90 protein-coding genes, 1 tRNA gene and 1 riboswitch are annotated in these 106,132 nt (G+C 63.4%); of the genes, 47 read left to right on the top strand and 44 right to left on the bottom strand.

Annotated features, from left to right (window positions below):
• Positions 1–583 (top strand): diaminopimelate decarboxylase (locus tag VFV96_02880; GenBank protein HEU5069338.1); only part of this gene is annotated, 583 nt, incomplete at its 5' end.
• Positions 584–618: 35 nt separating this feature from the next.
• Here the strand turns inward: VFV96_02880 and VFV96_02875 are convergent.
• Complete coding sequence (locus VFV96_02875; protein HEU5069337.1) at positions 619–1,143, bottom strand: NUDIX domain-containing protein; 525 nt, start codon at positions 1,141–1,143, stop codon at positions 619–621.
• Positions 1,144–1,283: 140 nt separating this feature from the next.
• On the opposite strand from VFV96_02875, the gene VFV96_02870 reads away from it, so the two are divergent.
• Complete coding sequence (locus VFV96_02870) at positions 1,284–2,471, top strand: FIST N-terminal domain-containing protein (protein HEU5069336.1); 1,188 nt, start codon at positions 1,284–1,286, stop codon at positions 2,469–2,471.
• A gap of 112 nt (positions 2,472–2,583) precedes the next feature.
• Here VFV96_02870 and VFV96_02865 read toward each other — a convergent pair whose 3' ends face one another.
• The gene (locus VFV96_02865; GenBank protein ID HEU5069335.1) at positions 2,584–3,879 is read right to left on the bottom strand and encodes an MFS transporter; all 1,296 of its coding nucleotides are present in this window, start codon (positions 3,877–3,879) and stop codon (positions 2,584–2,586) included.
• A gap of 167 nt (positions 3,880–4,046) precedes the next feature.
• Between VFV96_02865 and VFV96_02860 the strand changes: the two genes are divergently transcribed.
• From VFV96_02860 to VFV96_02850, 3 genes are read left to right on the top strand one after another with little or no spacing between them, the layout of a single operon-like run.
• Complete coding sequence (locus tag VFV96_02860; GenBank protein ID HEU5069334.1) at positions 4,047–4,676, top strand: LemA family protein; 630 nt, start codon at positions 4,047–4,049, stop codon at positions 4,674–4,676.
• Positions 4,673–5,431, top strand: coding sequence for a TPM domain-containing protein (locus VFV96_02855; GenBank protein ID HEU5069333.1), 759 nt, complete (start codon positions 4,673–4,675; stop codon positions 5,429–5,431). The genes VFV96_02860 and VFV96_02855 overlap by 4 nt, the downstream gene beginning before the upstream one ends.
• Before the next feature lies 1 nt (position 5,432).
• A complete protein-coding gene (locus VFV96_02850; GenBank protein HEU5069332.1) occupies positions 5,433–5,867 on the top strand; it encodes a TPM domain-containing protein in 435 nt (144 codons plus the stop codon).
• 408 nt (positions 5,868–6,275) lie between these two features.
• Here VFV96_02850 and ileS read toward each other — a convergent pair whose 3' ends face one another.
• Together ileS and VFV96_02840 are read right to left on the bottom strand one after the other, a co-directional pair.
• On the bottom strand, positions 6,276–9,284 hold the full coding sequence (ileS, locus tag VFV96_02845) for an isoleucine--tRNA ligase (protein ID HEU5069331.1): 3,009 nt from the start codon (positions 9,282–9,284) through the stop codon (positions 6,276–6,278).
• Positions 9,285–9,363: 79 nt separating this feature from the next.
• Positions 9,364–9,942, bottom strand: coding sequence for an ACP phosphodiesterase (locus VFV96_02840; protein HEU5069330.1), 579 nt, complete (start codon positions 9,940–9,942; stop codon positions 9,364–9,366).
• Positions 9,943–10,048: 106 nt separating this feature from the next.
• Between VFV96_02840 and VFV96_02835 the strand changes: the two genes are divergently transcribed.
• Positions 10,049–11,080 (top strand): TIGR00730 family Rossman fold protein, encoded by a 1,032-nt coding sequence (locus VFV96_02835; GenBank protein HEU5069329.1) that lies wholly within the window; start codon positions 10,049–10,051, stop codon positions 11,078–11,080.
• Between the two features lie 9 nt (positions 11,081–11,089).
• Here the strand turns inward: VFV96_02835 and VFV96_02830 are convergent, their stop codons facing one another.
• On the bottom strand, positions 11,090–11,962 hold the full coding sequence (locus tag VFV96_02830) for a ThuA domain-containing protein (protein ID HEU5069328.1): 873 nt from the start codon (positions 11,960–11,962) through the stop codon (positions 11,090–11,092).
• Between the two features lie 42 nt (positions 11,963–12,004).
• Positions 12,005–12,850, bottom strand: coding sequence for a sugar phosphate isomerase/epimerase (locus tag VFV96_02825; GenBank protein ID HEU5069327.1), 846 nt, complete (start codon positions 12,848–12,850; stop codon positions 12,005–12,007).
• 184 nt (positions 12,851–13,034) lie between these two features.
• Between VFV96_02825 and VFV96_02820 the strand changes: the two genes are divergently transcribed.
• Together VFV96_02820 and VFV96_02815 are read left to right on the top strand one after the other, a co-directional pair.
• Entirely contained in the window at positions 13,035–13,466 is a 432-nt protein-coding gene (locus tag VFV96_02820) for a hypothetical protein (protein ID HEU5069326.1), read from the top strand.
• Positions 13,467–13,530: 64 nt separating this feature from the next.
• Positions 13,531–14,376 (top strand): type II secretion system protein, encoded by an 846-nt coding sequence (locus VFV96_02815; GenBank protein ID HEU5069325.1) that lies wholly within the window; start codon positions 13,531–13,533, stop codon positions 14,374–14,376.
• Positions 14,377–14,385: 9 nt separating this feature from the next.
• Here VFV96_02815 and VFV96_02810 read toward each other — a convergent pair whose 3' ends face one another.
• The 4 genes from VFV96_02810 to VFV96_02795 all read right to left on the bottom strand — a co-directional run bounded on the left by VFV96_02810 (position 14,386) and on the right by VFV96_02795 (position 19,443).
• Positions 14,386–18,363: an FtsK/SpoIIIE domain-containing protein gene (locus VFV96_02810; protein HEU5069324.1), complete on the bottom strand. Its 3,978-nt coding sequence runs from the start codon at positions 18,361–18,363 to the stop codon at positions 14,386–14,388.
• Positions 18,317–18,463 carry a hypothetical protein gene (locus tag VFV96_02805; protein HEU5069323.1) on the bottom strand — a complete coding sequence of 49 codons (147 nt, stop codon included), beginning with the start codon at positions 18,461–18,463 and terminating at the stop codon, positions 18,317–18,319. The genes VFV96_02810 and VFV96_02805 overlap by 47 nt, the downstream gene beginning before the upstream one ends.
• Positions 18,464–18,522: 59 nt before the next feature.
• A complete protein-coding gene (locus VFV96_02800) occupies positions 18,523–19,065 on the bottom strand; it encodes a hypothetical protein (GenBank protein HEU5069322.1) in 543 nt (180 codons plus the stop codon).
• 105 nt (positions 19,066–19,170) lie between these two features.
• On the bottom strand, positions 19,171–19,443 hold the full coding sequence (locus VFV96_02795; GenBank protein ID HEU5069321.1) for a WXG100 family type VII secretion target: 273 nt from the start codon (positions 19,441–19,443) through the stop codon (positions 19,171–19,173).
• 157 nt (positions 19,444–19,600) lie between these two features.
• Here VFV96_02795 and VFV96_02790 point away from each other — a divergent pair, with 157 nt between their 5' ends.
• Positions 19,601–20,152, top strand: coding sequence for a lytic transglycosylase domain-containing protein (locus VFV96_02790; GenBank protein ID HEU5069320.1), 552 nt, complete (start codon positions 19,601–19,603; stop codon positions 20,150–20,152).
• 11 nt (positions 20,153–20,163) lie between these two features.
• On the opposite strand, the gene VFV96_02785 is transcribed toward VFV96_02790, so the two are convergent.
• Both VFV96_02785 and VFV96_02780 read right to left on the bottom strand, forming a co-directional pair.
• On the bottom strand, positions 20,164–20,481 hold the full coding sequence (locus tag VFV96_02785; GenBank protein HEU5069319.1) for a hypothetical protein: 318 nt from the start codon (positions 20,479–20,481) through the stop codon (positions 20,164–20,166).
• 62 nt (positions 20,482–20,543) lie between these two features.
• On the bottom strand, positions 20,544–22,862 hold the full coding sequence (locus tag VFV96_02780; protein HEU5069318.1) for a carboxy terminal-processing peptidase: 2,319 nt from the start codon (positions 22,860–22,862) through the stop codon (positions 20,544–20,546).
• Positions 22,863–23,004: 142 nt separating this feature from the next.
• Between VFV96_02780 and VFV96_02775 the strand changes: the two genes are divergently transcribed.
• Genes VFV96_02775 through aat form a run of 3 tightly spaced genes read left to right on the top strand, consistent with a single transcriptional unit; the run spans position 23,005 to position 24,467 of the window.
• Positions 23,005–23,307, top strand: coding sequence for an ATP-dependent Clp protease adaptor ClpS (locus VFV96_02775; GenBank protein HEU5069317.1), 303 nt, complete (start codon positions 23,005–23,007; stop codon positions 23,305–23,307).
• Positions 23,304–23,780 carry a hypothetical protein gene (locus tag VFV96_02770; protein ID HEU5069316.1) on the top strand — a complete coding sequence of 159 codons (477 nt, stop codon included), beginning with the start codon at positions 23,304–23,306 and terminating at the stop codon, positions 23,778–23,780. The genes VFV96_02775 and VFV96_02770 overlap by 4 nt, the downstream gene beginning before the upstream one ends.
• A 27-nt stretch (positions 23,781–23,807) precedes the next feature.
• Positions 23,808–24,467, top strand: a complete 660-nt coding sequence (gene aat / locus VFV96_02765; protein ID HEU5069315.1) for a leucyl/phenylalanyl-tRNA--protein transferase — start codon at positions 23,808–23,810, stop codon at positions 24,465–24,467.
• Between the two features lie 22 nt (positions 24,468–24,489).
• On the opposite strand, the gene VFV96_02760 is transcribed toward aat, so the two are convergent.
• The 3 genes from VFV96_02760 to VFV96_02750 form a co-directional block, all read right to left on the bottom strand.
• Complete coding sequence (locus VFV96_02760) at positions 24,490–25,482, bottom strand: DUF3106 domain-containing protein (protein HEU5069314.1); 993 nt, start codon at positions 25,480–25,482, stop codon at positions 24,490–24,492.
• A complete protein-coding gene (locus VFV96_02755; protein HEU5069313.1) occupies positions 25,482–26,006 on the bottom strand; it encodes a hypothetical protein in 525 nt (174 codons plus the stop codon). The genes VFV96_02760 and VFV96_02755 overlap by 1 nt, the downstream gene beginning before the upstream one ends.
• Before the next feature lie 72 nt (positions 26,007–26,078).
• The gene (locus VFV96_02750; protein ID HEU5069312.1) at positions 26,079–26,681 is read right to left on the bottom strand and encodes a sigma-70 family RNA polymerase sigma factor; all 603 of its coding nucleotides are present in this window, start codon (positions 26,679–26,681) and stop codon (positions 26,079–26,081) included.
• A 91-nt stretch (positions 26,682–26,772) separates the two neighbouring features.
• On the opposite strand from VFV96_02750, the gene glnD reads away from it, so the two are divergent.
• From glnD to VFV96_02730, 4 genes are all read left to right on the top strand, one after another.
• Positions 26,773–29,553, top strand: a complete 2,781-nt coding sequence (glnD, locus tag VFV96_02745; GenBank protein ID HEU5069311.1) for a [protein-PII] uridylyltransferase — start codon at positions 26,773–26,775, stop codon at positions 29,551–29,553.
• Between the two features lie 61 nt (positions 29,554–29,614).
• Positions 29,615–29,699, top strand: a tRNA-Leu gene (locus tag VFV96_02740).
• Positions 29,700–29,817: 118 nt separating this feature from the next.
• The gene (locus VFV96_02735) at positions 29,818–32,649 is read left to right on the top strand and encodes a 4-alpha-glucanotransferase (protein HEU5069310.1); all 2,832 of its coding nucleotides are present in this window, start codon (positions 29,818–29,820) and stop codon (positions 32,647–32,649) included.
• A 91-nt stretch (positions 32,650–32,740) separates the two neighbouring features.
• Positions 32,741–33,802 carry a family 16 glycoside hydrolase gene (locus tag VFV96_02730; protein HEU5069309.1) on the top strand — a complete coding sequence of 354 codons (1,062 nt, stop codon included), beginning with the start codon at positions 32,741–32,743 and terminating at the stop codon, positions 33,800–33,802.
• Between the two features lie 20 nt (positions 33,803–33,822).
• On the opposite strand, the gene VFV96_02725 is transcribed toward VFV96_02730, so the two are convergent.
• Together VFV96_02725 and VFV96_02720 are read right to left on the bottom strand one after the other, a co-directional pair.
• Positions 33,823–34,302, bottom strand: coding sequence for a DUF2752 domain-containing protein (locus VFV96_02725; protein ID HEU5069308.1), 480 nt, complete (start codon positions 34,300–34,302; stop codon positions 33,823–33,825).
• 1 nt (position 34,303) lies between these two features.
• Positions 34,304–35,005, bottom strand: coding sequence for a hypothetical protein (locus tag VFV96_02720; protein ID HEU5069307.1), 702 nt, complete (start codon positions 35,003–35,005; stop codon positions 34,304–34,306).
• A gap of 40 nt (positions 35,006–35,045) precedes the next feature.
• On the opposite strand from VFV96_02720, the gene VFV96_02715 reads away from it, so the two are divergent.
• Positions 35,046–35,369, top strand: coding sequence for a hypothetical protein (locus VFV96_02715; GenBank protein ID HEU5069306.1), 324 nt, complete (start codon positions 35,046–35,048; stop codon positions 35,367–35,369).
• Positions 35,370–35,486: 117 nt separating this feature from the next.
• On the opposite strand, the gene VFV96_02710 is transcribed toward VFV96_02715, so the two are convergent.
• Both VFV96_02710 and VFV96_02705 read right to left on the bottom strand, forming a co-directional pair.
• Positions 35,487–36,062, bottom strand: coding sequence for a diheme cytochrome c-553 (locus VFV96_02710; GenBank protein ID HEU5069305.1), 576 nt, complete (start codon positions 36,060–36,062; stop codon positions 35,487–35,489).
• Positions 36,063–36,113: 51 nt separating this feature from the next.
• Complete coding sequence (locus VFV96_02705; protein ID HEU5069304.1) at positions 36,114–36,329, bottom strand: hypothetical protein; 216 nt, start codon at positions 36,327–36,329, stop codon at positions 36,114–36,116.
• 161 nt (positions 36,330–36,490) lie between these two features.
• On the opposite strand from VFV96_02705, the gene VFV96_02700 reads away from it, so the two are divergent.
• Positions 36,491–37,126 carry a response regulator transcription factor gene (locus VFV96_02700; GenBank protein ID HEU5069303.1) on the top strand — a complete coding sequence of 212 codons (636 nt, stop codon included), beginning with the start codon at positions 36,491–36,493 and terminating at the stop codon, positions 37,124–37,126.
• A gap of 40 nt (positions 37,127–37,166) precedes the next feature.
• Here the strand turns inward: VFV96_02700 and VFV96_02695 are convergent, their stop codons facing one another.
• The 5 genes from VFV96_02695 to VFV96_02675 form a co-directional block, all read right to left on the bottom strand.
• Positions 37,167–37,718, bottom strand: a complete 552-nt coding sequence (locus VFV96_02695; GenBank protein ID HEU5069302.1) for a fibronectin type III domain-containing protein — start codon at positions 37,716–37,718, stop codon at positions 37,167–37,169.
• A gap of 434 nt (positions 37,719–38,152) precedes the next feature.
• Positions 38,153–39,169: a hypothetical protein gene (locus VFV96_02690; protein ID HEU5069301.1), complete on the bottom strand. Its 1,017-nt coding sequence runs from the start codon at positions 39,167–39,169 to the stop codon at positions 38,153–38,155.
• Between the two features lie 48 nt (positions 39,170–39,217).
• Entirely contained in the window at positions 39,218–39,493 is a 276-nt protein-coding gene (locus tag VFV96_02685; protein ID HEU5069300.1) for a hypothetical protein, read from the bottom strand.
• A 118-nt stretch (positions 39,494–39,611) separates the two neighbouring features.
• On the bottom strand, positions 39,612–41,675 hold the full coding sequence (locus VFV96_02680) for a thioredoxin domain-containing protein (GenBank protein ID HEU5069299.1): 2,064 nt from the start codon (positions 41,673–41,675) through the stop codon (positions 39,612–39,614).
• Between the two features lie 59 nt (positions 41,676–41,734).
• Positions 41,735–43,264, bottom strand: coding sequence for a YifB family Mg chelatase-like AAA ATPase (locus VFV96_02675; GenBank protein HEU5069298.1), 1,530 nt, complete (start codon positions 43,262–43,264; stop codon positions 41,735–41,737).
• 167 nt (positions 43,265–43,431) lie between these two features.
• Between VFV96_02675 and VFV96_02670 the strand changes: the two genes are divergently transcribed.
• The 10 genes from VFV96_02670 (at position 43,432) to VFV96_02625 (ending at position 54,593) form a co-directional block, all read left to right on the top strand.
• Entirely contained in the window at positions 43,432–43,989 is a 558-nt protein-coding gene (locus VFV96_02670; protein ID HEU5069297.1) for an HAD family hydrolase, read from the top strand.
• A 56-nt stretch (positions 43,990–44,045) separates the two neighbouring features.
• Entirely contained in the window at positions 44,046–44,789 is a 744-nt protein-coding gene (gene kdsB, locus VFV96_02665; protein HEU5069296.1) for a 3-deoxy-manno-octulosonate cytidylyltransferase, read from the top strand.
• Between the two features lie 71 nt (positions 44,790–44,860).
• Entirely contained in the window at positions 44,861–46,474 is a 1,614-nt protein-coding gene (locus VFV96_02660) for a CTP synthase (GenBank protein HEU5069295.1), read from the top strand.
• Between the two features lie 281 nt (positions 46,475–46,755).
• Positions 46,756–46,923: riboswitch (cyclic di-AMP (ydaO/yuaA leader) on the top strand.
• Positions 46,924–47,022: 99 nt separating this feature from the next.
• Complete coding sequence (locus VFV96_02655; GenBank protein HEU5069294.1) at positions 47,023–48,903, top strand: potassium transporter Kup; 1,881 nt, start codon at positions 47,023–47,025, stop codon at positions 48,901–48,903.
• A 63-nt stretch (positions 48,904–48,966) separates the two neighbouring features.
• Entirely contained in the window at positions 48,967–50,304 is a 1,338-nt protein-coding gene (locus VFV96_02650; GenBank protein ID HEU5069293.1) for a folylpolyglutamate synthase/dihydrofolate synthase family protein, read from the top strand.
• A 247-nt stretch (positions 50,305–50,551) separates the two neighbouring features.
• Entirely contained in the window at positions 50,552–51,247 is a 696-nt protein-coding gene (locus tag VFV96_02645; protein ID HEU5069292.1) for a hypothetical protein, read from the top strand.
• A gap of 85 nt (positions 51,248–51,332) precedes the next feature.
• Complete coding sequence (locus VFV96_02640; protein ID HEU5069291.1) at positions 51,333–51,527, top strand: hypothetical protein; 195 nt, start codon at positions 51,333–51,335, stop codon at positions 51,525–51,527.
• A 32-nt stretch (positions 51,528–51,559) separates the two neighbouring features.
• A complete protein-coding gene (locus tag VFV96_02635) occupies positions 51,560–51,964 on the top strand; it encodes a VanZ family protein (protein ID HEU5069290.1) in 405 nt (134 codons plus the stop codon).
• A gap of 134 nt (positions 51,965–52,098) precedes the next feature.
• Positions 52,099–53,766 (top strand): SurA N-terminal domain-containing protein, encoded by a 1,668-nt coding sequence (locus VFV96_02630; GenBank protein ID HEU5069289.1) that lies wholly within the window; start codon positions 52,099–52,101, stop codon positions 53,764–53,766.
• A 20-nt stretch (positions 53,767–53,786) separates the two neighbouring features.
• Positions 53,787–54,593, top strand: a complete 807-nt coding sequence (locus tag VFV96_02625) for an RluA family pseudouridine synthase (GenBank protein ID HEU5069288.1) — start codon at positions 53,787–53,789, stop codon at positions 54,591–54,593.
• Positions 54,594–54,814: 221 nt separating this feature from the next.
• On the opposite strand, the gene argF is transcribed toward VFV96_02625, so the two are convergent.
• Positions 54,815–55,708, bottom strand: a complete 894-nt coding sequence (argF, locus tag VFV96_02620; protein ID HEU5069287.1) for an ornithine carbamoyltransferase — start codon at positions 55,706–55,708, stop codon at positions 54,815–54,817.
• Between the two features lie 677 nt (positions 55,709–56,385).
• On the opposite strand from argF, the gene VFV96_02615 reads away from it, so the two are divergent.
• Complete coding sequence (locus VFV96_02615; protein ID HEU5069286.1) at positions 56,386–58,053, top strand: 30S ribosomal protein S1; 1,668 nt, start codon at positions 56,386–56,388, stop codon at positions 58,051–58,053.
• A 53-nt stretch (positions 58,054–58,106) separates the two neighbouring features.
• Here the strand turns inward: VFV96_02615 and VFV96_02610 are convergent, their stop codons facing one another.
• The gene (locus tag VFV96_02610) at positions 58,107–61,349 is read right to left on the bottom strand and encodes a PAS domain S-box protein (GenBank protein ID HEU5069285.1); all 3,243 of its coding nucleotides are present in this window, start codon (positions 61,347–61,349) and stop codon (positions 58,107–58,109) included.
• Positions 61,346–63,334 (bottom strand): PAS domain S-box protein, encoded by a 1,989-nt coding sequence (locus tag VFV96_02605; protein ID HEU5069284.1) that lies wholly within the window; start codon positions 63,332–63,334, stop codon positions 61,346–61,348. Before VFV96_02605 ends, VFV96_02610 begins: the two co-directional genes overlap by 4 nt.
• A gap of 177 nt (positions 63,335–63,511) precedes the next feature.
• On the opposite strand from VFV96_02605, the gene tyrS reads away from it, so the two are divergent.
• The 3 genes from tyrS to VFV96_02590 are packed head-to-tail and all read left to right on the top strand — an operon-like array spanning position 63,512 to position 66,013.
• Positions 63,512–64,804, top strand: a complete 1,293-nt coding sequence (tyrS, locus tag VFV96_02600; protein HEU5069283.1) for a tyrosine--tRNA ligase — start codon at positions 63,512–63,514, stop codon at positions 64,802–64,804.
• A 32-nt stretch (positions 64,805–64,836) separates the two neighbouring features.
• Complete coding sequence (locus tag VFV96_02595) at positions 64,837–65,655, top strand: hypothetical protein (protein ID HEU5069282.1); 819 nt, start codon at positions 64,837–64,839, stop codon at positions 65,653–65,655.
• Between the two features lies 1 nt (position 65,656).
• Entirely contained in the window at positions 65,657–66,013 is a 357-nt protein-coding gene (locus tag VFV96_02590; protein ID HEU5069281.1) for a trypsin-like peptidase domain-containing protein, read from the top strand.
• A gap of 255 nt (positions 66,014–66,268) precedes the next feature.
• Here VFV96_02590 and VFV96_02585 read toward each other — a convergent pair whose 3' ends face one another.
• Complete coding sequence (locus VFV96_02585; protein ID HEU5069280.1) at positions 66,269–66,412, bottom strand: hypothetical protein; 144 nt, start codon at positions 66,410–66,412, stop codon at positions 66,269–66,271.
• A 454-nt stretch (positions 66,413–66,866) separates the two neighbouring features.
• Positions 66,867–70,229, bottom strand: a complete 3,363-nt coding sequence (locus tag VFV96_02580; protein ID HEU5069279.1) for a LamG-like jellyroll fold domain-containing protein — start codon at positions 70,227–70,229, stop codon at positions 66,867–66,869.
• A gap of 200 nt (positions 70,230–70,429) precedes the next feature.
• On the opposite strand from VFV96_02580, the gene VFV96_02575 reads away from it, so the two are divergent.
• The 4 genes from VFV96_02575 to VFV96_02560 all read left to right on the top strand — a co-directional run bounded on the left by VFV96_02575 (position 70,430) and on the right by VFV96_02560 (position 78,696).
• Positions 70,430–72,523 (top strand): S46 family peptidase, encoded by a 2,094-nt coding sequence (locus VFV96_02575; protein HEU5069278.1) that lies wholly within the window; start codon positions 70,430–70,432, stop codon positions 72,521–72,523.
• A 140-nt stretch (positions 72,524–72,663) separates the two neighbouring features.
• On the top strand, positions 72,664–73,707 hold the full coding sequence (gene lpxD / locus VFV96_02570) for a UDP-3-O-(3-hydroxymyristoyl)glucosamine N-acyltransferase (GenBank protein ID HEU5069277.1): 1,044 nt from the start codon (positions 72,664–72,666) through the stop codon (positions 73,705–73,707).
• 147 nt (positions 73,708–73,854) lie between these two features.
• Positions 73,855–77,115 (top strand): DEAD/DEAH box helicase, encoded by a 3,261-nt coding sequence (locus VFV96_02565; GenBank protein ID HEU5069276.1) that lies wholly within the window; start codon positions 73,855–73,857, stop codon positions 77,113–77,115.
• Between the two features lie 108 nt (positions 77,116–77,223).
• On the top strand, positions 77,224–78,696 hold the full coding sequence (locus tag VFV96_02560; protein HEU5069275.1) for a B12-binding domain-containing radical SAM protein: 1,473 nt from the start codon (positions 77,224–77,226) through the stop codon (positions 78,694–78,696).
• 144 nt (positions 78,697–78,840) lie between these two features.
• Here VFV96_02560 and VFV96_02555 read toward each other — a convergent pair whose 3' ends face one another.
• From VFV96_02555 to VFV96_02535, 5 genes are all read right to left on the bottom strand, one after another.
• Positions 78,841–80,277 carry a hypothetical protein gene (locus VFV96_02555; protein ID HEU5069274.1) on the bottom strand — a complete coding sequence of 479 codons (1,437 nt, stop codon included), beginning with the start codon at positions 80,275–80,277 and terminating at the stop codon, positions 78,841–78,843.
• A 59-nt stretch (positions 80,278–80,336) separates the two neighbouring features.
• Positions 80,337–80,672 (bottom strand): hypothetical protein, encoded by a 336-nt coding sequence (locus VFV96_02550; GenBank protein HEU5069273.1) that lies wholly within the window; start codon positions 80,670–80,672, stop codon positions 80,337–80,339.
• Between the two features lie 148 nt (positions 80,673–80,820).
• Positions 80,821–82,653, bottom strand: coding sequence for a toprim domain-containing protein (locus VFV96_02545; GenBank protein HEU5069272.1), 1,833 nt, complete (start codon positions 82,651–82,653; stop codon positions 80,821–80,823).
• Between the two features lie 91 nt (positions 82,654–82,744).
• Positions 82,745–83,086, bottom strand: coding sequence for a type II toxin-antitoxin system RelE/ParE family toxin (locus tag VFV96_02540; GenBank protein HEU5069271.1), 342 nt, complete (start codon positions 83,084–83,086; stop codon positions 82,745–82,747).
• Positions 83,083–83,337, bottom strand: coding sequence for a type II toxin-antitoxin system ParD family antitoxin (locus VFV96_02535; GenBank protein HEU5069270.1), 255 nt, complete (start codon positions 83,335–83,337; stop codon positions 83,083–83,085). The genes VFV96_02540 and VFV96_02535 overlap by 4 nt, the downstream gene beginning before the upstream one ends.
• A gap of 226 nt (positions 83,338–83,563) precedes the next feature.
• Here VFV96_02535 and VFV96_02530 point away from each other — a divergent pair, with 226 nt between their 5' ends.
• Positions 83,564–83,998: a hypothetical protein gene (locus VFV96_02530; GenBank protein HEU5069269.1), complete on the top strand. Its 435-nt coding sequence runs from the start codon at positions 83,564–83,566 to the stop codon at positions 83,996–83,998.
• Between the two features lie 96 nt (positions 83,999–84,094).
• Here the strand turns inward: VFV96_02530 and VFV96_02525 are convergent, their stop codons facing one another.
• Entirely contained in the window at positions 84,095–84,991 is an 897-nt protein-coding gene (locus VFV96_02525; protein ID HEU5069268.1) for a WD40 repeat domain-containing protein, read from the bottom strand.
• A 118-nt stretch (positions 84,992–85,109) separates the two neighbouring features.
• Here VFV96_02525 and VFV96_02520 point away from each other — a divergent pair, with 118 nt between their 5' ends.
• A complete protein-coding gene (locus tag VFV96_02520; GenBank protein HEU5069267.1) occupies positions 85,110–87,803 on the top strand; it encodes a bifunctional YncE family protein/alkaline phosphatase family protein in 2,694 nt (897 codons plus the stop codon).
• A gap of 311 nt (positions 87,804–88,114) precedes the next feature.
• On the opposite strand, the gene VFV96_02515 is transcribed toward VFV96_02520, so the two are convergent.
• On the bottom strand, positions 88,115–89,905 hold the full coding sequence (locus VFV96_02515; GenBank protein ID HEU5069266.1) for a DUF4838 domain-containing protein: 1,791 nt from the start codon (positions 89,903–89,905) through the stop codon (positions 88,115–88,117).
• Between the two features lie 85 nt (positions 89,906–89,990).
• Here VFV96_02515 and VFV96_02510 point away from each other — a divergent pair, with 85 nt between their 5' ends.
• A complete protein-coding gene (locus tag VFV96_02510) occupies positions 89,991–90,362 on the top strand; it encodes a rhodanese-like domain-containing protein (GenBank protein HEU5069265.1) in 372 nt (123 codons plus the stop codon).
• Entirely contained in the window at positions 90,359–91,657 is a 1,299-nt protein-coding gene (gene pelA, locus VFV96_02505) for a pectate lyase (protein HEU5069264.1), read from the top strand. The genes VFV96_02510 and pelA overlap by 4 nt, the downstream gene beginning before the upstream one ends.
• A gap of 987 nt (positions 91,658–92,644) precedes the next feature.
• Here pelA and VFV96_02500 read toward each other — a convergent pair.
• The 7 genes from VFV96_02500 to VFV96_02470 form a co-directional block, all read right to left on the bottom strand.
• A complete protein-coding gene (locus tag VFV96_02500; GenBank protein HEU5069263.1) occupies positions 92,645–93,112 on the bottom strand; it encodes a hypothetical protein in 468 nt (155 codons plus the stop codon).
• Between the two features lie 41 nt (positions 93,113–93,153).
• Positions 93,154–94,473, bottom strand: a complete 1,320-nt coding sequence (locus tag VFV96_02495; GenBank protein HEU5069262.1) for a radical SAM protein — start codon at positions 94,471–94,473, stop codon at positions 93,154–93,156.
• A gap of 75 nt (positions 94,474–94,548) precedes the next feature.
• Entirely contained in the window at positions 94,549–95,775 is a 1,227-nt protein-coding gene (locus tag VFV96_02490; GenBank protein HEU5069261.1) for a permease prefix domain 1-containing protein, read from the bottom strand.
• Entirely contained in the window at positions 95,748–96,086 is a 339-nt protein-coding gene (locus VFV96_02485) for a helix-turn-helix transcriptional regulator (GenBank protein HEU5069260.1), read from the bottom strand. Before VFV96_02485 ends, VFV96_02490 begins: the two co-directional genes overlap by 28 nt.
• A 62-nt stretch (positions 96,087–96,148) precedes the next feature.
• Positions 96,149–97,051, bottom strand: coding sequence for a UbiA-like polyprenyltransferase (locus VFV96_02480; GenBank protein HEU5069259.1), 903 nt, complete (start codon positions 97,049–97,051; stop codon positions 96,149–96,151).
• 37 nt (positions 97,052–97,088) lie between these two features.
• On the bottom strand, positions 97,089–97,553 hold the full coding sequence (locus VFV96_02475) for a four helix bundle protein (GenBank protein HEU5069258.1): 465 nt from the start codon (positions 97,551–97,553) through the stop codon (positions 97,089–97,091).
• Between the two features lies 1 nt (position 97,554).
• Entirely contained in the window at positions 97,555–98,112 is a 558-nt protein-coding gene (locus VFV96_02470; protein ID HEU5069257.1) for a UbiX family flavin prenyltransferase, read from the bottom strand.
• A 102-nt stretch (positions 98,113–98,214) separates the two neighbouring features.
• Here VFV96_02470 and VFV96_02465 point away from each other — a divergent pair, with 102 nt between their 5' ends.
• The 7 genes from VFV96_02465 (at position 98,215) to VFV96_02435 (ending at position 105,229) form a co-directional block, all read left to right on the top strand.
• Positions 98,215–99,039, top strand: a complete 825-nt coding sequence (locus tag VFV96_02465; GenBank protein ID HEU5069256.1) for a YIP1 family protein — start codon at positions 98,215–98,217, stop codon at positions 99,037–99,039.
• 121 nt (positions 99,040–99,160) lie between these two features.
• The gene (locus VFV96_02460; protein ID HEU5069255.1) at positions 99,161–99,970 is read left to right on the top strand and encodes a YIP1 family protein; all 810 of its coding nucleotides are present in this window, start codon (positions 99,161–99,163) and stop codon (positions 99,968–99,970) included.
• A gap of 57 nt (positions 99,971–100,027) precedes the next feature.
• Complete coding sequence (locus VFV96_02455; protein HEU5069254.1) at positions 100,028–101,338, top strand: efflux RND transporter periplasmic adaptor subunit; 1,311 nt, start codon at positions 100,028–100,030, stop codon at positions 101,336–101,338.
• Between the two features lie 3 nt (positions 101,339–101,341).
• Positions 101,342–102,031 carry an ABC transporter ATP-binding protein gene (locus VFV96_02450; GenBank protein HEU5069253.1) on the top strand — a complete coding sequence of 230 codons (690 nt, stop codon included), beginning with the start codon at positions 101,342–101,344 and terminating at the stop codon, positions 102,029–102,031.
• Positions 102,028–103,257 (top strand): ABC transporter permease, encoded by a 1,230-nt coding sequence (locus VFV96_02445; protein ID HEU5069252.1) that lies wholly within the window; start codon positions 102,028–102,030, stop codon positions 103,255–103,257. Before VFV96_02450 ends, VFV96_02445 begins: the two co-directional genes overlap by 4 nt.
• 7 nt (positions 103,258–103,264) lie before the next feature.
• The gene (locus VFV96_02440; GenBank protein ID HEU5069251.1) at positions 103,265–104,524 is read left to right on the top strand and encodes an ABC transporter permease; all 1,260 of its coding nucleotides are present in this window, start codon (positions 103,265–103,267) and stop codon (positions 104,522–104,524) included.
• Between the two features lie 45 nt (positions 104,525–104,569).
• Positions 104,570–105,229, top strand: coding sequence for a hypothetical protein (locus VFV96_02435; protein ID HEU5069250.1), 660 nt, complete (start codon positions 104,570–104,572; stop codon positions 105,227–105,229).
• A 172-nt stretch (positions 105,230–105,401) separates the two neighbouring features.
• Here the strand turns inward: VFV96_02435 and VFV96_02430 are convergent, their stop codons facing one another.
• The gene (locus tag VFV96_02430; protein HEU5069249.1) at positions 105,402–105,962 is read right to left on the bottom strand and encodes a very short patch repair endonuclease; all 561 of its coding nucleotides are present in this window, start codon (positions 105,960–105,962) and stop codon (positions 105,402–105,404) included.
• Between the last annotated feature and the right edge of the window lie 170 nt (positions 105,963–106,132).

The raw sequence follows: 106,132 nt of genomic DNA, 5'->3' as shown, positions 1-106,132 counted from the left end.
CGGCATCATGTATCGCGACGCGCTCGCGAGCGGTTCACCGGAATGGTGGCAGAAGCCCGCGGCCCGGAAAATCATCACGCCGGCGATGTATGCCGGACGGCTGGTGAAGCTGTTGCAGCCGCTGGGCCTGCGCATTCTGATGGAGCCGGGCCGGTTCATTTCCGGCAACGCGGGCATCCTGGTGACGCGCGTTGAATACGTGAAGCAGACCGGCCGGAAGAACTTTCTCATCGTGGACGCGGCCATGAACGACCTGATCCGGCCGGCGTTCTATGATTCGTATCACGAAATCATTCCGCTGCGGCGCAAAGGCGGGAAGCTCATCAGCTCCGATGTCGTCGGGCCGATTTGCGAATCCGGCGACTACTTTGCGAAGGACCGTCCGCTGCCCAGGCTGGGCGAAGGCGATCATCTCGCGTTGTTGAGCGCCGGCGCCTACGGTTCGGTGATGGGCTCGAACTACAATTCGCGGGCGTTGCCCACGGAAGTGCTCGTCCATGGTCGCCAGGCTGCCGTCGTGCGCGAGCGGCAGGCCACCGCCGACATCTGGGCCAACGAGAAGACAGCGCCGTGGCAGAAGTAAGCGGTGGCCGCAGCCTTTTTGAAGAATTCACCCGGTCAGCCCGCCGCTGGCCGGGTTTTCTTTTCCTGAAGTTTTACGACGAGTTCCTTGATGAACGCCGCCTGGGCCGGGATGATTTTGCGGCGCGCCTCCTCGACGTGAAAAAACGCGGCGCGATCCACTTCCGGGAATTCGCGCTGCTGGCCGGAATAGGGCGGCCATTCCATGGAGAATGCGATGCTGCGGACACGCGCCGGATCGCAATCGCCCTGGAACGCCCAGGCATGAACGATTTTGCCGCTGCGCTGCTTGATGGCCGTCAGCGGCAGGAACGGCCCGTGGCAGTCGAAGCCGGTTTCCTCGGTGAATTCGCGCTGTGCGGCCGCCAGCGGCGCCTCGCCGGGCTGGATGCCGCCCTTGGGAATGGTCCACGCGCCATTTTCGCGATGCTGCCAAAAGGGGCCGCCCGGGTGCACAAGCAGAACCTGGAGGGTTCCGTCGCGCACCCGATACATCAGCAGTCCGGCGCTCACCTTCGCCACGGGCGCCGTCGCCGCACGCCTGCGCATGTCTCTGGCCACGTGTGCCCACATTCTAAAAACCCGGACCGGTTGACGCGAACAAAAAGGTCGCCGGCCGCGGCCGGGCGAAAAAACTTTTTCCGGCGCGCGTTTTGGCGCTCTGCGATTGAAATTGGCGGCTGCCACCGTAAGTTGGCGGGGTGAACAGCACTTATTCCGTAGCGGCGCACTGGAGCGGCGGGTTTGAGGAAACCGGCCTGCAACAATGGGCCGAGGCGTTACGCCATCAGCTCCCCGGCGGGCAGGTCTCGCTGGGCCTGGTGTTCATGACGCCCAAGTTTTTCCCGCACGCCCGGCAGGTGCTCGAAATCCTGCGCGTGCACGCCCAGATTCCCACCTTGCTCGGCTGTTCCAGCGAGGGCTTGATCGTCGGCGGCGAGGAGATCGAGGAAAACGCCGGCCTCGCGCTCGGACTCTACTCGTTGCCGGGCGCCGAACTGAAAACCGCCCGCTTCACCCAGGAACAACTGGAGGAAGCCACCGGTCCCGGTTATTGGCACATGGAAAGCGGCGTCACCGCCGAGGAAACCAACGGCTGGCTGGCGTTTGTGGACCCGTTCCACATCGACGCCGAAGGCTGGCTTCGCTCGTGGAACGCCGCCTATGCACCCGCCCCGGTGCTGGGCGGGCTTTCCAGCGGGGATTTCAACGAGCACCTGACGCAGGTCTATCTGAACGGCGACGTGTTCGAGGACGGCGGCGTGGCGCTCTCGGTCGGCGGCGAGGTCCGGCTGGCCAGCGTGCTTTCGCAAGGTTGCACGCCCATTGGCGAGACGTGGACCTTGACCCGCGTGGACCGCAACTTCATCCAGCAGATCGGGAATCGCCCGGCTTACGAGGTGCTGGCCGAGACGGTGCAGAACCTCACGGAAACGGAACAAAAAAAGGCACGCGGCAACCTGTTCATCGGCCTCGTCGTCAATGAATACCTGGAAGACTTTCATCGTGGGGATTTCCTGATTCGCAACCTGCTGGGTGCGGATCCCAAGACCGGTGCCATTGCGGTCGGCGCCCTGCCCCGGCCCGGTCAGACCATCCAGTTCCAACGGCGCGACGCGGAGGCGGCCAATGAGGACATGATTGAACTGCTGCACCGCGCCCACCGCGCGCTGGCCGGCAAAACGCTTTACGGCGCCTGTCTGTGCTCGTGCAACGGCCGCGGTCAAAATCTCTTCGGCCGGCCGAATCACGACGCCGCGATGGTGCAGGAACAGCTCGGCCCGACTGGCTTGACGGGCTTCTTCTGCAACGGCGAGATCGGCCCGATTGGGGAGAAGAACTTCCTGCACGGCTTCACCGCCTCGCTTGCGCTCTTTGTGCAGAAGTGAAGGCGGGTGGCGGGGACGTTGCCAGGGCTGAAGAGAGTTTGGTGGCAGGGAGTCCGCGCCATCGCAAGGCGCCTTCCGACCGCGCAATACATTCACCCGGCAACTGATTCGCTCATTTGGCCGCCGCCCTTCCCCGCCGGCCAAACTCCCGGTCCAGCGGAATCAGCGCCGTCACCGCAAAGCCGGGCAGCGTCGCCAGCAAGACCCACAGAAAGAAGTGCGGGTAACCGAGTTTATCCTGCAACCACCCACTCCACATGCCGGGCAGCATCATGCCCAGCGCCATGAAACCGGTGCAAATCGCGTAGTGCGCCGTCTGATGCGGGCCGCGCGCGATGTAGATCATGTAAAGCATGTAGGCCGCGAACCCGAAGCCATAGCCGAATTGTTCCAGCGCCAGGCAGGTGCTGATAAGCGTCAGGTTCGTGGGCTGGGCGTAGGCGAGAAAAACAAACACTGCATCCGGCACGTGCATCACCAGCACCATCGGCCAGAGCCAGAATTTCAAGCCGCGGCGCGCCACGACCACGCCGCCGAGAATGCCGCCCACCGTCAGCGCAATGACGCCCACGGTGCCATAGACCAGCCCCACTTCCGTGGTGGTCAGCCCCAGCCCGCCCACGTCCCGCCCATCGAGCAGGAACGGCGACACCATTTTGACCAGTTGCGCCTCGGCAAACCGGTAAAGCAGCAGAAACAACAGCAGCAGGCCAATCTTGGGCTTCTGGAAAAACGCCACGAACGTCCGGCCAAATTCGGCGGCGAATTTCCCCGCGGAACTCAAATCACCCCGGACATCCGCCGCCGGCCGCGGCAAAACCCAGGCGTGATACAAACCGAAACCGGCGAATGCCGCCGCCGCCAGCCCGAAGGACAGCATCCAGCCGAGCCGGGGATTGCCCGTGTGTTCCTGCAACTGGCCCGCCAGCATTACCAGCAGCCCCTGGCCGGCGATCGTGGCCACCCGGTAAAACGTGCTGCGAATGCCCACGAACCACGCCTGCTCCTGCTCCGTGGTCGCCAGCATGTAAAAGCCATCCGCCGCGATGTCGTGCGTCGCCGAGCTGAAGGCGAGCAGCCACAGGAACGCGAGCGACGCCCGCACGAAATGCGGCGTGGGCAGGGCCAGCGCCACGCCCGCAAAGCCGGCGCCGATGATCAGTTGCATGCACCAAATCCACCAGCGGCGCGTCCGCAAAAGGTCCACCATCGGACTCCACAGCGGTTTGATGACCCACGGCAGGTAAAGCCAGCTCGTGTAGAGCGCCACGTCCGTGTTCGACAGGCCCAGCCCCTTGAACATGATCACGGACACCGTCATGACCACCACGTAGGGCAGCCCCTCGGCGAAGTAGAGCGAAGGAATCCACGCCCACGGATTGCGCGCAGGAGTTTTGGCCGGGTCCATGTGGTGTTTGATGCGCGGAGGGTTTAACAGCACTCAAACCGCCGCGGCAAGCCATGAATCCGGCAGCAGTCCGCCGGCCGTGGCGCGCCGCCGCGCGTCCCATTTGAATTGCCGGCGGTAATTGTAATTGTCAGCCGCCGGCGCCGCGATACCGTGGGCGCAACGTTATGAAAAAACTCGTCATCGCTCTCGGCATCGTGCTCGGCCTGATAGTGCTCCTCGTCATGGTGGCCTTTGGCAGCTACAACCGGCTGGTCCGGCTGCAAACCGCCACCGACGCGCAATGGGCGCAGGTGCAGAATGTTTATCAGCGCCGCGCGGACCTCATCCCCAACCTCGTCGCCACCGTATCCGGCGCCGCCAACTTTGAGAAATCCACCATCACGGAAGTGACCGCCGCGCGTGCCTCCGTGGGCCAGGTCAAAATTGACGCGAGCAAGGCGCCCACCGACGCCGCAACGCTGGCGCAGTTCGACCGGGCGCAGCAGGGCCTGTCCTCCGCGCTCTCGCGGCTGCTGGTCGTGGCGGAACGCTATCCGGACCTCAAGGCCACCGCGAATTTTCGCGACCTGCAAGCGCAGCTTGAAGGCACGGAAAACCGCATTTCTGTCGAACGCGGCCGCTTCAACGAGGCCGTGCAGACCTACAACGCCACCATCAAGTCGGCACCGACGGTGTTCTACGCCGGCGCGCTCGGCTTCAAGGAGCGCCCCTTCTTCACCGCCACGACCGGCGCCGAGACGCCGCCGAAGGTGAACTTTGACTTCAACCAACCCGCGACGACACCCGCGAAGTGAAGGCTGTCCAACGCCTGTTCACCGTCCTGCTGCTCGCGCTGCTGGGCGGCGGCGCATTTGCGGCGGAGGTCATCCCGCCGGTGCCGGCGCAATACTTCAATGACTATGCCAACGTCGTTTCGCCCGGCACGCGGCAGCAACTGAACCAGACGCTGGAGAACTTCGAGCGCCAGACGTCCAGCCAGATTCTGGTCGCCATCTACCCCAGGATGCAGTCGGACTCCTCAATTGAGGATTACACGGTCCGCGTCGCCCAGGCGTGGAAAGTCGGCCGGCAAAAGCAGGACAACGGCGCGGTGCTGTTCGTGTTCGTCCAGGATCACAAGCTGTATTTGCAGGTCGGCTACGGTCTCGAAGGCGCGCTGCCCGATGCGCTGTGCAAACGCATCATCGACGACGAAATCACGCCCCGCTTTCGCAATGGCGACTTTGCCGGCGGACTGACCGCGGGGGTGAACGCCATCCTCGCCGCGACCAAAGGTGAATACAAGGGCACCGGCCAGACGGTCGCCGACGCGCATTCGCACGGCTTCAACCCGCAGCTCCTCTTTTTCCTCATCATCGCGGGCTTCATCATTCTCTCACTCCTGTCTCCCCGCCGCCGGCGCGGCTTTTTCTACAGCAGCGGTGGTTGGGGCAGCGGCGGAGGGTGGTCCGGTGGTGGCGGTGGCTTCTCGGGCGGCGGATTTTCCGGAGGCGGGTTCTCGGGGGGCGGCGGCAGTTTTGGCGGCGGCGGCGCCGGAGGGAGCTGGTGACATGAAGGACAAGGAATTCATCAAACACCTGCACGACGAGCCCATCGTGACCGCGATTCGGGCGGCTGAGGCGAAGACGTCCGGCGAAATCCGCGTCTTCATCAGCCGCCGTGAAGCCGCCGATCCGCTCGTGGCCGCGCAACAGGAATTTGCCCGCCTGGGCATGACGAACACCGCGCAGCGCAACGGCGTGCTGATTTTCGTGGCCCCACGCTCACGCAAGTTTGCCATCCTCGGCGACCAGGGCGTGCATGAAAAGTGCGGGGAAGCATTTTGGCGCGCGGTGGCCGAGGAAATGACCGCGCACTTCCGGAAGTCTGAATTCACTCAGGGCATCGTCAGTGCCATACAAAAAGCCGGCACCCTGCTGGGCGAACATTTCCCCCGCCGCACCGACGACAAGAACGAACTGCCGGACGCCGTGGAACGGGATTGAGCGAAGCGCCTTAACAATGGTAGGAGACGGGGTGGCGAGTCTCTAACTTATCCTCAATTCGTTTCTCCCCATTCGCCTGTTAATCTCCCTGCCGGTTTCTAAAGTGAGACTCCTTACGTCGTCACCTACCATCTAAACGCGACAGCACCTGGAGTGCTGCCGCTTCAGCTCCGCTTTCGGAGGCCGACAATACAATGCGCCTGATCTGCAAATGGTGTGTTGCCCGCCCTCATCCTGACCTTCTCCCCCGGGAGAAGGAACCGCGCCGATGCGTGTTTGGTTTTGCGACAGGTCGCCGGGCAAATCCAGTCACTCGATCTTTCAGAAAACCGGCGAATAATTCTCCTTCTCCTTGGGGAGAAGGCCGGGATGAGGGAGAGCGACCAACCAAATTCTCACCTCCGAAATTCAGGCTTTGAACTGCTTCACCGCCTCGACGCAACGGGCGCAAATGGTGGGATGCTCTGGGCTGGAACCCACATCAGTTTCCCAATGCCAGCAGCGCTCGCACTTCTGGCCATCGGCTTTCTTGACAACAAACCAGAGGCGCTTCGTTTGCTCGAACTGATAAGCGAACTGGGAAACGCCAAACAACTCCTGGATCTGGACTCGCCATTCCTCCTTGAGGAATGAAGGCCATAAAGAAATGTATTCTTGAGAGTAGCCGTGCCCAGTTGGAGTCTCGCAGATAACAGCAGCCTCGGTTTGAATTGGACCTGCTACAACCTCCTTCAATGCGTTTGGCACATGAAGCTCAAGTGCAGCTTCGAGTGATTTCCCGATCTGCTTGCCTTGGCGCGCTTTCTCCAGTTGGGGAAGAGCAGAATTGCGCAGTTCGAAGAGCATCTTCCAACTGGCTTGTTCCGCTTCTGACAAAACGAAACTCGCCGACTTCAACTCTGCTTCATGCACCGTTTCCGTCGGCTTGCCGGGAATGAAGGCCCACGCTTCGTCCGCCGTGAATGCGAGAATCGGCGCGAGCATTTTGCACAAGCCCATTACCAACCGATGCAACGCCGTCTGCGTCGAGCGGCGGCGAGCAGAGTTGGCGGCGTCGGTATACATCCGGTCTTTGATCACATCGTGATAGACCGAGGACAGCTCCACCGCGATGAACTGGCTGAGCTTCTGGTAAACGACGTGGAACTCCTGCGCGTCGTAGGCCTTGAGCACGTCCGCCTCCACCTTGCTGAACTCGGCGAGAATCCAGCGGTCCAGGCCGGTCAGTTTATCGTCCGCCACGGTATGTTTTGCCGGGTCGAAGTCATAGAGATTCGATAGCTGGTAACGCAACGCGTTGCGGATGCCGCGGTAGGTTTCGCCCACCTTGTTGATGCGTTCCTCGCTCACGACGATGTCGTTGCGGAAATCCTGCGACGACACCCAGAGGCGCACGACGTCGGCGCCCCACTTCTTCACGTAGGCCTCGGCGGTCTGCGGCTTCTCGTAGCCGCCCTGCTTGCTCTTGGAAATCTTTTCGCGGTCGGCGTCCACCATGAAGCCATGCGTGAGCACGGTCTTGAACGGCGCGGCGCCATTGCCGGCCAGCGAGAGCAGGAGCGAACTCTGGAACCAGCCGCGGTGCTGGTCCGAGCCTTCGAAATACATGTCGGCCTGCCAGTCGGGTGCGGAGTGCGGAGTGCGAAGTGCGGAGCGGGAAAGTTCCGGGCGCTGCATCAGCACCGCGCGTGACGAGCTGCCGGAATCAATCCACACGTCGAGCGTGTCGCCGGACTTGGCCACGGCTTCCGGACCGTTCCAATCCGCGGGCTTCACCAGGGACCACAGTTCCGCGGCGTCCTTTTCAAACCACACGTTGCTGCCGTGCTGCTCGATGAGCTGCGCCACGTTGCGGACGACGCGGGCATCGAGCAGGGGCTCGCCCTGCGCGTCGTAAAAGGCCGGAATCGGCACGCCCCACGTGCGCTGCCGGCTGATGCACCAGTCGGGACGCGTCTGCACGGCACTCTTGATGCGGTTGATGCCCCAGTCCGGAATCCACTTCACGGCATCAATCTCGGCGAGAGCTCGCTGGCGGAAAGTGGGACAGGCATCTTGCCTTTCCGGTTGCGCGTCGCCAGCACTGCTCGCGTTGGAACGCTCGCTGGACAGGCGAGACGCCTGTCCCACTACGGCGTGGTCAATCTTGATGAACCACTGGTCCATCGCGCGGAAAATGACCGGCGTCTTGCTGCGCCAGCAATGCGGGTAGCTGTGGTGGTAATTCTCCTGATGCAGCAACGCATGGCGCACGCGCAATTCGTGCAGCACGGCTTCATTCGCGTCGCTCTTGCCGTGTTTTTCGAGGATGGATTTGCCGGCCATTTCGGGCGGCATCTGTTGCTCCATTGGCAGGTCGTTGGTGTAGGTCAGGCAGCCATTGTCGTCCACCGGCGAGTAAACCGGCAGCCCGACCTGCCGGCCGAGGCCGTAGTCCTCCAGGCCGTGCCCGGGCGCGATGTGCACGAAGCCCGTGCCCGTGTCGCTCGTGACAAACTCCGCCGGGAACAGCCGGCCTGTGCGATCGCAGAACGGATGCTGATACACCAGCTTCGCCAGGGCTTCGGTGGGCAGGTCACGCTGGCTGAAGCTGCTCCAGCCGCATTTGTCCGCCACCTGCGGCAGCAGGTCCCGAAACAGGATGTAGGTTTCGCCCGCCACTTCGGCCTGCACGTATTGGAAACTGGCGTTGTAGGCGACCGCAAGGTTCGCCGGCAACGTCCAGGGTGTGGTGGTCCAGATCACGACAAAGGTCTTCGGCTGCCCAACGACCGGGAATTTCACAAACACGCTCTGGCTGACGTGGTCCTGGTATTCCACTTCCGCCTCGGCCAGCGCGGTGCGGCACGGAATGCTCCAATACACCGGCTTTTTGCCGCGATAAACAAAACCCTGCTCCACGATGTCCGCGAACAGGCGCAATTCGTCCGCCTCATATTCCTTGTTGAGCGTGAGGTAGGGATGGTCCCAATCGCCCAACACGCCGAGGCGTTTGAATTGTTCGCGCTGGATGTCGATGTATTTGCGCGCGTAAGCCTCGCACGCCTTGCGAATGGTCGCCGCATCGGCGTCGGTGTTGCCAGCCTTGCGCATTTCCTGCGAGACCTTGAATTCGATGGGCAGCCCGTGGCAATCCCAGCCCGGGATGTAAGGCGCCCGCTTCCCGCGCAGGGTCTGGTATTTGAGGATGATGTCCTTGAGAATCTTGTTCAGCGCCGTGCCGATGTGGACGTCGCCATTGGCAAACGGCGGGCCGTCGTGCAGCACGAACCGGGGCGCGTTGGCCCGCGAGGCCTGGATGCGTTCGTAAAGCCGGCTGGCCTGCCACTGGTTGAGCCGTTCCGGCTCGCGGGTGACCAGGTCGGCCTTCATTGGAAAGTCCGTGCGCGGCAAATTCAGCGTTTCTTTATAGTCCATGAGCGCCTTAAAAAGTGCCGCGCACACTAACAACGGGCGGCGGGCGGGTCAATGAACGGCCCCGGCGGCGGGGACAAAATTAACCGCCGGACAACGCAACGTGCGCCCGCAATTCCGGGTAAAACCTCGCAAAATCGTCCGCCAACACGGCATAATTCCGTTCCAGTTCGGGCCCGCAGGCGCCGAGTTCGCGGGGTTGACTCAGGCGGCAGCCAATGCGGTTGAGCGCAAGCCTCACGCCGGCCAGATCGCCGTAGGAGCCGAGCCAGTCCTGCTCCCGCATCCGCTCCAGCACCGGCCAGACTGCCGCGGGCAACCTGGAGCGCTGCGGCGCAAACGACGCGTAAAACTCGTCCAAGCACCGGCGCAGCGGGTGTGGCGAGAACCCCGGCCAGTTCACGGCCAGGAGGTGATCGTAAAACACGTCCATGATGATGCCGCCGAAGCGGCAGAACGGCGGCGCCAGCCGGGCGACGCTTTGCCGGAAGCAGGGATGCGCGTCGGTGAAGGCGTCAATGCGCCGGTGGCACGTCACGCCGCGCTGGAATTCCGCCGGCAGCGACGCCAGTTCGCGCACGCCCAGCAGGTCCGGCAACACGTTGCCGAGCCGGAACTCCGGCGACGGTTCGGACAGGTGCAAATGGGCCAGCCAGTTCATGCGTCACGCAGCCGCACACTGGAATATCCTGTGGACAACTTCAACCGCGCATTCGCCGCGCGCCGTTTGCTTTTCCCCGCCTCGTCGCGTAATTAGTCCTTCGCTTATGAAAAAAGTTGAGAAGGCGCCGGGGGATCCCGAGCTGAAACGGCGCATCGCGGAATTGATTGCCTGCAAGGGTGGCGGCCACAACGAGACGGCGGTCGCGGACATCATGGAGAATGCGTTGAAGCTGCTGACCGACGTGGAGGACAGCGGCGACGTGCGGGTCATCCAGACGGCACTGCGCGAACTGCGTTACGCGTTCAAGTTGTTCGCGCCCTACGCCAGCAAACGCAAGGTCACGATTTTCGGCTCCGCCCGGACGGAAACGACGAAGCGCGAATACCAGCAGGCCGTGGACTTCGGACGGAAGATCGTCAACGCGGGCTGGATGGTCATCACCGGCGCGGGCCCGGGCATCATGCAGGCCGGCCACGAGGGGGCGGGCGTGGAAAACAGCTTCGGCGTGAACATCCGCCTGCCGTGGGAACAATCCGCCAACCCCGTCATCGCCCAGGACAAGAAGCTCGTCACGTTCAAGTATTTCTTCACCCGGAAGCTCATCTTCATCCGGCATTCGGACGCCATCGCGCTGTTCCCCGGCGGGTTCGGCACAATGGATGAAGGCTACGAGGCCATCACGCTGATGCAGACGGGCAAGAGCCAGCTCATGCCGCTGGTGCTGATTGACCGGCCGGGCGGCACGTATTGGAAGACGTGGGACAAGAACATCCGCGAACACCTGCTGCGCGACGAACTCATCTCGCCCGACGATTTGAACCTTTACCAAATCACGGACAGCACGGACGACGCGGTGAAGATCATCACGCGCTTTTACCGCAACTTTCACTCCAGCCGGTTCGTGAAGGACCTGCTGGTGATCCGGCTGAAACACGCGCCGTCCGCCACCGCGCTTGCCGCCATGAACGAGGACTTTGCCGACATCATCACCGGCGACCCCATCAAGATCGTGACGCCCACCGAGGAGGAGATCGAGGACGGCAATCATCTCGATCTGCCGCGCATCGCGTTTGGCTTCAACCGCCGCGATTACGGCCGGCTGCGGCAACTGGTGGATGTGTTGAACGCGCTGTAAGCGGCGGGTTCAGTTCCCCTTCGGGTCGAGGTTCGCCTTGAGCTGTTCTTCCGTGACAGTGGAGACCACACCGTCCGGGGGAATTTCCATTCCGGCCGTCCACAGAATGCCGTTCAGCACCAGTTTGCGCGCCTGGTCGTTGCCCCAGTTCTCGTGGTAATGTCCGCCCGTGTAGCCGAAGCCGCGGCCACCGCCGGGCCGCTCTGCCACCCACGCGACGTGCTGGATGTCCCCGCGCTCCACGGCCGCGCGGACGGTGGGATTGTTCTCGTGCGGCCCATCGTCGCGTTTGATGGTGCCCGGCGTGGGCACAGCCGACAGCACGGGCGTCACGCCCCGCATCCCGTCCCGGAACCGCATGTGAAAATACCATTCGTCGCGAATGGCGAACGGCTGCACGCCGCGCGTGACCGGATGTTGCGGCAGCGCTTTGAAATCGGCCCGCCACGTGGGGTTCACCGACCAATACACCTCGAAACAGCCGCCGACCCAGTCGAGCAATTCTTTCTCGCCGGCTTCGCGCGTCGGTTCCACCGCGTAATGCAGCAACGTCAGCCCCACGCCCTTGTCCATCAACGCGCCGATCGTCTTGAGGTGATCGTCCTGCAGCAGCGGATGCCCGGGACCGCCGTCCGCGTAGATGACCACGGCCGCCGCGCCGTCAAATGCCTGCGGCTGGTCCGGCCAGCCATTGGAATACACCACCGACGTCACGCCCGGCACGTGGTCAAGGCACGACTTCAACAGCAAACAGCCGGCGCGATGCTCGTGCTGCCCCGGGCCGTGACTGGGCTTGCCCGCAATGAAGACGATTTTCTTGTCGGCCGCCGGCGCAACCTGGGCCAGCAGCCCCAGGGCCAGCAGAAGGAGGAGAGATTTCATGGGATTGAGTGATGGCATTCTAACGACGCTCCGCATGGCAGGTCACTTCAGATTTTCTCGCAAAAAATGCAGCCCCTGCCGGGCGATTTCCTCCCGCGTCGGCTCGATGCGCCGCCAGATGGCCGCGGCGCGGGCGATGACCTTCACGTCCGGTGTGAACGATTCGATGACGACATCGCCGGCGTAACCAATGTCGTGCAACGCAGCCCGGATGCCGGGCCAGTCGAGATGGTCCCTGCCCGGCGTGCCGCGGTCGCTGCCACACGCATGGAAGTGTGCCACGTGCCGGCCCGCGCGGCGGATGGCGGCGGGAATGTCCTTTTCCTCGATGTTCATGTGGAACGTGTCGAGCAACAGCTTCAGCGCCGGGCGATTGACCTCGGCAATCAGCGCGAGCCCCTGCTCCACCGTGTTGAGGAAATCCGTTTCAAAGCGGTTCAGCGGCTCCATCGCAATCGACACGCCCGCGTCACCGGCCACGTCGCAAATCTCCCGCAACTGGCGCACGACCAGGCGCCACTGGGCGCGCCGCTGGGCCGGCGGCACCATTTCCGCGCGACCCGTGGCGGAATACAGCGGACCAATCAGCGTGCGGCAATTCAGCGCCGGCATCAGCCGGAGCAACGCCCGCAGGTAGCGCTGGCATTCGCGCTGTTGCCGCGCGGTGCCGCGCAGATCGCGCGCCGGCGGGAAGCAGGCACAGAGCGTGCCGGCGACCAGTTGGTGGCGGTCGAGTTCCGCCTTGATGCGGGCCGGATCAATGTCGGCCGGGTCTTCGACGGCGATTTCCACACTGTCAAACCCCCAGCGCCGGAACGTTCCAAACAGCCGCGTGCTGCGGTTTGTGAACGGCGAGGTGAACAGGAAGGTGTTTATGCCAAAACGCATGCGCAGGGAATACGCGGTCGCCCGCGGCGTGGCAAGATTCCCCGCCGGGCACGGGCGAATTGGGCCCGGATGACGGCAGCGTTTTGGCCTTGGGCACTGATTTTGGCCCGCGGCTTGGCGCCAAGTGGGCGGCCTTGCGCAGCTTGCGCTTGAATACCAGCCGCCGGTTTGCGTCATTGTTACTGTGAAACGATGGCTGTTACTTCTGTCGGCCGGCCTGCTCATGACCGGTTGTGCCACCAAAACGCCGGCATCGCGCGCCGCAGAACGACCGGCCGCCTACGCCGCCCTGACATCCACCCAACGGGAACTCGTCGATCAGGGGCAGATCAAGGTCGGCATGACCACGGACGCCGTTTACATCGCGTGGGGCAAGCCCGCGCAGGTGTTGCAGAGCGAAGACGAACACGGCGCCGTCACCACGTGGCTTTACGAAGGCGGCTGGATGGAGGAAACCCGTTACTGGGCCTACCGGCAGATTGGCACCGGCCGGGACCGTTTCCTCGAACGCTACCTCATCAACGATTACCAGCCGCGCACCTACATCCGCGCCGAACTGCACTTTGTGGACGGCGTGCTGAAGGACTGGCGCACGCTGGCCCAGCCCGGCAATTGAGGCGCTGCAGCGGTTGACAGGCCGGGCGGCGTGGGCAAGCCTTGAAGGGCCCGCTTAAACCACCATGCGCTGCCCCAAGTTGTCCAATTCGGCCGGCTTCACGCTCATCGAGCTGCTGGTCGTCATTGTGATCATTGGCATTCTGGCGGCGCTGCTCCTCCCGACCTTGAATCGCGCCAAACAAAAGGCCCAGGGCATTTACTGCATGAACAATCACCGCCAGCTCGCGCTGGCCTGGCGGATGTATGCCGAGGACAACCACGATCTGCTCCCCTACGCGAGCGAAGCGCCCTGGCTCCCCGATACCTACCCTTACGCATGGGTCACCGGCACGTTGGACTACAACCCCGCGAACCGCGCCAACTGGGATCCCGATGTCAGCATCAAGAAAAGCCCGCTCTGGCCCTACTGCGGCCAGAACCTCAGCATCTGGCGCTGCCCGGCGGACACCTCCAAGGTCATCGTCAACGGCGAAGCCAAACCGCGCGTGCGCAGCATGTCGATGAATGTCTATCTCGGCGGCTGGGGCGGCACCGACGGCAATTGGGGACCGCAAATCAGCAATTACCGCATCTACCTGAAGTTTTCCGACATCAACGACCCGCCGCCTTCGATGATGTTCGTGCTGCTCGACATGCGCGAGGACAGCATCGATATGGGCAACCTGTGCGTGAACATGAGCGGCTGGCCCAATCAGCCCGAGCGGTATGTCTTCTGGGATTTGCCTGGAATTTACCACAACGGCGCCTGCGGCTTCTCCTTCGCCGACGGGCATTCGGAAATCAAGAAGTGGCGCGACCCCCGCACGACGCCGCCGCTGGTCCGGGATGGATTTGTGAACGACCTCTTCGCCTCGCCGAACAACCCGGACATCACCTGGCTTCAAGAACGGGCCACGCGGCCACGCTGAAGCGTTCGCTCACGTCGCTGCCAGTTGTTCGCGCACGCCCTGCACCCAGACATCGTCGGGCAAGGCATAGGGGCGGAACGTCTCCAGCCAGCCCTCGTGGCCGTTGTAGAACAGGGCGCGATGCAGGCCAAGGTTGTTGGCCTGTGGCGATTCAATCAGGCTCGCCGAGTCGTTCGCGCTCATCTGGAACACCACGCGCATCTCGAATTCGCTGACCGCCTTCCGGCTCAGCATGCGCATGAGGTTGTTGTAGGTGTCGCAGGTGGCGATGACGTGGAAGCCCAGCCCCGCTCCCTCGCAAATCAGCTTGTTGAACTGCAACCCCGGATTCGCACCCGCGTCGGCATCCATGGAAAAGCTCATTTCCTCATCGAAGCGCAGCTTCTTGTTGCGCTGCAACCCGTGCACGAGCAGATACGTTTCCGGCGCGTCCGCCCCGCCGCCATCCGCGCGCCGTTGCTGTTCGCCGGCCAGCGCGGCCATGACCTCGTCCACGTCGCCCGGACGGACGAGCCTTACGGCGTGCGGCACCGCCGCGATGACGCGCTCCAGGAACCGGGCCTCCGCGGCATCCGGCGCGCTGCAATCGAACACGAAGAATCGCGCTGCCGTTTTGGGCTGTTGCGCCGCCAGCGACACCAGGGCAATGCCCAGCATCGCCAGCGCCGCCTCGTCGCGCTGACCGACGACAAGCAGATGATTGCCGCTGGCCCGACGGAACACGGCTTCAGTCGGCCCCTTGATGGAATTGGGCGCGCCGAGCCACACGTGCGGCGCGGTCGCCGCGGCTTTTGCCGGTTGCGCCAGTGCCGCGCGCAACAGGGGATTTTCCCGCACATCGGCCGGCGCGTTACCCTCGAAAACAATCGGCACGCGCGCGGTGGTCCCGGCAGAAATTCGGTGCGCCCGCTCCAGCCACTGGTCGCGTTCCTGGTCCGGCAACCAGACCACCTGGAACGGGCTGTTGCCCTGAATCGCGCCGGCATCGTCGTTGTAAATCGCCTCGCCCGGACGCGAGAGCAGCCGCGGCGCGGGATTGTCCTCGTTCATGATGAGGTAGGCGTCCGCCTCGTTGCACTGGAGCGCGATGCGGACCACCATTTGCCCGATGGTCGCCCGTGCCAGCGTGTAGGCGCCTCCCAATGTCTGCGAACCGAGGATGACATGAATGCCGAAGGCGCGCCCCTGGCGCACGATGCGGTCGAGCAGCAACGACGCCCCCTGCGACACGCGGTCGTCCTCGACGAACAGCTCCTGAAACTCGTCAATCAGCAGCAGCACACGCGGCATCGGCTCCGTGCCGCCCGCGCGTTTGTAACCGGCAATGTCCTGGGCGCCCAGCTTGCGGAACAAATCACCGCGACGCTTCAGTTCCTCATCGAGGCGCTGCAACACGCTCAAGCCAAACTCGCGGTCGCTCTCAATGGCAATGACGCGGGCGTGCGGCAGTTTTTGCGTGGCGTAGCACTTGAACTCGACGCCCTTCTTGAAATCCACAAGGTAAAACTCGACCTGCTCGGGACTGCACCAGAGCGCGAGGTTGGTGATGATGACGTGGAAGAGCGTGGATTTGCCGGAGCCGGTCTTGCCTGCCACCAGCGCGTGCTGGCGCGTGCCTTTGCCGAGTGCGAGGTATTGCAGCTTGGTCGCGCCGGTGCGGCCAATCGGCACGCGCAATTCGCCGGTGGTGTCGAGGCTCCAGAATTCGTCCGGGCCGGGGGCCACTTCCGCAAACGGCATTTCCACCCGGCTGGAATCAATGCTGTCCTTCCCAATCTGATGCCACAAACGCGTGGCCAGTTCGGCGTCCGGCGGTGCATCGAGCGTGAGCTTGACGCCCTCCCAGGTGTTGACCCCCGAGATGGCCGCACCGTCCTTCGCCTCCAGCGCCGGACAGTTCGCCACGGCGAAGCCCTCGCCTTTGGGCACGAGACAAATCGCGTTCTTACGGAGTTCATCCGGCACAAACTCCACGGGCGCGGGACGGCGTTGATCCCAGTGGATCAGCAAATGCACACCGCAACGTGGTCCGGCCGCAGCAATGTTCATCAGCCGCTTCACCGCCACATCGCTGAAGTTCACGGGAAAATCCGCGATGACGAGGAAATGATATTTCTCCGCCATGCGCCCGGCCTGCGCATTGTATTCGGCCAGCGTCGCGTATTCGTTGCGCAGATACATCTGCGTGACCTTTTCGATGTGCTCGTTGAGATCTGCCAGCCGCTGCTCGAACTGCGCCTGCTGCGTCCAGATGCGGCTGTTGATGAGCCGTTCCTCAAAGTCGGCCAGATGCATGATGCCGGCGAAATTCTGGCCCAGCCCGACCGGGTCAAAAATGGTGAACGCCAGCCGTCCCGGCGGCGCGCTCGTGAACAGCCGCAGCACGAGATTGTTCAGCGCGCCGACGACCTGTGCCTGGCCGGATTGCTTCGTTTCAAACAGCAGCGATGCCTGCCGGGGCACATCGAGCAACAGCGGCTGCGAAAAGCGCTTCGGCCCCGGCAGCCCGAGACGGTCATCCACCAGCGTCACGCCAGCCAGCCGTTCCAGGTCCACCGCCAGTTCGGCGAAGCGGGCGGCATGGGGAAACTGTTCCGGCAGGGAGAAGCGTTGCCACAGCGCCGGCTCCCACGCGGGAAAGGCTTGATCCGCGGCGGCGGCGGCGGCTTGCAGGGCGCGGTAGGCCGGCAACACGAGATTCTGCCAGTTGGCCTCGGCGCTGGCGCGGGCTTCATCGCGCACGACGGCCAGTTTGGCGAGACCTTCGACCTGGGCTGCCTCAACCTGCGCCTTGCGCGCCGAGGACTGTTCGGCCAGGGCGTTGACCCGCTCGGCATGGGCCTGGTCCACCATCGTCAGGCGATGCAACCGCCGGCCGTCCGCGGCCGAACGCAACGTGCGCGCCCGGTTCTCGAAGCGCTCCGCCCAGTCCTCATGCAGCGCCTTCGCCTCCACCTGCTTTTGCTTCCAGAGATTGTTGTTGAAGGTCGTCGCACTCGCGTGCGTGACCTTGATTCGCTCATCCTCGGCGGCAAAGCTCGCGGCGGCCTTTTCGCCACCGACCTGGTGCAGCCGGCGCGCTTCCTGCAACGCCTTGACCGCCGCCCGGGCCGGCGCCGCGGCGAGCCGCTTGCCCAGCCACCACAATCCCAGGATCAAAGCGAGGCCGGCCACGACCAGGCCCAGCGCGAGCGGCACCGGCGCCGCGTGGAAATCGAATTTGCGCAGCGCGGGCACGAAGATGAAGGGCGCCGCCAGCAGCAGAATGATCCACAGCCAGACGGGCAGGAACTTGAAGCCCAACGGCAGCACGGCGCCGCGAATATGGGCCAGCTCGTGCGCCGCTCCGTCCACCTTGGCCTGCAACTCCTCGAGCAGCTTCGGTTCGGGCGGAAACGCGTCGGGCGCCTGCTGTAATTCCGGCGCGGGTGATTCGACGGGAAGCAGGCGGGCCAGCGAACGATAGGCGCCCAGCGAGGAACGGTAGCGGGCTTCGAACTGCTCGATGGTGGCCAGCTCGTCGGCCAGACGCGCCTGCACGGCTTCGTAGTGGTCCTTGTTGGCCTTGGCCTCCACTTCGCGCACGCGGTCGGCTTCGAGCAGGTCGCGTTGGATCGCAAACGTGTGCCGGCTCTCTTCGGCGTCAATTTCACCGGCCTTGCGCTGACGCGCATTGGAAAGAGCGCGGGCGATCCGGCTTTTGCGCGCGGCATGGGCGACTTCGATTTCATTGCGCCGGGCTTCGGCGGCGGCGCGCTCCGCCTCCATTTCGGAGGCCCACCGCGAACGCTCGGTTTCGATGGCCTGCTCAAACTGGGCGTGCACCTTGCCGGCCCGCGCCTGGTAATCGCGCTCCGCCTGTTCCAGGCGCGTGACGGTCTCCCGCACCGTGCGGCGCAACCGGTCCAGGAGCGCCAGGGTTTCGCCCGCACCCGCCAGCTTACTGGCAGTCGTCGTGGATTTTTCCGAGGATTCGTTCAAGGGCATCAATGTTGGTGACGGCGGCATTCACGCCGGCCATCAGGTCTTCCAGATAACGTTTTTCAAATTCCAAACTTTTGGCGTCGCGCCAGGATTCCTTGGTCACGGCCCAATCTGCGGACAATTCCTTCGTGAGGCCAATCAATCTGTTCTTCGCTCCCGTGGTCATGCGGCGCCTCCTTCCGATGCGGGCGGCGATTCCGCGCCGTTCGCGGGTGGAGCAGGCGGTGCGGCGGGATGGATTTCACTGTATTCGGCCAGGGTCCGGATGACTTCCGAAAGATGGGCAATGGCCAGTCCCAGGTCGTGCGCCAGATTGTGACGCAACTTCTCCGCCTGCTTGCCCGCAGGTTCGACACGCTGATCGTATTGGCGGTTCCACTGCTTGACCAAACGCAGCTTGTCCTCGGCCTCCTGCACCGCGCGCCGGGCGCGTTGCACCGCCTGCTGTTGCACGAACGATGCATCGCGCATGCCGGAAAGCTGCGCGCTGAACAGCTCCTGCTGGCGCATTTCGAGATCCTTCTGCCGCCGGCGAATCTGGCCCTCCCAAAACGGAACGCGATCGCTCTGGAGCCACACGCGGGTGCGCTTCACCTCTTCGGCCACTTCATCGAGCACGCGCGCAGCCTTGTCGCGATAAATGGTCAGGCGGGCGCGAAAGGCTTCGATGGCTTCCAGCGAGGTGACTTGGGCGCGTTCGGGCATGAGAGTGTTACCGCATTGAATCGTTGTCCCGTTGCCGCGCGGGGGCCGTCAGGCCGTCCGCCTGCATCCAATGTAACGCCGTGACCATGCAACGATGCAACCGTGTCAGTGCTGATCCAAATATTCCTCAATCCGCTTCGCCTTGCGGAGCAGGAAGGGCGTATGGACGTTGGAGGCATCGATGAATTTTTTCAGCACTTTCATCGTGTCGCGAAACTCCTCGGCGAACTTGGCATGTTCCTGGTCGGACCACGTGTCGCCCAGCGCGGCGAAACGCGCCTGCAGCAACGACATGCGGTTCTGCAACTCAAGGTTGAAGCGTTTCAACTCTTCGGCAAACCGGCGCACCTCGCCGGGATCCATGATGGCTTGCGGCATGTTGGTCCTGAAGTTGTAAGTGTGCGGGGCAAAATAGCAAACGATTCACGACCCGGCCAATCAAAACCCAACCGCCCATCGCCCGGTGGAAAACATTTTTCGCCGCCGCGTATTTCAGGATTCCATTGCCCGGGGAGGTCGGGATAAAAAAACTGCGGTGAAAGGAAGCTGGATACTGACGGTGACGGTGTTGCTGCTCGCCCTGCCGGCCGCGCTCTGGTGGGGCTGGCAGGAGCGGCTGGAGCACAGCCAGGATGAACCCATTCGTGCGGCGGCCCGGCGTTACGGCGTGGAACCCGCACTGGTCAAGGCGCTGGTGTGGCGTGAAAGCCGGTTCAATCCCGCCGCCCGCGGCCGGGCCGGCGAACTGGGCCTGATGCAGATCCAGGATCTCGCCGCCGGCGAATGGGCGGACGCCGAGCACATCACCGGCTTCAACCACGCGTTGTGCCTTGATCCGCGCACCAACACGCTGGCCGGCACGTTTTACCTGGCCAAGCTGCTGAAGCGTTACACAAAGACGGATAATCCCCTGCCCTATGCGCTGGCGGACTACAATGCGGGACGCGGCAACGTGGTGCGCTGGAACAATGGTGCGGCGGCGACGAACAGCGCGGCATTCCTCACCCAGATCGGCTTCCCCACCACGAGCAACTACGTCGTGACGGTGATGAACCGCTACCAGCATTACCGGATGCGCTTCAAGTAGGCGCCGCGGCCCTAGTGGACCGCCTGCTGGATTTTGTCGCCCACCTGCTCGGCACCTTGCTTGACTTCCGCCGCCACATTGGTGGCCACCGTGCTGACTTCATGGGCGCCGTCCTTCACCTTGTCCCAGGCCTGGTTGGCGGTGTCACTCACGGCGTCCCCGGTTTTCTTGGCCGCATTCTTGATGGCGTCGCCGGCATCCTGCGCGGCGGACTTGGTTTTTTCGACGGCCTTCTCCGTCGGGCTCTTTTCTTCACAACCCACGGACAGCGCGAGCATCAAACTGGCCGCGCCCAGCAGAGCGGCGGTTTTGAAGGATGAGACATTCATGCGTCGATACCTCTTTGGCGCCGCCGGCCAGCCTTGGGCTGCCGGCGGCGCGATGGTTGGAATTACTTCTTCGCCGTGATCACCTTGTCCAGCAGGTGCAGGTAGTCCACGAGAATGGACTCCGTTTCGTCGAGCGTGGGATCCACAACCGGCGCCTTGTCCGCGCCGGCCGCATCCTCCGCGTCCACGTCGACACCGGCACTGGTGTGGGCGGTGAGCATGGCCGCCGTGGTGGTTGCCCCGGCGAGTGAATTGGTGCTCGCTTCCGGCGCCGGCAATCCGGCCAGTTCCGCCTGCTTCAGGCTGATGTCATAAATGACAGGCTTGAGGCCTTTGCGATTGCGGCGTTCTTCGTCACGGGCCTTCTGGCGCGCATCGTCCTCGGCCTTTTCCTTCAGCCGCACTTTTTCATTGAGGGAAATGGTCTTGTCATCCTGCCGCTTGAGATACTGGGCGATGTCCTGCCGGATGTATTCAAAGTCCTTCGACCTGGCAATGCGGCCGTCGGAGAGCTTGTGCAGTTCCGGCAAATAGGGCGCCACGCGGTCGAGTTTCTGATACTTGGCGCTGGCAATGGTGTCCCACGGCAGCGGGTATTCGAGCGACGCCTCGCCCACGTCCTTGGCGTAGTTGAGCACGGAGGGCAGCACAATGTCCGGCGTCACGCCCTTGAACTGGGTGGACGCGCCGCTGGCCCGGTAAAACTTGCGGATGGTGAACTTGAGTGCGCCTGGTTCAGTGGTGGTGTCCAGATCCGCCATGCGCAAGTAGGCCCGCAACTGGTTCAAGCTTTGCACGGTGCCTTTGCCGTGCGTTGAGGAATCGCCAACAATTAAGGCGCGCCCGTAATCCTGCAACGCAGCGGCCACAATTTCGGAGGCGGACGCGCTGAACCGGCTGGTCAGCACCGCCAACGGCCCGTCCCACAACATCGCCGGGTCCGTGTCCGAATCCACAATCGGATCGCCCTCCGGCCCGCGCACCTGGACCACCGGCCCTTCCTTGATGAACAGGCCGGTGAGCTTGATGGCCTCTTCCAGGGAACCACCGCCATTGCGGCGCAGGTCAAGAATGATGCCGCCGACGTTCTGCTCCTTCATCTTCTTGATCAGCAGTGCCACGTCCACACTGGTGTAGTGCGGCTCTGCCTTGTTCTTGTCCGTGGGCGAATCGATGGGCGCATAAAACGACGGCAGATCAATGACGCCGATGCGGTTGGTCACGCCGCCGTCGCCGGGCAGATCGATGATCTTCGCCTTGGCCTGCTGGTCTTCGAGCGGGATTTCGTCCCGGATCAACGACACGATGTGCCGCTCGGGGGAGTCGGGCTTTTCCAGCGTGAGCCGCACTTCGGTGCCCTTCGCGCCGCGAATGAGCTGCACGGTCTTGTTCAGGTTCATGCCCACGACGTCCACCGGCACGGCATTGCTTTGGGCCACGGCGACAATGCGTTCCTTTTCTTCGATCTGTTTGCTCTTGAGGGCCGGGCCGCCGGGCATGAGGCGTTCGATGGTGCAGTAGCCGTCATCGTCCATCCGCAGTTGTGCGCCGATGCCGAACAGCGCGAGGTTCATGCTGATCTGGAACTGCTGGAGCTGGGATTTGCCGAAGTAATCGGAGTGCGGGTCGTAGATGCGGGCCAGCGAATTCAGGTAAAGCTCGAACACGTCGTCGTGGTCCATTTCCTCGAAAATGTGCAGGTTGCGATGGTAACGCTTGGAAAGCACCTCGGCGATTTCCTCATCCATTGTTTTCGGGGACTTCACCTCCGCCGGGGCGTCGTTCGTGGCGCCGGACTTTTTGGCGGTGGTTTTCTTCTTGGCGGCGTCCGTGCGCGCGAGTTTCTCCTGCAAAAACTCGAAGCGCAGCCGCTCGCGCCACAGATGGTGGGCTTCGTCCATGTCCTTTGGCCAGGGCTGGTCCTTGCGGTTGATCAACACGCGGTCATCCCGGGTGAAGTCAAAATGATTGGTCTGGAGGAGGCTTTCGGCGAACTCGGTCCGTTCGGCGAGCCGCTGGCGGAACACGGTGAAAATTTCGTAGGCTGGCCACGTGTCCCCGCGGCGCAGGATCAGGTCATCCAGGCGCTTGCGGTAGGGCTCGAACTTGTCGATGTCCGTCTGGAGAAAATGCATGTGCTGCGGATCGAGCGTGTTGAGGTAGTAGTCCAGCATCCGGCCCGAGTATTCGTCGTCGAAGGGGTGGCGGGAGTAATGCCCCTGCTCCAGCAGCCGCGCGCAGACGAACGCAATGCGGCCATCATCCGGACCGGGCTTCAATTCCGTCAGCGCGACGGGCGCATTGGTTTCGGCGTGCAATGCCACCACGAGCCAGCCGCACAGCCACACCAGCCCGATCCAGATTCGTTTTGTTTGCTTCATGTCGTTTTAATTTGCCGCAAGATAACACCCTTTCGACCGGCCGCAGCAAGAACCGTTCATTGTCCGCGCGGCGATGGCCCGCGGCCAGCCCCGATTGCGCCGCCCGCTCGACAAGTTTGGCCCGTAAAAGTATTTTTTGGCCATGCCCGACACGGCCACACCTGTCGTCATGCCCGACCTCGAGCCGGACGCCCAGTCCCAAACGGACCTGGAGCCCGGCTATCTTGTCGTGTGTTGGAACGACCCGGTCAACTTCATGGATTATGTGACGCACGTCTTCCAAAAAGTCTTCGGCTGGCCCCGGCAAAAAGCCGAATTTCACATGCTGCAGGTGCATCAAGAAGGCCGCAGCGTGCTCGCCCGCGAGGGGCTGGAAAAGGCCGAGTTTTACGTCCACCAACTGCAAAAATACACGTTGCACGCCACACTGGAGCGCGACGCATGAAACTGCTGCGCGCCACCGACGAGGCCATTGTGTTCAGCCTCAACACCACCGAGCGGGACGTGCTGGTCCAGATATTGGATCTCTATCCACTGGTGCCCGCGGCCCATCAACCGCTGAGCCGCTCCCTCCCGGCCGAACCCGCCGCGGAAGCCCGGCGGCTGCTTGATGAGGCGCTGGCTGAGCAGCGCGCCCACCACAAAGCACGGGTGAAAACGTGGCTGGCCGGCGAAAAGCGGTTCCGCCGCACCAAAGCCGGCTACACCCTCACCGTGCGGCGGGAAGACTCCGAATGGCTGTTGCAGGTATTGAACGACATCCGCGTGGGCAGCTGGCTGCTGCTCGGTTCGCCCGAGGACCGGCAGGAACCCGGCGACGTCGATCCGCAGCTGAACCGGATCTGGGCAGCGATGGAAATCAGCGGCATGTTTGAAATGTTCATCCTGCACGGCCTGGAAGGCCGCTCGCCCATTTGACGCCGCCCGCTTCGTCCGCACCCGCCCATGTCACCCGTCCTGCTCGATCACCGGATGCAATTCCCCAATCCGCGCCTGGCGGATGCCGAAGGGATGGTGGCTTTCGGCGGCGATTTGTCGGCGGACCGGTTGTTGCTCGCCTACCGCAGCGGGATTTTTCCGTGGACCGCGCGGCCGGTCACGTGGTGGTCGCCCGATCCGCGAGGCATCATCGAGCTGGACGGATTCCATGTCCCGCGCCGGCTCGCGCAAATCATCCGCCAGTGCCCTTACAAAATCACCGTGAACCGGGCCTTCCGGGAAGTGATGGCCGGCTGCGCCACGCCCACACCCCGCCGTGGCCAGTCGTGGATTACGCCCGAGTTCATCGCCGCCTACGTGGCGCTGCACGAGCGCGGTCACGCGCACAGCGTCGAATGCTGGCTGGGCGCGGAACTCGTCGGCGGCGTTTACGGCGTGCACGTGGGCGGTCTGTTCGCAGGTGAATCCATGTTCCATCGCGCCGACAACGCCTCGAAGATTGCGCTCGCCCACCTTGTGGAACGCCTGCGCGAACGGGGCTTCCTGCTGTTCGATGTGCAAATGGTCACCCCGGCCACCGCCGCGCTGGGCGCCGGAGAAATCCGCCGCGCGGAATACCTGCGCCGGCTGGCGCGCGCCGTCGAAGCGAAGTGCCGGTTTGCTTGAACCTCTCCCGGACGGACGGACGTTACGGGTTCGTCGAGCCACCCGAGGCGGGCACGGGATGCAGTTGGGCCGCGGCCGGCAAGGGCAGCATGCCCGGCGGCAACGGCGGCCAGTCCGGCACCCGCGTCACCAGTTCCCGCCAGCGCTCGCGCTCCGACGGCGTCATGCGCTGCCAGGCGTCGGCCTGTTTCAAAAAGAGCTGCCGTTCGGGGAGCGTCATGTTCGCAAACTTCTCGAACGCGGCAATGCAGACCGCGCGTTGCTGCGGCGTCAGGTGGCCAAACGCCGTCAGCGTTTGCTCCATGGCTTCCCGTTCGGGGTCGGACAACTTGCGCAGCGCGGTTTCGCGTTCGGACGGGTTCAGGTCAAAAAACTGATTGAGCTGCGTGAAAATGGCGGACCGGTCCTTGTCCGACAGCGATTGCCAGCGTGCCAGCTCGGATTTGACCCGGGCCTGCTGCGCCGGCGACAGGCCGGCCAGAATGGCCTCGCGTTGCGTGGCGTCCGCCCCGCGCAACTGGGTGAAGTAGCGCACCATCTGCTCGTTTTCGAGCATTTCATCCTGCATGGCCGGCGGAAACAAATTCCACGTCTCCAAGCGGGACGTCACAACCGCCCGCATCGGCTCGGGGATTTGCGCGAGCAAGGGTGGGCGGTTGGTCGCGGGGACCGGCATCAGTTGCAGCAAATAATGCCGGAGTTCGGTGGCCTGCAAACGCAGCTCCCGTTCTTCCGGAGACAACGCAAGGTATTCCTTGATCTTGGCCTCCAAGGGTTCGCGCATGCCGGGCGGGCGCAAGGACAGCAACTCCTCGCGTTCTTCGGGCGTCTTGAGCAGCAGTTCACGGAACACTTGCACCGGAGAAGGCGCCAGCGTGACGGGCGGGGTCGTTGTGGACGCTGAGGCATTTGTTGGGGCATTTGTGGATGCCGCCGGCGTGACCGTGGCCGTCAGGCAAAGCGCCAGAGCCACCAGCCCCGTCCAACGCCGCACACTGGGGTTTCCGTAATGCATTATTTGGCGAGCGCCTGCAGTTCCGGTCCCAGCGCGAGCAGTTGAACGTCCGCCGCCGGGGTGAGATTGATGCGGCGGATGACCTCCAAATCCTGCAACACTTCCGGGCTGGGCACGGGCGTGACTTCCGCCGCCGCCGCGAGTTGGCGCATGGCCTCGACCCGCGCGACCTGCTGTTGATGCCGGTGCACCGCCACACCAGCGAACAACCCCGCCGCCACGACGGCAGCGGCCACGGCGGTGCGCGGGACCCAACCAACCCAACCCAACCAAAATTTTCCCCGCGCACCGACCGTGGCCAAATCGCCCCGCTCAAGGGCCGCCAGCACCCGCGCCGTGAGATTGGAAGGCGCCGCCGCTTCGGGCAGCCGGGCGAGCGCCGCGCTCAGGGCGGCATCCGCTTCCCAATCGGCCCGCGCCCCGGGATGGGCCGCGAACCAGGCTTCGAGCTGGGCCTGTTCCGCCGGCGTCAAAGGCCGTCGCCAGGCCTGCTCACGCAGTTGTTCAAGCGGGTCAAGTTTCATGGCTCGACAGGGGGTTAATCACCGGTCCCGGTGAAAAGTTGCGTCGTTGAAAGGGAATCGATTGGATCCGGCTCATGATGTCCATTCTCCGGTTTTCAAGTAGGCCTTCAACCGCTGCTTCAACGTTTCGCGGCCGCGGAAAATCAGTGATTTCGTGGCCGCCAGCGAGCAGCCCAGCACGCGGGCAATCTCCTCGTAGCTCAACTCATCCCGCTGACACAGCAGGATGGCTGTGCGCTGGTTCTCGGGCAAATCCCCGAGGGCCTCGGCGAGTTTCGCCTCGAGTTCGCCATGCAGCAAGGCCCCGGGCGGCTGGGGCGCCGCCCGGTCCTCAATTTGCGGCGCGATGTCCTCGGCGCCGGTGTGGGCCGAACCGTCGAGCGATTCGGCCGGGTGCCGCGCGCGGCGGCGGATTTCATTCAGGCAGAGGTTGCGGGCGATGGTGTAAATCCACGTGGAGAATTTGGCGCTGGCCTGATACCGCCGGGCGGATTTCCAGACCTGCACAAACGTGGCCTGCGCCAGATCCTCGGCCTCGGTTTCGTCCCGCAGGGTGCGCAGGATGAAGTTATAGATGGGCTGCTCGTATTTGCGCACGAGTTCCGTGAATGCGTCGCGGTCGCCGCGTTGAACGCGGAGCATCAGCGCGGCATCAGGATCGGAACGGGCGGGCATTACGGCGGCCAAGTTAAGGAAACACCAGCAGGCGAACAAGGTTGCGCCGCGCTTGCGTTCAAGCCGGTATGCCCCAAAGTGTGCGCCGGACATGCAGACCTTGCTCCAGAAAATCGAGACCAGCGCCGCCACCCGGCTGGTCCTGCCCGCCGGACGCCAGCCGTCCCAGGAACTCGCGCGTTACAAGGCCTTCCTCAAGGTCGAAACGCACCGCCTCAAGATGCTGCACCGCGCCGGCGCCGGCGGCCGCGAAGTCTGCGCCGCACGTGCCCACATCCTTGACGTGCTGTTGCGGCATTTCTGGGACACGGCCAAGCAGAGCCTGTCCCCGCAGGCGCAGAAGGAGTTTCCCAAAATCGCGCTGATCGCCCTGGGCGGCTACGGCCGCGGCGAGTTGAATCCGCACAGCGACATTGATTTCATGTTCCTGCACAACGGCCAGGTGGTCGGCGCGGGCAAGCCGCATCCCTATCTGGCCCGCATGCTGGACGGCATCCTGTATCCGCTGTGGGATCTGGGCTTCAAGATCGGGCATTCGGTCCGTTCGCTGGAGGAATGCGTCAAGGTGGCCAACAGCGACATGCAGTCGAAAACCTCCGTGATCGAGTCCCGGCTGATCGCCGGTGACCAGGGGTTGTTCGAGAAATTTCAGCAGACCATCGTGGCCAAATGCGTCAAGGGCCACGCCGATGAATACATCGCCGCCCGCATGGAGGATCAATCCGCCCGGCGGACCAAGTTTGGCAATTCGGCGTTCATGCTGGAGCCGAACGTGAAGAACGGCTGCGGCGGCCTGCGGGATTACCAGAACCTGCTGTGGATGGCCTTCTTCAAGCACGGCACCCGCTCGCTCGCGGACCTGCAGGCGCGGGAATTCATCAGCGCCACGGAACGCAAACAACTCGAGGCTGCCTACGATTTTCTGCTCCGCGTGCGCACGGAGATGCACTACGAGGTGCCACGCCTCACGGATGTGCTGACGAAGAACCTGCAGCCGGCCATCGCGCACGGGCTGGGCTACCACGAACGCTCGGCCAGCCGCCGCATCGAGCGTTTCATGCGCGATTTCTACACGCACACCCGCAACGTGTTTTTGATCACGCGCACGCTGGAACAACGCATGGCCATCCTGCCGCCCCAATTGTCCCGGTTCTCCCTGCGCAAGCTCCTGCCGCGGCAGAAGCCCGTTGCCGTCGAACCAGTGGACGGTTTCAAGTTCATCAACGGCGAGATTCACGCCGCCTCGCCGCGGGTGTTCCGCGATTCCCCCCGGCGCCTGATGCGCGTGTTTCTGCACGCCCAACAACGCGGCCTCCAGTTGCATCCCGACCTCGTGCAGTTGATCCGGAATCAACTGCCGCTCGTGGACCGGGCGTTCCTCGCCGATGCCCATGTGCATGAGAGTTTCCTCGCCATCCTCAACCAGCGTGGCGACGTCGCGCGCGTGCTGCGGGCCATGCATGAGACGGGCTTGCTCGGCAAATACATTCCCGAATTTGGCAAGCTCACCTGCCTCGTGCAGCACGAGTTCTATCACCAATACGCCGCCGACGAACACACCCTGATGTGCCTTGAACAGCTTGACCGGGTGTGGGAGGGCAAGACCGCCCCCTACGCGGAATACACCAGCCTGTTGCAGGAACTCGAACATCCCTACCTGCTCTACCTCGCCCTGCTGCTGCACGACGTCGGCAAGGCGGGCGGCCATGGCAAACACGCCGAAGTCGGCGGCAAACTCGCCCAGCGCGTGGCCCGCCGGCTACACCTGGAGGAGGGCGCCATTGACACGTTGCAGAACGTGATCGCCCATCACCTGCTCATGGCCATCACCTCGCAACGCCGCGACCTGGACGATCCGGACGTGGTGGCGACCTTCGCCCGCCAGTTGCAAACGCCTGAAAACCTGAAGCTCCTCACCCTGCTGACCTTCGTGGATTCGGTGGCGACGAGCGACAAATTGTGGAACGGCTTCAAGGATTCGCTCCTGTGGATTCTGCACCGCAAGGCGATGAAGCTGTTGACGGGCGGCACGGAATTCCTCCGCGCCGAGGAAAAGCAGCGCGAGTCCCTCATGCGCGAAGTCTGCCAGGAACTCCCGGCGAGCCTCGAAGCGGACGAGGCGGAGGCCCATTTTGCCGCCATGCCGCCCCGCTATTTCCTCGTGCACAACAACGCGGACCAGATTGTCGAGGACATCGAACTCGTCCACCGCTTCATGCAGCAGCAGGTGGGTGAAGACGGGCACGCGCTGGCGCCGGCGACCCGCTGGCAGCATCAACGCGACCGCGGTTACAGTGACGTGCGGATCTGCACGTGGGACCGCGCCGGGCTGTTCAGCCACATTGCCGGCGCCCTGAGCGCCACGGGCTTGAACATCCTCCGCGCACAGGTGTTCACCCGCAAGGACGGCATCGTGCTCGACGTGTTTTCCGTCACTGACGGCCGCACCGGCTCCCTCGCCGACCCGGAACAAACCGAGGAATTTGACGACCTGCTGGGCCGCGTGCTCACCACGGCGGATTTCGACCTCACCGCGCTGATTGCCAAACAGCGCCGGGCCCGGACGCTTTACCAGGATTACAGCGGCGAACCCATCGTCACCCAGATCACCCTCGACAACGAGGCGTCGGCCGAACGCTCGCTGATCGACATCGAAACCGAGGACACCATCGGCCTGCTGCACGGCATTTCCCAGGCGATGGCCGAATTGAAGCTCAACATCTCCTCGGCGCGGATCAGCACCGAAAAGGGGGCGGCCATTGACAGCTTTTACGTGCGGGAAGCCGACGGCAAAAAGATTGCGGCCGGGGAGCGCTGGGAGGCCATTGAACGCAACCTGCGCCGGGCCATCGAAAAACTGGAACGCCGCTAAGCGCGCATTTGGGCTTGCTCCCGCGCCCGCCCCGGCGTATCAAACTCGGGCAACTCGCGCTGCGCACGTGGCGGAATTGGCAGACGCGCTAGATTCAGGTTCTAGTGAGTAACATCGTGCAGGTTCAAGTCCTGCCGTGCGCACCATCTTGGAATTCCCTCCTGTTTTCGCATCCAGTCGGCATGGGCGGCCATTGCGGTCGTCTGAACCGGCGCCGGTTGTTTCCATTGGCAATCGCCCGCCGGTTGTTGCAAACCTTGGCGCATGAAGGTGAGTTTCAAGCTGCGGTTCCACACCGAATTCGGGCAATCCCTGCACCTCACCGGTCCGCATCCCTGGCTCGGCAACGACCACCCGGACCACGCCCTGCCGTTGCAGTATCACGACGCGGAAAGCTGGGTCGGTTCCCTCGAAATCCCCACTCCCGAGGCCCTGCCCGCCGACGGTCTGGCCTATCATTACCTCCTCCGGGAAGCCGACGGTTCCATCGTCAGCGACTGGGGCACGGATCGCCGGCTCACGCGGGAACTGTGCGCACAGGGCGACGTGTTGGTGGTGGATGCCTGGAACGCCGCTGGCTTCGTCGAAAACGCCTTCTACACCGAACCGTTCAAGGCCGTGCTTTTGCGCGAGCGGCAAACCCCGTTCCAGACGCCCGCGCCGGCCAACGGCACGCATACCTTCAAGGTGAAGGCCCCGCTGCTGGCGCGCGGCCAGACGTTGTGCCTGCTCGGCAGTGCCGCCGCGCTCGGCCGTTGGGAAACCACGAATCCCGTTCTGCTCAACCGGATGCCCGGCGAGGACTTTTTGACGGCGACCCTCGCCCTCGCGGGCGATGCGTTGCCGCTCGAATACAAATACGGCGTGTTCGATCTGGAACGGCGGTTTCTGCTGGCTTACGAAACGGGCGAAAACCGCCGACTCGAAGAGCCTGCCGCGCCGCGGCGCCGGGTGGTCGTGAATGACGGCTTCGCGCGGCTGCCCGCCCCAGACTGGAAGGGCGCTGGCGTCGCCATCCCGGTGTTCAGCCTGCGCAGCGAAAGCAGTTTTGGCGTGGGCGAATTCGCAGATCTCAAACCGCTCGCCGACTGGTGCGCCCAGACCGGCCTGAAACTGATCCAGGTCCTGCCGGTCAACGACACGACCGCCACGCATGCGTGGACGGATTCGTATCCGTATTCGGCGATTTCGGCCTTCGCACTGCATCCGCTTTACCTGAACCTCGCGGCGCTGGCCACGGGCCGGGCCAAAACCTGGTTGCGCGAGCTCGAACCGGAGCGCCAGCGGCTCAACGCCCTGCCCGAGCTGGATTACGTCGCCGTCATGCAGGCCAAGCTGGCGTTCCTGAAAAGGGCCTGCACCGCGCAACGCGCCAAAACGTTTCAAAGCGCGGCGTATCGAAAATTCTTCGCCGAAAACCAGCCCTGGCTGACGCCTTACGCCGTGTTCTGTTGTCTGCGCGACAAATACGGTTCGGCCGATCCGCGGCAATGGCCGGCACACCAGCGTTGCACGCCCGCGGAGATTGCCGCGCTCGCGGACGAAAGTGCGCCGGACTTCGACGCCGTGGCGTTGCATTACTTCATCCAGTTTCACCTGCACCGGCAGTTGCAGGAGGCCGCCGAGCATGCCCACGCGCGCGGCGTGATTCTGAAGGGCGACATTGCGATTGGCGTCTCGCGTTACGGGGCGGATACCTGGCAGGCGCCGGAACTTTACGATCTCAGCGTCCAGGCGGGCGCGCCGCCCGATCCGTTCGCAGAAAAAGGTCAGAACTGGAGTTTCCCCACCTACAACTGGCCGCGCATGATGGAGGATGGGTTTGCGTGGTGGCGCCAGCGGTTCGCCCAGATGGGCCACTACTTCGACGCGTTCCGCATCGACCACATCCTCGGCTTCTTTCGCATCTGGAGCATTCCCGCGCACGCCGTGGAAGGCATCATGGGGCATTTCGTGCCGGCGATTCCCGTGGACCTCGCCGAATTCGCGGCCCGCGGGATTCCCTTCGATCGCGCCCGTTATCTCGCACCGTTCATCACCGACGCCGTGCTGCGGGAAATGTTCGGTGCCGGGGCGGAGGCGGTCAAAGCCACGTTCCTCCAGCCGGTGGCGCCCGGGCAATTCGCGTTGCGCCCGGAATTCGCCACGCAGCGGCAGGTGGAGGAGCATTTCAGCGAACGCGCCTCCGTGCCTCCCGCGAACCGGGCAGTGGGACAGGCATCCTGCCGGTCCAGTGCGGCGGATGAATTGGATGAGTCACCGGACAGGCAGGATGCCTGTCCCACTACGGAATTCGCCGCGGCCCCAACCCAGGACGATCAACGCCTCAAACTCGGCCTCTTCGAACTCATCAGCAACGTGCTGCTGTTCGCGGCGGACGGCGACGGCGGACGGCAGTTTCATTTTCGGTTTCACATGGAGAAGACCGCCTCGTTCCGCGCCCTGGATGCCGGCACGCAGGCGCGGTTGCGCGAGCTGTATGTGGATTACTTTTTCCGCCGGCAGGATGGGTTCTGGCGGACGCAGGCCATGCAGAAGCTGCCAGGGTTGAAGCGCGCCACCAACATGCTCATCTGCGGCGAAGACCTCGGGCTCGTGCCCGGCTGCGTGCCCGGCGTGATGAAGGAACTCGGCCTCCTCAGCCTCGAAATCCAGCGCATGCCCAAAACTCCGGACCGGGCCTTCGCGCGTCCCGCGGAGGCGCCCTACCTCAGCGTGGTCACGCCCTCGACGCACGACATGAGCACCCTGCGCGGCTGGTGGGCCGAGGATGCGCAACTGACGCAACGTTTCTTCAATGAGGAACTCGGACGGGCGGGCGCCGCGCCGGCAGATTGTTCCGGCGAATTGAACGAGGCCATCATCCGCCAGCATCTCGCATCGCCGGCCATGTGGAGCATTTTTCAATTGCAGGACTTGCTGGGCATGGACGAATCGTTGCGCCGTGAGGATCCGCACGCCGAGCGCATCAATGTGCCCGCCAATCCGCGGCATTACTGGCGCTACCGGATGCATCTGACCACCGAAACACTGCGCGCCGCCGGGGGCTTCAACGCCCGGCTGCGCGCGCTGGTCGAACACTACGGACGCGCGTGAACCGGCGGAGCCTCGTGAACCAGCCGGCGCAGACCGGCATAAAATCCCTTGGGCTGTCCCCTTCCCTGCGCTATCAATGCCGCACCAAATTATGAAGAACCACCTCTTGTCGTTGGCGCTCCGGCGCTGCTGTCCTTTGTCCGTGCTCGGCGCGCTGCTGGGTTTCCACTTCACGGCCGGCGCCGCGCCCGATCCCAACTGGCTGGATCATGATCGCGACCGGCCCTTGCCGCCGGTGGTCAACCCGGGCACGGCGAGCACGCCCGACAAGGCAGGCCAGCCGCCATCCGATGCCGTGGTGCTGTTCGATGGCAAGGACCTCTCACAGTGGTGCGACATGGACGGCAAGCCGACGAAATGGATCGTCCGCGACGGTTACATGGAATGCGTGCGCGGCAGCGGCTTCATTCGCACGCTGCAAAATTTCGGCGACTGCCAGCTCCATGTGGAATGGGCGACGCCGTCTCCCGCGCACGGCGAGGGCCAGGGCCGCGGCAACAGCGGCGTGTTCCTGGGCCGCGATCGTTACGAGGTGCAGGTGCTCGATTCCTACGGCAACAAGACCTACGCCGACGGCTCGGCTGGTTCGGTTTACGGCCAGTATCCGCCGCTCGTGAATGTCTGCCGGCCGCCCGGCGAATGGCAGGCCTACGACATCCTCTACACCGCGCCGCGCTTTGACGCCGCCGGCAAGCTGCTTTCGCCGACGCGCCTGACGGTGTTTCAAAACGGCGTGCTGGTGCAAAACAACGTGGAACTGACCGGCCCGACCAGCTGGCTTGAGCGGGCGCCCTACTCGCCGCACCCGGAAAAGCAGCCCCTCTGCCTCCAGGACCACGGCAACCCGGTTCGTTACCGCAACATCTGGGTGCGTGAACTGGGCAAGCCCGGCAAAAAGGAATTCACGCTCGCGACGGACGCGCTCGACCAATACACCGGCAAATACGGCGGCGTGGAAGTGGCGCGCGACGGCGACCAGCTCGTCGCCACCGTCGGCGGCGTGAAGTTCGTGCTGTTCGCCGAATCGACCACGAAGTTCTTCGCCAAGACCACCGACGTGCAGTTGGAGTTCAAATCCGTCTCGGGAGGCAAGGCCCAGGAAGTCGTCTGGTCCGTCGGTGAAGGCGCCAACACCGCCAAGCGCACCAACTGACGGCGCGTTGCCGGGCCATGTCAGGCCCGCAGCCAGGCCGCGCCGAGGTGCACCAGCGCCCGCGCGACACCAAAGCCAACGAACACCGCCACGAACGCGAGATAAAGCGTGTTGAAGAGGCGCGCCCGCGCCTCGACAAACCCTGCCAGCCGTCGGCGCACGACGGCGGGCAGCAGGCTTTGCGCGGCGGTGAACAGAAACAATCCGAGGATGAGCAGGCCCATGGGGTGATAGTGCCAGCTCGCCGCAAACAGGCCCCGGACGCCGCAACTCAGGCTCCGCGTCAGGCCGCAGCCGGGACACGGGACGCCCGTGGCCGTTTCCACCCAGCACAGGGCCACGCCCGAACCGTGCGGCGGCGAGAGCACCGCCAACGTCAACCCAAGCCACGCGGCCACGACACAGTGTTTCCCCAGCCAGAACACCGACGCGGGTTGCGCGCGCTGGAATCCCCGCCACTCCGCGGAGGGCGTCCGTTGAACTGGACCGGCATGCGTCATGTCATCCGGCAAATTTGCCAATAAACCGCAATCCAATGTTCAGCACCACGGCAAATCCATAGAGCACCTTCAAGGTGTCGTTCTCGCTGATCTTGAAGACGAAGTAGATCGCGTAAATCGGAATGCACAGGGCAAGGAAGCCCGTCCCCACGCTCTCGCGGAACGCGGCCACCAACACCATGATGTGCACGGTGAGCACATACAGCACCGTCACGGCGACAAACCCAAGCATCATGGCTGGATTCTGCCGGCCCAGCGCATAGAACACGCCGAGCAAAACCACCACCAACCCGAGATACGGCCACGGCGTGGCATACCACGGCGCTTCGCCGGAACGGACCTGAGGCTTGCCCGGCGCGGCCGGACGCCCGGCCACCGTGCGTTGGCGGGTCACCAAATTGTAGCCGCATTTGGTGCAGAGCACCGCCCCGCGCGCCAGGGCATTACCGCAGGACGGACAGGCGTTGGTGCCGGCGGACGGCGGCTGATGCAGTGGTGGTGGCGCTTCGGCGGCAGCGGGAGCGGCCGTGGAACCGCGAATGGTCAACCGCACCGGTGGCGCGGCGGTGGCCGGCCCGGTAGCGGGAGCCGGCACCGTCAAACTGCCGTGACAGGCGGGACAGTTGATTTGCATGCCGGCGTAGCCCTCATCCGCCTGAATGTGTTGCTGACAATGGGGGCAGGAGAATTTGAAGTCGGCCATAAATTTTTTTGGCGAACTGCGCTTCTGGAATAAGCGCAGCTTGGCAAACGCCAAGTCCGGCGTCAACTGCGCCGAGGCCAGCCCGACGGGCGGCGGCAAGAAGTTGGACATCCGACACTCCCCCGGGCTTTACAACGAGTTTGCCAACGCGTTAAAACGCGGCATGCGATTTGGCACGCTGATGCTTGCCCTGCTCGGAGTCGTGCTGGTGGTGCTTGCCGGTTACTGGATGACGACCCATTTCCTATCCGACCAGGCCCGCTGGGACCGGCGCCGCCGGCGCAGCAATCGCCCCGTCGTCAATCGCCGCCGCCAGCCAGCCGTCAAATTCAGCGTTCGCTGGAAGAAGCCCCGCAAACGGTGACGCCGTTCCGCGCGAAATCTCCAGCTCCCGACCCGCCAAAGCAGAACCCCGCCGGCCTCCGGCGCGCGGGCCGGATACACGACGGGGTTGAAGGATTTTAAACGTCCCGGCGGCGGTTCACTCGAAGGTGACTTCGTCGTGCGGTCCGATGGGATGCGGCACGTGATTGGTGATCGCCGGAATGGTTCGCAGGTAGGCAAACACGGCCTTGATGTCGTCATCGCTCAAACCGGCCACGGCGCGCCACGGCATGGGCGGCAGGATTCCGCGCCCGTCGCCCATGTGTTTGCCGGTGCGCATCGCCTTCACAAACATCGCCTCCGTCCAGATGCCCAGCCCGGTATTCTTGTCCGGCGTGAGGTTGGCGGCATAACTGATGCCCCACGGTCCGGCCCACGCGGTCATGCCCGCCGTCGCGGCGAACCATGGACCTTGCTTCAACTCCGGCGGCGGCAGCTTGGTGCCTTCCGGATGGCCCGAAAGCATGCGGCTGAAATCCGGCACGGGCCCCTGGTCGGTCATCTTGAGCGGCGTGTGGCAGTCATTGCAGCCGCCGTATTGCACGAGGTATTTGCCCCGGGCCACGCGCGCCTCCGTAACGGCGGCCGAGGGCTGGGGCTGGCTGGCGCCGAACAGGAGCAGCGAGGAGACGGCCACAAGTCCGGCCAGCACGATGAGTTGAATGGGTTTCATGGGATGAGGTTGTTTGGCTTTGAGGTTTGGATTTTTAACAAGATTCGGAAATCACTCGGCCGCGGATTTGCGCCACGCATCACCGCCGCTCGCCTGCCACGCCGCGAGCTCCGCGGCGAGTCGCGCCGCGTGCAACGGGCGGGCGGCCCGTGACCGGGGCGGCACCGTGAACGAAACCAGCCCGGCGGGCAGCCGCCGCCGGTTTTGCGCGCGCACCAGGGCCAGCGCCACCGGCGTGCGGCGGACTTTGAACAGTTCGTTTGTCATGCCGCAGTGAATACGGCCAACCCGTGGAAGGAACAATGGACCGAAAGGTCCAGTGCGCGCGGCCCGCGGCTGGAGGACAATATCACCACGTGGGGACAGCTCCGGGCCCGCTCGCGATTCCACCGGGACAAGCGGATCGGCACGAGTTCCCGTCTGATGCCATGAAGAAAATCCTCGTCATCGAAGACGAACCGGAAATGCGCCGCAACCTGACCACGGTGTTGCGGCTCGAACAATTTCAGCCGCTGGCCGCCGAGAACGGCGTCGTGGGCGTGGCGCTCGCACGGCAGGAACAGCCCGATCTGATTCTGTGCGACGTGATGATGCCGGAGCTCGACGGTTACGGCGTCCTCACCGCGCTGCGGACCGAGGCGGCCACGGCAGCCGTTCCGTTCATTTTTCTCACGGCCAAAGGCGAGCGCCCGGACGTCCGCGCCGGCATGAACCTGGGCGCCGACGATTACCTGACCAAGCCCGTGGCCAAGGCGGAATTGCTTGCGGCCATCCACTCGCGCCTCGCACGTGCAACACACCAGGGCACCGCCGCATTCAGGCCCAACTTTGACTCCGCCAGGCCGCTGGAAGAATCACTCGGGCTCACGCCGCGAGCTGCGGAGACGTTGCTGTGGTTGACCCAGGGCAAGACCAACGCGGAAATCGCCGTCATCCTGGGCAACAGCGAATCAACCGTTAAGAAGCACGTGCTCGAAATCTTCGCGAAGCTCGCCGTCGAGACACGCACTGCCGCCAGCCTGCGCGCGCTGGAAGTGCTGGCTTCGCCCGCGGCCCGGCGCTGAAGCCAGGGCCGCCAGCCGGTTTTGCGCCGCGCAAAACCGCTCAGTGAATTTGCAACCGGTAAAACCGGCTGCTCGCGCCGGCGCTCTGGGGATCTTGAAACTCCGTCCAACTATAACTGGTCGCGAGCCCGGTTTGCCACACGGTGCTCCACGAGTTCAAATCCGTGGACACCTGCAGTTCATACCAGTGCGCCGGCGCCACGGGAAATTGCAGGCGCATCAAGCGGGAACCCGCCGCGGGCGGCAGAATTTTCAGGGGCACGGGCACCGTGAAGGTGGCGCGGTTGGACGGCAGGCTTTCGAGCCCGCTCGCATCGTAGGCGGTGACGGTAAAATCGTAGCGCAACCCTTCCTTCAGTCCGGTCACCGTCACCTGCGTGCCCGCCCCCGCATCCAGCCGGGTCGGCACCAGCGCGTTTTCCTCCAGTGAATACACGAAGTAGCCGGCCACGTCCGGACTGGCACTGGCGTCCCACGCCAGTTGAATGGTTCGTTCCGCCCGGGCCGCCGGGCCGAGGCCGGCCACCAGCAGTATCAACCCCAACCAGCCCATCGCCCGCATTCCGCCACGCATCAACAATCGCTTGTTCAACACTCAAACTTTCCATGACGCCGCCCGGCTCCGGAACGTGGCGCTGTCTTGATCCCCGGGCTGCCCGCCCGGCCATCTCGACCGGGACGGGTTCAGCTCTCCCGCGAATCGGAACCCGCCGCAAAACAAAACTCACCCCGACGCACGCCAGCCATTCAGGAGCCGCACGGCGAGGTTAAAAACACTGCCGCCACGGGTTCCGCCGCCTCCCTTGGCAAGGAGCGTGCCAGCGTCACGGAAAATGTTGCAACCCGCGACAACCGTGGAAAATCCGGCGTTTCATGAAGAAGTGAAGCCCGGGCGGGGGCAGGAAACGTTGCAGGCTGCAAGGAAATCGCACGGCGCCAATCGCAGATTGCGAGAACGCATTTGCCGTCACAGCGCGGCGCGCACGCAAGCCAGCGGCGAGAAACGATGCGGGCGCCAATGGCGAATCACGGCGCCGGCGCGTTGGTGGCGCCGACCGAGACCGCCGCGGATTTGACGTCCGCCGCCGGAAGATTCGTCGCCCCGGCGGCTTCCCGTTCTTTCTCGTCCACGTTGCGGCGCACGCGATCCCGCAATTCGGCCAGTTCGGGATGGGTGACCGCATCAAGATGGCGCCGCGCCGCGGCGTAACGGCCCGCGTTCAATTCCGTCCGCGCCAGGTGAATGAACACACCCTCACGCGCCAGGCTGCCGTCTGCCAGTTTCAGCGCGTAATTCCACGCCGCCAGCGCAGCCTCGGAGCGGGGCGGCTTGATGCCGTAGTAGGTCATCGCAATGTCTGTCGCGAGCAGGAAGTTCGTCGGGTCGAGGCTCAGGGCGTTGGAATAAAGCATCAGCGCCTTGTCGAAGACCTGCTGCTCGTTGATGCCGTAATACGCCATGGCATCCTTGCGGAAGAGAAACACCGTGGTCCCGAAATTGTGATAGTAAACCGGCTCCTTCGGGTCGAGTTCGATGGCCTTCTCGTAATGCGCAAAGGCGTTCGTCACCGGACTGTAATGCCCGTAGTAATTCGCCAGGTTGTTCCACACCGCCGGGTTTTTGGGATCCACCTCCTTCGCCTTGAGCATCTGCGCCAGAGCCGCGTCTTCCTGGTGGATGTCTTCGAGGAAACTGGCGTAGGCGAGCCGGGCCCGGCTGTGGTTGGGATGTTGCTGGAGAAAATCCTCGTAAGCCTTCCGAATCGGCGCCAGCCGCGTCATGATGCGCCGGTTCAATTCGTCATTCGGCACGCCCGCGCCCTGCTCCGCAAACGTGCGGTTTTCCTGAATCCAGCCATCAATCTCCTTCAGCGCCGCATCGTCGTCGGTCATCAGCTTCTCGTAAGCCAGTTCGACGGGATCGTTCGTGGCCGAAATCGCGGGCACCGAAGCGCTGGTGACAGCGCGCTCCCGACCGACGGGTTCCGCACCACAACGCCCCGCCGTCAACACGGCGAGCAAGCCAAACCAAAGCCATTTCACGCGGGCACGCTAGCACGCGCCGGGGCGAAGTCGAGGCGCGGCTTGCCGTCAATTGGCTTCCAGCACCTTGTAGAGCCGGTTGTCCACGAAGATGCGGTTGCGATGACCGAACAGCTGTTTGCGCTGCTTTTCGATGCGGACCTGGTGCCGTTCCTGTTCGCCCACCGTGAAGTCATGCACTTCAAACGTGGGCTCGTTGAACAGGCGGACGGAACGGCGGATGGGCTGTTCGTTGACTTTGACGACCAGCCGGCCGGCGAGCTGGTTGAAACTATATTCGATGTGGTGCTTCTCGGTTTCGCCAATGACGAAGGTGAATTTCATAAGGGTGGTTTTCGCAGGCTGAATTGCTCATCGCAGAACCCGTGCCACCACCCGCGGCCGCAACCGTGCAGCCGTTCACCGTCCGAGTGTCCCAGTTCGGGTCGATTTTGTTTGCAAATCAAACGCCGTCGCGCAGCCACGCCCGCACCATCTCCGGATCGTCCGTCGGGGTTTTGCAAGTTTGACCAATGCACACGTAGGCAGTGGCCGCCCCGCGGCCGGGCAATGACCGCGTGAACGCATCGACCGGTCCGCGGTTGCCCAGGACCAACGTGCTGGGTCCGTAAACCGAACCGGCCGCCCGCAACAGGCGTGCGACCGCCGCCGCGCCCGGTTCCCCGGCAATGACCAGCCGTTTGGGTTCGTTGACCCAAAAATCAAACGCCTGCAACAAACAAGGAACCACCTGCGGCATTTGCTGCAATTTCGGCGCCGCCGCCCGAAGTGTTTGGGCCGCGGCGTCCCGGAAATCCGCCCGGTCCGTGATGGCCGCCAGCTTCAACAGGGCCAGCGTCGCCACCGAATTCCCGGCCGGCTCCGCGCCGTCATGATCGTCCTTCACGCGCAGAATCAGATCCGTTGCGTCAGCAGCGCTCTGCCAGAAACCGCCGTGTTCCGCGTCATGGAACCGCCGCAGCAAGGCTTCCGCCAGTTGCACGGCGAACGCCAGCAGGTCGGGCGCGAGTGTGGCACGGTAAAACTCCAGCACACCGTCGAGCAAAAAAGCGTAGGCATCGAGCAACTGCACGGAATCCCGCGCGCCGTCCCGCCAGCGATGGTAAAGGGTCTGCGTGGTTTCATCCCATAACTTGTCCCGCAGGAACGCGAGGTTCCGGGCCGCCGCCACGCGGTAGGTTTCTTCCCCGAGCACCGCGTAGGCCCGCGCAAAGGCACCCAGCATCAAGCCATTCCACGAGGCGAGCACCTTGTCGTCCCGCAGCGGCCGGACCCGTTGGGCGCGGGCGGCGATCATTTTTGCCCGTGCCGCCGCCAGCAACGGCGCGTCCGCCGCCGGCACATCGGGATCGGCGATGCTCAGCACGTTCTGCCCCGGCAGCGGAAGCGGATGGCTGTGATCCACAAAGTTGCCCGCCTCCGTGACGCCAAAATGGCGGACCGCCACGTTGAACTCTTCGACCGTCAGCAGGCGTGACAATTCCGCCCGCGTCCAACAGTAAAATTTTCCTTCGTGCCCTTCGCTGTCGGCATCCTCCGCCGAGTAAAAGCCGCCCTCGGGATGCGTCATGTCCCGCAACACGTAGCCGAGAATGTCGCGCACCACGCCGGCGTGCCGCTCCTCGCCGCTGACCAGCCAGGCGTCCAGATAGAGCTGCGCCAGTTGCGCGTTGTCATACAGCATCTTTTCAAAGTGCGGCACCAGCCATTCGGCATCGACCGAGTAACGCGCGAACCCGCCGCCCAGCTGATCATGGATGCCGCCGGCGGCCATGGCGTCGCACGTGTGCAGCACCATGCGTTTCGCCGCGTCGTCACCGAAGCGGTGCGCGTAGCGCAGCAGAAACTGCGGGATGGCGGGTTGGGGGAACTTCGGCGCGCGGCCGAAACCGCCGTGCTGCGGATCATATTGTTCCTTGAATGCCACGCCCGCTTCGCGCAGCCATTCGGGATTCAGCGCGGCGTTCAAATCCACGGCCGGCGCGGCCGTGGCGGCAGCCAGTTGTTCGTGCACCCGCGCGGCGTTCTGTGCCATTTCATCCGCCCGTTCCCGCCAGAGTTCGGCAATGCGTTCCACCAGTTGCAGAAAGCCGGGCCGGCCGTAACGCGGCGCCGGCGGAAAATAAGTGCCGCCGTAAAACGGCTGCAAATCCGGCGTCAGAAAAACGCTCATCGGCCAGCCGCCCGCGCCCGTCGTGGCCTGAACGAATGTCATGTAGATCTTGTCCACGTCCGGTCGCTCTTCGCGGTCCACCTTGATGCTGATGAAATCCTGATTGAGCGCGCGGGCGACGGCTTCGCTTTCGAACGACTCGCGCTCCATCACATGGCACCAATGACACGTCGAGTAACCGATGCTGAGGAAGATGGGTTTGCGTTCGGCGCGCGCCCGGGCAAAGGCTTCATCCCCCCACGGAAACCAATCCACGGGATTGTGCGCGTGCTGCAACAGATACGGTGACTTTTCGCCGGCCAGACGATTGGGACTGCGATCGGAAAACGCCATGCCGTCCACCTTCGCGTGATTTCGGGCGGCTGGCAATCGGACAGTTGCACCGCCCGCCGTCAGCCCCAGATTTGCCGGTCGAGGGAACGATATTGGATGGCCTCGGACAGATGTTCCGGTGCGATGTTTTCCGCCGCGGCCAAATCCGCAATCGTGCGGGCCACTTTCAAGATGCGGTCGTAGGCCCGTGCGCTGAGGTTCATGTCGGTCATCGCCATTTGCAGGAGCTGCCGCGCCTCGTCGTTCAGCGCACAATGCTGTTTCAGCTCGCGCGGGCCCATGCGGGCGTTGCTGGTGATTTTGGGCTGCCGGGCAAATCGCTGCTGCTGCCGCGACCGCGCGGCCACCACGCGTTCCCGAATCTGCGCGGAACTTTCGCCGTTGGCCTCGCCGCTCATTTCCCGAAACTTCACCGGCGGCACTTCGATGTGCAGATCCACGCGGTCCAGCAGCGGTCCGGAAACGCGGCCCAGGTAATTTTGAATTTCCCGCGGCGACGACTTGCTCTCGTGCGGCATTTTGCCGTCCGGTGTCGGATTCATCGCCGCCACCAGCATGAATTCGGCGGGGAAGGTCATCGAGCCGGCGGCCCGTGAAATGGTGACCCGGCCTTCCTCCAGCGGCTGGCGCATGGTTTCCAGCACGCTGCGTTTAAATTCGGGCAGTTCGTCGAGGAAGAGCACGCCGTTGTGCGCCAGCGAAATTTCGCCCGGCGTGGGATTGATATTGCCACCCAGCAAACCGGCGTCGCTGGCCGTGTGATGCGGCGCACGAAAAGGCCGGCGCGTCACGAGCGCCTGCCCCGGCGCGAGCAGGCCGACGATGCTGTGGATTTTGGTCGTTTCGAGGGCTTCCTCAAGGGTCAGCGGCGGCAGAATGGTCGCGAGCCGTTTGGCGAGCATGGATTTGCCCGTGCCCGGCGGACCGATCAACAGGATGTTGTGCCCGCCAGCCGCCGCGATTTCCAACGCGCGTTTCACGGACTCCTGCCCCTTCACTTCGGCAAAGTCCACGTCCTCCTCGTGCGCTGCGTCGGCAAAAACCTTTGCCATGTCCACCTTGGTTGGCGCGATGCGAATCTGGCCTTCGAGGAACTGCGCGGCTTCGCGGAGGTTCTGGACGGGGATGACATTCAACCCGGCCACGGCAGCGGCTTCGGGCGCATTCTCCGCGGGCACCAGCACGCCGACCATCCCGGCCTGTTTGGCGCGCAACGCGATGGGCAGCACGCCCTTCACGGGCCGCACGGCGCCGGTCAACGCGAGTTCGCCGACGATGATGAAATTATCCAGTTGATCGGTTTCAATCTGCTCCGAGGCGGCCAGCATCCCGATGGCGATGGGCAGGTCGAAGCTCGGCCCCTCCTTCTTCACGTCGGCGGGGGCCAGGTTGATGGTGGTGCGCCCCATGGGAAATTTGTAGCCGGAATTGGCTAGCGCGGTGGTCACCCGGTCCTTGGATTCCTTCACGGCGGCGTCCGGCAGGCCGACCACCACGATCAACGTGTCACCCCAGCCCGCGTTGACCTCGACCTCCACCGGATACGCCTCGATTCCGTTCACAGCAGCGGAACACACCTTGGAAAGCATGGCGCAAGGTTAGCCACAGCCCGGAAGGGGTGGCAAAGCGAGAAATTAGGCACCTGGCGAAATTACATCGCTCCCGCAAACGCGCCCAACACGAAACATCGCGATCCCGCTCCGTCATCGGATTTCGTCGTTGCCATGCTGGCTTCCGCCCTCAGAATCCTGCCGCCATGCAGGCCGCCATTTTTCTCGACCGCGACGGAACGCTCATCGAAGAGAGGCAATACCTCTCGCACCCCGAAGGCGTGGTGGTGTTTCCCGGCGCCGGCGCGGCCCTGCGGCGCCTGCTGGACGCCGGTTTCAAGCTCGTCATCGTCACCAACCAGTCCGGCATCGGCCGCGGCTATTACACCGTGGACGACCTGCACCGCGTCAACGCACGGCTCCTCGAACTGCTCGCCGCCGACGGCGTGCGGATCGAGAAGATTTACTTCGCCCCCGAGGCGCCGGACCAGCCGAGCTACGGCCGCAAGCCGAACCCACAATTCCTCTTCGATGCGCGGGATGAACTGGGCGTGGACCTCGCCCGCAGCTACATGATCGGCGACAAGCTGATTGACCTGGAGTGCGGCTGGAACGCCGGCGTGAAGCGCTCCATCCTCGTCCGCACCGGTTACGGGACGAAGGTGGAGCAGAAGTCGCCGGAAGCGCTGACCAACGCGTGGGTGGTGGATGATCTGGCCGCGGCGGCGCGGCAGATTCTCGGCCACGGATCAAACACGAATTGAACACCGCTTCACTTTCCGTGTTTCATCCGCGATTCATCCGTGGCTAAACTTGCCCCGTGAACATTCTCGGCATCATTCCCGCCCGTTACGCCAGCACGCGCTTTCCCGGCAAGCCACTGCATCCCATCGCCGGCCGGCCGCTCATCCAGCGCGTCGTCGAGCAATGCCGCAAGGCGAAGTCGCTGGCGGATGTCATCGTGGCCACGGATGACGAGCGCATTGCGGCGTGTGCGCGGCAGTTTTGTCGCGTGGAGATGACGCGGGCGGATCATGCGAGCGGCTCGGACCGCATCGCGGAAGTCGCGACGCGCTGCGAATGCGATGCCGTGGTGAATGTGCAGGGCGACGAGCCGTTGATGGACCCGGCGGTGATTGACGCCGTGGCCGGCACGCTGACCGGCAACGAAATGTCCACGGCTGCCGCCGTTATCTGCGACGTCGCGGAATACGACAATCCCAACGTGGTCAAAGTGGTTGTTGGCGCCAATGGCCGCGCGCTGTATTTCTCGCGCCGCACGATTCCCTTCCTGCGCGACGCTGCTGCCCGTCCGGCGGCCGAGCAACTGGCAGCGTTTCAGTTCCTGAAGCACCTCGGCATTTACGGCTACCGGCGGGACACGCTGCTGCGGCTGGTGCAGTTCCCGGTTTCGCCGCTCGAAAATGCCGAAAAGCTGGAGCAGCTTCGCGCCCTCGAGAACGGCATCGCCATCGGCGTGGTGAAAGTGAATTACGAAAGCATCGGCGTGGACGTCCCGGCGGACGTGGCGCGCGTGGAGGCACGGCTCGCAGCCCAAGCTTGAAGCCGGACGCCGGTTTCGGTTACAACATAGGCCCGGGGACGGTGTGCAAGCCGTCCCCGTTGAATTTTTCCATGAAATACATCTTCGTCACCGGCGGCGTGGTCAGTTCCCTGGGCAAGGGTTTGACGGCGGCGGCCCTGGGCACGCTGCTCGAAAACCGCGGTCTCAAGGTCGCCCTGCAAAAATTCGACCCCTACCTGAACGTGGATCCGGGCACGATGAGCCCGTTTCAGCACGGCGAAGTCTATGTGCTCGACGACGGCACCGAAACCGACCTCGACCTCGGGCATTACGAGCGGTTCACCCATACGCAGCTCACCAAGCTGAACAATCTGACCAGCGGCCGCGTTTACCTGAACGTGATCGAGAAGGAGCGCCGCGGCGATTACCTCGGCAAGACGGTGCAGGTCATCCCGCACGTCACGGACGAAATCCAGCAGCGCATCCTCGATGTGGCGGCGGAATCGAAGGCGGACGTGCTGATCACCGAAATCGGCGGCACGACGGGCGACATTGAAGGACTGCCGTTCCTGGAGGCGATCCGCGAATTTGCCCTGGAACAGGGCCCGCACAACGCGATGTTCATCCACGTCACCTACGTGCCGTTCATCAAGGCCGCCGGCGAACTCAAGACCAAGCCCACGCAGCAATCGGTCGCCAAGCTGCGCGAAATCGGCATCTTCCCGAACATCATCGCGTGCCGCTGCGAAAAGCCGCTGGACAAGGAATTGCGCCAGAAAATCTCGCTGTTTTGCAACGTGCCCTTCGAGGCGGTGATCGAGGCGAAGGACGTGGACCACAGCATTTATGAAATGCCGCTGATGCTGCAACGCGAACGCGTGGACCAGCTGGTGTGCGACCAGTTGCGGCTGGAACGTCCCGCGGCGAACATGACGCACTGGCAGGAAATCATCCGCAAACTCATCGCACCGCAAAACCGCGTTCGCATCGGCGTGGTGGGCAAATACATCGGGCTTCAAGACGCCTACAAATCGGTTTACGAAGCGGTCATCCACGGCGGCATCGGCAACGATTGCGGCGTGGAACTGGTGCGCGTGGATGCGGAGGAGATCGAGCGGCACGGCGCAGAATCTCAGTTGAAGGGCCTGGGTGGCGTGCTGGTGCCGGGCGGCTTTGGCGACCGCGGCATTGAGGGCAAAATTCTCGCGGCCAAATACGCGCGCGAAAACAACGTGCCCTATCTCGGGCTGTGCCTCGGCATGCAGATCGCCACCATTGAATTCGCGCGCCACGTGCTCAAGCTGGAGAAGGCGCATTCGGCGGAGTTTGACCCCGCCACGCCGCATCCGGTGATCGCACTGCTCGACACCCAGCTCAAAGTGACGAAGAAGGGCGGCACGATGCGGCTCGGCGCGCAGCCGTGCCAGCTCGGCATGGACACGCTCGCGGCCCGGCTTTACGGCGCATTCGTCATCAAGGAACGCCACCGGCACCGTTACGAGTTCAACAACCACTACCGCGACAAGTTCACCAAGGCCGGTTTTGTCTTCAGCGGCACGTCGCCCGACGGCAAGCTGGTCGAGATCATCGAAATCCCGGGCCATCCATTCTACATCGCGTGCCAGTTCCATCCGGAATTTATGAGCAAGCCGGACCAGCCGCATCCGCTGTTCAAGGGTTTCATCGCCGCGGCGTATCAGCGGTCGAGCCAGAAGGTGAACTGAGGCGACGGGGGCGCATTCCAAACCATAATCAACAAGGCGGCTGAAAGTGGATTGCCGTTTTTGGTCATGGGCCGCTATGCGGTGATGGCGCCCGGATTTGTTCGCTCAGAGTGACCATGCTCTGCCCGTCGTGCCGACACCGAAATTTTTTGATTGGAGCGGTATGAAGCCGCCTGAAGTGACAATGCCCTTCAGGCCGGTTCGGCGCAGCCGGTGAAGGGCCGTTGCCCGAATGGCAATGTTTCCGAGGGTTTGCATCCGTCCGACCATTGCGGTAACCTTCACCCACGCAGCCTAACTGCGGCTTCCTTCCTGAAGCTGCAGGCGGGGGAACCAGATTCCCGGTGTGAACCACGCCGGGCGGGGCGCAGAGCGACGGGCAACCGCTGCTCAGGCCACTTTCAAGGCCCAGCCCGACAGCTAACCTCGTCGGCCATTGGAAGGGCGATCCGCCAAGACCGCGCTCCGCGCGGCTGAGGTGATCCCCGGCATGATCAACCCGCGGGAATTGATTTTCCCGGCGCGGCTGCGGTAGTCATCTTAAGGATATGAAAAGCGAGGCCCCTCAGGGACGCTATTTGGTCGGTCTGATGGTGGGTGCGCTGGGCGTGGTGTATGGCGACATCGGCACGAGTCCGCTTTACGCCCTGCGCGAGTGCTTCAACGAAAACCACGGCGTGGCGCCCACGCCTGCCAACATCATGGGCGTGCTGTCGTTGATCTTCTGGTCGCTCGTGTTGGTGGTGTCCGTCAAATACCTGGCCTTCGTCCTGCGCGCCGACAACAAGGGCGAAGGCGGCATCCTGTCGCTGCTGGCCCTCGCGTTTGGCGACACACACATTCAGAACCGCACGCGGGCTTCCGTGCTGTTGTTGGGCATCTTTGGCGCCGCGCTGCTTTACGGCGACGGCGTCATCACGCCTTCGATCTCGGTGCTCAGCGCGATCGAGGGCTTGAACGTGGCCACCACCCGGTTTGAGCACTTCATCATTCCCATCACGATCCTGGTGCTGGTCCTGTTGTTTGCCGCGCAGAAATTCGGCAGCGGCCGGGTGGGCAAGGTTTTCGGCCCGATCATGGTGGTTTGGTTCGGAGCGCTGGCGCTGCTGGGCTTGAAGGGCATTGTCCAGTCACCGGGCGTGCTCGCCGCCATCAATCCGTGGCACGCGCTGGAGTTCATCCTCGCCAACCAGTGGGAAGCCTTCATCGTGATGGGCGCCGTATTTCTCGTCGTGACCGGCGCCGAGGCGCTGTATGCGGACCTCGGCCACTTCGGCGCCACGCCCATCCGGCGGACCTGGTTTGCCGTCGTGCTGCCGGCGTTGCTCTTGAATTATTTCGGTCAGGGCGCCCTGCTCATGACACGGCCCAGTGCCAGTGAGAACCCGTTCTACCTGCTGGCCCCGTCCTGGGCGTTGTATCCGCTGGTGGCCCTGAGCACGGTGGCCACCGTCATCGCGTCGCAGGCGCTCATCTCGGGCGCGTTCTCGATCACCATGCAGGCCATCCAGCTCGGCTATCTGCCGCGCATGGAAATCCGCCACACCTCGTCGGAGGAGCGCGGGCAGATTTACATGCCGTTGATCAACGGCATCCTGATGTGCTGTTGCATCGGGCTGGTGCTGGGCTTCGAAACGTCCAGCAACCTGTCCGCCGCCTACGGCATCGCCGTGACGCTGACGATGATCATCACCTCGCTGCTGTTTTACTTTGCGGCGCGCCGGCTCTGGCAGTGGTCGCGCGCCAAGGCCGGCGCCCTGTGCGGGGCGTTCCTGATGCTGGACCTCATGTTCTTCGCGGCAAACTCGGTCAAAATCGAGCACGGCGGCTGGTTCCCGCTGGTGGCCGCGGGCGCCGTGTTCCTGGTGATGACCACCTGGAAGCGCGGCCGCCAGTTGCTGGGCGAAAGCCTGTCCGCCTCGCTGCTGCCGTTTGAAATTTTCCTCGAAGGCATCCGCAGCAGCCGGGCGCAGCGCGTCAAGGGCACGGCGGTCTTCATGTCCGGCAATCCGAACGGCACGCCGCTCGCGTTGCTGCACAACTTGAAACACAACAAGGTGCTGCACGAGCGGGTGCTGCTGCTGACGCTAGTCACCATCGACGAGCCGCACGTGCCCGCCGCGACGCGGGTGAAGGTGGAGCCGCTGGCGGATGGTTTCTGGCGCATCGTCGTGCGGGTGGGCTTCATGGAGAAGCCCAACGTCCCCGGCATTCTCGCCGCCTGCGCCAGCCAGGGATTGCCGATCAACATGGAGGACACCACGTTTTTCCTGAGCCGCGAATCCATCCTCGCCACGGCCAAGCCCGGCATGGCCATCTGGCGCGAGCGGCTGTTTGCCTTTCTGGCGCGCAACGCACAGCCGGCCACGGCCTTCTTCAGCCTGCCGGCCAACCGCGTGGTCGAACTGGGCATGCAAATCGAACTGTGATCCGGCCGGGCGGTCACCCGTTGACGCCCGCCGCCCGGACACCCATTTTAGCGCGCACCGACGATGACGTATCGCGAAACCATCGATTACCTCTACGGCCTCCGCTTTTTCGGGGCGAAGTTCGGCTTGGAGAACACGCACAAGCTGGCCGCGCTCGCCGGCCAGCCGCACGAACGGCTGCGGTTCATCCACGTGGCCGGCACCAACGGCAAGGGCTCCACGTGCGCCATGCTCGAGAGCATTTATCGCACGGCGGGATGGCGCGTGGGCCTGTTCACGTCGCCCCACCTCGTCAGCTTCGGCGAACGCATCCAGGTCAACCGCCGGCCGATTGCCGAGGCGGACGTCGTGCGGCTTGTGGGCGAGTTGCAGCCGTTGTTGAAGGAGTTTCCGGCCGACGCGCATCCCACCTTCTTCGAGGTCGTCGTGGTGCTGGCGCTGCGTTACTTTGCCGAACAACGCTGCGACCTGGTCATCTGGGAAACCGGCCTGGGCGGACGGCTGGATGCCACGAACATCGTCACGCCGCTCGCCAGCGTCATCACCAACATTCAATTCGATCACGAACGCTGGCTGGGCCACACGCTCGGCAGCATTGCCTCGGAGAAGGCGGGCATCATCAAGCCGCACGTGCCCGCCATCACCGGTGCCAATGAACCCGAGGCCCTCGCCGTCATACAGGATGTCGCGCGCCGCCGCCAAAGTCCGCTGACGCTCGTCACGCCGGCGCACACGCAACATCCGCCCCTCGACACCCTGCCCCTGCCGTTGCTCGGCTGGCATCAAAGGTTGAACGCCGCGGTGGCGCTCGCCACGGTCGGCGTCCTGCAAGACACCCTGCCCGTCGCCGACGACACGGTGCGCGCCGGATTGCAGACGGTGCGCTGGCCGGGCCGGCTGCAATTGGTGGAGCGGCCCGACGGCCGGCGCTGGTTGCTGGATTGCGCGCACAATCCCGGCGGCGCCACCGCCCTGCGCGCGGCACTGGACGAACATTTCCCCGCGGCCCGCCCCACGCTGGTCCTGGGCATCCTCGAGGACAAGGACTGGCATTTGATGTGCGACATCCTCGCGCCCTGCGCGGGGCGCATCGTGTGCGTGCCGTTGAACAGCGAACGCACGATGGGCGCGGACATGCTCGTGGCTGCCTGCCGCCAGGCCAACCCGCAAGCCGCCGTGGAATCCGCTGCCGACACCCACGATGCGTTGCGCCGCGTGGCCGGCGAGCGCTTCGTCGTGGTGGCCGGCTCGCTCTACCTGGTCGGCGAGGCGATGGAGACGCTGCAACTGGCGGCCGCGCCCAACCAGGACGAACGCAGCCTCAACGAATGGCGGACCACCACGTCGCCCCAAAACCCGGCAAACGTCGCCGCCGGGAAACGGCCGGATCATTCGGGATAACGCTGCTCACTGCATCCTGCCGCCATCCGACAAATCCGCGTCGCTCACGCGCCACTCGTCCGCCGCATCGAAGTGAGCGGGATTTTAAAAACCGCTTGCCCGACACACTCGAAGGCATACCTTGCGAGAGGCTTACGCTTCACGTATCTCGTCATATTCGGGATCGGCGCGGCCTTGCTGGTGGCACCGTGGGTTATTGGTTTGTTTTACTCGTGACCATGTGGGACTTTGCATGCGCTTGCTTCCATTGACCAAGCTCCTCGCGTTCTCTGCAGCATCCATGGCATTTCTCCTTGTTGGGAGTTTTGGTGCTCAACTGCTTTGGCGGAAGCAGCATCGCGATGATGGCGCGAAAACAGGAATTTACTATAGCAGGGTGCAAGGAAACTTCGTCAGTTCCGACCAGATGTTTTCATTCTCGTTTGAGGGGCAGACAGCAACTCATTGGTATTGGACGTTTCCAACGAATTTCGCCTATAAACTGCTCACGCTGGAATGGCATAATTCCTCAAATGACTCGGAGGGCAAGGCGACCTTGAGCCTGCCAGACTTCCGTTATGAGTCCGCACGCTCGACAGGAGTGCTGAGCCCGGAGATTCTGGCGGGCTGGATTCTCGACCGCGCGAGCCTGACGTCCGCAAACAACGGGAGCGTCCAAGTGGAGCAGGTCTTTGGCTATTTGCGGGCAGCAGCACAAGGCACTCTGCCGCCACCCAATCACTATGGCTACAGCTTCGGTTACGAATCAGAAGCGCCTTTGCTCGGCCGCATCCAGCATTTCCGGCTCGGCACTGGAATCGGCGGCACGGTTTACGGCTGGTTTGTCGTTTGGGGCGTTGCCACTATTCTGCTGGCGCGCGTATGTTTCCGAGGGCAACGAGTTCGGCATCAAAACAACCGCCAGAGGCGAATGGATCAACCAACCGGCGCGCTGACGATCTGAACCTCACGCATGCTTGAACCGCGTTATGAAATGTCCGAATTGCAGCAATGAGATGGTCTCGGGCCGGGCTCATATTGGCGGCGGCATGGCCACGCTGTTCCTGGGCGGCGGGCTGTCGCTGGCCAACCTCACCTTCCAGGCGGACGGCTGGAGGGAGCATGTTGTGCAGGAGAAGTCAGATGTTTTGCCGGCGCACTATTGTGACCAATGCGGCGCGGTCACCATTGAAACCCGTCGCCCCGGATTGTCCACCTTGGAGAGGGGAGCACGCCCGAGTTGAGATCCCACTGAACCGCCACCCCGCCCAACCTCATGCCGCCCCGTTACACCAAACCTGCCCTGCTTGCTTTCAGCATGTTTCTCGCCGGCCTGGTTATTCTTGCGGACAGCGGTCGCGGTGGCTGGCTGTTCGCGCTGGCCGGCCGGATTCCGGCGGGCGACAAGCTGGGGCATTTTCTGCTCTTCGGGACGCTTTCCTGCCTGTTGAACGGGCATTGGCGGGGCAGAACCCTGCGGCTGTTTGGCGGGACGGCCCTGTCGGGCAGCACCCTCATCATGGCGGTGGTGACCCTGGAGGAATGTTCGCAAGTCTTCTTCCGCTCGCGCACGTTCGACCTGCTGGATTTGGCGGCCGACGCCGTGGGCATCTGGTTCGGCGGGCGGCTGGTGATGGCCGGTCTGCGCCGGCAACCGGCCCGTCCCCCCGCGACCGCGTAATGCCCGGCCCCGCCTTCGTTGGGGCTTTCGGCTGCCCCCTGAATCGTTTCCCAGCCCGGTGCAGGCCCTTTTGCGTTTGACCGGTCAGGCACAAGCCAGTTAGGGTTCGCGCCTTAATTTTCGCTGAAAAATCTATGTTTGGAACTTTCCGCAAACATTCAACCGCCCTGTGGGGCGTGATTATCGCTGCCATGGCCGTTTCGCTGGTGGTCTGGACGGGCAATCGCGGTGGCAACGGCCGCGGCGGCGGGGCGGCGGACTTCGGCGTCATCGGCGGCAAGAAGGTGTCGCAGGACGACTTCGTGAACGCCGCCCGGGAGGCCAAACTGCAATACTTCCTGTCCCGCGGCGAATGGCCCGATGCCAGCGCCGAGCGCCTGGGCTTCAACCTGAACTCGCAGGCCTACCAACGGCTTTTCCTCGAACGCAAGATGCAGGAGCTGGGCGTGCACGTGAGCGACGAGGCCGTGGCCAAGGAGGCGTCCCGTTATCTGCAAAGCTTCGCCCGCCAGGCGGGCAGCCCCAGCATGCAGTTGTTTGAGCAGAAGGTTCTGGCGCCGGGCGGCTTGAACGTGGCGGACTTGGAGCGGTTCCTGCGGCACAACCTCGGCATCCAGCAAATCGTGGCGATCATGGGCCTGAGCGGCAAGCTGGTCAGCCCGCAGGAAGCCCGGACGATTTACGAGCGCGAAAACCAGGATCTCAGCGCGCAGGCCGTGTTCTTCAACGCCTCGAATTATCTCGCCAGCATCACGGCCACGCCGGCCCAGCTCTCGGAGTTTTATTCCAACCAGATGGTCCGTTACCGCCTGCCCGACCGCGTGCAGGTCAGCTACGTGCAGTTCCAGGTCACCAACTTCTGGGCCGAAGGCGGTCTCGAGATGAACAAGATGACCAACCTGGACCTGATGATTGACGCGGAATACCAGCGCCGCGGCACCAACTTCTACAGCGGCATGACGCCCGAAAATGCCAAGGCCAGCATCCGGGAGGAAATCCACGAACAATTTGCCACCATGGCGGCGCGGCGGCGCGCCTCTGAATTTGCCGACCCGCTGGTCAGCGCGGATGGCGTGAAGCCGGAAGCACTGGCCGCCCGCGCCAAGGAACAGGGTTTGGCAGTGAGCGTCACGGCACCATTTGACCGTTCGAGCGTGCCCGCCGGGCTCGATGCCCGGGATAATTTCACCAAGGCGGCATTTGACCTGCGGGAAGACGAACCCATCGCCGGTCCGTTGCTCAGCGGTGATTCGGTTTACGTCATCGCCCGGAACAAGCAACTGCCGAGCGAAGTGCAGAGCTTTGCCACCGTCAAAACGCAGGTGGAGCAGGACTTCAAGCTGGCGCAGGCCCTGCAGGCGGCGCGCCGGGCCGCGGCGGAATTCGAAACCAAGGCCACCAACGGACTCGCGCAAGGCAAGGCGTTCACCAGCCTGTGCGCCGAAGCCAAGGCCAGCCCCGTCCTGTTGCCGCCGTTTTCATTGAGCAGCCGGTCACTGCCGGAAGTTGAGGACCACATCAGCCTGCAACAATTCAAGCAGGTGGTCTTCAACACGGCCGTCGGCCATGTCAGCCCCGCGGTGCCGACGATGGAAGGTTCCGTGGTCGTTTACGTGCAGGCCAAGCTGCCGATTGACCAGACCAAGCTGGAAAAGGATCTGCCCGACTTCATCAAACTGCTCCGGCAGGCCCGCGAGAGCGAGGCGTTCGAGGCGTGGTTCCAGCGCGAGGCCAGCCAGGCGCTCGCCGGCATTCCCATGCTGCGACAGGCCGAGGTGGGCTCGCCGACGGGAGCGAATTGAGCGGCGCCCGCCGCGGCGCCATGCCCATCGGTGACGTCATCAAGCTGTCTTCCCCCGCCACGCGGGAGTTTTGGGAAATCCCCATCCTGTTCGAGGACGAGCATCTGCTCGCCGTGGACAAGCCGAGCGGGCTGCTGACGTCGCCCGACCGTTACGACCGCGAGCGGCCGAACCTGATGAAGCTGCTGCATGCGGGCATCGCCGAGGGCAAGCCGTGGACGCTTGTTCATCAGCGCGGTTACCTCGCCAACGCCCACCGGCTCGATTTCGAGACGAGCGGCATCATCTTGCTCGCGAAAAGCAAGCCGGTGCTGGTGGCCCTCGCCAACCAATTCGGGTCGAACAAACCCCTGAAACACTACGTCGCCCTCGTCAACGGCGCGCCGCCCGAAGACACCTTTGAAGTGGATGCCAAGATCGGCCCGCATCCGGGCCGGCCCGGGCTGATGCGCATTGACCCGCGGCACGGCAAAAAGTCGCGGACACGTTTCACCGTGCTGGAAAAGTTTCGCAACCACACCCTGCTCCGCTGCGAGCCCGTCACCGGCCGCACGCACCAGATTCGCATCCACCTGCGCTCCGTGCGGCTGCCGATCGTGGGCGATGCGCTCTACCACGGCGCGCCGCTGAAGTTGTCGCGCTTGAAACGGCGCTACACGCTGAAGGAAGGCGAAACCGAAAAGCCCTTGATGGCGCGCGTGGCGCTCCACGCGGAGGAATTGACCCTGCCCCATCCCGTCACCGGTGAAACAGTGGCCATCAAATCACCCTGGCCGAAGGATTTTGCGGTGGCGGTAAAATACCTGCGGCGCTACGCGAGCTACTGAGATTTGGTGATATCGTCCGCCGGATGCTCAGCTGCCTTCCGGACGCGAATGTGAACGCCGGGCACGGGCCGGAGCGCCGGTCTCTGACCGGCTTTTGACACTCATATTTGCCGCTGACTTCGATTTATCCCCAGCGTGCTACGGCTCCATGTGCGGCCAAAAGCCGACAAAATGTCGGCGCTCCTGGCAAGCCGCTCGCAAAGGACTGCCAGTCTTGCGGGTTAACTCACCAGCCAGTTCAGAATGGCCTTCTGCACGTGCAGCCGGTTTTCCGCCTGGTCGAAGATGGTCGTCGCATTCGCCTCGAACGTGGCGTCGTCAATTTCCTTCCCGCGATACGCCGGCAGGCAGTGCATGACGAGCGCCCCGGGCCGGGCAAGCTTCACGAGGTCGGCGTTGATTTGGTAGCCCGCCAGCTCGGCCAGCCGCTGCGCGGACTCGGCTTCCTTGCCCATCGAAACCCACACGTCCGTGTAAAGCACGTCCGTTCCACGGGCGGCGGCCTTCAAGTCGTCGGTCACGACCACGTTGGCGCCGGCGCGCTGCAACAATTCCGGCGCGGGCTGATAATTCGCCGGCGCAGCAATGCGGAGTTCAAATCCCAGCCGGGCCGCGGCCCAGATCCATGACACCGGCACGTTGCACGCCCCGTCGCCGACAAAGGTGACGACTTTGCCGGCAATGCCACCGAGCTTTTCCTGGATGGTATAAATGTCGGTCAGCACCTGGCAGGGATGTTCCTCGTCGGTCAACGCGTTGACGACGGGAATCCCGCCCAGTTCGGCCAGTTCCTCGACCTCGGTCTGGGCGTAGGTGCGGATGACGACGCCGTGGACCATGCGGCCCAGCACGCGGGCGGTGTCCTTGACCGGCTCGCCGCGGCCGAGTTGGATGTCGCCGGCGTTGAGAAAGAGCGGCCGGCCGCCGAGTTCGTGGATGCCCACCTCGAAGGACACGCGGGTGCGCGTGGAGGATTTCGAGAAAATCATCGCCCACGTCTGGCCGGCCAGCGGGCGGGCGTGGTTGGGGCGGTTGGATTTGAACGCGGGCACGCTCGCGAACACGGCTTCCATGTCCGTTCGCGCCATCTTTTCCAGACTCAGCAGATGTTTCATCGCAATGCCAAAGCCGCCGGTTTCCATCAGGGGGCGACCTCAAGAAAGCGCGCAGCTTAACCACGCCGCCGTCCGGGCGTCACCAAGTTTTTTGCCAAAAGCCACATCGCCCCCATCCCCGCGATGGTCGCACCACCGCGGCGCGGCAACGCTGTGCCTGGGAACGCGGGCCGGGCTGAAGCGTCCCGGCGTGGAAGCCGGGATGGTCTCCCGTCCGCCCGCGGGTTGACGCGACCGGCCCGCAGGCCAGCCAGAAAAACCTTTGGAGTGGAGCGTCCGCCCCGAAGGCTGGAGAGAAATTTCCCGGAGTTGGGGGCTCCAACCCTGGGCCTGGAGCAAAATTTCTTCGGGCTGGAGGCTCCGCTCCTCGGGTTTTTCGGTCCCGCCCCGGCTGTCTGGCCGACAAGCCGTCCCTGTTCTCCCTCGCCGGGAAGGGTTTGCGCGAATGGCGGCGGATTCGCCCCCCAGATTCCCCTTGCCAGCGCCGCGTTTGCGCCTATTCTCCGCGTTCGCCTGAGCCCGCGTGTGCGGTGCTCGTGAGAGGCTGAAAAACAACAATAAACCGAGTCACCTAACCTTCAACCTCCGTTGCCCCGCAACGCCGGTCCGTTAGGCAATGGAGCTTCCAAGCCCCGCTTGCAAGTTCCCCTCATCCGTTCGCAGAAAGTTAAGTCATTATGCTGACCATGGAAGAAGCCCTGAAGCAGAGCGAAAAAGCGTTCTCTGTCGGGCAGATCACAAAAGGCACCGTCATCGAAGTCCGTCCCAAGGAAGTCCTCGTGGACATCGGCTACAAGTCCGAAGGACTCATCCCCACCAACGAATTCATCGACCTCTCCGGCATCCAGGCCGGCAGCGAGATCGATGTCCTGATCGAAAAGCTCGAAAACAAGGAAGGCATGGTCGTGCTCTCGCACGAAAAGGCCGAGTTCAAGAAGAACTGGGAGCGCATCCTCTCCATCTGCAACGAAGGCGGCCGCGTGGCCGGCAAGGTCAAGGCCATGGTCAAGGGCGGCCTCATCGTCAACATCGGCGTCGAGGCGTTCCTGCCCGCGTCGCAAATCGACGTCATCACGCCGAAGAACCTCCAGACCTACGTCGGCAACACCTACGATTTCAAGGTCGTCAAGATCAACCAGGAGCGGCAGAACATCGTGCTCAGCCGCCGCGAACTGCTCGAACAGGAACGCTCCGAGCGCCGCGCCAAGTTGCTCGGCGAAATGATGCCCGGCGACATCCGCAAGGGTAAGGTCAAAAACCTCACCGACTTCGGCGCCTTCATCGACCTCGACGGCATCGACGGCCTGCTGCACATCACCGACATGTCCTGGGGCCGCGTCAACCATCCGTCCGACGTGCTCAAGGTTGGCCAGGAACTCGACGTCGTGGTGCTCGACATCAACAAGGAGAAGGAACGCGTCAGCCTCGGCCTCAAGCAGAAGATGGCCAATCCGTGGGACAGCATCGAAGCCAAGTATCCCGTCGGCACCAAGGTCAAGGGCAAGGTCGTCAACCTCGTGCCCTACGGCGCGTTTGTCGAAGTCGAACCCGGCGTCGAAGGCCTGGTGCACGTCACCGAACTCTCCTGGACCAAACGCGTGGCCAAGGCGGCCGACGTCCTCAAGCAGGACCAGGAAATCGAGGCCGTCGTGCTCGGCGTCAACAAGGACGAGCAGAAGATTTCGCTCGGCGTCCGCCAGTTGGAAACCAACCCGTGGGACAACGCCGACCAGAAGTATCCGCCCGGCACCAAGGTCAAGGGCAAGATCCGCAACCTCACCAGCTACGGTGCGTTCATCGAGCTGGAGGAAGGTCTCGACGGCATGATCCACGTGTCCGACATCTCCTGGACCCGCAAGATCAACCACCCGAGCGAAGTCCTGAAGAAGGGCGACGAAGTCGAAGCCATTGTGCTCGAAGTGGACAAGGCCAACCAGCGCATCGCGGTCGGCATGAAGCAGCTCACCACCGACCCGTGGGACAACATCGACAAGTATTACAAGGTCGGCGACCTCGTCACGGGCAAGGTCACCAAGCTCGCGAGCTTCGGCGCCTTCATCGGCCTGGCCAACGAAATCGACGGCCTCGTGCACATCTCGCAAATCAGCGAGGAGCGCGTGGACAAGATCAAGAACGTGCTCAAGCCGGACCAGGAAGTCACCGCCCGCGTCATCAAGATCGACAAGGCGGAGCGCCGCATCGGCCTGTCCATCAAGGCGGCCAACTACTCGGACGAGCAGTTGAAGGAGGAACAGAAGATTCTGGATTCCCTCAAGCCGGGCGAAGACCTCGTTGCCCTGCAACACGCCTTCGACGGGCTCGAAGTGCGGGATGATCAGAAGTAAGACGTTTCGCAGTCACTCTCACCACGGGCGGACCGGCCACGGTCCGCCCGTTTTTATTTGAGCGGCTCGCCGAGCAACACCTTGCGCACCGCCTCCAACAATTCCCGCGCCGAGTAGGGTTTGTTCATCACCCCGGCGATGCCGAGGGCCTCGAGTTCGCGCAGTGTTTCCTTGGAGCCATAACCCGTCGCCGCCAGCACCGTGATGTCCGGCCGGATTTTGCGCACGGCATGAATCAGCGCGACCCCGCCCATGTAGGGCATTTGCAGATCGGTGATCACCAGCCGGACTGCCTCCGCCTGCTGGACGAAGCGGCTGACCCCCTCGGTGCCGTCGGCCGCCTCCACCACGCGGTAGCCAAACTTGGTCAGGGCCCGGCGGCTCGTGGCACGCACGGCCTCCTCGTCGTCCACCAGCAGAATCAACTCGCCATTGCCGCGGGGCGCTGCCGCCGTCTGTTCGGCCGCCTGACCCGCCGTGTCCACAATGTCGGACGCCGGCAGGTAAATCTTGAATTGTGATCCCTCCCCCACCCGGCTGGTCAGGCGGATGAATCCATTGTGGCTGCGCACGATGCCCAGCACCGTCGCCAGGCCCAGCCCCGTGCCCCGGTCCGGTCCCTTCGTGGTGAAGAACGGATCAAAGATGCGTTCCTTGATGTCGTCCGGAATGCCCTGGCCCGTGTCCGCCACGGTCAATACCACATATGGCCCGGGCCGGGCCTGGATTTCCATCGCCACGAACGACTCATCCACGACGATGTTGTCCATGGCGAGACGCAGCTGGCCGCCGTCCGGCATGGCGTCCCGGGCGTTAAGGCACAGGTTCAGCACAACCTGGTGGAGTTGCGTCAGGTTGCCCAGCACGGGCCATGGCTGCGGCGGCAGGGACGTTTCACAGCGGATGTTTTTCGGGAACGTTTCGCGCACGATGCCGGCCATGTCCTTGAGCAGGCGCGTCAGGTCGAGCGGGATCAGCTCGCCTTCACTGCCCTTGGCAAAGGTCAGCAGTTGTTTCACGATGGACGCGCCCCGCTCGGCGTTTTTACGCGCCGCCTCCAGCATCCAGCGGCCTTCGTCGTCCTTGACCTTCTCCTCGAGCAACGGGCCGACCATGAGAATCGGCGCGAGGATGTTGTTCAAATCATGCGCGATGCCGGCCGCGAGCGTGCCGATGCTCTCAACACGCTGCATGCGGAGGAACTGTGCCTCGAGCCGCTTCCGTTCGGTGACGTCCGCGTTGATGACGAGAATGCTCTTGGCCGCGCCGTGCTCCTCGCGAATCAGAGTCCAGCGGCTGATGACGGTAATCTCCTTGCCCTCGCGGTTGTGCTGCCGAAGCTCGCCATTCCAACTGCCGCGCGCGTCGAGTTCACGGGTGATCTCGGCCTCGGACACCGACTGGGGCCGGCCCAGCAACGGATGCAATGCCCGGCCGAGGGCCTCCGCCTTGCTCCAGCCGTAAAGCCGCTCGGCGCCCTGATTCCAGTTCACGATCGTCTGGTCCTGCGCGCAGACGATGATGGCGTCATTCGCGAGGTCGAGGAGTTGCGCCTGGTCGCGCAGCCGTTGTTCGGCCTGCTTCTGCTCGCTAACGTCCTGCTTCACGGCAATGAAGTGCGTGATCTGGCCGGATTCATTCCGGACCGGTGTGATGGTGGCGTGTTCGGTGAAGCGCGTGCCGTCCTTGCGGACGTTGACGAACTCGCCCTGCCACACGTCGCCTGCCGTGATCGCCTCCCACATCTGGCGATAAAAGGCCGGGTCTTGTTCCTGCGACTTCAACAAGCGCGGGTTGCGGCCCAGCACCTCGGCCGCCGTGTAGCCCGTGGACTGCGTGAACGCAGGGTTCGTCCAGACAATCCGGCCCTGACGGTCGGTAATGACCACGACGTTCGCCGCCGCCTCCAGCGCAGTGTTCCGCAGGCGCAGCGTCTCCTCCGATTGCAGGCGCTCGGTGATGTCGCGCGCCGCCGCGTAAACCAGGGAACCCGAGTAAGACGCCACCCGCCATTCGATCCAGCGCAGGGTGCCATCCTTGTGACGGCAGCGATTCGTGAAGCTGACGATGCCCCCCCTCGCACAGACTTCCGCGAACGCGGCAATGGTGTCGGCGGCATCATCCTCATCCACGAAGTCGAGCAGCGAATGCCCGGCCAGTTCCGCCACCGGATAACCGAGCGACGGTTCCCACGCCGGGTTCAACCGCAGCAATCGACCGCCCGGATCGGCGATGCACAGCAGGTCCAGCGCCAGGCTGAAAAACCGGTCCAGTTCGGCCGAGCGTTCCTCGGCCGCCTTTTCCGCCTGCTTGCGTTCGGTCAGATTTCGCGCAAAAACGAGCACCGCCGGTTCCCCTTCGAACTGGAACGGCACCGCGCAAATGTCCACATGGACCGGCGTGCCGTCGAGGCGCAGGTGCACCTGCTCCATGGCGCCGGCCGGTTCATGCGCATCATCCACCCGGCGCCGGCGTTCGAGCGCGATGGCGTGATAATCCGGATGCACGCGATCCAAGGCCGGCCGCCCGAGCAGTTGCGCCGGCGACTCCGCACCGTAGAGCGTGAGCACCGCCCGATTCACGTAGCGAAAACAGCCGTCGCTCTGAATGGAAATGGCGTCGGGCGCCGTCTCCACGAGTGTGCGGAAACGTTCCTCACTCTCCCGCAACTGGCGGTTGATCTGCTCGCTGCGTTGTCGTGCTTGAACGGCGTCCTCCAGCACGTTCAACGCCGCCAGTCGCGCGTCCGCGAGTTCGCGCAACGCCGCGGCTGATTCCGCGTCCCGCTGTGCACGCTCCCGCTCCATCTCCGCCACGTGCCGGCGCAGCCGCTCCAGTTCGTCCTGCTGGGTCTGGTCGATGACCAGCGCCGCCACCGCCCCGCCGCTGACGGCAGGCATGGGGCACAGGGTCAGCCGCAGGGGAAACATCTCGCGGGTGGCACGCAGGCCCACCAGTTCGCCGGTGGTGGGACCGTTTTGCAGGCTGCCGAACAGCGTCAGGTAGCGGTGCCGGTGCTCGTCGAAGATGAACGAGGCCAGCGCCGTGCCCGGCAGCAGTTCTGCCGGCAGGCGAAACATTTCCGCGAAGACGCGGCTGGCACAGAGAATCAAGCCATCGGCAGAGAGCAAGGCGGCGCTGACGCCCATGTTTTCGATCAGCGCGGACCACGGTGAAACGGCACCGGCGGACGCCGCCCCGACCGGCCGGCTGCCCTCCAGTTGCGCCAGGCGCAGCCGCAATGTCGCGACTTCCTGTTCCAAAGTCTCCCGCGTTGTTTGCCGCTCCAGACTCATGGTTGTGCTGCCGGTTTCGCAACGTCTTCCGGGGCCAGTCCAACCGCCGTCAAATCGCTCACGTAAGGGGCCGGACGGCCCAGTTGCCGGCACAGCTCGTTAATCTCGCGCTTGAGTTCAATCATGCGCAACTCCCGGCCCACGACCACGCGATTGAACCGCGCCAGCGCGTCATAATTCGCGCGCAGTTCGTCCGCCTGCGCCCGAAGCTTTTCCTCCGTCTCCTTGCGCCCGGTGATGTCCGTTGCAATGCTCCCCACGCCGTAAAGTTCGCCCTGCTCGTCGGTCAGCGGGAATTTGAGGGAGAGATACGTGTGCGCCCCGTCCGCTTCGGTGAACGTTTCCTCGCAGATCAGCGGCTTGCGCCGCCGAACGACTTCCTGGTGCTGCCCCCGGGCCCGTTCGGCCGCCTCGCGGGGAAGCAGTTCGTCATCAGTGCAGCCCAGCAGCGCCTCGGCCGGACGCCCCAGCCGCCCGGCCAGAGCCTGGTTGACCAGCCGGTAACGGCCATCCAACGCCTTTACGCCAATCAGGGAACCGGCCTGATCCACGATGGCTTGCAGCTCCCGTTGCGCCTCGCGCAGGGCCTGCTCCTGTTGCAACCGCGCGCTGATGTCGCGTCCGACCAGCAACAACCGGTCAACGCCATCGATCATCACGCGGCGGCCATTGATTTCGACGTGGAAGGAGTGGCCGTCGCGATGCCGGCCTTCCGCCACCTCCACGAGACTGTCGTGGCCCTGCACCTGTTCCAGCCGGCGCGGCAACTCCGCCGCGGCGCCGGGCGCGAGCAGCTCAGGCAGCCGCTTCTCCCGCAGCTCCGCCAGCGAAAAGCCAAACACCTCGACCGCCTGCCGGTTCGCCTCCACCACCCGCAATTCGGAATCCATCAGCAAAATGATGTCACCGGCATTCTCCATCAGGATGGCGAACCGCTCGGCCAGTGCCCGGCCGGCGCGTTCCAACGTCAGTTCCTCGCGCAGATGCCGCGTGCGCTGCCGGCGGAGCAACACGCTGCCCACGAGCAGGCCGCTCAGGGCGAGCACCACCAGCAGCAGCACGGTGCTCCACAAGTAGCCCCGCAGCGGCGCCGAGAATTCGGCTTCATCCATTTTCGCCACCAGCACCCACGGCGTGCCGGGCACCGGCCGCACGGCCGCCACCACCGGCACCCCGCGATAATCCTTGCCCCACCACACGCCCTTGCCCGCGCGCAAGGCCTGCAGCGTCAGCGCCTGCGAGGCATCGAGCGGCAGCTTCATTTGCAGGGCGGTGTTGGTGCGATGCCGCAGTTCGTTGAGCACCACCGCCTCATCGCCGGCGAGCCGCAGCAGGAGAACCTCCGCCGTCGCATTGGCGACCGGCCAGGTCTGGATCATCGGAAACAGCACGCTGCGCGGATTGATGGTGACGACGATCAACGGATGGGCGGCGCCCGGCGCTTCCGTCTGGTTGCCCCCCCGCACGGGCAGCAACGCCTGGAGGCAAAGATGGCCGTCAGCCGGATCGCGTTCGATGTCGCTCAACGACACCTGATCGGCATGAAGCCCGGCCGGCAACAACGCCTGCAAACAGGCGCAAGGCGGATTGGTGTCCGGCGGAACGGACAGTTGCCGGTTTCCTTGCGCATTGAACAACCACACGCGCTCGTAACGCTCCCCGCCCTTGAGCAGGTTCATCCACCGGATCATTTCTTCCCGCCCGACGGATGAACCCCGGTCCCGCAGGAAGGCCGACACGTCCCGCCGCACAAACTCGGCATTGCTGAAAAAACTCGCATCCGCCAGCCGTTCGGCCCGCCAGCCGGCCAGTTGCTGCGCCTTCAACGCCGCCACCGACTCCAGCTCCTGCTCCGCCTGATGCTCCAGCTCGGCCCGATTGGCCTGAATCTGCCGCAACGCCACGCCCACGCCCGCCAGCACGACCAGCCACACGCCCACGCCCAGGGCGAGGCCCGCCCGATCAATTTTGGTTTTGCCAGTCATTCCTGTGCGGCCGCGCGCTGATGTTGCGGCGTTTCCATGAAAAACGCTTCCCACATTAACTCGCTCAAACTAGGAATGGAAAAATTGCGAGTAAAGCGGCATTTCCTTGCGCGGCTTCCGGCGGCGCATTCGATTGGCTATTGGCATCCGGCAAACGGCAATTTAGCCTGCGCCCCCATGAACATTCTGGATGAACTGCAATGGCGCGGCCTCTTCGCCGATTGCACCGACACGCCCGAGCTGACCAAGCGCCTCGCCGCGTCGCCCATCACGCTTTACTGCGGGTTCGATCCCACGGCGGACTCGCTCCACGTCGGGCATCTCGTGCCGTTGCTCGCATTGCGTCGCTTTCAGAATTACGGCCATCATCCCATCGCCGTCGCCGGCGGCGCGACCGGCAGCATCGGCGACCCGAGCGGCAAATCCGCCGAGCGCTCGCTGCTCACCAAGGACCAGATCAAGGCCAACGTCGAAGCCGTCCGCCCGCAGCTCGCCAAGCTGCTCGATTTCGACGCCAAAGCGAACCCGGCCAAACTCGTGGACAATGCCGATTGGACCGCGCACCTCACCTACCTCGATTTCCTCCGCGACATCGGAAAGCATTTTTCCGTGAATCAGATGGTGGCGAAGGAGAGCGTCCGCGCGCGCATGGAAGACCGCGAAGTCGGCATCAGCTACACCGAGTTCAGCTACATGCTGCTCCAGGCGTTCGACTACATGGTGCTGGCGCGCGACCATAACTGCGAACTCCAGATCGGCGGCAGCGACCAATGGGGCAACATCACCGCCGGCATGGACCTCATCCGCAAGAAGCTTCAGCGCTCCGCGTTCGGCCTCACGCTCCCGCTCATTACCAAGGCTGACGGCACCAAGTTCGGCAAGACCGAGGGCGGCTCGGTGTGGCTCGATCCGAAGAAGACCAGCGTCTATCGCTTCTACCAGTTCTGGATCAACACCGCCGATGCGGACGTGATCCGCTACCTGAAATTCTTCACCTTCCTGCCGCAGGAAGAAATCGCGACGCTCGAAGCGCAACACAACGCAAATCCCGGCGCCCGCGCCGCGCACCGCGCGCTCGCCAAAGCCGCCACCGACCTCATCCACGGTGAACACGCGACGAAACTGGCGCTGCAAGCGAGCGACATCCTTTTCGGTAGTCCGCTGACGGTCTGGCAAAACGAAGCAGGTATGTTTGAGATGCTGAGTAACGAGGTGCCAACTATAAAAGTTTCAAAAAGGCAATTGGATGATCCCGGGATGGCATTTGCAGAGTTGCTAGTCCTCGCGGGATTGTTCAAGTCCAAGGGCGAAGCACGCAGAAAGATCCAAGAAGGTGGGGTGTATCTAAACAATATCCGAGAACAGGACCAAAATTTGGTCGTTAGCACGCGAATCTTCCAGTTTTCAGGCCACTACCTTCTACTCCGAAAGGGGAAAAAGGATTATGCATTGGTAGAAATCGTGGATTGAAGAAAAGCCAATGCACAGGATTCCCGAGGACTATGCTTAAGATACTGGTAGGATTGATTCCAGCAGTCGTAATTCGATGGGGAATACTTCGGCGACCGCTCTCGTTGTGGCCTTCAATCATTATCTCATTCTTCATCGGCCTTGGGCTTCTGGCCTTCTGGCAGGCGATTGGAGACAAGTCGCCAGCAACAATTGGAGCCGTTGGAGTCATCTCGTTTTCCATTCTTTGGAGTCGGACGGCGTCCAGTCGTTCGACTCAGCCTACCGAAACAAGCCGAGAAACACCGGCGTCAACTCCCCACCAACAGTTTCAACACCTGGAACCAGTTCCTTCAACGAACGAAGCGCACCTCACTTCAATTTCTGAAGAAGCGCTCTACGAGCAAGCCATGAAAGAAGTCGAGAGCCGCGCAACTCGGCCTGGTTTGTGGGCCAAAGCTTTTGCTGATGCAAACGGAGACGAAATCCGCCAGAAAGTTTTGTATGTCAAATATCGAGTTGCAGAAGAGAAAGCCCGCGTGTCAGTAAAGCTGCCCCAACCAGTAGGCACAGAACCGCCCCCAATGAGGCCTTCAGAATCAGCTTTCATGAAAATCCTCACGCTTCTGAGCCAGAAGCGAGTGACTGCAACAAAAACTGGCAGAGCGTGGCACCTTTACCAGCCAAACGACGGAAGTTTTACTTTTACAATGGTGGAGTTAATCGGAGATAAGGCATTCCTCGAATATGTGACCCGGTTCGTGGAGGTTCCCCCTCACTTAGGTCTGGAATGCTCTGTCGAAGATTTAGTGGTCACCAGCGATTCAAGTAGCACAACTTTCAAGTCTGGCTCCATCGCTTCAAAAGCCTAAAATGCTATGGCTGGCCAAGGGTGAGGTCGCGTCGCTGTCCGGCGCGGGGGGTGACGCGCGGCATTTCCAGATCAGCGTGCCGATGCAGCCGGGCAATTCGGGCGGGGCGCTGGTGGATGAGCGCGGGAACGTGGCGGGCATGGTGTCGGCCAAGTTGAGCGCCCGCGCCGCGCTGGCGTCGAGCGGCGCACTGCCGGAGAACGTGAACTGCGCGGTGAAGAGCAGCTTCCTCCTCGGCTTCCTCGAATCCGTCCCCGAAGTCGCCGCGAAGCTCAAGGAACCCGAAACCAAGGAGCGGAAGTTTGAAGAGGTTGTCAAAACTACCGAGCAAGCTGCTGTTCTCGTGCTGGTGTATTGAGGAACAACCCACCCCTGACCCCTCCCAGGAGGGGAACTGTCCGGCGGAGCAGGCGGCGGTGCTGGTGCTGGGGTATTGAAAACTTGGATCAGGGGAATTGGGGTCAAGGGAATGGAGCCGCTCTTATTCCCCTGACCTTGTTTCCCTTTCGTGTGGTTCGTGTGTTTCGTGGTTCATTCCCCCCAGTTTTCCAAGGCGATTGCACGGTTGCCCGGGCACAATGCATCAGGAGATGACTGGCGCAGCGGCGGAACTTCATTCGCCGATGGCGTTGCGCGAAGATGATGGGAAGAAGCCATGACGAGCAACGACCTGCTCTTCGGCAAACACTTCCTCCTCCGCAAAGGCAAAAAGAACCACGTCGTCGTGACGGCGAAGTGACAACGTAGCGTCAGGCATCCTGCCTGACGTAGAGGGCGGCATCCTGCCGCCCGGAAAGGGCGTGGATGAACCGAGGGCCGCTCGAACTGGCCAACCGCCTCGTGTTTGCGTGCGGTTTTTTCCGCCGGGCTGGAAGCACCGGCTCCACGGCAGGCAGGATGCCCGCCGCTACAGCACCGTAGGTGCGGCATGTTTATAGCCAGCCGTTCCAAAACCATCCCAAGCTCCGTTCAGGAGCGGCATGTTCCCGCCGATGCCGCCCCGCTGGGGCTGGGGAATTCGGATGGAGAGACGCTCGCCCTCCAACCGGAGCGCCGCTGTCCCCAGCGGCTTGGGGCGGACGAGCAGTGAAACGGTGGAATCAAATGCGAGACGAACGCGGGCAGGAGTCCGGACGGTGCAAGCCGGCAAGGACGCCGGCGCTCCTCCTGAGCGTTGCGCGGCAAATCCATTTTCGCTTCCGCTTCGACTCTCAATACGGCGATTGCAGGCGGAAAAAGACGCTCTCGTTGGAAAGGTCAAATGGCAGCGCGAATTGATTGGTATGGTCGGCGTCCGGCAGGGTGAACCACGCACCGCCGAGACCCACCGCCAGCGGGTTGGTCTGCGTTTGCAGCCGCCAGCCTGTGTGATCACCCGGCCAGTTGAGCCGAAGCTGGCCGCCGTCGCGGACAATGGCGAGTTGGGCTGGCGTCGCGGCCGTTGGCACCACCGAGACTTCAGCCGAACCGGCGCTTTCCGTCACCGTGTTGGTGGCCGAAACGACGTAGTAGTAGCGCGTCCCGTTGGTCACGGGGGCATCGAGCTCATCCAACCCAGGCAGATTGGTCGCCACGAGCGTGTAGGGCCCGCCGCTCAGCGTGGCGCGCCGGAGGTTGTAGCCATTGGCCGTCGCGACCGCGTCCCAGTTCAACTGCACCTGCCCATCACCGCGCACGGCCGCCAGGCCGTTGGGCGCCGCCAACGGCGTGACAAAACTCGCCACTTCCGCCGGACTCAGCACGCCACGGTAGATGCGAAAGTCATCCACCACCCCGCTGAGATACGGATCGGCGGGATATTGCGAGCGGCCCAGCCAGTTCTGGGTGGTGTTGCCGAGGTCGGCGGGCGTCAAGGTCATCGCCTGATTCGTCGCCACCGGCGCACCATCCAGGTAAAGCACGCCGATGCCGTCGCCCAGCGTGACGGTAACGTGATGCCATCCGCCCACTGGAAGTGTGCCGTTGAAGTCGATCCGCTGCTCTCCGGTGCCGCCCGTGGTGGTGATGGCACAGCGCATGAGGTTGCCGGCACCCATGGGCGCGAGAAACAGGTAGTTGCTGTTGCCCGTCCCGAAATCGAAGATCCGCGCCCAGGTGCTGCTGGCACTCAGCTTCACCCACGCCGCGAGTGAACAACGGGTCAGCCCGCTGACAACGCCGGCCGGCAGGCTCACGTAATTGCTCGCGCTGCCGTTCAAACTGACCGCGTTGCCATCGTGGCCGGCCACCCACGCCGGACCGTTCACCAGTGTGCCATTCCAGCCGTGGCCCGTCGCGTCGGCCGCACTGATGCCACTGGATTCGTCAAAGGGCAGCCTGGCCTGCAACGCCGGCGGCACGAGCAATTGCGCGAACGTGTTCGTGTCGAGCCAGCTGTTGTAGAGCCGGACGTCGTCCAGCACACCGCTGAAAAAATTCCCCACGCCGGTCTGCAAGCTGCCCAGCCGCAGAAACGGCGGCGCCACCCGGCCGCCGGGCGGACCGTTGGTTTTCGTATTCAGCGCCCCGTCCAGGTAAACGGCCATCCGTCCGTCCAGGCTGTTGCGGGTGACGGCGACATGATGCCACTGGCCGTCGTTGACGGGCACGGTTGAAACGAGCGTGGTGTCCGGATTGCCCACTCCAAACGCCACCCGGCCATTCAGCAACGTGACACCGAAATCGTTCACCACGCCTGCCACTTCGCCGTCCACCAGCCCGGCGCCATTGAACCAGTTGAGGCCAGACCCACCGGGCGAAGTTGTTTTGAGCCAGAACATCAGCGTCAAATAACTGCCCGGGCCCGCCGAGCGGGGAATCTGGACGTAGCTGTTCACGCCATTGAATTGCAGCGCGCGCCCGCCGAAGCGGCCCGTCACGTAATTGGTGGCGGTGGCACTGGGCAGGCCATCGTTGCCGTTGCCGCTGTGGTCCAGGGTGTCTCCCTCAAGCGGATAGTGCGCGGCCGGCGGATGATTCGGCTGCGAGGGAAACCAGTTTTGCTCGGCCGTGGCGGTGTTGGTCCACAAAACGATGGCCGCCCCGGCATTCGCGGCGGCGTTGGTGACGGCCACGTTCAGACCGGCGTTGACATTGATGAATTTCCACGCGCCGTTGCCGACGGGTCGCAGCTTGAACTGCTGCACCGGCAGGCCGTTGTAATCCCATTGTTCGAGTTTCGTCCCCACGGCCGTGCTCCAGCCCGAATCGTCCCAAGCCAGCTGGTTTCCGGGATTGATGATCGTCCAGACGTTGTTGCCGAGGTCATTGAACTGCCATTGCTGCGCGGCCCCGCCGACCACGTCGTCCTGCTGCAAGCCGACGCCGGGCGCCGCGGAGTTGCCGGGAATGTTCAGGGCGAGGCCGCTCTTCTGATTGGCCAGCGTGTAAGTGTGACCGGGAAGAATCAGTTCCGCGCGGCCCACCAGCATCTCGTTGTTGTTCGTATTGCCGTTGACGGTAATCTGCGAACTCACCATTTGAATGATGCCCTGGCCGTCCGCGGTCGGAATCATGCCCTGGCTCCAGCCGGCAAGATTGTTTCCCCCGCCCTGCCATTGGACCGGAGCGGGGAGCATCGTCCAATTGCCCTGGCCGAGGTTGGTGTTGATGAAAAGCTGACGGTCGGTGTTGGGACTGTTGCGGAGGAACTGGCCCGACACGATCAGGGTTCCATTGGGTCCGCCTGCCGGACTCCACAGGAGGTAGGGACACGCGCCGACATACGCGCCGCTCGCGGTTTGAACCGGCGTGCCCAGATCGGTCGGGCCGCTGCCCCAATGAATGCCGTCATTGGAGAACTTGAGATAAACCTGGCTCCACCCGCCAAACGCAACGCCTTCATAACTCAGCACGTATTGGCCGTTCGGCAGCCGGGCCGTGACCGCCATGCCGGGACGCTTCACGCCATCGGGAATCGCGCAAACGTAGAATTCACTGCCCCATGTCAGACCGCCATCCGGCGAAACCCGTCCGCCGAGCAATTGATTGTAGCCGCCGGCTTGAAAACGCTCGTCGGAGTAATAACAGACCAACTGCCCGGCGCTGGTCAAATCAAGGCGGGGCTCCCACAAGCCCTGATTCGTGCTGGTGTCCACCACCCCACGAAATTGCCAGCTCACCCCCACGTTGGTGCTATACCAAACCTCCATCCGGTGGCTGTTGATGTTGAAGTCATTCGTCCGGCCGTTGCCGGCCAGCAGAATGGTGCCGGCGGGCAAATTGCCCACCGCCGCAGGCAGTTCATACAGGTCCGGCTCCACCTTCATCACCCAGCCCGGAAGCGAACTCAAGACCGGCGCGCTGATTTGCGTCCACGAGAATCCGTCATCGGTGCTCTTGTAGAACCGGAAATCATTGGGCCAGCATTCAAAGGTCGCGAGCAGCGTGCCGTTGGCCACGCCGGCATGCTGCAAACGGATGAGGCGTCCATACCGCGTGCCGCCCACCACCGGCGCGTTGGCCGTGATGCGGGTGCCGCTCGTGTAGGCGAGCACCGTGTGCATGTCGGAATCCGCGCGCCCCGCCGGCGCGAAGCCGGCCATCAGCGCGCCCAGCAGCAGCCACTGCCACAACCGGCCCGCCATCGTTGCCATGGAGCGGTTTGGTTTCAAAACAGGTCGGGGTTGCAAGGTCATCTGGATTCAGCGTGCGCCCCAACATAGCGCATCAACTTGGGCAAAGTCCCGTCGCATGAATGGAGGACAACTGCGGCTCAAGCCGGAGTCAAGTTGCCCCGCGACGCCAGTGGCGTTTTTGGCATTTCCGCATTTTGGGCCACCGATTAGCCTGCGGCATGAAGTTCCCCAACCAAGCCTGGCGCGCCATTCTGGCGGGTGCCGCCTGGGTAATGGCCCTGACCCGCCCGGCGAACGCGGACGAAGGCATGTGGCTCTACACCGCACCGCCGCTCAACCTCCTGGAACAACACCACCACTTCACGCCCACGCCCGCGTGGCTCGACCACCTGGAAAAATCATCCGTGAAATTCGGCGGCGGCGCATCCGCCTCGTTTGTCTCGGAGGATGGCCTGCTGCTCTCCAATCATCACGTGGGCGCCGGCTCGCTGCACCGGCTCAGCGATGCCACGCATGATTTCCTGCGGGACGGCTTCCATGCCCGCACGCGCGCGGAGGAACGGCGCTGCCCGGGCGTCGAAGTCAACGCGCTGGTCGCGATTGAAGACGTCACCAAACAGGTGCAGGCCGCCGTCCGGCCCGGCCTGTCGCCGGACGAAGCCGCCGCAGCCCGGCGTGCCGTGATGGCCGGCATCGAAAAGGAATCGCTCGAACGCACCGGCTTGAAGAGCGAGGTGGTGACACTCTACGAGGGCGGCTTGTATCATCTCTACCGCTACAAGCGTTACGACGATGTGCGTCTGGTGTGGGCGCCCGAACTGAAAATCGCCGCCTTCGGAGGCGATCCGGACAACTTTGAATATCCGCGCTTTGATTTGGACGTCTGCCTCTTCCGGGTTTACGAAAACGGTCACCCGGCAAAGATTCAAAACCACCTCCACTGGTCGCCGACCGGCGTGGCCGACGGCGATTTGGTGTTTGTGTCCGGCCATCCCGGCCGGACGTTTCGCAGCCTGACCGTGGACGAACTGGCGAATCTGCGCGACGTCCAGTTTCCGGCCCGCCTCGAACGGCTTTATCGCCGCGAGGTCGTCATCGGCACATGGTCGAAGCGCAGCCAGGAAAACGCGCGCCGCGCCAAGGCCCTGTTGCGCGGCGTCGAGAACGGCCGCAAAGCCCTGACCGGCATGCTCGCGGGGTTGCTGGATCCCGCCATCTTCGCCCGGAAAACCACCGCCGAAGCTGCATTGAAGACGGCCATCTCAAATCGCACCGACCTGCGCCCCACCCTGTCCGCCTGGACGGAAATCGCCCGCGCCCGTCAGTCGCTCCAGCAGGTGCAGCGGGATTATGATTTGCTCGAAGGCGCCACGGGATTTGATTCGCAATTGTTCGGCATCGCCCGGACGCTGGTGCGCGCAGCGGAGGAATCCTCCAAACCCAACGGCACGCGGCTGCGGGAGTTTCGCGATTCCAACCGCGCGTCCCTCGAACTCGGTCTGTTTTCGCCCGAGCCCATTTACGCGGACTTCGAAAAGGTCCGGCTGGCGGACAGTCTGACCTGGCTGGTCGAACAGCGCGGGCACGCTGATCCGCTGGTGCAGCGCGTGCTCGCCGGCGCCTCGCCCCAGGACCGTGCCGCAGCACTGGTGGATGGCTGCCGGCTGATGGACGTGGACGTTCGCCGCAAACTTTACGCGGGCGGTGACGCCGCCGTCCGGGCCGCGAACGATCCTCTGATCGAACTGGCCCGCTTGATCGATCCGGAGGCGCGCCGCCTGCGCAAGTTGGTGGAAGCGCAAAACGAAATCCGGGAACAAGCCTACGCCCGCATTGCCGCCGCGCGCCTTGCGCTACACGGATTGGCGGAACCGCCGGATGCCACCGGCACGTTGCGCCTGGCCTTCGGCGTCGTGAGCGGCTATCGCGAGGCCGGTCAAAGCATCCCGTTTGAAACCAGCTTCCGCGGCCTCTATCAGCGTGCGGAGGACCACGGCGCCGTGGAACCCTTCGATCTCCCGCCGCGCTGGGCCACCAACCGGGCGAGGCTCAACCTGGCGACGCCGATGAACTTCGTGTGCACCGCCGACATCATTGGCGGCAACTCCGGTAGTCCCGTGGTCAACCGCAACGGCGAACTGGTGGGCCTGATTTTCGACGGCAACCTGCAATCGCTCGTGCTGGACACGATCTACACGGACGAACAGGCCCGTGCGGTTTCCGTCAATGCGGAGGCGATTGTGGAGGCGTTGCGCGAACTTTATGACGCGCCGGACCTGGCCGAAGAACTGGTCACCGGCAAGGCCCGCTGATTCGACCGCCGAATTCCTCCGCCAAAGTCGCGGGCGAAATTTTGTTCACAACCTCAAACTAGATGTTGAATTGAAGTTCCCGCCCCCTATGATGGTTGAGCTTTCGCAGCCTTTTCCGGAGGCGAAGCGTTCAATCAGCCATGCCGTTCACAGCCACAGAGATTGCCAGCCAACTTCAAGGTGAAGTCCTCGGGGATGCCGCCGTCGCACTCAAGGGCTTCGCGCCCGCCGACCGGGCGCAGCCGGGCGATCTCACGTTCGCCGAGAACGAAAATTATTTTGCCCGCGCCGAACAAAGCGCCGCCTCGGCCATCATTGCGCCCGGCCCGTTCACGTCCACGAAGAAGACCGTGATCCGCGTGGCTGATGCGCGCGTGGCCTTTGCGCGGGTGCTGCCGCTATTTTTCCCCGAACCCCAATTCGCGCCGGGCATTCATCCGACGGCCGTCGTCGCCCCGTCGGCCCGGATTGACCCCAGTGCGCACGTCGGCCCGCAGTGCGTGGTCGGCGAGCACGCCGTCGTCGGCGCCCGCAGCGTGTTGCAGGGCTTGAACTTCATCGGCACCGGCTGCCAGTTGGGCGACGATGTGAACCTCTTTCCGAACGTCACGCTCTACGCGCACACCGAGGTCGGGCACCGCGTCCGCATTCACGCGGGCACGGTCATCGGCTCGGACGGTTTCGGCTACGTGCTGGACGGCGCCACGCATCGCAAGGTGCCGCAAATCGGCAACGTCATCATCCGCGATGACGTCGAGATCGGCTCGAACGTCAGCGTGGACCGCGGCGCGCTGGGGCCGACGGTGATTGGCGCCGGCACGAAAATTGATAACCTCGTGCAAATCGCCCACAACGTGAACGTCGGCGAGCATTGCCTGCTCGTGTCGCAGGTGGGCATCGCGGGCAGCACCAAGCTGGGCAACTACGTCATCCTCGGCGGCCAGGTCGGCATTGCCGGCCATTTGAAGCTCGGCAACAAGGTCTCCGTCGCCGCGCAATCCGGCGTGATGCACAACATCAAGGACGGCGAGAAGTGGCTCGGCTCGCCCGCGCAGCCCGACCGCCAGACCAAGCGCCAGATGATCGCCATCCAGCACCTGCCCGATCTGCTCAAGCGGGTGGCCGAACTCGAGCGCAAGCTCGGCCTCAAAAACGAGGCGGGGACGCCGGCCGCCAGCGAATGACTCTCCGGCATTGAAATGAACCCCGTCCTCCAGAACCCCCATGACTGTCTCGCACCGGCGCGAGCGGTCCTGTCTGCGGGTTTGGATTTCGTTGCGGAGCTGCTCCCCGACCCGGCGGCGCGGCCGCCGCAAATCCCCCTTTGACCGATGGCAAAAGCTAAAACCAAGATGGCAGGCCGCTCCACGGGCACCTCGAAATATGACGCGCACCACAAGGTGCTGTCGCAAACCTACGGCGCGCTGGCGGACCTGCGCCGCGAACTCTCCGATTCCAAGGCGGCCGTGGCGGAGCGCGAGGAAATCCTGCGCAACTTCGCCGTCTGCCCCGATTCGCAGCGTGCGTGGCTGTTGCTCGAGGACTACTTCGAAAAACTCTGGCTCACGCGGAAGGATTTTCCCGACACTGACTGGTGGCCCAAAATGCTGGCCGCCCGCAACCAGGAGCGCCTCGAAGAACTGGCGTTCCTGTTCATCCGCGCCAAGCGGTCCATTCCCACCGAACTGACGGCGCACGCCAATTTCGAGCGCTTCGCCCGGGTCCAGGATCAGGAGCACGAACAGCGGCTCGTGCGCGAGATCGAGGAATGGATGTTCCCCTCGAAGCCACTGCACCTCGAAGTGCCCAAGGCCTCGCTGCGCGTCGTGGGTGAACCGCGGGCCGACGAGCAGCAGTCATCGCATCACCGCCTCGCCGTGCAGATGCTGATTTCCCGCCAACGCACCGGCGAAAAGGCCAAATCGCTGGCGGAGTTGAACGACCTCATCACGCGCGCCGCCCACGAGCGCGAGTTGTTCCACCCGAACGACTGGGAGTTCATTGAATGGGTGACGCAGGTGCACAAGAGCCGCGCCGAGGACGGTGAGACGTTGATGCTGTCCGACGCGGAATTATTCAACTGGCTGGCGCGCTGGGGCGCCTCGACCCGCATCGAGCTGGCGGACGGCAAAGGCAATCTCCAGTTCTTCGGGCAGATGGCGGAACTCACGCCGCGCCTGGAAAAGAACAATGGCGAGCTCCTGTTCACACACCGGATTGCGCTCCCGAACGAGGAGAACAAACTGCTCGAAGAAGCCCGCTTTTTCTCGCTGCAGCCGCCCCTCGTGCTGGTCGGCAACGCCTTTTACCTGCTCCGCAATGCCCCGCCCGCCAGCATCATCGAGCACTGGTCCCACCGCCCGTCCGTGCCGGTGCGCAAGTTGAGCCATCGCCTGCTCATGCACCTGCGGCAGGCCCAGACCGCGCGCGGCGTGGATTGGGAGCAGCTCTGCGTGGTGCACAAGGCCAGACCCCAATTCGTGTTCGAACTGCTCGACGACACCGTCCGCCTGCGCCTGATGGCCCGCAGCGCGCGCGATGAAAGCGTGTGGGTCTGGACCGGCCAGACCTGGACGATTGACCATCCGGCCAAGCGTCCGACGGACAAACCGGAAATTCTCGACGACCCGCGGCTGGAGCCGGCCATCCAGTGGCTGAAGCGGCTGGACTGGTTCACGCCCGAGCCCGGCCTGTGGATTGGCGATGCGAATGAAAATTTCCTCGGCGCGCTCGCCGACATCTGGGCGGCGCGGCCCGATGGCGCCGAATTCCTCGGCAACCCCGGTTTCCACCGGCTCTTTCTGCAGCCGCGGCAGCTCAAGCCCAAAATCATCGTCAAAGGCAGCGGCATCGACTGGCTGAGCGTTTCCGCCGAATGGGAGCAGGAAGGCATGAAGCTGTCCGCTGCCGACCTGCAACGCCTCGCCAGTGCCACCGGCCGCTTCGTGAAACTGCCCAACGCCGGCTGGGTGGAACTCAACATCAGTGCCGTGCAGTCCGCCCACGAAACGATGGCTGAACTCGGCGTGGACGGCCTCATTCCCGTTGCGCAGAAGATTGGCATGGAACAGGTCGCGCACATGGACGAAACCGCGCTGGGCCGGTTCGCCGATTCGCCGCAGGCCAAGGCGCTGCGTGAAAAGCTCAAGACCTTCAAGGGCGTGCCCAGTTCCGCGCTGCCACAAAGCCTGGCCGCCGAGCTGCGACCGTATCAAAAGGACGGTTTCGATTTCCTCTGCCACCTCACGCAGATGAAGCTGGGCGGCATTCTGGCCGACGACATGGGCCTCGGCAAAACCCTCCAGACCCTCACGTGGCTCGCGTGGTTGCGCGAACGCAACAAGAAAAACCCGAAGCCCTCGCTGGTCATCTGCCCCGCGTCCGTGCTGCACAACTGGCGGCGCGAAGCGGAGAAATTCACGCCCGGCACGAAAGTGCTCGTGCTCGAAAGCGGCGCGGCCCGGCACAACTTGCGCAAGCAAATCCCGCAACACGACATCATTGTGACCAATTACGCGCTGCTGCGGCGCGATTTGGAGGAATTGCAGAAGTTTGCCTTCCGCGCGGTCATCCTCGACGAGGCGCAGTTCATCAAGAACCCCGGCGCGCAGGTCACCGCCGCCGTGAAACAGATCAAGTCCGAGCATCGCCTCGCGCTCACCGGCACGCCGCTCGAAAACCGCATGCTCGACCTGTGGAGCATTGTGGATTTCATCCAGCCCGGCTACCTCGGCACGCAGGAGAATTTCATCGAGACCTATGAACCGCGCGGCGCCAATGCCGAGAGCGAACAGCGGATCGCGCGCAAGCGGCTTTCCGCAAAACTGCGTCCGCTGCTGCTGCGCCGCTTGAAGAAGCACGTCGCGAAGGATCTGCCGGACCGCATCGAAGAGCGCATGGACTGTCCGTTGGGCGAAGAACAGCGGAAGCTTTACCTGGCCGAACTGCGCCGCAGCCGCGACCAGGTGATGAAGATCGTGCAGGAGCAGGGCGTGGCGAAGAGCAAGATGCACGTGCTCGCGGCCCTGACGCGCCTGCGCCAGATCTGCTGCCACCCGACGCTCGTCGGCAACGATTCCGCGTCCGGCAAGACGGAGACGTTGTTCGAGCTGCTCGATCCGTTGATCTCCGAGGGCCAGAAGGTGCTGGTCTTCTCGCAATTCGTGCAGATGCTCGAATTGCTGGAGAAGGAGTGCAAGACCCGCAACATTCCCACGCACATCCTCACCGGCGCGACGAAGGACCGGCAACAGGTCGTGTCGGCGTTCCAAAGCGACCCGAATGCGGGCGTGTTCCTGCTCAGCCTGCGTGCGGCCGGCACCGGTTTGAACCTCACGTCCTCCAGCTACGTCGTGCTCTACGATCCGTGGTGGAATCCGGCCGTCGAGGCGCAGGCCATCGACCGCTCGCACCGTATTGGCCAGACCGCGACTGTCAACGCCTACCGCCTCATCGCGCCGGGCACCGTCGAGGAGAAGATCTGGGAGCTGCAACAGAGCAAGGCCAAGACGATCGCCGACGTGCTCGGCGAAGAGGGCTTCGCCCGCAGCCTGTCCGCGACGGATCTGGAGTATCTGTTCTCCGAGGATTAAGTCCGGTGGCCGCAGGCGGTTGGCGCCGTGCCGGGTTCAAATTGCGTGCAATTGGCCGCGGGCGGAGTAGGATGGTCATTGAGAAGGCAGGAAGTGCGTCTGCCGCCCATGAAAATCCTGCTCATCAGTCCTGAAACGCCGGATACGTTCTGGAGTTTCAAACACGCGCTGCGCTTCGTTTCAAAACGCGCCTCCATGCCCCCGCTGGGGCTGCTCACCGTCGCGGCCATGCTGCCGCGCGACTGGGAACTCCGGCTCCTCGACCTGAACATTGAACGGCTCGACGACGCGGCCTTGCGCTGGGCCGATTACGTCTTCGTGGGGGCGATGATCGTGCACCAGGCGTCCGTGCGGGAGATCATCACGCGTTGCGACCGGGCCGGCAAAACCGTAATCGCCGGAGGGCCGCTGTTCACGACGGGCCACGAAGCGTTTCCGGAAATCCGCCACTTTGTGCTGGGCGAAGCGGAGGAAATCATGCCGCAACTGGTCGAAGACCTGCGAACCGGCTGGTTGCAGCCGCTCTACCGCGCGGGCCACTGGCCCCATCTCGCGCAAACCCCCGTGCCGCGCTGGGATCTGCTGAACATGCGGCGTTACGTCACGATGGCGGTCCAGTTCTCGCGGGGCTGCCCCTTCGACTGCGAATTTTGCGACATCATCGTGATGAACGGCCGGGTGCCGCGCACCAAACCGCCGGCGCATTTGATCGCCGAACTGGAAGCCCTGCGGTTGCGCGGCTGGCACGACATGGTCTTCATCGTGGACGACAATTTCATCGGCAACCGCCGGAGCACGCGCACGCTGTTGCACGCCCTGATCGAATGGCGCCAGCGCACCGGCGCGCAGATGGGCTTCCTCACCGAGGCCTCCGTGAATCTGGCCGACGACCCCGAACTCTGCGCGCTCATGGTGCAGGCGGGGTTCAAAAAGGTGTTCGTCGGCATCGAAACGCCGTCCGCCGAATCGCTCGAGGAATGCCAGAAGCGCCAGAACCGGAACCGCAACCTCGTGGATGCCGTGCATGTGTTGCAGCGCGCCGGCTTCGAGGTCATGGGCGGGTTCATCGTCGGTTTCGACAGCGACAAACCGGACATTTTCAAGCGCCAGTTCGAGTTCATCCAGCACTCCGGTGTGGCGACGGCCATGGTCGGGTTGCTGACCGCGCTGCCGCAGACCCGCCTCTGGCAGCGGTTGAAGCGCGAAGGGCGCATCGAAACCGGCAGCACCGGCAACAACACCGAGGCGGTGCTGAACTTCAAACCCAGGCTCAACCGCGACTACTTGGTGGCCGGCTACCGCGAGCTGATGCGGAAACTTTACGAGCCGTCCAATTATTACCAGCGCATCCGCACCTTCCTGCAACACCACCGCCCAACCGGCCCGAAATTGCGCCTCTGCGGGTCCGACTTCATCGCGTTCTTGAAATCCTTCTGGGTGCTGGGCGTGCGGCAGCCGGGACGCGTCGCCTACTGGCGGCTGTTCTGGGGCACCCTGCTCCGGCGCCCGCGCCAGTTTCCACACGCCATCGAACTGGCCATCACGGGCTATCATCTCCGGCGCGTCGCGCGGAAGCTATAAAACGGGGCGGCATTGCGAGCCCGGCCGCCAGGGATGACCCGCAGCGCAGCAATTCAAGCGGATCCAGATTCGGGGTGTTCCAGCCGAACTGGAAAAACACAAAACACCAACGCCCCACGGCCCGGTTCGTGGCGATCGGGCCGATCACGGTTGCACGGCGATCCAGTTGATGAAGCTGTCCGCGATGGGGTTGGTGTCGCGCAGATAAACCACGTCGCCATCGTAGTAGGTGGTCAGGGCGGGTTTGCCCTGCACGTCGGCCAGCGACGAGCGGGAGCCACCGATGTCACCCACGACGTATCGATAAAAGCTCGTGCCGCCGTTGCTGGATTCGGCGTAATACCAAGTTGCGCCATACCAGGCCAGGGCCGGGTTGCCGTTGACGAGGGCGAACGAAAGCGCGCCGGGCGGGTAGCTGGAATCAAAGCTGACGACCGTGGGCGTGCCCCACGTGGAGCCGTTCGTGTCGGTGGCCTTCACAAAGGTGACTTCGTAATCGTTGTAGCCCGCCGTGTGGCCGAAGGCGACTGCGGGATTGGTCTGCACCATGAGCAACTGGGCTTTGTAAACGGATTGCAGCGCGCCATAACTGACCAGCGTGGTTGGGCTGGCAGGCCAGGACGTTCCGGTGCCGTCCAGGGCGCGCAGGTAGCGCACTTCCGTCTGGTAGCCCACGTTGTTGTTGGCCAGTCCGTTGTCCCACTCATAGACGACGGCCGGCCGGCCGGAAACCTCGGCCAGTTGGAAGTCGGCGAACGCCCGGGGCGCAATCAGCACGCCATTGGCCGGCCACGAATTGCCGTTGCTGTCATTGGCGCGGAGGTAGTAAAGCGTGTTGCTGGCGGAATTCCAGAGGACCATGGCCGGGCGTCCACTGATGGTCGTCAGCGAAACCACCTGGGGCGTATAGACGCCGTTCGTGGAGTTTTGCAGAACCGCGGGCGCCGGCCAACTGGCGCCGTCCGCGTCGTTGGCCCGCACATACTGGAGCTTGGTGCTGCTGATGAACGCAATCGCCGGATTGCCGTTGATGACGGCCAGGTCCATGTGCACGGCTTCCGGGGAAAGGGTGATGACAGGGCCCCACGACTGGCCGACGTCATCCAGCGCGCGGGCGTAGCCCATGCTGAAGGCGTTGAACACGGCGGCGGGCCGGCCGTTCACGATGCGCAGCGGGAAGCCCGAGTAAAAGTAGGTGCTGCCGTTGTGGGCGATGGGGCGTGGCGTGGCCTTCACGTTGAACGTGGCCGTGAAGCCGGCGGTGGTTTTGCTGCTGACCAGCAGGGGGGGCACGCCGGCGGCCGCTGCGCGGGAGCTGGTTTCCAGGCTCACGGTGACCGTGGGCGCGACTGCAAACGGCTGGGCAAAGCTGACCGGCTGGTTGATGACGGTGGCGCCAAAATGCGCGGGCGGAATGAACGTGCCCAAATCGATGCGGCCGGATTGATACGGTGATTGCAGGGCGGCGGGGTTGACCGCACCGGGGGCCAGCAGGTTGGAGGTGATGGTGCCGGACTGAATCACCGAGCCGGCGAGGCCGCCCGGCGCGATGCTGGCCGTGGTGATCGAACCGTCGGTCACACCCCCCGCCTGCAAGGCATGGATGGCATACGGCGTCGGGGTGATGGGCTGCCGCGGCGTCAGGGTGGTGGGGGCGCCGCCATTCGTCTGGACGCTGACTCCAGCCAGCGCGGCTGGCCGTCGAAGACGTCGCCAAAATTCAAGGGGACTGTGAACAGGCCATTGCTGACGGTCACATTCGTGATGCCGAGCGTTCCCCAGGAGGTTCCATTGGTGGGCGCGTCGAACAGGTGGAACACCATGTCGTAATTGGTGCCGTTGGCCGGCGTGCCACCGTCCAGCAGACGCCCTTGATACGTGAACACCGTGTCTTGTGCCGCGGCCCGCGGCGTGGTGGAGGTCAAGCCGGCGAGCGTGATGGCCGCGAGGAGCCAGGCGGGAATGCGTGTGTGCATGCTTTATTTCCTTCCTTTCAGGGTTGGCCGCGCGAACCGACGAACTGAACCGCGCCCGTGAAGGCGCCCACCCTGCGAATACCAAAAATGAGGCCGGCCCGGCCAGCACTTTGGCTGTCGATTTTCAGCGGCCTTCCGGAGGCCGCCGCTACTCTTCCACCGCCACCACGAGATTGCCCATGATGTAATCCTTCCGCTCGGGCGTGTTCTTGCCCATGTAGAAGCTGAGGATGTTCGCGACGTCGTGCTTGGGGGCGTATTCCACCTGGCTGAGCTTCATGCCTTTGCCAATGAACTGGGCGAATTCCTTCGGGCTGATTTCACCCAGACCCTTGAACCGCGTGATCTCGCAGCTCTTGCCGAGCTTCGCCGCGGCGGCATCTCGTTCGGCCTCGCTGTAGCAGTAGATGGTCTCCTGCTTGTTGCGCACGCGGAACAGCGGCGTTTCCAGCACGTAGAGGTGGCCGTTGTGGACGAGTTGCTCGAAGAACTTGAAGAAGTAGGTGATGAGCAGGTTGCGGATGTGCAGGCCGTCCACGTCGGCGTCAGTGGCGAGAATGACCTTCTCGTAACGCAGCTTCTCGATGTTGTCCTCGATGTCGAGGGCGCACATGAGGTTATACATTTCGTCGTTTTTATAGACGATGTCGCGCTTGAGATCCCAGACGTTGAGCGGCTTGCCCTTGAGCGTGAACACCGCCTGCGTGTTCACGTCACGGCAACTGGTGATCGAACCTGCGGCGGACTGGCCTTCGCAGATAAAGATCATCGAGCTCTTTTCGCGCCCCTTGGCGGTGTTGTAATGGTTCTTGCAATCCTTGAGCTGCGGGATGCGCAGCGTGACGGCCCGGGCCCGTTCGCGCGCCAGCTTCTTCACGTCCTGCAATTCCTTCCGGAGCTGCTTGGTGTCCTCGACCTTCGCGAGAATCTGGTCGGCGACCGGTTTGTTGCGGTTGAAGAAGTGCAACAGCTCCTCGCGGACCTTGTTCACCAGTTCGGTGCGGATTTCCGTGTTGCCGAGCTTGTTCTTCGTCTGCGACTCGAACACCGGATCCTTCAAACGGATGGCCACGGCGCCAACCATGCACTCGCGCACGTCGTCGCCGTCGTAGCCCTTCTTTGAATACTCGTTCACGGCCTTGAGCAGGCCCTCGCGGAACGCGCTCAGGTGCGTGCCGCCGTCGCTCGTGTATTGGCCGTTCACGAACGAGTAGAACGATTCGCCGTAGCGGCTGTTCGTGTGCGTGAAGCAGAATTCCAGCGTCTTGCTCGTGAAATGCAGCGGCGCATAAATCGGCTCCGCGCCGTCGGATTGCAGGTCTTCCATGACCAAATCCATCAGGCCGTGGCGCGAGACGAATTCCTTGCCGTTGAAAATCAGGCGCAACCCCGTGTTCAGGTAGCTGTAATGCCGCAGGCGGCGCTCGATGAACTCGGGCTTGAAACTGCTGTCCTTGAAAATCGTCGGGTCCGGCTCAAAGGCGATGAACGTGCCGTTCGGCTCCTTGGTTTTGCCCTTGTCCTGCTTCTTGAGCTTGCCCTGCTTGAACTGCGCCTCGACGAATTCGCCGTCGCGATGGCTGCGGACGATGAACTCCTTGGACAGCGCGTTGACGGCCTTGGTGCCGACGCCGTTGAGGCCGACGCTGAACTGGAAGACGTCGTCGTTGTATTTGGCGCCGGTGTTGATCTGGCTGACGCACTCGACGACCTTGCCGAGCGGGATGCCGCGGCCGTAATCGCGCACGCAGACGTTGTTGCCCTCGACGCTGATCTCGACGTGCTTGCCGAAGCCCATGATGTATTCGTCGATGGCATTGTCGATGACCTCCTTGAGCAGGATGTAGCAGCCGTCGTCGTAATGCACGCCGGTGCCGATGCGCCCGATATACATGCCGGTGCGCAGGCGGATGTGCTCGATGCTGGAGAGGGTCTTGACCTTGCTCTCGTCGTAATTGTGTTTGGTCTTGTCGTCAGCCATTTGCGTGCAGGGAAAATGGGAGAAATCCGGCGCGATGCAAATGGGAAAGTGCGGCTGAATGCAGGCGAAGCACCGTCAACCACTCCTGCCGTTACGGTTTCTCGACGCGAGGCAATTCGAGCAGGCGTCTGGGCAAATCCCGTGCGCCGTGGATCAGCCTTTCCGCAAACAAGTTTGAACCATCGTGACGATAGAAGATCAGAAAACGATGAAACGGTTTGTGCACGCGGTAAGAACGAATCCCAGCCAGTTCCGGCCAGTTGCGGAATCGCGAGCGCCCCAAGTCAGGCTGGCGGGCCAGGAGATTCAGCGTCGCTTCAACCGCGTCCACAAACCGTTCAGCCACTTCCGGACTGGCTTCGTCGCGATACCAGTCCACCTGCCGCGCCATGTCCTCCCAGAAGAAACCGGCATGCTTGAGTGCAAGCTTCACGCCCGGGCGGGACGGCGGCGAGCACGCCGCCGCAGTTGCGAAAATTTTTGTGCGGTCAGTGGCCGATGCGAACCGCGCACTGCGGGAAGGAGCAAAGCCGCCAGTTCCGGCGAGTCATATTCCGCCGGATCGTCCTGGGTGCGGAGTCCACGCAACGCCTCGCGCACCACTTCGCTCGCGTCCGCGTAACCGCCGGAGCGGACTTTGACCGCCACAAATTTCTCCAAATCTTTGGTCAGCGTAATGTTCATGGCTCTGGCTTTCGTATGCGGTTGCAGATTATCACGGGAACCGGCGGGAGGCGATGAGTTTCCGCCAGCCATTTGCGTCCGGGAAAAATGAGAAAATTGCGCGTGATCCGAATGAACGCGGGCTGGGGGGGGAACCGCGAAACACGCCAAATACGCGAACCGGATTCAACGTAACCACACGGAACCAAAGTTTGCAGAATCGAAATTGGGTGTAGCTTGCGGCTCAATGCCGAAGAAACCTGCCGGATCAACGCAACGCAAACCACGCCGCGTGACGAAAACGATTTCGCCGCGCGTCGGGATTTACTGGTGGTGGCGCGGGCGGTTGCTGGCGGAGACAGTGGCGTTGAGCGAGGGCGTGCCCTTTGGCGGCGTGGTTCAGGGTGGACGCGATCACGTCAAGGTGTGGCCCAGGTTTCAACGCCAGTTCCCCGCACTGCGCGATACGGACTACATCCATGTGCCGCGCGGACGGGTGCTTTACCTGCAAGCCGAACACCGGTTTATCGTGTATCTGGACCGCATGCTGGCGACGCCGAAGATCAAAGCCGCGTTGCTGGCGGAATTCCGCTTGCCGCGTCGGGCCACCGCCTTCGAGTTTGACCCGCATTACATCACCGACCCGGACGCGCTGGACCGGATGTTTGGCGAGGATGTATAGCACGGTGTTTGGTCTTGTCGTCAGCCATTTGCGTGCGGGGAAAATGGGTGAAACGGTGGCGAATGAAAATGGGAAAGTGTGTTAGGCGGCCAAACTTTAATTCGCCGTTTTGACCTCGACAGCTTTTACCCGGGTCGTTTTGTCTGGGCTCTCCTCGGTGAAGAGGAAACGCTGGTTCTTTGGATCATACATCAGACCGAAGGGCCCTTTGCCGACTTGTGCCTCAAAAACAAGTTTAGCCTTTGGGAGACACCAAATTTTTAGTCTGCCCGTATCGGTGGAACAGGCGACGAAGCGGCCATCTGGTGAAACAACATACCGGAAAACATCGCTCCAGTAAGTATCTGGACCAGGATAAAGCCGCAAGTCATTGCCCGCTGGGTCTCGGTAAAATAGCCCTGGGCGTGGGCCGCCCTTGCGGTTTGATATTTCCCAGACTGTCGGCTTTTCGATTTCGTCGAATAGCTTCAAATCAATGTTCCGATGCTCTTTTCCAGTGAGATCGTAAACATGCTCACCGCCGTGCTCTTCGGTGTATTGGCGCGTCAGGATTAGCTTGCCATCTTTGCTGAACTGAACACGGGCTGGCGTGATATCGTAATTTAAATCCTTGATCAGTTTGCCCTGTTGAACATCAACCAGCCTGACTTTGTTGGTCGAATGCAAGGCGTCGTGAAGCATGTCGTAGCCCACCATGACCAGGACTCTGCCATCGGGAGACACAATTGCTGCTTCGCAACGATACTTCTTGGGGAGGGAATACGAATTCATTTTCCGGCCTGTATCCAAGTTCCAGCGATGAACAATGCGGTTGTTCTCCGAATCGAAGGACAAAAACAAATCTCTGGAAGTCGGGCACAGAGTGAAAACGAATGCCCCGTTCCCATTCAAATGGAGCAGCTCAACTCGCTTCAGTGCTGGAGCATTGTGTTCGGGTATTGCAACTGCGACTTGAGCGGGGGAAGGCATGGAGACCAGCAAGATCGTCACCACAAAAGTCAAGGATCTCAATTTGCTCACTCCATTTGTCACGGTTGAAAGCTGCGTCGCCTTCCGAAGGGATGCAAACCAAAGTTGAATCTCCCGCCGCCTTTGGCAGTCTCAATCCACCATGACATGCCCCCTGCCGTTTCGGAAAGGTTTCGCCGCCCACCGGGTGCTGGCTTTGCTGCTGCTCAGTCCCGTCCTGCTGCGGGCCGAATTGCCGGATACGGGCCCGGTGGCGCAAACCGGTCCGGATGAATGGATGACGCCGGTCAACCAGCGGCTCACGCCGGTGGGCCGGTTCGTGTCGCTGCCCGGCTTTCGCCCGCAGGCACTGGCGCTCAGCCCCAATGGTCGGCTGCTGGTAACCACCGGCAAGAAGAGTGAGCTGTTGGTGCTCAACCCGGCCAGTGGTCAAATCCTCCAGCACGTCGCGCTCCCTTCCGACCAGGCCAACGAAGTGCCGGATGCGGTTTCGGCGAACATTCTCGAGCCCGACCAGGACGGCCAGTTGAGCTACACCGGGCTGATTTTCTCGCCCGATGGCAAGCGGCTTTACCTCGCCAACGTCAACGGCAGCGTCAAGGTGTTCACGGTGGCCAAGGATGGGAAAATCTCCGGCCGGTTTTCCATGCCGCTGCCGCCGGCCAATGTGCCGCGCCGGAAGAATGAAATTCCCGCCGGCCTCGCGTTGTCCGCGGATGGTTCGCGACTTTACGTGTGCGGAAACTTGTCCAATCGCCTGTTCGAGCTCGATGCCGCCTCGGGCCAGGTCCTGCGCACGTGGGACGTGGGCGTGGCGCCTTACGACGTGGTGCTCGTGGGGCACAAAGCCTACGTCAGCAATTGGGGCGGGCGCCGGCCCGGGCCGGGCGATCTCACGGGTCCGGCCGGTCGCGGCACAGTGGTGCGCGTGGATCCGGTGCGCTCCATTGCAAGCGAGGGCTCGGTCAGCGTGATTGAGTTAAGCGCGGAGCGCGGAATGCAGAATGCGGAGCTTTTGGTCGGCCTGCACGCCTCCGCGCTGGCGGTGTCGCCGAACCGGCGTCACCTCGTGGTGGCGAACGCCGGCAGCGACACGCTTTCAGTCATCGACACGCGCACGGACCAGATTGTGGAAACCATCTGGGCGCGGCAAAACCCCGGCGATTTGTTCGGCGCGCAACCGAATGCGCTCGCGTTCGACAAATCCGGCCGGCGGTTGTTCGTGTGCAACGGCACGCAGAACGCCGTGGCCGTCATCGCGTTCAAGCCGGGGAAATCCGAATGGCAGGGCTTGATTCCCGTGGGCTGGTTTCCGGGCGCCATCGTCTTCGACGCGCGGCGCGATCAGCTTTGCGTGGCGAACATCAAGGGCCTGCCCGCCCGGCCCATGCAGGCCCGGCGCGCACCGGGCGTGGGCTTCAACACCCATCAATACACTGGCTCACTCTCGCTGGTGCCGGTGCCCGCGAAATGGGGCCTGCGGAAATACACCGGCATCGCGCTGGCGAACATGCGCTATCCCCGGTTGCGTCAGGCGGCGTTGCCGGCGCGGCCCGGTCAGCCGCCGCGGCCCGTGCCCGAGCGGGTCGGCGAGCCCGGCGTGTTTCGGCACGTGGTGTATATCATCAAGGAAAACCGCACCTACGATCAGGTGCTCGGCGACGATTTGCGCGGCAATGGCGACCCGAGCCTCTGCATTTTCGGCGAACGCGTGACGCCGAACCAGCACCAGATCGTGCGTGAATTCGCCCTGCTCGACAACACCTACTGCTCGGGCATTCTCAGCGCGGACGGGCATCAATGGGCCACGACCGCGATGGCCACGGATTACATGGAAAAGTCCTTCGCCGGTTTTCCGCGCAGCTATCCCGACGGCGCGGGCGAGGACGACGTGGACGCGCTGGCGTATTCGCCCGCCGGCTTCATCTGGGACAACCTGCTGGCGCACGGCCGGTCGCTGCGCGTGTTCGGCGAGTTTTGCTTCACCCAGGCGCGATGGGCCGATCCGACCCGCAAAGGGAGAATTCACTTCCGCGATCACTGGGAGGATTTCACCAAAGGCACGAATACGGTTCGGCGCTGGAGCGAAGCCGGCATCGCCTCGTTGCAGCCCTACATCGTGACGAACACCGCAGGTTGGGATTTGAAAATCCCCGACGTCTGGCGGGCGCAACAGTTCATCGCCAATCTTCAGGAATGTGAACGCAACGGCAGTCTTCCGGCGTTCACGATTCTTTATTTGCCGAATGATCACACCAGCGGCACGGGCGTCGGCCAGCCCACGCCTGCCGCGCAGGTGGCCGACAATGACCTCGCCATGGGGCAGGTGATTGAGGCGCTCAGCCACAGTTCATTTTGGTCGAACACGGTGGTGTTCGCGATGGAAGACGATCCGCAGGACGGCTGGGATCACGTCAGCGGCTACCGTTCGACGGCCTACGTGGCCAGCCCCTACACCAAACGCGGCGCAGTCATCCACACGCGTTACAACCAGACGAGCTTGATCCGCACGATGGAACTCATCCTCGGCCTGCCGCCGATGAACCAGCTCGACGCCACAGCCACGCCGATGGCGGATTGCTTCACCGACGTGCCCGACTTCGCGCCATTCACAGCGGTGACGAATCAAGTGCCGCTCGACGAAATGAATCCGGATCCGAAAAAGGTGGCCGACGCGCAATTGCGTCGTGATGCACTCGTGAGTGCGCGATTGCCGCTCACCGAACCGGACCAGTGCCCCGAGGACACGCTCAATCGCATCCTCTGGCGCGCGATGAAAGGGCCGCAGACGCCGTATCCTGAATGGGCGGTGAAGCTGGTGGGCGACGATGATTGAGCGATTAGTGGGACAGGCAGGATGCCTGTCCGGTGAGGCCGTCATTGGGAGCAGGGTTGCCCCGAGTTTGACCGCGCCACAGGACAGGCAGGATGCCTGTCCCACTACGGAGCGGGCTCCGGTTTCACGGGAGAGAATTTCCCGAACCGGTTCGCGCTTTGAACCCTTGAACTGCCCGGGCGGAGCGCCGGTCTGTGACCGGCTTTGGATGTTCGATAACTCCAAAGCCGACTGCAAGTCGGCGCTCCGGTTCTTGGTGAGGGGGAGCCGGCTCGTCCGGAGCTGCCTCGTCCTGTGTTCTCGCGCGCGCCTCAGTTTTTCTGGCGGATTTGCTCCACGAACTTTTCCGGCGTTAGTCCCGGCTCGTTGATGCGCGCAATGCGTGTCCACGGCATTCCCGGCTGGCCTTGCGCGAGCCGCAGCCAGCTCTCCGCTTCGGTGACGCGGGATTCGTTCAATGGCCAAACGGCGCCAGCGGCGGTGCATTCCTTGCGCAACCGGTCCCACTGGCTCAGCCAGACGTAACGCGGCCAGAGATGGGCGAGCTGCACGCGGGGCAGAATTTCCGGCGGCGCGAGCTGTTCGGCTTCGGCCCAGAGTTTCTCCGCGGCGGCAAGCGTGGTGAAGTTCAGGAACTTCGCGTTCGGCGGCGAATAGCAGGTGAGATTCCAGCCCGCCGAGGCGTCGTGCATCAATTGCAGATAGGCGCGAATCGGCGGCGCGGCCGGGCCGTAGTAGCCGTCCAGAAATTCATCGATGAGCGCGCGGTCGTCCTGCGCGGGATTCCAGAGCAATTGCGCCAGCACCCACGCGCGGAGTTCGGCAAACTCGGCACCGAACCCCTGATAGGCGCCCTGTTCAAAGACGCCCTTCACGTGGTTCGCCGCAAAGAACCGCACGTTTGGCCCGAGCGTGAACCAGTTCGGATGCGGCTGGACGTAGTGCGCGAAGTCGGTCGTGTAATCCCAGAGGTAAAGCCGGTCGCAGAGCTTCGCCCAGCCGCGGATGTCCTCGGCGAATTTCGCGTTCGCCGGCGCGTCGAGCGGGTCGCGGAAGTTGCACTCGATGCTGCACAGCCGGACGATGACGTTCGGACGCGGCCGGAGCGTGCGTGGCGGGTGCCGCGTGTATTGATAGGCCAGCGTGTCCACCGCGACCTGCGGGAAATCCTTTTCGATTTTCTCCGCGACGTAATTGACGAAGGCAATCATCGATCCGGCATGGCTGCCTTCGGCGTCATCCAGCGCCTGGCATTGCGCGCATTCGCACCAGCCCTGGCAGTCGTTTTGCGAGACGGAAATGATCCGCACGTTGGGCGATTCCCGCAGCCATTGCTTTACGCGTTCGACAACGAAGTCGCGCAATTCCGGATTCGACAGGCAAAGCTGCGCGTTGTCGTGCGTGCGCTTCCCGTTGCGGAGGCTGAACCATTCCGGATGTTGGGCAAAATGTTCCGCGGGCGGCACGAGCGAGTAGAACGTGTGAACGAAACCCTTGTAGCGAATGCAGCCGCCCCAATCGTCCGGAATGTTGGCCGACTGGCTGTTGGACCGGTTGCGCACGGCCCAGCGGGCGTCGAACGCGGGAAACCAAAACGGATCGCGCGCTTCGAACACCGGCTGGTAGCGCACGTTCAGCGAACCGATTTTGAGCGTGGGCTGTTTGGGGATGCGCGTGGCCCATGGCGTCCACCAACGCACGCCGCATTGCTGTTGCAGAAACTGGCTGACGGCATAAAGCGTTCCGCGCGGATGCCCGCCGGCCAGCAGCAGGCGATTGCCCCACGTGTGAATGACGATCTCTTCCGCGCCGAGCCTGGCGCAATCCACCTTGGGAAAAGCCGCGCGCGCCGCCGGTCCCGGCCCAACAATGATGGCGGGCGCGGGCGGTTGGTTGCTGGCCTCGACGATGACGAATGCGGAGCCGGTGATTTCATGCAAGGTGGCGGCCAGTTCGGCGATGGCATTCGTCTCGGCAGGCGTGGCGCCGGGCTGCCGGACGATGACGCATTGGGCCTGGCCGTCGCGGGCGAGGGTGAGGTCCGCCCGGACCGGACACGTGGCCACAAGACTCAACAAGACGGAGAGCAGGATGGGTTTCATGGGAATTGGCTGAGTGGGTTCGACGCCGCGGCGCGCGGCCGGATTCACGCTGGATTTTCCCCGCATCGTCTCCGAATCTGTGCCCATGGACAACAGCTCTTTTGTAATCCTGGCCGTCGGCGTGAGTTTGTTCCTGTTGCTGCTCGGGCTCAAAAAAGCGGGCCAGATTTCGGAGGCGGCCGCGCGGCGGTGGCTGCAACAAGGAGCGAAAGTGTTGGATGTCCGTTCCCGCGGCGAATTCAACGGCGGCCACGTGCGGGGCGCGATCAACGTGCCCCTCGACGAACTGGCGGAGCGCATCCGCACGGTGGCGTCCGACCCGAACGCGCCGCTGCTGTTGCACTGCTTGAGCGGCACGCGCAGCGCCATCGCCCGGCGCCGCCTGCGGGCGATGGGTTACACGCAGGTGTTTAACTTGGGTTCGCTGGGCCGGGCGCGCAAGATTGTCGAATCATGACCCGTCACCCGTTCGCCCTTGGCTTGCTCTTCGTCGTCTGCGTCGGCGGCCGGCCGGCGCGGGGTTCCGCCATCGGCACCAACGTCGCGGCCCGGCCGGTGACGGCGGAGCGCATTGCCGCGCTGCCCGCCGCGGAACAGCCGGCCTGGCGCGAATACCTCGCCCGCACGCGGGCGCAACGGCGGACCGATCAACTGGCGCTGCAACAGGAGCTGGCCCGGCGCGGGTTGCAGGAATCCACGCGGCCGCCGGCGGACAAAAACGCGCGTTCGCTGCCGTTGACGCGGCCACCAGAATGGTATGCGGGAGCGGAGGCCCGGCGGCTCGCGGACATTGTGCTCTCCTTCCAGACGCCCGCCGGCGGCTGGAGCAAAAATCTCGACCTGTCCCGGCATCCGCGCGCGGCGGGTGAGAGCTTTGCGCCGGACAACCGTTCGCGCTTCGTGGGCACGAACGACAACGACGCGTTGGGCGGGGTGCAGTGGAGTTACGTTGGCACCATCGACAACGGCGCGACCACCAGCGAACTGCGCTTCTTGGCAAAGGTCATCGCTGCGGCCGGCTCGAACGCGCCGGCGGCGTATCGCGAGGCATTCACGCGCGGCTGCGGCTACCTCTTCGCGGCGCAATACCCGAACGGCGGCTGGCCGCAGGTGTGGCCGTTGCAGGGCGGCTACCACGACGCCATCACCTACAACGACAACGCCATGTTGAACGTGATGCAGTTTCTGCAGGAAGTGGCGGCGGGACGGGAGGATTATCCATTCACCAGCGCCGAACTGCGCCAGCAGGCCGCCGCGAGCGTGCGCCGGGCCGTCACCTGTCTGCTCGCCACCCAGGTCCGGGAAAACGGCCGGCGCACCGTTTGGTGTCAACAGCACGACGCCCTGACGCTGCTGCCCACCGCCGCCCGCAATTTCGAAATGTCGTCGTTGTGCAGCGCGGAAAGCGCCGCGCTCGCCCGGTTGCTCATGGAATTACCCCGGCCGGATGCGGAGGTCGAAGCGGCGGTGCGCGGGGCGGCGGCGTGGTTCGAACGCACGCAAATCCGCGACCAAGCGTTCCGCACCGTGCCCGGGCAGGGACGGCTGCTCGTGCCGACGCCCGGCAGTGGACCGGTGTGGGCGCGTTTCTACCAGATCGGCACCGACCGGCCGATCTTCGGCGACCGCGACAAGACCATTCACGATGACGTCGCCGACCTCTCACGCGAACGCCGCGATGGCTACGCCTGGTTCACCGGCAACCCGCGCGAGCTGCTGCGCGATTTCGCGAAGTGGACCGCCGCGAAATAGGCAACGGCGGCCAAGCTCATCCGGCAGGGTCGCCCCGTGTGTGGGACAGGCGTCCCCGCCTGTCCGGTGAGCATTCCAATTCGCGGCAATGCATGCAATGCGTCCACGCGCCACTTTTGGCCATGCGTGTCACGGGATGCGCCCGGAATGCGCTGATGGGAGCGCCGGCGTCCTCGCCGGCTTTCGGCTGGCGCACGACCCAAGCCGGCGAGGACGCCGGCGCTCCGGCAGGTTGAGGGAGAGCGGTGGGAAATTGAGGCGGGCGCGCAGCCAGGTTGCCGGTCAGCCGGTGCAGGGACGAAGCCAGTGGACGCCCGCCCTCACCCGGCGTGGACTCATTCGCTCCCGCTCATTCGGCCCTGCGGGCATTCGGCTCGGCCGAATTCCTTACGCCACTTCCCAAGCGGCTCAAGTCTCCCCCGGGAGAAGGAGAAGCGCTCGCCGATGATTGGAAATGTTGTGCGCCGGAATCCGCGCGGAGATCATCGGGCAGCCGGAGACGGCCAGCGGCTATACTCCTCGCTCAGCCCACGGCTGGTAGAGACATCGCGCTGCAATGTCCGCACCACCGAGCGAAGCGTCAGGTGGTGCTCCCTTGTGGGGTGAGTCGCACGACTCCCGATTCCGTCGCCTGACGCTGCGCTCGGCGACGGGGACGCCGCCAGCGCGGCGTCCCTACCAAATCGAGTGGACGCCCGCCCTCATCCCGGCCTTCTCCCCCAGGAGAAGGAGAAACGCTCGTCGCTCTTTGGAAAAACCCGTGCGCTGTATATGGCACGAGCGCTGTCGAGTAATCAGGAGACGAGCAACGGCTGTTCCCTCTCCTTGGGGAGAGGGTCAGGGTGAGGGAGGACGTGGAACCAAACTGCGCGTGATGGAAACCTTTCAGGGTAGCGGAGAATTGTGGAACGCAGACCCAGCGTAGCCGTTGCTCGCCCGTGCAGCTCGGACCGTCAGCGCCGGGCTTCAAAAGCCGTGGGTATACAATCAGACGATTGCGATCCGCGGAAGAAAACTAAGCAATTCTTCCGTCTGCTGCCGATTATCGCCCCAAGCCATGAGAGTTTCGTCGGCAGCGACTGCCTTAAGAAACTCCATTGAAGGCACGCGCAGCAATTCATAAACACCTTTGACGTCCCAACCAGTCTTCTTTTCCGGGGCTTCGCGATTAAATGTGATATGAGCCACTTGCTCGCAAGCACGAGCATCCAGCTTTCCGTTGATTTGATAAGAGTTGTTCCATTCAACAAAATGGCCGGCTCTCATGTATCCCTTTTTGCCATCCTTCGGCTTCTTCTTGATCCCGAAAAACCCGTTCAAGTTACGGGCGTGTATTGCGAACGACTCGATCCACGCATTCCGATAGTCGTTGCGAAGATTACGCTCACTGAGGGCAAAAACGGCGTGCGTAAGCATCTTAATCTCGTAGAGCACATGATGTAGCTCAGCTGCCATTCTTTCTGCTTCCGCATTGTTAGTGGTCGGACCCATTGTCCTCACCCTGTCGCCAGATTCTTCTCCAGCCCGGCGGAAGGTTGCTGTTTCAGCTCACCGCCGTTGTTCGCTGCCGGCAACGGCTCCCAGACTTTGATGGGCTCGTAGAAGGTGTTTCGTTGGACGGGCGTGCGGCCGGTTTCGCGGATGGCTTTCAGCAGGTCCGCCTCGGCCTGCAGTTGCGGCGCCTGCCCGCCGGCCATGCGGAAGATGTGTTCCTCGATGATCGTCCCGTGGATGTCGTCCGCGCCGTAGCTCAACGCCACCTGCGCCAGCTTCATCCCCAGCCCGACCCAGTAGGCCGTGACGTGGTCGAAGTTGTCGAGGTAGGTGCGCGCGACCGCGATGGTGCGCAGCGCGTCGTAGCCGGTCGGCGGGTGCGTGACGGGGATGTTGTTGTGCTCGGGCTGATACGCGAGCGGGATGAAGCCGACGAAGCCGTGCGTTTCATCCTGCAATTCGCGGAGCATGCGGAGGTGGTCCACGCGGTCGGCGAGCGATTCCACGTGGCCGAAGAGCATGGTGCAGGTGCTGCGCTGGCCAAGCCGGTGCCACGTGCGATGCACGTCGAGGTATTCCTCGGCGGATTCCTTGCCCTTGGCGATGGCGCTGCGGACTTCCTTGCGGAAAATTTCCGCGCCACCGCCCGTGAGTGAATCGAGGCCGGCCTCTTTCAATTCAATCAGTGTTTGCTCAACCGATTTCTTGGCCAGCCACGCCAGGTGAAGGATTTCAATCGCAGTAAAGCATTTCAAATGAAGTCGTGTAGCACCCGTGTCTCGCGGGTTGTTTTCGGCGTCCCGCCGAAAATCTTCCTCTCCTGACTTTTCGGCCCCCAAACTGGCAGCGTCCGATGATTCGGGCGAGACGCCCGAACCGGCCCGCGAGACACGGGTGCTACACGATTCATCATTGAGCGCGTTCAGCGCTTTGAGCATATCCGTGTAGTAATTGAACGGCAGCGAGGGGTGCAACCCGCCGACAATGTGCAGTTCGGTGATGCCAATCTTCAACGCTTCGCGCGCCTTCTCGACCATCTCGGGCACGGTGAACTGGAAGCCGTCGGCGTCGCGTTTCTTGCGCGCGAAGGAGCAGAACTGGCAGCTCAGGATGCAGTAATTCGAGTAGTTGATGTAGCGGTTGACGATATAGCTGGCGCGGTCGCCGACTTTCTTCTGGCGCGCCAGGTCGGCGATGGCGCCGACGGCATTGAGGTCCTTGCTCTCGAAAAGGCGGAGCGCGTCAGCCTCGGAAATCCGCCGGCCCTCGGCCACTTTGTCGTAGATGTCGCGCAGTTCGCTGCGTTGAACAAAAAAATGCATCGCTCGCCCATTAAAGCAGCGATTGCGGGGCAAGGCAAATGCGTCAAACGCGCGGGCAGGCGGATTCAGCGTGCTTCATTTGGGCGCCGTGACTGCCATCTTTTTGAACGCCTTGCCCACGAGTTTGCGGAGCGCGAGCGAATCTGGCTGGTCAAAGGCGTCGCCGCATTTTTGCAACTGTGTGGAGCACTGCGTGGCCTTGGTCGTATCCCCGGCGGTTTTGGCGGCTTCGCCAGCGGCGCGGACGTGGGCGGCGATTTGCTTGAGGGTCTGAAGGTCGTCCTGCATGGGCTTCGCCATCTTGTCGCGGGCAGCTTGGGGCAGGGCGATAAATTGGGCTTCGGTGAAGTTCAGCACGGAGCCGGAGGGAAAGAGCGGCCGCTTGCTGAAGTCCACAGCGAGGAATTGCACCGCCGCCTCGTCCTTCTTGCCCGCGCGCCAGAGTGTCATGGCGTGGTCCAGCGTGACGAGAGCCTGCTTCTCGGAGGGAGCGCTGTTTGGCGAAGCGGCATTGGATTGAGCGGAAGCCGGGGCGAGCGTCAGCCCGATGGCGACCGTAAGAATGAGCATCCACGTGGCGACGCGCGAGCCAGTTCGGTTGCCGGATCGCCAAGACCTGAGTTTCGCGATCAGCGCAATGATGAGCGCGATCTGGATCAAGGGGGTTGAAGCCGTGAACCAGCGCTGGATGAGGTAACTTTGCCCGAGCGGGACAGGCGCGAGATTCCGGATGTAAAGCATCTGGAACGCGAGGCGGGTAAAGCTCAACAATCCCAACCCCAAAACAGCCATCAGCACGCACAGAACAGGACGCCGACTGAGTGGTTGGGTGAATCTTCCCAAGCCGCTGCAGCGGCCGTTCGCGAGACGCCAGAACATCCAGGCCATGCCGGCAAACATCGCCATTCGGGCAGCGCCGCCGAGCCAGCCCAGCAGCAAACCATCAGAACTGAACGCGCTGCTCACATAGGCCGTCGCCGCCGCAACCGTTTCGAGGAAATCCCACCCGATGGTCAGGAACAGCATCCCCGCCAGCATCCAGACGGCGCGGGTGCGCCAGATCGCCACGGTGTTCACCTTGCCGAATTCCTCGCCCAGCGCGTCGGGCCGCCCCATCCGGCGAACCGCCACGAGGAAGGATTCCTCTTCCGAAAGTCCGTGTGCGTGCAGCTCGCTGACGGAATCGCGCAGGTGCGATTCCAGTTCGTCACGGTGTTCGCTTTGCAGCGCGGGTGATTGGGCCAGCGCATTTTGCCAGCGTTGAATCGCCAGGTTCAGGTCGAACGCAGTTGAGTTTTCCATAGATTGCTCAGGGTTTCGTGGACGGTCAGCCATTGTTGTTTTTCCTGCACCAGAGCTTTGCGGCCTTCCTTGCGCAGCCGATAATACTTCCGCTTCCGGCCGGTCTCGGCCTCGCGCCACTCGGCCTCGATCAACTTCTCCTTCTCCATCCAGTGCAGCACGGGATAGAGCATGCCCTCGGTCCACTCGATCTTGCCGCCGGACAATTCGCGCACGCGCTGGATGAGCGCGTAGCCGTAGCTTTCGCCCTCGGTCAATACGGACAAAACGAGCGGCACGGTGGAGGCGGCGACCAGTTCCTTTGCAAGCATAGCGACACTATGCCTTGATGTGTTAGGCATGTCAAGCCTGCGGTTGGACCGGGGGGGCGGCTTCAGTGGTCGGCAAGCTGGAATCCGCCGTGGAAGACGACTTCCGCCACGGTCACGGCAAGAAAGACCATGCTGATGAGCGCGTTCAGCCGGAAGAAGGCGAGGTTGATCCAGTTCAGGCTGCGGCGGCGGGCAATCCAATGTTCCAGCGCCAGACAGAGCGCGATGAGGGTCCAGCCCACCGTGTAGGCGATGCGGAACCGGCAGAGCTGGCCGAAGGCGAAGAGCAGGCCGCACATGATCATGTGCGCCAGGAAGGCGGCGGCCAGGGCGTTATCGGGCCCCCAACGCACCACCAGCGAGTGCAGACCGCGCGTGCGGTCAAAATCGTAGTCCTGCAAGGCGTAAATGATGTCGAACCCGACGAGCCACAGGATGACGGCGACGGCGAGCACGGACATTTGCAGGATTTCCAGCGATGAGACGTGGGCGCCTTTCACGGCGAGCCACGCGCCGATGGGAGCCAACGCCAGCGCGACGCCGAGAAAGACGTGGGTGAAATCCGTGAACCGTTTGGTCAGCGAGTAGAAGCAAATGACGATCAACGCCGCCGGCGAGAGCCGGAAGCAGAGCGGATTCAGAAAGAATGCGGCGCCGATCAGGCCGGCGGCGGCCAGCAGGCACAGCAGGACGGCACTGGCGAGGCTGATCTGGCCCGCGGGCAGGTGCCGTTTGGCCGTGCGGGGGTTTTCCGCGTCGAACTTGCGGTCCACGATGCGGTTGAACGCCATCGCACAGGTGCGGGCGCAGACCATCGCGGCCAGGATCAATCCAAACGTGCGCCAGCCGGGCCAGCCGCGCTGGTCACGCGCGGCGACCGCCATCGCCGCCAGCGCGAACGGCAGGGCGAAAATGGTGTGCGAGAAGCGCACGAAGCCGGCCCATTTGCTAATTAAGGAAAACATCGAACATCGAACATCGAATACTGAACACCGAAGTGTTTCAGCTTCGAGTGTCTGGGGTTGACTTGTTGGTTTTGCTCTGAATCTGGTTCTGTTTAGCTGTGCGGATGCTGGCGACGAAGATGCGCGTCAACTCCTCCACTTCGATGAGAGCCGCCTGAAGTTGCTGGTCAGTTCGCAGCCAGCTCTGGCGATAAATCAACCGAAGCCACCGCCGGGTTTCACGAAGTTCCCTCAAGCAAATCTTCAGCTTGTGGATGAAATCATCGGGTGATTCAGCGGATTCCGCCTCCCCGTGATTTGAAAACGGTGAGGTGCCGCTGCGCAACAACTGGCCCGCTACATGGTTGCCCGAACGGGAGTTCGGGAGTTTCTCCGTGACATCGATTACCGCCGAAGCAAATTCCAGCAATCGATCCTCCAAATCGAATACACGCCCAGTGCCGCGTCCACCTGCCCCGTTCGATGTTCGGCGTTCAGTGTTCGGTGTTCGATGTTTTTCCATTCTATTCCTTCTCCTCGCTCCAGCGCGCGACGAGCTGATGGGAGACGCCGATGTGATCGAGCACCCGGGCCACGACCGTATCCACGACCTGCTCGACGGTGTTGGGCCGCGTGTAGTAGGAGGGATTGGCGGGAAGAATCGTGGCGCCGGCCAGCAGCAGCAGTTCCATGTTCTTCACGTGAACCAAATTCAAGGGCGTTTCGCGCGGAACGAGAATGAGCCGGCGCTTTTCCTTCAGCACCACGTCGGCCGCGCGCAGCAGGACGTCCTCGCTGTAACCGTGGGCGATGCGGCCCATGGTGCCCATGCTGCACGGGATGACGACCATGACGTCCGGCGGATTGGAGCCGCTGGCGAACGGGGCATTCATGCTCTTGAGGCTGTGCGTTTGCACGCCCTCCCGGAGTTGCAAACCGGCGGGCAGTTCCTCGCGGATGACCTGATTGGCGTAGTTGCTGAGCACGATGTGGATTTCGTGCTGGCGCGGGTCGAGGTGGTCCAGCAGGCGCTGGGCGTAGAGCGCACCGCTGGCTCCGGTGATGGCGACAAGAATTTTCACAATCGGCGCGCAAACTATGGCGCAGCCGTTGCGCAGCGACAAGCTCGACAAGGCGGCGCGCTTGCGGCAGGTTCGTCATCCGGCGTAGTGACCGGATTGATCATGTCCGACAACGACCCTGAACTGCCTCCGGTGCTGGAGACCATTCCTGCGCCGCCGCCCCCCCCACCGCCCGCGTCGTCCCTGCTCGCGCGGTTGCTGAACGTATTCGCCATTCCCAATCACGTTTTTGACGAGGTGCGGGTGTCGCGGCGGGCGGCCGGCAACTGGCTGGTGCCGATGTTGCTGGGCGGGCTTACCCTGGCCTTGTCCGCCTACGTCATCTTTTCCATGCCCACGGCGCAAAAGCAGGTGAATGAATTGCTGGACAAGGTGCGCGAGGCGCAGACCAGTTCGGTGGCGCAATCCGTCAAGGACGGCAAAATGACGCAGGCCGACGCGGACCAGTTGCTGGCCATGGTGGATCGGATGGCGCGGCCGAAGGTGGTGCAGGCGGTCATGGTCACGGCCGCGCTGGCTTACGGGGTCGCGCGCATTTTCTGGTGGGCCTTCGTGATGTGGTTGCTGGCCCGGGCCTTTTTGCGGGCGCCCATTCCGTATGGAAAGTCGCTGGAAGTCACCGGACTGGCCTCGATGATCGGGGTGCTGAGTTCCGTCGTGCTGCTGGTGCTGACGGTCCGCTTCGGTGCGGCCGGATCGGCGTCCGGGCTGGGCCTGTCCGTGGTGGAGTTCAATTCTCCGCAGTCCCAGACCGTGGTGGCGGTGGCGCTGAACCTGATGAACTTCTGGCTGGTGGGCGTCCTGGGGGCGGGCTTGGCGCGGCTGACGGGCCGGCCATGGATTCGCGCCACCTATCTGGTTTTCGGATACTGGCTGTTATCCGAACTGCTGGTGATGGCGCTGGGCGCCGGGGCGGCGCTCAAGTAGCCGATGCGCAATTTCATTGGCCTCACAGCAAGGGCTGTTTATAGTCCCGCCACCGCCGGAAATTCCCTTGGGGGGTGCCCAGCCCGGCCAATGACGAGGTCAACGACAACCCAGCCGCGCCATGAACTCCGACACGCCGCCCGTTGCAACCGCCACCGCCGTGCCTTCGTCGCGGCTTGCCAGCCGCTTGCTGAACGTCCTTGTCGCGCCGGGTGACGTGTTCGCCGAAGTCAAGGCGATGGCACTGTGTCACGCCAACTGGCTGGTGCCCGCGGCGCTGTTCCTCCTCGCCAGTTGGTGTGCGGCGGCCATCCTGTTTTCGCAGGAGGCCATCCGGCAGCAGATGGTCGACGTGCAGGACCGCGCCATGCAACAGCAGTTCCAGAAGCAGATTGACGCCGGCAAGATGACGCAGGCGCAGGCGGATCAGATCAAGGCGAGCACGGCCCGCTTTGCCGGCATCGGGCAGATGATTGGCGGATTTGTGGCGCCTGTGTTTGCCGCCGGAGTGAAGGTCTTTTGGGGCGGTTTCATTGTGTGGGTGGGGGCCTGTTTCATTTTCAAACGCCCCGTCGAATACCTGAAGGCGGTGGAGGTTTCGGGGTTGTCGCTGGTGATTCTCGCCATCGGCGCCTTGGTGAAGGGCCTGCTGGGCGCGGCCCTTGGCAACCTCTTCGCCAGTCCCGGTCCCGTGCTCCTGCTCAAATCCTTCGATCCCACGAACCCGTTGCACACCTCGCTGGTTGGCCTGGACGTTTTCACGCTGTGGGCGCTGGTGGTGGTTTCCATCGGCCTCGCAAAACTTTGCGAGGTTTCCGTGGTCAAAGGAATGGCGTGGGTGATCGGCGTCTGGGTGGTCATCACGGGCGCCTGGCTGGGATTTGCGCTCGGCATGCAGAAGGCGGTGGCGACCCTGACGGGCGCGCACTGAGTCGTCCGGTCCGCCTGCGGATCCGCCGGGCGCACAACTGAGGAAGGAACAACATCAATGGCTCGTTCAAGGAAAGGCAGAAAAATCATCGTCTTGGGCGGTCTGGCATTGCTGCTGGCCGGGCTGGGCGCGTGGGTGGCGTTCAGCAAGCGCGACCACTTCATCCGCGTGCAGACCGAGAAAGTCGCGCGGCGCGATTTGACGGAAATCGTCGTCGCCAACGGCCGCATCCAGCCGGTGACCCAGGTGAAGATCAGCCCCGAGGTCAGCGGCGAAATCATCGAACTGCCGGTCAAGGAAGGCCAGGTCGTGCACAAGGGCGATTTGCTCGTCCGCATCAAGCCGGACTTCTACGTTGCCAGCCGCAATTCCGCGCAGGCCAGCTACTCCGTTTCGCTGGCGGGCGAAGCCACCGCCGAAGCGAACCTCGGCAAGGCCGAGGCCGAATTCAAACGCAACCAGGAGTTGTTCGACCGCAAACTCATTTCCGAATCCGCCTTCCTGGACGTGAAAACGGCCTACGAAATCGCGAAGGCCCAGTTGACGCAGTCCCGGCACCAAATCGAGATGGCCAAGGCGTCGCTCGACAAGGCGGAGGAGGACTTGCGCAAGACGACCATTTACGCGCCGCTCGACGGCACGGTGACGCGGCTGATTTCGCAGGTCGGCGAACGCGTCGTCGGCACGGCCATGATGGCGGGCACGGACATCATGGTGGTCTCCGACCTGAACGAAATGGAGGCGCGGGTGGACATTGGCGAAATGGACGTCGTGCTCATCCAGCCCGGCCAGGTGGCGCGGCTCGAAGTGGACGCGTTCAAGGACCGCAAGTTCAAGGGCGAAGTCACCGAAATCGCCAATTCTGCGAAGGGTTCGGCCCTGCCGGGTGCCGCCTCGGCCGCGGCCGGTGCATCGCAGGACGCCACCAAGTTCGAAGTGCGCATCCGGATCAAGGAAAAGGAAAACTTCCTGCCGGGCATGTCGGTGACCGCAGAAATTGAAACGCGTTACCGGACCAACGTGCTGACGGTTCCCATCTCGGCCGTGACCGCGCGCCTGCCCAAGGCCGCCACGAATGCCCTGGCCCGCCTGGATCCGCCGACCAACTCGCCCGCGGCCGGCGCCCGGGCCGAACGCAAGGCGGCTAAACCCGTCGAAGTGGTGTTCGTGGTGAACGGCGACACCGTCAAGCAGACGCCCGTGAAAATCGGCATCTGCGACGACAATTACTGGGAAATCACCGACGGGCTGAAGGAGGGCGAGGAAATCGTCTCGGGCGGCTTCAAGGCGGTGACGCGCGATCTGGAGGACGGCTCGAAAATCCACCAGGGCGGAGCGGAGAAGCCGGAGACCGACAAGAAGAGCTGACGCATGGCGCTGATCCGACTGGACAAGATTTCGCGCCGCTACCAGATGGGCAGCGAGACGGTGCACGCGTTGCGCGAGGTGTCGTTGCGCATCGAGCGCGGCGAATACGTGGCCATCATGGGACCGTCCGGTTCCGGCAAATCCACGCTCATGAATCTCATCGGCTGCCTCGACACGCCGACCGCGGGCACCTACGAGCTGAACGGCACCGACGTGAGCGACATGGACGACAACGCGCTCGCCGAAGTCCGGAACCGTGAGATCGGGTTTGTGTTTCAAACGTTCAATCTGCTGGCGCGTTCAAGCGCGCTCCACAACGTCGAGCTTCCGCTCATTTACGCGGGCGTGCCGGCGGCGGAACGGCGCGAGCTGGCGCTGACGGCGGTGGCGAACGTCGGACTGACGGACCGGATGCAGCACAAGCCGAACGAGCTCTCCGGCGGCCAGCGGCAGCGCGTGGCCATCGCCCGGGCGCTGGTCAACAAGCCTTCCATCCTGCTCGCCGACGAGCCGACGGGAAATCTCGACTCGCGCACGGGCGAGGAAATCATGGCGCTGTTTGAAGAGCTGTCGAACAAGGGCAACACCATCATTCTCGTGACGCACGAGGAGGACATTGCCCGCCATGCCCGGCGCATCGTCCGCATTCGCGACGGGTTGATTGCGAGTGATGAACTGCGCCCCCGGCCATGAACTTCTTCACCGAGCTGAAGGAAGGTTTGCTGATCGCGTGGTCGGCCATCCGCGCGAACAAGCTGCGTTCCTGCCTGACCACGCTGGGCATCGTCATCGGCATCGTCACGGTGACCTTGATGGGCACGGCCATCGAAGGGTTGAACCGCGCCTTCATGCAAAGCGTCTCCTCCATCGGGGCCGACGTGCTCTACGTGCAGCGGATGGACTGGATCATCAGCTCGCATGAAGAATGGCTGCGGATGAGCCGCCGGCGCGTCTTCACCGTGGCGCAGGCTGAATCCGTCATGCGGCAGATTGACATCGCGCAGGCGGTGGCGCCGGTGGCGCAGACGAGCCGCGCCATCAGCTACAAAAGCCGCGAGTCCGACACCGTCAGCGTGGTGGGCACCTCCGAGGCGTATCTGCAATCGGCGGGCGTCACCGTCGCGCAAGGCCGGTTTCTCACCGCGGCGGAGGCGGCCGGCGGCCGGCCGGTCTGCGTGCTGGGCGCCACCGTGGCCTCGAACCTGTTCAAGGCCGATCCGCCCCTCGGCGCCCGCGTGAAGCTGGGGAACAACAGTTTCGACGTGGTGGGCGTTTTGGAACCGGTGGGCGGCCTGTTTGGCGGAGGGGGCGCCGACAGCCAGGTCGTCGTGCCGTTGAACCAGTTTCTCGTCGCGTTCAACGGCAATCCCGACGTTTCCCTGCAGGTCAAGGTGAAGAACAACCTGGACCTCGACGAGGCGCGTGAGGAACTGCGTTACTACACGCGGCAGGTGCGGCATCTGGCGCCCAACGTGGAGGACGATTTTTCCATCAACCAGCAGGATCAGATTGTGGACACGTTTCATCGCGTGGCCGGAACCATCGCGGCGGTGGGGCTGTTCATCACGGGGCTGTCGCTGTTCGTGGGCGGCATCGGCATCATGAACATCATGTTCGTCTCCGTGGCCGAACGGACCAAGGAAATCGGCATCCGCAAGGCCATCGGCGCCAACCGGCGGACCATTCTGATTCAATTCCTGATTGAAGCTGCGGCCATTTGCGTGCTGGGCGGGCTGATCGGACTGGTCATCGCCTGGCCCGCCACGTGGGGCATGTCCAAGGTGATGCCCGCCACGTTGTCGGCCAAAATTGTGGCCCTGTCCCTGGTGGTCGCGGCCGGGACGGGCATTGTATCCGGCTTTCTCCCGGCGTGGCGCGCGGCCCGCCTGAACCCGGTGGACGCCCTGCGCGCTGAATGACCCTGGTATGAGCCTGCGCCGCCCCACCCTGTTGCTCGCCGAACTGCGCGAAGGGTTTGCCATGGCCATGCAGGCCATCACCGCGCACAAGCTCCGCTCCGCGCTGACGCTGCTGGGCGTGCTGATCGGCGTGTTCTCCATCATCGTCGTGATGACCGCGTTGCGCGTGATGCAAAGCGACATCGAGTCGAAACTCAGCCAGCTCGGCATCAACAGCTTCATGATCCAGAAACGGCCCGGCCTGATGTTCAACACGGCGGACTGGGAGCGCATCGCCCGCCGCAAGGACATCACCTACGCCATGGGCAAAAAGCTGCGGGAACGGCTCACGCTGGCCGAAAGCGTCGGCATCGAAACAACGTTTTGGGGCGGCCAGGTCGAAACGCGCTTCGCCCAGACGGCGCCCAACGTCCAGTTGTTCGGCGAAACGCCCGGCAGCTTTCCCGTGCGCAACTGGACGATCGCCGACGGCCGGAGCATTTCGGAGGCGGACGTGGATGGCGCGCGGGATGTGGTGGTGCTGGGGGCGACGGTGGCGAAGACGGTTTTCCCGCTCGGTTCGCCGCTGGGCGAACGGTTGAAGGTGAACGGCATTGATTACACCGTGATCGGGGTGCTGGAACCCAAGGGCGGGTCGCTCGCGGGGAATCAGGACAACCTGGCGATTGTGCCATTGACCACCGGGTTGAACCGCTTCGGCCGCTGGAGCCGCAGCCTGAGCCTGCTGGTGCAGGCGCGCGACCGCGCCAGCTTCGAGGACACCATGGACGAGGCGCGCGGTGCGATGCGCGTGATTCGCAAGGTGCGCCCCGGCGAGCCGGACGACTTTGACGTCGTGTCGAACGAATCGTTGATTGCGCAGTTCAACAAGTTCACACGGGTGGTGCGGCTGGGCGTGGCGGGCATCAGCTCCATCGCGCTGATTGCCGCCGGCATCGGCATCATGAACATCATGCTGGTCAGCGTGACCGAGCGGACGCGCGAGATCGGCATCCGCCGCGCCGTGGGCGCCAAGAAGCGCAACGTCATGACGCAATTCATCATGGAGGCGGTGATGTTGTGCCAGGTGGGCGGCGCCGCCGGTGTGCTGCTGGGCATCGCCGGCGGCAACGCCACGGCCTTTTTTCTGAAACTGCCGGCCGTGATTCCCTTCGACTGGGCCGCCATCGGATTGGTGATCTGCTCCGTCGTTGGCATCGTGTTCGGCACCTACCCGGCCTGGAAGGCGGCGAACCTCGATCCCATCGAGTCGCTGCGGTATGAGTAAGCGGCAAAGTTGATTCAAGGCCGCAAAACGCACGAAGCGAAGAATATGAGCACGTCGCAACCGAACTCGGAGTGGAGCACCGCGGTGGCCGTCGGCTTGCCGGTCGGCCTGGCGGTTTTTCTGCTCGTTGTCATCACGGCCACGCTCATCACATTTATTCTGCCCGAAAGCTATTTGAGCAGCGCGCGGATGCGGATTGATGCACCCATGGTCAGCGAATCGCCGTCGGGTCCGGCGCAACCAGCCGCGCAGGCCGGCGTTCTGCCCACGGAGTTGGAGGTGCTCACCTCCCAAAGCGTGCTGCAAACCGTGGTGACGAATCTCGATCTTGAGGACCAGTGGGGCCGGCGATACAACGACGGTCGCAAACTCCCGGCCTCGGCTGGCGTGACGGTGCTGCGGCAGCGTTTGGAGGTGCGGGCGCTTCCCAAAACGAGCATCGTCGAAATTGCCGCGCTGGATGAGAGTCCCGTCGAGGCGGCCAAACTGGCCAACGCCGTGGCTGCGGCCTACATCGGCTACAACGCCTCCATCCACAGCCCGCTGAAAGTTCAGGTTCTGGATTCGGCCGTGCCGGCCGCGCGCCCCGCCCGGCCCAACAAGCCGCTCAACATTCTGCTCGGGGCGCTGGTCGGCATGCTGCTGGGCGCCGGCACCGGATCCCTCTGCGGCATTTTGCTCACCACGCGGAAGCGCCACGGGTGACCGGGCGGTTCATGAATGATGCAGCCGGCCGGCGCATCGGCATCCCCGCACCCGGCCTTCGGCCACCTCCAGCGGATGGGTGCGGTCGGGGTGCGGGGGTTCCGGCTGCGATCACGACTGCGAAAGTTATGAAACGGCTCCAGGCGCACCCCGCGCACGTGGGCCGCAGCATTCACGAAAATGGCGCCGCCGCAGGTTGCTCCGCGCCCAGGGTCCGCCGCATCCGCCGCACGACGGCCGGCGTGCCGCGTGCCGCATTCTGCACCCCGCGCCGCGTGCCCTTGGTGGCCCGCCGCAAGGCGTGCTCCCAAATCCGCACCACGCGCCAGCCGGCCCGCCGCAACGCCCGGTTCACCCGCCGGTCCCGCGCCCGGTTGCCCGCCAGCTTCCGCCGCCAGAACGCCGCGTTGTTCTTCGGCTGCGTCGCATGCCGCGGACAACCGTGCCAGAAACAGCCGTCCACGAATACCGTCACGCGTTGTTTGAGGAATACAAAGTCAGGCGTGACGGTCAGTGACGAGTGATGAGTGAATGGGGATGAGCGTGGCTTTGGGCTTTTGCTTGTCACACGCCACTCGCCACATGTCACCCGGATTTTCCTCTGCCTCCGCCACCCCGTGATGCCGTGCGCGCGCAACAACTTCGCCAGCGCCAGCTCCGTGTCGCGATTCCCGCGCGACCGGATGCGCGCCATCACCTCGGACCGCTTGCGTTTGCTGAAGACGTCAGCCACGGGGACAGTTTAACCACGAACCACACGAACCACACGAACCGAAGCTCCCCTCCCGGGAGGGGCCAGGGGTGGGTTGGCCGCCCCCTCAACGCTCAACCCTCAACCCTGCCCCAACCACGGAGGGACGCCGATGAACACGGATTTGCCGGCCACCAATGAACGCAGCGAGC

The sequence above is a fragment of the Verrucomicrobiia bacterium genome, assembly GCA_035765895.1.
Lineage (GTDB): Bacteria > Verrucomicrobiota > Verrucomicrobiia > Limisphaerales > DSYF01 > DSYF01.
The sequence above is the reverse complement of the archived record's forward strand: the minus strand, read 5'-3'. Positions and strand labels throughout refer to the sequence as shown.

Bases quoted from the DNA above. Each gene is read 5' to 3' on its own strand.
- VFV96_02865 (HEU5069335.1), bottom strand. From the start codon at position 3,879: ATGGACCCGGCCAAAACTCCTGCGCGCAATCCGTGGGCGTGGATTCCT.
- VFV96_02860 (HEU5069334.1), top strand. From the start codon at position 4,047: ATGAAAAAACTCGTCATCGCTCTCGGCATCGTGCTCGGCCTGATAGTG.
- VFV96_02850 (HEU5069332.1), top strand. From the start codon at position 5,433: ATGAAGGACAAGGAATTCATCAAACACCTGCACGACGAGCCCATCGTG.
- ileS (HEU5069331.1), bottom strand. From the start codon at position 9,284: ATGGACTATAAAGAAACGCTGAATTTGCCGCGCACGGACTTTCCAATG.
- VFV96_02840 (HEU5069330.1), bottom strand. From the start codon at position 9,942: ATGAACTGGCTGGCCCATTTGCACCTGTCCGAACCGTCGCCGGAGTTC.
- VFV96_02835 (HEU5069329.1), top strand. From the start codon at position 10,049: ATGAAAAAAGTTGAGAAGGCGCCGGGGGATCCCGAGCTGAAACGGCGC.
- VFV96_02830 (HEU5069328.1), bottom strand. From the start codon at position 11,962: ATGAAATCTCTCCTCCTTCTGCTGGCCCTGGGGCTGCTGGCCCAGGTT.
- VFV96_02825 (HEU5069327.1), bottom strand. From the start codon at position 12,850: ATGCGTTTTGGCATAAACACCTTCCTGTTCACCTCGCCGTTCACAAAC.
- VFV96_02815 (HEU5069325.1), top strand. From the start codon at position 13,531: ATGCGCTGCCCCAAGTTGTCCAATTCGGCCGGCTTCACGCTCATCGAG.
- VFV96_02810 (HEU5069324.1), bottom strand. From the start codon at position 18,363: ATGCCCTTGAACGAATCCTCGGAAAAATCCACGACGACTGCCAGTAAG.
- VFV96_02800 (HEU5069322.1), bottom strand. From the start codon at position 19,065: ATGCCCGAACGCGCCCAAGTCACCTCGCTGGAAGCCATCGAAGCCTTT.
- VFV96_02795 (HEU5069321.1), bottom strand. From the start codon at position 19,443: ATGCCGCAAGCCATCATGGATCCCGGCGAGGTGCGCCGGTTTGCCGAA.
- VFV96_02785 (HEU5069319.1), bottom strand. From the start codon at position 20,481: ATGAATGTCTCATCCTTCAAAACCGCCGCTCTGCTGGGCGCGGCCAGT.
- VFV96_02780 (HEU5069318.1), bottom strand. From the start codon at position 22,862: ATGAAGCAAACAAAACGAATCTGGATCGGGCTGGTGTGGCTGTGCGGC.
- VFV96_02775 (HEU5069317.1), top strand. From the start codon at position 23,005: ATGCCCGACACGGCCACACCTGTCGTCATGCCCGACCTCGAGCCGGAC.
- VFV96_02770 (HEU5069316.1), top strand. From the start codon at position 23,304: ATGAAACTGCTGCGCGCCACCGACGAGGCCATTGTGTTCAGCCTCAAC.
- aat (HEU5069315.1), top strand. From the start codon at position 23,808: ATGTCACCCGTCCTGCTCGATCACCGGATGCAATTCCCCAATCCGCGC.
- VFV96_02760 (HEU5069314.1), bottom strand. From the start codon at position 25,482: ATGCATTACGGAAACCCCAGTGTGCGGCGTTGGACGGGGCTGGTGGCT.
- VFV96_02755 (HEU5069313.1), bottom strand. From the start codon at position 26,006: ATGAAACTTGACCCGCTTGAACAACTGCGTGAGCAGGCCTGGCGACGG.
- VFV96_02750 (HEU5069312.1), bottom strand. From the start codon at position 26,681: ATGCCCGCCCGTTCCGATCCTGATGCCGCGCTGATGCTCCGCGTTCAA.
- glnD (HEU5069311.1), top strand. From the start codon at position 26,773: ATGCAGACCTTGCTCCAGAAAATCGAGACCAGCGCCGCCACCCGGCTG.
- VFV96_02735 (HEU5069310.1), top strand. From the start codon at position 29,818: ATGAAGGTGAGTTTCAAGCTGCGGTTCCACACCGAATTCGGGCAATCC.
- VFV96_02730 (HEU5069309.1), top strand. From the start codon at position 32,741: ATGAAGAACCACCTCTTGTCGTTGGCGCTCCGGCGCTGCTGTCCTTTG.
- VFV96_02725 (HEU5069308.1), bottom strand. From the start codon at position 34,302: ATGACGCATGCCGGTCCAGTTCAACGGACGCCCTCCGCGGAGTGGCGG.
- VFV96_02720 (HEU5069307.1), bottom strand. From the start codon at position 35,005: ATGGCCGACTTCAAATTCTCCTGCCCCCATTGTCAGCAACACATTCAG.
- VFV96_02710 (HEU5069305.1), bottom strand. From the start codon at position 36,062: ATGAAACCCATTCAACTCATCGTGCTGGCCGGACTTGTGGCCGTCTCC.
- VFV96_02705 (HEU5069304.1), bottom strand. From the start codon at position 36,329: ATGACAAACGAACTGTTCAAAGTCCGCCGCACGCCGGTGGCGCTGGCC.
- VFV96_02700 (HEU5069303.1), top strand. From the start codon at position 36,491: ATGAAGAAAATCCTCGTCATCGAAGACGAACCGGAAATGCGCCGCAAC.
- VFV96_02685 (HEU5069300.1), bottom strand. From the start codon at position 39,493: ATGAAATTCACCTTCGTCATTGGCGAAACCGAGAAGCACCACATCGAA.
- VFV96_02680 (HEU5069299.1), bottom strand. From the start codon at position 41,675: ATGGCGTTTTCCGATCGCAGTCCCAATCGTCTGGCCGGCGAAAAGTCA.
- VFV96_02675 (HEU5069298.1), bottom strand. From the start codon at position 43,264: ATGCTTTCCAAGGTGTGTTCCGCTGCTGTGAACGGAATCGAGGCGTAT.
- VFV96_02670 (HEU5069297.1), top strand. From the start codon at position 43,432: ATGCAGGCCGCCATTTTTCTCGACCGCGACGGAACGCTCATCGAAGAG.
- VFV96_02660 (HEU5069295.1), top strand. From the start codon at position 44,861: ATGAAATACATCTTCGTCACCGGCGGCGTGGTCAGTTCCCTGGGCAAG.
- VFV96_02655 (HEU5069294.1), top strand. From the start codon at position 47,023: ATGAAAAGCGAGGCCCCTCAGGGACGCTATTTGGTCGGTCTGATGGTG.
- VFV96_02650 (HEU5069293.1), top strand. From the start codon at position 48,967: ATGACGTATCGCGAAACCATCGATTACCTCTACGGCCTCCGCTTTTTC.
- VFV96_02640 (HEU5069291.1), top strand. From the start codon at position 51,333: ATGGCCACGCTGTTCCTGGGCGGCGGGCTGTCGCTGGCCAACCTCACC.
- VFV96_02635 (HEU5069290.1), top strand. From the start codon at position 51,560: ATGCCGCCCCGTTACACCAAACCTGCCCTGCTTGCTTTCAGCATGTTT.
- VFV96_02630 (HEU5069289.1), top strand. From the start codon at position 52,099: ATGTTTGGAACTTTCCGCAAACATTCAACCGCCCTGTGGGGCGTGATT.
- VFV96_02625 (HEU5069288.1), top strand. From the start codon at position 53,787: ATGCCCATCGGTGACGTCATCAAGCTGTCTTCCCCCGCCACGCGGGAG.
- argF (HEU5069287.1), bottom strand. From the start codon at position 55,708: ATGAAACATCTGCTGAGTCTGGAAAAGATGGCGCGAACGGACATGGAA.
- VFV96_02615 (HEU5069286.1), top strand. From the start codon at position 56,386: ATGCTGACCATGGAAGAAGCCCTGAAGCAGAGCGAAAAAGCGTTCTCT.
- VFV96_02610 (HEU5069285.1), bottom strand. From the start codon at position 61,349: ATGAGTCTGGAGCGGCAAACAACGCGGGAGACTTTGGAACAGGAAGTC.
- VFV96_02605 (HEU5069284.1), bottom strand. From the start codon at position 63,334: ATGACTGGCAAAACCAAAATTGATCGGGCGGGCCTCGCCCTGGGCGTG.
- tyrS (HEU5069283.1), top strand. From the start codon at position 63,512: ATGAACATTCTGGATGAACTGCAATGGCGCGGCCTCTTCGCCGATTGC.
- VFV96_02595 (HEU5069282.1), top strand. From the start codon at position 64,837: ATGCTTAAGATACTGGTAGGATTGATTCCAGCAGTCGTAATTCGATGG.
- VFV96_02590 (HEU5069281.1), top strand. From the start codon at position 65,657: ATGCTATGGCTGGCCAAGGGTGAGGTCGCGTCGCTGTCCGGCGCGGGG.
- VFV96_02585 (HEU5069280.1), bottom strand. From the start codon at position 66,412: ATGCCTGACGCTACGTTGTCACTTCGCCGTCACGACGACGTGGTTCTT.
- VFV96_02580 (HEU5069279.1), bottom strand. From the start codon at position 70,229: ATGGCAACGATGGCGGGCCGGTTGTGGCAGTGGCTGCTGCTGGGCGCG.
- VFV96_02575 (HEU5069278.1), top strand. From the start codon at position 70,430: ATGAAGTTCCCCAACCAAGCCTGGCGCGCCATTCTGGCGGGTGCCGCC.
- lpxD (HEU5069277.1), top strand. From the start codon at position 72,664: ATGCCGTTCACAGCCACAGAGATTGCCAGCCAACTTCAAGGTGAAGTC.
- VFV96_02565 (HEU5069276.1), top strand. From the start codon at position 73,855: ATGGCAAAAGCTAAAACCAAGATGGCAGGCCGCTCCACGGGCACCTCG.
- VFV96_02560 (HEU5069275.1), top strand. From the start codon at position 77,224: ATGAAAATCCTGCTCATCAGTCCTGAAACGCCGGATACGTTCTGGAGT.
- VFV96_02550 (HEU5069273.1), bottom strand. From the start codon at position 80,672: ATGCACACACGCATTCCCGCCTGGCTCCTCGCGGCCATCACGCTCGCC.
- VFV96_02545 (HEU5069272.1), bottom strand. From the start codon at position 82,653: ATGGCTGACGACAAGACCAAACACAATTACGACGAGAGCAAGGTCAAG.
- VFV96_02535 (HEU5069270.1), bottom strand. From the start codon at position 83,337: ATGAACATTACGCTGACCAAAGATTTGGAGAAATTTGTGGCGGTCAAA.
- VFV96_02530 (HEU5069269.1), top strand. From the start codon at position 83,564: ATGCCGAAGAAACCTGCCGGATCAACGCAACGCAAACCACGCCGCGTG.
- VFV96_02520 (HEU5069267.1), top strand. From the start codon at position 85,110: ATGACATGCCCCCTGCCGTTTCGGAAAGGTTTCGCCGCCCACCGGGTG.
- VFV96_02515 (HEU5069266.1), bottom strand. From the start codon at position 89,905: ATGAAACCCATCCTGCTCTCCGTCTTGTTGAGTCTTGTGGCCACGTGT.
- VFV96_02510 (HEU5069265.1), top strand. From the start codon at position 89,991: ATGGACAACAGCTCTTTTGTAATCCTGGCCGTCGGCGTGAGTTTGTTC.
- pelA (HEU5069264.1), top strand. From the start codon at position 90,359: ATGACCCGTCACCCGTTCGCCCTTGGCTTGCTCTTCGTCGTCTGCGTC.
- VFV96_02500 (HEU5069263.1), bottom strand. From the start codon at position 93,112: ATGGCAGCTGAGCTACATCATGTGCTCTACGAGATTAAGATGCTTACG.
- VFV96_02495 (HEU5069262.1), bottom strand. From the start codon at position 94,473: ATGCATTTTTTTGTTCAACGCAGCGAACTGCGCGACATCTACGACAAA.
- VFV96_02490 (HEU5069261.1), bottom strand. From the start codon at position 95,775: ATGGAAAACTCAACTGCGTTCGACCTGAACCTGGCGATTCAACGCTGG.
- VFV96_02485 (HEU5069260.1), bottom strand. From the start codon at position 96,086: ATGCTTGCAAAGGAACTGGTCGCCGCCTCCACCGTGCCGCTCGTTTTG.
- VFV96_02480 (HEU5069259.1), bottom strand. From the start codon at position 97,051: ATGTTTTCCTTAATTAGCAAATGGGCCGGCTTCGTGCGCTTCTCGCAC.
- VFV96_02475 (HEU5069258.1), bottom strand. From the start codon at position 97,553: ATGGAAAAACATCGAACACCGAACACTGAACGCCGAACATCGAACGGG.
- VFV96_02465 (HEU5069256.1), top strand. From the start codon at position 98,215: ATGTCCGACAACGACCCTGAACTGCCTCCGGTGCTGGAGACCATTCCT.
- VFV96_02460 (HEU5069255.1), top strand. From the start codon at position 99,161: ATGAACTCCGACACGCCGCCCGTTGCAACCGCCACCGCCGTGCCTTCG.
- VFV96_02455 (HEU5069254.1), top strand. From the start codon at position 100,028: ATGGCTCGTTCAAGGAAAGGCAGAAAAATCATCGTCTTGGGCGGTCTG.
- VFV96_02450 (HEU5069253.1), top strand. From the start codon at position 101,342: ATGGCGCTGATCCGACTGGACAAGATTTCGCGCCGCTACCAGATGGGC.
- VFV96_02445 (HEU5069252.1), top strand. From the start codon at position 102,028: ATGAACTTCTTCACCGAGCTGAAGGAAGGTTTGCTGATCGCGTGGTCG.
- VFV96_02440 (HEU5069251.1), top strand. From the start codon at position 103,265: ATGAGCCTGCGCCGCCCCACCCTGTTGCTCGCCGAACTGCGCGAAGGG.
- VFV96_02435 (HEU5069250.1), top strand. From the start codon at position 104,570: ATGAGCACGTCGCAACCGAACTCGGAGTGGAGCACCGCGGTGGCCGTC.